The organism is Streptomyces sp. NBC_01306 (assembly GCF_026340465.1).
Taxonomy (GTDB): Bacteria; Actinomycetota; Actinomycetes; order Streptomycetales; family Streptomycetaceae; genus Streptomyces.
On sequence record NZ_JAPEPC010000001.1, the window covers coordinates 4,941,428 to 5,056,770 of the forward strand.

The 115,343-nt window shown below is 71.0% G+C and carries 83 protein-coding genes, 1 tRNA gene and 1 pseudogene (2 of these 85 running past the window's edge); 50 read left to right on the top strand and 35 right to left on the bottom strand.

What is annotated here, in order from left to right; translation table 11 throughout:
• Both OG385_RS21825 and OG385_RS21830 read right to left on the bottom strand, forming a co-directional pair.
• Positions 1-1,045, bottom strand: the 5' portion of a protein-coding gene (locus OG385_RS21825) for an acetyl/propionyl/methylcrotonyl-CoA carboxylase subunit alpha (protein ID WP_266856840.1). 1,022 nt of this gene lie to the left of the window's left edge; only the first 1,045 of its 2,067 coding nucleotides appear in the window; its start codon is at positions 1,043-1,045; its stop codon lies beyond the left edge, outside the window.
• A gap of 11 nt (positions 1,046-1,056) precedes the next feature.
• Positions 1,057-2,679, bottom strand: a complete 1,623-nt coding sequence (locus OG385_RS21830) for a carboxyl transferase domain-containing protein (protein ID WP_266856842.1) — start codon at positions 2,677-2,679, stop codon at positions 1,057-1,059.
• A 165-nt stretch (positions 2,680-2,844) separates the two neighbouring features.
• On the opposite strand from OG385_RS21830, the gene OG385_RS21835 reads away from it, so the two are divergent.
• The 3 genes from OG385_RS21835 to OG385_RS21845 all read left to right on the top strand — a co-directional run bounded on the left by OG385_RS21835 (position 2,845) and on the right by OG385_RS21845 (position 6,652).
• Positions 2,845-3,453 carry a TetR/AcrR family transcriptional regulator gene (locus OG385_RS21835; protein WP_266856844.1) on the top strand — a complete coding sequence of 203 codons (609 nt, stop codon included), beginning with the start codon at positions 2,845-2,847 and terminating at the stop codon, positions 3,451-3,453.
• 101 nt (positions 3,454-3,554) lie between these two features.
• Positions 3,555-4,334, top strand: coding sequence for a phosphatase (locus OG385_RS21840; RefSeq protein WP_266856846.1), 780 nt, complete (start codon positions 3,555-3,557; stop codon positions 4,332-4,334).
• Positions 4,335-4,522: 188 nt separating this feature from the next.
• Positions 4,523-6,652, top strand: a complete 2,130-nt coding sequence (locus OG385_RS21845; RefSeq protein WP_266856848.1) for a hypothetical protein — start codon at positions 4,523-4,525, stop codon at positions 6,650-6,652.
• Between the two features lie 109 nt (positions 6,653-6,761).
• On the opposite strand, the gene OG385_RS21850 is transcribed toward OG385_RS21845, so the two are convergent.
• A complete protein-coding gene (locus tag OG385_RS21850) occupies positions 6,762-7,634 on the bottom strand; it encodes an acyl-CoA thioesterase II (RefSeq protein ID WP_266856850.1) in 873 nt (290 codons plus the stop codon).
• A 40-nt stretch (positions 7,635-7,674) separates the two neighbouring features.
• A complete protein-coding gene (locus tag OG385_RS21855) occupies positions 7,675-8,832 on the bottom strand; it encodes an acyl-CoA dehydrogenase family protein (RefSeq protein ID WP_266856851.1) in 1,158 nt (385 codons plus the stop codon).
• 631 nt (positions 8,833-9,463) lie between these two features.
• Between OG385_RS21855 and OG385_RS21860 the strand changes: the two genes are divergently transcribed.
• Together OG385_RS21860 and OG385_RS21865 are read left to right on the top strand one after the other, a co-directional pair.
• The gene (locus OG385_RS21860) at positions 9,464-11,614 is read left to right on the top strand and encodes an ATP-binding protein (RefSeq protein WP_266856853.1); all 2,151 of its coding nucleotides are present in this window, start codon (positions 9,464-9,466) and stop codon (positions 11,612-11,614) included.
• A 221-nt stretch (positions 11,615-11,835) separates the two neighbouring features.
• Positions 11,836-12,918 carry a hypothetical protein gene (locus OG385_RS21865; RefSeq protein WP_266856855.1) on the top strand — a complete coding sequence of 361 codons (1,083 nt, stop codon included), beginning with the start codon at positions 11,836-11,838 and terminating at the stop codon, positions 12,916-12,918.
• A gap of 252 nt (positions 12,919-13,170) precedes the next feature.
• Here OG385_RS21865 and OG385_RS21870 read toward each other — a convergent pair whose 3' ends face one another.
• Complete coding sequence (locus OG385_RS21870) at positions 13,171-14,682, bottom strand: PucR family transcriptional regulator (protein WP_266861051.1); 1,512 nt, start codon at positions 14,680-14,682, stop codon at positions 13,171-13,173.
• A gap of 145 nt (positions 14,683-14,827) precedes the next feature.
• Between OG385_RS21870 and OG385_RS21875 the strand changes: the two genes are divergently transcribed.
• The 3 genes from OG385_RS21875 (at position 14,828) to OG385_RS21885 (ending at position 19,076) form a co-directional block, all read left to right on the top strand.
• Positions 14,828-16,333: a sodium:solute symporter gene (locus OG385_RS21875; RefSeq protein ID WP_266856857.1), complete on the top strand. Its 1,506-nt coding sequence runs from the start codon at positions 14,828-14,830 to the stop codon at positions 16,331-16,333.
• Between the two features lie 71 nt (positions 16,334-16,404).
• Positions 16,405-17,403 carry an agmatinase gene (gene speB, locus OG385_RS21880; RefSeq protein ID WP_266856859.1) on the top strand — a complete coding sequence of 333 codons (999 nt, stop codon included), beginning with the start codon at positions 16,405-16,407 and terminating at the stop codon, positions 17,401-17,403.
• Positions 17,400-19,076 (top strand): thiamine pyrophosphate-binding protein, encoded by a 1,677-nt coding sequence (locus OG385_RS21885; protein WP_266856861.1) that lies wholly within the window; start codon positions 17,400-17,402, stop codon positions 19,074-19,076. The genes speB and OG385_RS21885 overlap by 4 nt, the downstream gene beginning before the upstream one ends.
• A gap of 75 nt (positions 19,077-19,151) precedes the next feature.
• Here the strand turns inward: OG385_RS21885 and xdhC are convergent, their stop codons facing one another.
• Genes xdhC through OG385_RS21900 form a run of 3 tightly spaced genes read right to left on the bottom strand, consistent with a single transcriptional unit; the run spans position 19,152 to position 23,969 of the window.
• A complete protein-coding gene (gene xdhC / locus OG385_RS21890; protein WP_266856863.1) occupies positions 19,152-19,979 on the bottom strand; it encodes a xanthine dehydrogenase accessory protein XdhC in 828 nt (275 codons plus the stop codon).
• Between the two features lies 1 nt (position 19,980).
• Positions 19,981-22,476: a xanthine dehydrogenase molybdopterin binding subunit gene (xdhB, locus tag OG385_RS21895; protein WP_266856865.1), complete on the bottom strand. Its 2,496-nt coding sequence runs from the start codon at positions 22,474-22,476 to the stop codon at positions 19,981-19,983.
• Positions 22,473-23,969: a xanthine dehydrogenase small subunit gene (locus tag OG385_RS21900; RefSeq protein ID WP_266856866.1), complete on the bottom strand. Its 1,497-nt coding sequence runs from the start codon at positions 23,967-23,969 to the stop codon at positions 22,473-22,475. The genes xdhB and OG385_RS21900 overlap by 4 nt, the downstream gene beginning before the upstream one ends.
• A gap of 628 nt (positions 23,970-24,597) precedes the next feature.
• Between OG385_RS21900 and OG385_RS21905 the strand changes: the two genes are divergently transcribed.
• The 5 genes from OG385_RS21905 to OG385_RS21925 all read left to right on the top strand — a co-directional run bounded on the left by OG385_RS21905 (position 24,598) and on the right by OG385_RS21925 (position 33,330).
• Positions 24,598-25,707 (top strand): serine protease, encoded by a 1,110-nt coding sequence (locus OG385_RS21905; protein WP_266856868.1) that lies wholly within the window; start codon positions 24,598-24,600, stop codon positions 25,705-25,707.
• A gap of 316 nt (positions 25,708-26,023) precedes the next feature.
• Complete coding sequence (locus tag OG385_RS21910) at positions 26,024-29,743, top strand: ABC transporter ATP-binding protein (RefSeq protein WP_266861053.1); 3,720 nt, start codon at positions 26,024-26,026, stop codon at positions 29,741-29,743.
• Positions 29,744-29,973: 230 nt separating this feature from the next.
• Complete coding sequence (locus OG385_RS21915; RefSeq protein WP_266861055.1) at positions 29,974-31,113, top strand: hypothetical protein; 1,140 nt, start codon at positions 29,974-29,976, stop codon at positions 31,111-31,113.
• A 202-nt stretch (positions 31,114-31,315) separates the two neighbouring features.
• The gene (locus tag OG385_RS21920; RefSeq protein WP_323183826.1) at positions 31,316-31,798 is read left to right on the top strand and encodes a hypothetical protein; all 483 of its coding nucleotides are present in this window, start codon (positions 31,316-31,318) and stop codon (positions 31,796-31,798) included.
• Between the two features lie 98 nt (positions 31,799-31,896).
• A complete protein-coding gene (locus tag OG385_RS21925) occupies positions 31,897-33,330 on the top strand; it encodes a S28 family serine protease (RefSeq protein ID WP_266856870.1) in 1,434 nt (477 codons plus the stop codon).
• Between the two features lie 160 nt (positions 33,331-33,490).
• Here OG385_RS21925 and OG385_RS21930 read toward each other — a convergent pair whose 3' ends face one another.
• The 3 genes from OG385_RS21930 to OG385_RS21940 all read right to left on the bottom strand — a co-directional run bounded on the left by OG385_RS21930 (position 33,491) and on the right by OG385_RS21940 (position 37,647).
• Positions 33,491-35,341 (bottom strand): glycoside hydrolase family 3 protein, encoded by a 1,851-nt coding sequence (locus tag OG385_RS21930; protein WP_266856871.1) that lies wholly within the window; start codon positions 35,339-35,341, stop codon positions 33,491-33,493.
• 284 nt (positions 35,342-35,625) lie between these two features.
• Entirely contained in the window at positions 35,626-36,420 is a 795-nt protein-coding gene (locus tag OG385_RS21935; protein ID WP_266856872.1) for a sugar phosphate isomerase/epimerase, read from the bottom strand.
• 165 nt (positions 36,421-36,585) lie between these two features.
• On the bottom strand, positions 36,586-37,647 hold the full coding sequence (locus OG385_RS21940; RefSeq protein ID WP_266856874.1) for a LacI family DNA-binding transcriptional regulator: 1,062 nt from the start codon (positions 37,645-37,647) through the stop codon (positions 36,586-36,588).
• Between the two features lie 172 nt (positions 37,648-37,819).
• Between OG385_RS21940 and OG385_RS21945 the strand changes: the two genes are divergently transcribed.
• From OG385_RS21945 to OG385_RS21970, 6 genes and pseudogenes are all read left to right on the top strand, one after another.
• A complete protein-coding gene (locus OG385_RS21945; RefSeq protein WP_266856875.1) occupies positions 37,820-38,971 on the top strand; it encodes a Gfo/Idh/MocA family protein in 1,152 nt (383 codons plus the stop codon).
• Between the two features lie 5 nt (positions 38,972-38,976).
• Entirely contained in the window at positions 38,977-40,161 is a 1,185-nt protein-coding gene (locus OG385_RS21950) for a dihydrodipicolinate synthase family protein (RefSeq protein ID WP_266861059.1), read from the top strand.
• 32 nt (positions 40,162-40,193) lie between these two features.
• Positions 40,194-40,991: a sugar phosphate isomerase/epimerase gene (locus OG385_RS21955; RefSeq protein ID WP_266861061.1), complete on the top strand. Its 798-nt coding sequence runs from the start codon at positions 40,194-40,196 to the stop codon at positions 40,989-40,991.
• A gap of 357 nt (positions 40,992-41,348) precedes the next feature.
• A complete protein-coding gene (locus tag OG385_RS21960) occupies positions 41,349-42,758 on the top strand; it encodes a family 2B encapsulin nanocompartment shell protein (protein ID WP_266856877.1) in 1,410 nt (469 codons plus the stop codon).
• A 92-nt stretch (positions 42,759-42,850) separates the two neighbouring features.
• Positions 42,851-43,969, top strand: a pseudogene (locus OG385_RS21965) (family 2 encapsulin nanocompartment cargo protein terpene cyclase); the annotation flags it as partial.
• A 15-nt stretch (positions 43,970-43,984) separates the two neighbouring features.
• A complete protein-coding gene (locus tag OG385_RS21970) occupies positions 43,985-44,863 on the top strand; it encodes a geranyl diphosphate 2-C-methyltransferase (RefSeq protein WP_266856878.1) in 879 nt (292 codons plus the stop codon).
• Positions 44,864-45,149: 286 nt separating this feature from the next.
• Here OG385_RS21970 and rbsD read toward each other — a convergent pair whose 3' ends face one another.
• The 5 genes from rbsD to OG385_RS21995 form a co-directional block, all read right to left on the bottom strand.
• On the bottom strand, positions 45,150-45,539 hold the full coding sequence (rbsD, locus tag OG385_RS21975; RefSeq protein WP_266856880.1) for a D-ribose pyranase: 390 nt from the start codon (positions 45,537-45,539) through the stop codon (positions 45,150-45,152).
• Positions 45,536-46,441 carry a ribokinase gene (locus OG385_RS21980; protein WP_266856882.1) on the bottom strand — a complete coding sequence of 302 codons (906 nt, stop codon included), beginning with the start codon at positions 46,439-46,441 and terminating at the stop codon, positions 45,536-45,538. Before OG385_RS21980 ends, rbsD begins: the two co-directional genes overlap by 4 nt.
• 74 nt (positions 46,442-46,515) lie before the next feature.
• Complete coding sequence (locus tag OG385_RS21985) at positions 46,516-48,492, bottom strand: substrate-binding domain-containing protein (RefSeq protein ID WP_266856883.1); 1,977 nt, start codon at positions 48,490-48,492, stop codon at positions 46,516-46,518.
• The gene (locus tag OG385_RS21990; protein ID WP_266856885.1) at positions 48,482-50,041 is read right to left on the bottom strand and encodes a sugar ABC transporter ATP-binding protein; all 1,560 of its coding nucleotides are present in this window, start codon (positions 50,039-50,041) and stop codon (positions 48,482-48,484) included. The genes OG385_RS21985 and OG385_RS21990 overlap by 11 nt, the downstream gene beginning before the upstream one ends.
• Entirely contained in the window at positions 50,038-51,186 is a 1,149-nt protein-coding gene (locus OG385_RS21995) for a LacI family DNA-binding transcriptional regulator (protein WP_266856887.1), read from the bottom strand. Before OG385_RS21995 ends, OG385_RS21990 begins: the two co-directional genes overlap by 4 nt.
• Before the next feature lie 200 nt (positions 51,187-51,386).
• Here OG385_RS21995 and OG385_RS22000 point away from each other — a divergent pair, with 200 nt between their 5' ends.
• Together OG385_RS22000 and OG385_RS22005 are read left to right on the top strand one after the other, a co-directional pair.
• Positions 51,387-53,657: an ATP-dependent RecD-like DNA helicase gene (locus OG385_RS22000; RefSeq protein WP_266856889.1), complete on the top strand. Its 2,271-nt coding sequence runs from the start codon at positions 51,387-51,389 to the stop codon at positions 53,655-53,657.
• Positions 53,658-53,790: 133 nt separating this feature from the next.
• Complete coding sequence (locus tag OG385_RS22005) at positions 53,791-55,089, top strand: citrate synthase (RefSeq protein ID WP_266856891.1); 1,299 nt, start codon at positions 53,791-53,793, stop codon at positions 55,087-55,089.
• Between the two features lie 630 nt (positions 55,090-55,719).
• Here OG385_RS22005 and OG385_RS22010 read toward each other — a convergent pair.
• The 3 genes from OG385_RS22010 to OG385_RS22020 form a co-directional block, all read right to left on the bottom strand.
• Entirely contained in the window at positions 55,720-56,061 is a 342-nt protein-coding gene (locus OG385_RS22010) for a heavy-metal-associated domain-containing protein (protein WP_266856893.1), read from the bottom strand.
• A gap of 136 nt (positions 56,062-56,197) precedes the next feature.
• Positions 56,198-56,389: an AlpA family transcriptional regulator gene (locus OG385_RS22015; RefSeq protein WP_266856895.1), complete on the bottom strand. Its 192-nt coding sequence runs from the start codon at positions 56,387-56,389 to the stop codon at positions 56,198-56,200.
• Positions 56,390-56,647: 258 nt separating this feature from the next.
• On the bottom strand, positions 56,648-57,538 hold the full coding sequence (locus tag OG385_RS22020) for a sugar phosphate isomerase/epimerase (RefSeq protein WP_266856897.1): 891 nt from the start codon (positions 57,536-57,538) through the stop codon (positions 56,648-56,650).
• Positions 57,539-57,724: 186 nt separating this feature from the next.
• Here OG385_RS22020 and iolC point away from each other — a divergent pair, with 186 nt between their 5' ends.
• The 8 genes from iolC to OG385_RS22060 all read left to right on the top strand — a co-directional run bounded on the left by iolC (position 57,725) and on the right by OG385_RS22060 (position 68,948).
• Positions 57,725-58,681: a 5-dehydro-2-deoxygluconokinase gene (gene iolC / locus OG385_RS22025; RefSeq protein WP_266861063.1), complete on the top strand. Its 957-nt coding sequence runs from the start codon at positions 57,725-57,727 to the stop codon at positions 58,679-58,681.
• Positions 58,678-59,589, top strand: coding sequence for a deoxyribose-phosphate aldolase (locus tag OG385_RS22030; RefSeq protein WP_266856899.1), 912 nt, complete (start codon positions 58,678-58,680; stop codon positions 59,587-59,589). Before iolC ends, OG385_RS22030 begins: the two co-directional genes overlap by 4 nt.
• Complete coding sequence (gene iolB, locus OG385_RS22035; RefSeq protein ID WP_266856901.1) at positions 59,586-60,545, top strand: 5-deoxy-glucuronate isomerase; 960 nt, start codon at positions 59,586-59,588, stop codon at positions 60,543-60,545. Before OG385_RS22030 ends, iolB begins: the two co-directional genes overlap by 4 nt.
• Complete coding sequence (gene iolD / locus OG385_RS22040; protein WP_266856903.1) at positions 60,542-62,464, top strand: 3D-(3,5/4)-trihydroxycyclohexane-1,2-dione acylhydrolase (decyclizing); 1,923 nt, start codon at positions 60,542-60,544, stop codon at positions 62,462-62,464. The genes iolB and iolD overlap by 4 nt, the downstream gene beginning before the upstream one ends.
• 19 nt (positions 62,465-62,483) lie before the next feature.
• Positions 62,484-63,983 (top strand): CoA-acylating methylmalonate-semialdehyde dehydrogenase, encoded by a 1,500-nt coding sequence (locus OG385_RS22045; RefSeq protein ID WP_266856905.1) that lies wholly within the window; start codon positions 62,484-62,486, stop codon positions 63,981-63,983.
• Positions 63,984-64,274: 291 nt separating this feature from the next.
• Positions 64,275-65,408: an EfeM/EfeO family lipoprotein gene (locus OG385_RS22050; RefSeq protein ID WP_266861065.1), complete on the top strand. Its 1,134-nt coding sequence runs from the start codon at positions 64,275-64,277 to the stop codon at positions 65,406-65,408.
• 163 nt (positions 65,409-65,571) lie between these two features.
• Positions 65,572-66,837, top strand: a complete 1,266-nt coding sequence (gene efeB, locus OG385_RS22055) for an iron uptake transporter deferrochelatase/peroxidase subunit (RefSeq protein WP_266856907.1) — start codon at positions 65,572-65,574, stop codon at positions 66,835-66,837.
• Positions 66,838-67,058: 221 nt separating this feature from the next.
• Entirely contained in the window at positions 67,059-68,948 is a 1,890-nt protein-coding gene (locus OG385_RS22060; RefSeq protein ID WP_266856909.1) for a phospholipase C, read from the top strand.
• A 62-nt stretch (positions 68,949-69,010) separates the two neighbouring features.
• Here OG385_RS22060 and OG385_RS22065 read toward each other — a convergent pair whose 3' ends face one another.
• Positions 69,011-69,910: a hypothetical protein gene (locus OG385_RS22065; RefSeq protein ID WP_266856910.1), complete on the bottom strand. Its 900-nt coding sequence runs from the start codon at positions 69,908-69,910 to the stop codon at positions 69,011-69,013.
• Between the two features lie 146 nt (positions 69,911-70,056).
• On the opposite strand from OG385_RS22065, the gene OG385_RS22070 reads away from it, so the two are divergent.
• From OG385_RS22070 to OG385_RS22085, 4 genes are all read left to right on the top strand, one after another.
• Positions 70,057-70,926, top strand: coding sequence for an aminoglycoside phosphotransferase family protein (locus OG385_RS22070; protein WP_266856911.1), 870 nt, complete (start codon positions 70,057-70,059; stop codon positions 70,924-70,926).
• A 156-nt stretch (positions 70,927-71,082) separates the two neighbouring features.
• Complete coding sequence (locus OG385_RS22075; RefSeq protein WP_266856913.1) at positions 71,083-73,698, top strand: alpha/beta fold hydrolase; 2,616 nt, start codon at positions 71,083-71,085, stop codon at positions 73,696-73,698.
• Positions 73,695-74,597: an ABC transporter permease gene (locus tag OG385_RS22080; RefSeq protein WP_266856915.1), complete on the top strand. Its 903-nt coding sequence runs from the start codon at positions 73,695-73,697 to the stop codon at positions 74,595-74,597. The genes OG385_RS22075 and OG385_RS22080 overlap by 4 nt, the downstream gene beginning before the upstream one ends.
• Positions 74,598-74,872: 275 nt before the next feature.
• Entirely contained in the window at positions 74,873-75,937 is a 1,065-nt protein-coding gene (locus tag OG385_RS22085; RefSeq protein WP_266856917.1) for a DMT family transporter, read from the top strand.
• Between the two features lie 27 nt (positions 75,938-75,964).
• On the opposite strand, the gene OG385_RS22090 is transcribed toward OG385_RS22085, so the two are convergent.
• On the bottom strand, positions 75,965-77,347 hold the full coding sequence (locus OG385_RS22090) for an STM4012 family radical SAM protein (protein ID WP_266856919.1): 1,383 nt from the start codon (positions 77,345-77,347) through the stop codon (positions 75,965-75,967).
• A 247-nt stretch (positions 77,348-77,594) separates the two neighbouring features.
• Between OG385_RS22090 and OG385_RS22095 the strand changes: the two genes are divergently transcribed.
• Positions 77,595-78,749: a DUF1152 domain-containing protein gene (locus OG385_RS22095; protein ID WP_266856921.1), complete on the top strand. Its 1,155-nt coding sequence runs from the start codon at positions 77,595-77,597 to the stop codon at positions 78,747-78,749.
• 98 nt (positions 78,750-78,847) lie between these two features.
• Here OG385_RS22095 and OG385_RS22100 read toward each other — a convergent pair whose 3' ends face one another.
• Together OG385_RS22100 and OG385_RS22105 are read right to left on the bottom strand one after the other, a co-directional pair.
• A complete protein-coding gene (locus tag OG385_RS22100) occupies positions 78,848-79,303 on the bottom strand; it encodes a tellurite resistance TerB family protein (RefSeq protein WP_266856923.1) in 456 nt (151 codons plus the stop codon).
• Positions 79,304-79,394: 91 nt separating this feature from the next.
• Positions 79,395-80,036: an HAD family hydrolase gene (locus tag OG385_RS22105; protein ID WP_266861067.1), complete on the bottom strand. Its 642-nt coding sequence runs from the start codon at positions 80,034-80,036 to the stop codon at positions 79,395-79,397.
• 94 nt (positions 80,037-80,130) lie between these two features.
• On the opposite strand from OG385_RS22105, the gene OG385_RS22110 reads away from it, so the two are divergent.
• From OG385_RS22110 to OG385_RS22125, 4 genes are all read left to right on the top strand, one after another.
• Complete coding sequence (locus OG385_RS22110; RefSeq protein ID WP_266856924.1) at positions 80,131-81,033, top strand: Lrp/AsnC family transcriptional regulator; 903 nt, start codon at positions 80,131-80,133, stop codon at positions 81,031-81,033.
• Between the two features lie 372 nt (positions 81,034-81,405).
• Entirely contained in the window at positions 81,406-83,064 is a 1,659-nt protein-coding gene (locus tag OG385_RS22115) for an amidohydrolase (protein ID WP_266856926.1), read from the top strand.
• A gap of 144 nt (positions 83,065-83,208) precedes the next feature.
• Positions 83,209-84,678, top strand: coding sequence for a cytosine permease (locus OG385_RS22120; RefSeq protein WP_266856928.1), 1,470 nt, complete (start codon positions 83,209-83,211; stop codon positions 84,676-84,678).
• A gap of 255 nt (positions 84,679-84,933) precedes the next feature.
• Positions 84,934-86,385, top strand: a complete 1,452-nt coding sequence (locus OG385_RS22125) for an MFS transporter (RefSeq protein ID WP_323183943.1) — start codon at positions 84,934-84,936, stop codon at positions 86,383-86,385.
• Between the two features lie 27 nt (positions 86,386-86,412).
• Here OG385_RS22125 and lgt read toward each other — a convergent pair whose 3' ends face one another.
• The gene (lgt, locus tag OG385_RS22130) at positions 86,413-87,375 is read right to left on the bottom strand and encodes a prolipoprotein diacylglyceryl transferase (protein ID WP_266856931.1); all 963 of its coding nucleotides are present in this window, start codon (positions 87,373-87,375) and stop codon (positions 86,413-86,415) included.
• A 199-nt stretch (positions 87,376-87,574) separates the two neighbouring features.
• Between lgt and OG385_RS22135 the strand changes: the two genes are divergently transcribed.
• On the top strand, positions 87,575-88,063 hold the full coding sequence (locus OG385_RS22135) for a MarR family winged helix-turn-helix transcriptional regulator (protein WP_266856932.1): 489 nt from the start codon (positions 87,575-87,577) through the stop codon (positions 88,061-88,063).
• Between the two features lie 22 nt (positions 88,064-88,085).
• On the opposite strand, the gene OG385_RS22140 is transcribed toward OG385_RS22135, so the two are convergent.
• Positions 88,086-88,373, bottom strand: coding sequence for a hypothetical protein (locus OG385_RS22140; RefSeq protein WP_266856933.1), 288 nt, complete (start codon positions 88,371-88,373; stop codon positions 88,086-88,088).
• A 451-nt stretch (positions 88,374-88,824) separates the two neighbouring features.
• Positions 88,825-88,897, bottom strand: a tRNA-Arg gene (locus OG385_RS22145).
• 337 nt (positions 88,898-89,234) lie between these two features.
• Between OG385_RS22145 and OG385_RS22150 the strand changes: the two genes are divergently transcribed.
• From OG385_RS22150 to OG385_RS22170, 5 genes are all read left to right on the top strand, one after another.
• On the top strand, positions 89,235-90,836 hold the full coding sequence (locus OG385_RS22150; protein ID WP_266861069.1) for a dynamin family protein: 1,602 nt from the start codon (positions 89,235-89,237) through the stop codon (positions 90,834-90,836).
• A 551-nt stretch (positions 90,837-91,387) separates the two neighbouring features.
• Positions 91,388-93,139, top strand: coding sequence for a GTPase (locus tag OG385_RS22155; RefSeq protein ID WP_266856935.1), 1,752 nt, complete (start codon positions 91,388-91,390; stop codon positions 93,137-93,139).
• A 174-nt stretch (positions 93,140-93,313) separates the two neighbouring features.
• Positions 93,314-93,715, top strand: coding sequence for a single-stranded DNA-binding protein (locus OG385_RS22160; protein ID WP_266856937.1), 402 nt, complete (start codon positions 93,314-93,316; stop codon positions 93,713-93,715).
• A gap of 382 nt (positions 93,716-94,097) precedes the next feature.
• Positions 94,098-95,402: a Cys-Gln thioester bond-forming surface protein gene (locus tag OG385_RS22165; protein WP_266856938.1), complete on the top strand. Its 1,305-nt coding sequence runs from the start codon at positions 94,098-94,100 to the stop codon at positions 95,400-95,402.
• A 346-nt stretch (positions 95,403-95,748) separates the two neighbouring features.
• Positions 95,749-96,327 (top strand): Type-2Aa cytolytic delta-endotoxin, encoded by a 579-nt coding sequence (locus tag OG385_RS22170; protein ID WP_266856939.1) that lies wholly within the window; start codon positions 95,749-95,751, stop codon positions 96,325-96,327.
• Positions 96,328-96,584: 257 nt separating this feature from the next.
• Here OG385_RS22170 and OG385_RS22175 read toward each other — a convergent pair whose 3' ends face one another.
• Positions 96,585-97,127 carry a MarR family winged helix-turn-helix transcriptional regulator gene (locus tag OG385_RS22175; RefSeq protein WP_266856941.1) on the bottom strand — a complete coding sequence of 181 codons (543 nt, stop codon included), beginning with the start codon at positions 97,125-97,127 and terminating at the stop codon, positions 96,585-96,587.
• A gap of 52 nt (positions 97,128-97,179) precedes the next feature.
• On the opposite strand from OG385_RS22175, the gene OG385_RS22180 reads away from it, so the two are divergent.
• From OG385_RS22180 to OG385_RS22195, 4 genes are all read left to right on the top strand, one after another.
• The gene (locus OG385_RS22180) at positions 97,180-97,812 is read left to right on the top strand and encodes a TIGR03086 family metal-binding protein (RefSeq protein ID WP_266856942.1); all 633 of its coding nucleotides are present in this window, start codon (positions 97,180-97,182) and stop codon (positions 97,810-97,812) included.
• A 195-nt stretch (positions 97,813-98,007) separates the two neighbouring features.
• Positions 98,008-99,672, top strand: coding sequence for an energy-dependent translational throttle protein EttA (gene ettA, locus OG385_RS22185; protein WP_266856944.1), 1,665 nt, complete (start codon positions 98,008-98,010; stop codon positions 99,670-99,672).
• A gap of 2 nt (positions 99,673-99,674) precedes the next feature.
• Complete coding sequence (locus tag OG385_RS22190) at positions 99,675-100,097, top strand: thioesterase family protein (protein ID WP_266856946.1); 423 nt, start codon at positions 99,675-99,677, stop codon at positions 100,095-100,097.
• Positions 100,094-100,822, top strand: coding sequence for a hypothetical protein (locus tag OG385_RS22195; RefSeq protein WP_266856948.1), 729 nt, complete (start codon positions 100,094-100,096; stop codon positions 100,820-100,822). The genes OG385_RS22190 and OG385_RS22195 overlap by 4 nt, the downstream gene beginning before the upstream one ends.
• 63 nt (positions 100,823-100,885) lie before the next feature.
• Here OG385_RS22195 and OG385_RS22200 read toward each other — a convergent pair whose 3' ends face one another.
• The gene (locus OG385_RS22200; protein ID WP_266856949.1) at positions 100,886-101,290 is read right to left on the bottom strand and encodes a globin; all 405 of its coding nucleotides are present in this window, start codon (positions 101,288-101,290) and stop codon (positions 100,886-100,888) included.
• A gap of 560 nt (positions 101,291-101,850) precedes the next feature.
• On the opposite strand from OG385_RS22200, the gene OG385_RS22205 reads away from it, so the two are divergent.
• Positions 101,851-103,233 carry a hypothetical protein gene (locus OG385_RS22205; RefSeq protein WP_266861070.1) on the top strand — a complete coding sequence of 461 codons (1,383 nt, stop codon included), beginning with the start codon at positions 101,851-101,853 and terminating at the stop codon, positions 103,231-103,233.
• A 120-nt stretch (positions 103,234-103,353) separates the two neighbouring features.
• Positions 103,354-104,340: a methyltransferase domain-containing protein gene (locus OG385_RS22210; RefSeq protein WP_266856950.1), complete on the top strand. Its 987-nt coding sequence runs from the start codon at positions 103,354-103,356 to the stop codon at positions 104,338-104,340.
• On the opposite strand, the gene OG385_RS22215 is transcribed toward OG385_RS22210, so the two are convergent.
• The 7 genes from OG385_RS22215 to OG385_RS22245 all read right to left on the bottom strand — a co-directional run.
• Positions 104,318-105,613: an FHA domain-containing protein gene (locus tag OG385_RS22215; protein WP_266856952.1), complete on the bottom strand. Its 1,296-nt coding sequence runs from the start codon at positions 105,611-105,613 to the stop codon at positions 104,318-104,320. The genes OG385_RS22210 and OG385_RS22215 overlap by 23 nt on opposite strands.
• Positions 105,614-105,689: 76 nt before the next feature.
• Positions 105,690-107,063, bottom strand: a complete 1,374-nt coding sequence (locus tag OG385_RS22220; protein ID WP_266856954.1) for a VWA domain-containing protein — start codon at positions 107,061-107,063, stop codon at positions 105,690-105,692.
• A 75-nt stretch (positions 107,064-107,138) separates the two neighbouring features.
• Positions 107,139-108,506 carry a PP2C family serine/threonine-protein phosphatase gene (locus tag OG385_RS22225; RefSeq protein WP_266856956.1) on the bottom strand — a complete coding sequence of 456 codons (1,368 nt, stop codon included), beginning with the start codon at positions 108,504-108,506 and terminating at the stop codon, positions 107,139-107,141.
• A 4-nt stretch (positions 108,507-108,510) separates the two neighbouring features.
• Entirely contained in the window at positions 108,511-111,243 is a 2,733-nt protein-coding gene (locus tag OG385_RS22230; RefSeq protein ID WP_266856958.1) for a serine/threonine-protein kinase, read from the bottom strand.
• A 10-nt stretch (positions 111,244-111,253) separates the two neighbouring features.
• Positions 111,254-112,591 carry a hypothetical protein gene (locus OG385_RS22235; protein ID WP_266856960.1) on the bottom strand — a complete coding sequence of 446 codons (1,338 nt, stop codon included), beginning with the start codon at positions 112,589-112,591 and terminating at the stop codon, positions 111,254-111,256.
• A 223-nt stretch (positions 112,592-112,814) separates the two neighbouring features.
• Positions 112,815-113,837: a glutamate ABC transporter substrate-binding protein gene (locus OG385_RS22240; protein WP_266861072.1), complete on the bottom strand. Its 1,023-nt coding sequence runs from the start codon at positions 113,835-113,837 to the stop codon at positions 112,815-112,817.
• 131 nt (positions 113,838-113,968) lie between these two features.
• On the bottom strand, positions 113,969-115,343 hold the 3' portion of the coding sequence (locus OG385_RS22245) for a hypothetical protein (protein WP_266856962.1). It continues 50 nt past the right edge of the window; the window shows 1,375 of its 1,425 coding nt (coding positions 51-1,425); its start codon lies beyond the right edge, outside the window; its stop codon occupies positions 113,969-113,971.

Genomic DNA, 115,343 nt, shown 5'->3' on the forward strand with positions numbered 1-115,343 from the left:
CGCGCGACGGGTCCTCCGCGCAGACCCGCGCCTCGATGGCGTGCCCGGTGAGCACGATGTCCTTCTGCTCGTACGGCAGTTGCTCTCCCGCGGCGACCCGCAGCTGCCACTCCACCAGGTCGAGGCCGGTGATCAGCTCGGTCACCGGGTGCTCCACCTGGAGGCGGGTGTTCATCTCCATGAAGTAGTACGAGGACGGGTCGCCGCCCGGGACGATGAACTCCACCGTGCCCGCGCCCGTGTATCCGCAGCTGAGCGCGGCCTGGACCGCGGCCTCACCCATCGCGGCCCGCGTCGCCTCGTCCAGCAGGACCGACGGCGCCTCCTCGATGATCTTCTGGTGGCGGCGCTGGAGGGAGCACTCGCGTTCACCCAGGTGCACCACGTTCCCGTGGGCGTCCGCGAGGACCTGGATCTCGATGTGGCGCGGGCGGTCGATCCACCGCTCCACCAGCAGGGTGTCGTCGCCGAACGAGGACCGCGCCTCGCGCCGGGCCGATGCGATCTCGTCGGCCAGCAGCGCTTCGTCGCGGACCAGGTGCATCCCCTTGCCGCCGCCGCCCGCCGACGGCTTCAGCAGTACGGGCATCCCGATCTCCCGTGCGGACGCGGCCAGTTCGGCGTCGGTGAGCCCGCTGCCCGACGATCCGGGCACCACCGGGACGCCCGCGGCCCGCACCGTCGCCTTGGCGCGGATCTTGTCGCCCATCAGGGAGATCGCCGATGCGGGCGGCCCGATGAAGACCAGGCCCGCGTCGGCGCACGCCTGCGCGAACTCCGCGTTCTCGGCGAGGAACCCGTACCCGGGATGGACCGCCTGCGCGCCGGAGCGCGCCGCCGCGTCCAGCAGCCGTTCCACCGACAGATAGCTCTCGGCGGCGGGCGCGGGACCGAGCCGGACCGCGGTGTCGGCCTCCCGCACGTGCCGGGCGTCCGCGTCCGCGTCGCTGTAGACGGCGACCGAGCGGATGCCCAGCTCCCGCAGCGTACGGATGACGCGCACGGCGATCTCGCCCCGGTTGGCGATCAGAACGCTGTCGAACATTTCCACCCTCATCACATCCGGAAGACGCCGTAGCCGGGCGTTGCCCGGTCCTTCTGGGCCAGCGGGGCATTGGCGCAGGCGGTCAGCGCGAGGCCGACGACCTGGCGGGTCTCCAGCGGGTCGATCACGCCGTCGTCCCAGAGCCTGGCCGTCGCGTAGTAGGCGTTGCCCTGCTCCTCGTACTGCGCGCGGACCGGGGCCTTGAACGCCTCTTCGTCCTCGGCGCTCCAGTCGTCGCCCAGCTGGTCGCGCTTGACCGTGGCCAGCACGGAGGCGGCCTGCTCGCCGCCCATCACGGAGATCTTGGCGTTCGGCCACATCCACAGGAAGCGCGGCGAGTAGGCCCGGCCGCACATCGAGTAGTTCCCCGCGCCGTACGAGCCGCCGACGACCACCGTCAGCTTCGGCACCCGGGTGCAGGCCACCGCCGTCACCATCTTGGCGCCGTGCTTGGCGATCCCGCCCGCCTCGTAGTCCCGGCCGACCATGAAGCCAGAGATGTTCTGGAGGAAGAGCAGCGGAATGCCGCGCTGGTCGCACAGTTCGATGAAGTGCGCGCCCTTCTGGGCGGATTCGGAGAAGAGAATGCCGTTGTTGGCGACGATGCCGACCGGATGGCCGTGGATCCGGGCGAAGCCGGTGATCAGCGTCGTCCCGAACTCCGCCTTGAACTCGGCGAACCGCGAGCCGTCCGTGATGCGCGCGATCACCTCCCGTACGTCATAGGGCGTACGGGAGTCGACCGGCACCGCGCCGTACAGCCCGGCCGGGTCCACCTTCGGCTCCGCCACGGGCTCCACGGACCAGGGGAGCGGGGTGCGCTCCGGCAGCGTGGAGACGATGGTCCGGACGATGCGCAGGGCGTGCGCGTCGTCCTCCGCGAGATGGTCGGTGACCCCGGAGGTCCGCGCGTGCACCTCGCCGCCGCCCAGCTCCTCGGCCGTGACGACCTCGCCGGTCGCGGCCTTCACCAGCGGCGGGCCGCCCAGGAAGATCGTGCCCTGGTTGCGGACGATCACCGCTTCGTCGCTCATCGCCGGGACGTACGCACCGCCCGCCGTGCAGGAGCCGAGCACGGCGGCGATCTGCGGGATGCCCAGTCCCGACATCCGGGCCTGGTTGTAGAAGATCCGGCCGAAGTGCTCGCGGTCCGGGAAGACCTCGTCCTGCATCGGCAGGAAGGCACCACCCGAGTCGACCAGGTACACGCAGGGCAGCCGGTTCTCCAGGGCCACCTCCTGGGCGCGCAGATGCTTCTTCACGGTCATCGGGTAGTACGTGCCGCCCTTGACCGTGGCGTCATTGGCGACCACGACCACCTCGCGCCCGCTGACCCGGCCGATCCCGGCGATGACCCCGGCGGCGGGCGCCGACCCGCCGTACATGCCGTCGGCGGCCAGCGGCGCCAGCTCCAGGAACGGCGAGCCCGGGTCCAGGAGGGTGTCGACGCGGTCGCGCGGCAGCAGCTTCCCGCGCGCCACATGGCGGGCCCGCGACTTCTCGCCGCCGCCGAGACGCGCGGCTGCCAGCCGGGTCCGCAGCTCGGTGACGAGCGCTCCGTGCGCCGCCTCGTTGGCCCGCCAGGCCTCCGAAGCGGGATCGGCCGCGCTCGTCAGAACTGGTGCCTGCTGCATCGGTCGGGCCCCCTCTGCTCTGTGTGCTTTTCTGCTCTGCGCTGATGGCTTCTGGTCTGCGCCGATTGCTTCCGATCACCATCCCTACCCGGTCGGGGCGGTTAGTGATCGTTAACACCTGCGGCCAGGTTAACGCTCGCTAACCCCGCTGTCTAGAATGGAGCCATGAGCACCAGGACGGACGCCCCGACGCGGCGCGAGCAGATCCTCAAGGAGGCGGCACGCCTCTTCGCCGAGCGTGGCTTCCACGGCGTCGGCGTCGACGAGATAGGCGCAGCGGTGGGCATCAGCGGTCCCGGCCTCTACCGCCACTTCGCGGGTAAGGACGCGATGCTCGCGGAACTGCTCGTCGGGATCAGTGAGCGGCTGCTCGACGGCGGCCGGACGCGGGCGGAGCGGGCCGTGGGCGGCCCGGCGGCGGTACTCGCCTCACTGATCGACGGACACATCGACTTCGCGCTCGACGACCGCCCGCTGATCACCGTCCACGACCGGGAGCTGGACCGGCTGCGCGACAGCGACCGCAAGGCGGTCCGCAGGCTCCAGCGGCAGTACGTCGAGCTGTGGGTCACCGTCGTACGCGAGCTGTACCCGCACACCCCGGAGCAGGAGGCCCGCGCGGCCGTGCACGCCGTCTTCGGCCTGCTGAACTCCACCCCGCACCTGGGCACCGGCGGCCTGCCCGGCCGGACCGCCACCGGCGCGCTGCTGCGCCGCCTCGCGCACGGCGCTTTCGAGGCACTGGACGGGGCACCGGCGCCGGCACCGGCATGAGCGCCGGAGCGGATGCCGGGCGAGGCGCCGGCGGCGGGCTGAGCCCGGTCTCCGCCGATACCGGACTGACGGGGACAGGGCCTGGCGTCCACAATGGGCTCATGCCGATACCCAGCCGTGCCGAACTCGTCGACCACCTCGTCCGCACCCGGATCGCCGGGAACGTCGCCACGCCCCGCGACAACAACCTCTCCCACTACCGCAAGCTCTCCAACGGCGACCGGCACTTCTGGCTGGGGCTCGAACTCGGTGACCGCTGGGCGGACGAGCAGGACGTGCTCGCCGTGATGGCCGAGCGCTGCGGCGTCAACGACGACCCCGGGCACCGGCACGGCCAGGACACCATCGACCCGCAGCTGACGGTCGACGCCCTGGACCGGATGGCCGCCCGGCTGCGGAAGGCCGCCGAGGGCAGGGAGAGCGTGCTCTTCGCCACCGGCCACCCCGGCGGCCTACTGGACGTGCACCGGGCCACCGCGGACGCGCTGCGCACGGCGGGCTGCGAGATCGTACGGATTCCGGGCGGGCTCACCGCCGACGAGGGCATGGTCTTCCAGTTCGCCGACGTCGCCGTGCTGGAGCGCGGGGCGACCCTCTGGCACACCCACTCGCCCGAGCCGATGCGGGCCGTCCTCGACGGCCTGGAGCGCGCGGGCAGGCCCCTGCCCGACCTGGTCGTCGCCGACCACGGCTGGGCGGGCTGCGCGGGCCAGCGGGGCCTCGACTCGATCGGCTACGCGGACTGCAACGACCCCGCACTCTTCCTGGGCGAGGCCGAGGGCACGCTCCAGGTCACGGTCCCACTGGACGACCACGTCACGGACCCGCGCTTCTACGACCCGATGACGGCGTACCTGCTGGACGCGGCGGGGCTGGGCTGACGGCCGCCGGAAGATTCGCCAGGACTTCAGCAGTGGCATGCCCCGTTCCCTGCATTCAGCGCATCCCTGTCGTGGCCGAAGTCCATCCCGGAAGGATCGGCTCATTTCCGTAGCGTCGTTTCTCGGTGGTTGCGCTGTACTGGCTGGCACGGCGGGCGATACGCGCGCCGACGGCGGCGGAGGGCAGCGTGTTGGCGAGACGTCTCTTCATGGTCATGGCCATGAAGGTCGCGTTGACAGGCGGCGCCACCGCCGCTCATGCGGCGCCCGGCTCCTGGCATTGGCGCCCGACGGCACCGCCGAAAAGCCATGTTGTGGCCGGCGAGATGCGCTCGGACAAGGAATCCGTACCCGACGGGTACAGCAAGGCTGATGCCGACAAGGCCGAGACCATGGAGGCGGGAGAGGGCGTCACCGCCGACTGCCAGGTGTACTGGCCTGCGCCCTACGAGGTCTGCGGGGCCATCAAGGACAAGTACAACGAGCTCGGCGGCCCGAACAGCTTCCTTCTCCTGCCCAAGTCCAACGAGCTGACCAACCCTGACGGGTACGGCAAACGCACCGAATTCGTCAACGGTCCGATCTACTGGTCGCCGCAGGGCGGCGCGCATCCGGTGGTCAACCATTTCTTCGCCGCGTGGGCCCGCAACGGCTACGAGGCAGGTGCTCTGGGCTACCCCACCAGCGACGAGCTGGTGAATGCCGACAACGTCGGGCGGCGCCAGCAGTTCGAGCACGGTGACATCTACTGGAAGCTCAACGAGGCCTACGCCGTGCACGGCGCGATCCTGGACAAGTGGAATGAGGCCGGCCGGGACGGTGGCTACCTCGGCTACCCGATCGGAGACGAGTTCACCACACCCGACGGCATCGGGCGGGCCAGCCGCTTCGAACACGGAATGATCTACTGGACCGAGGCCTATGGCGCGCACCCGGTCAGCGGCGGCCTGCTGACCAAGTGGGAGATGTCCGGGTTCGAGGCCGGACCGTACGGCTATCCGACCGCTGACCAACAGCCGCGAGGGTCATCCTTCGACCAGGAGTTCCAGTTCGGCACCATGGGGTTCCCCACCGACCCTGTGTCGGCAGCCGATCCCGATGACGGGGACGCTGAACCTACTGTGGGCGAAGCGCGGCCGGTGACCTGGTTCGACTTCGCGGCCGACGCCCGCACGGGCAACCAGACCCCGGTCAAACAGGGCCCCATCGGCGACCTGCAGCCGTGCCAGGAGGGCGTTTCCTGCATCGAGGGCGGGGAGCCGGGCCCGCCGGGCACGGACCCGGAGGACCCTGTCATCGACGGTCCCGATACCCAGGGGTCGTTCATTCCGGGCTGGTGCACCACAGAGGCGTGGGACGGGCGCTGGCGGGCGAGCCGCAAGAACGCCTGCGCCATCTGGGACAACCTTGCCCTGAAGGTCCACAACTCCAAGGGCGCCGAGATCGGCAGCATGCCCTTCCTCGTGAAAACAGGCATCTTGAGCTCCCACAAATCCGGTGAGATCCAGCAAGAGGTCCGCATCACGTTCGGCCCCCTCGTCGGCGATGTGGGTACGCCGACCTGGCGCTACGAGCCGGACTACAACGGCCACGACAGCGATGCCTACAGCGTGGAGGGGCCCAAGAGCGGGTCCGTGATCAAACCCAACTCCACCAAGTCGATCGTCATCAAGTGGAAAGAACAGGCCATGGCGGACAACGCCATCGCATTTCCGGGCCTGAATTTCACGTACAGCTTCGGCAACCTCGGAGACGTGACTCCCAGCAACGACGGCGTGATCCGCAACAACATGTTCCGGTGCGACTCGACCATGAAAACCTCCAGCGGCAAGTACCGGCAGGGCTGTGTAGATGCCGGCAGGCCCCCGGAGTTCGAGTTGACCTCCGTCGATCCCGAACAGACCTGGCACGTCGAGGAAGCCATCAAGTCAGGTCTTCCGGGTGCGGCGGGGAGCCCGTTGCACAGGCTGGCCGACAAGAAGATGCGGGACATCAACCGACAGACCTCGTGCCCCAAGGCCGGCAAGGTACGTGATGGCCGGACGCTGGCAGGCAGGTCGTGCGACGAGTATCCATTCGCCTCGACCAAGGAGGGCGCGGCCTCTACGAAGAACGGCCGCACCATCAACGAGAACTGCCATGTCCCGGACCTGACACCCGCTACGGGACCGAACGGGTACAGCGTCTGCATGATCGACGCGAAACAGAACTCCCACAGCGGCAGCCTGCTCGGGTCCTTCTACGGCACTGAGCGGGTCATCGACGGGGACGAGTTCACCGTCACGACGTCCGGTGGCTCAGCGCCGCCCAAGCCCTGATCGACAGGTTGCACGTTGAATGCGAGGCCGTTCTCACCCTGGAGAGGCAACGCTGAAAAATGGACGCCAGGATCTGCGGGGTGCTGCTCACCGTGGCTGCCCGCCCCCGTCACCGGGGAACCCGGATCACGCCCTCCTGGATCACCGTGACCGCCAACTGCCCGTCCTGTGTGTAGATCCGGGCCTGGCCGAGGCCGCGTCCGCCGGACGAGGACGGGGACTCCTGGTCGTACAGCAGCCACTCGTCGGCCCGGAAGGGGCGGTGGAACCACATCGCGTGGTCCAGGCTGGCGCCGACCACGTCGCCGACCGCCCAGCCGCCGCGCCCGTGAGCGAGCAGTACCGAGTCGAGCAGTGTCATGTCGGAGACGTATGTCGCGAGGCAGACGTGCAGCAGCGGGTCGTCCGCCAGCTTGCCGTTCGTACGGAACCAGACCTGCGAGCGCGGCTCGCGCGGGGTGCCGACGCTGCCGAACGGCGGGGCGTCCACGTACCGCAGATCGACCGCCGCACGCGCCTCGATCAGCCGGTCCACGACCCCCGGCTCCAGGAAGTGGTCCGCGTACCGGGGCAGCATCTCGGCTGCCGTCGGCAGTGTCTCCGGGTCTGGGGCCGGCGGCATGGCGGTCTGGTGGTCGAGCCCTTCCTCGTACGTCTGGAACGACGCCGAGAGATGGAAGATCGGCTGCCCGTGCTGGACCGCGACGACCCGGCGCGTGGTGAAGGAGCGGCCGTCGCGGATGCGGTCGACCGTGTACACGATCGGCGCGCCCGGGTCGCCGGGGCGCAGGAAGTACGCGTGCAGCGAGTGGGCCGTCCGGTCGGCGGGCACGGTGCGCCCGGCGGCGACCAGGGCCTGTGCGGCGACCTGGCCGCCGAAGACGCGCGGCACGACGGCGGAGCGGCTCAGACCGCGGAAGATGTCCTGCTCGATCCGCTCCAGGTCGAGCAGATCGAGCAGGGACTCAAGTGCCTGGTTCATGAGGCCATTTCTACAAGATGTTTCTGCGGTGTATCTCTGCCTACAGACCCATGCTCTTGGCGATGATCATCTTCATGACCTCGCTGGTGCCGCCGTAGATCCGGTTGACCCGGTTGTCCGCGTACAGGCGGGCGATCGGGTACTCGTTCATGTAGCCGTAACCGCCGTGCAGCTGGAGGCACTTGTCGATCACGCGGTGCGCGACCTCGGTGGTGAAGAGCTTCGCGGACGCGGCCTCGGCCGCCGTCAGCTCGCCCAGGTCGTGGGCCTCCAGCGCGCGGTCGCAGACCGCCTCGGACGCGTCCACCTCGGCCTTGCAGGCGGCCAGCTCGAACTTGGTGTTCTGGAAGGACGCGACGGTCTTGCCGAAGACCGTGCGGTCCTGGACGTATGCCTGCGCGAACCGGACGGCGGCGGCAGCCTGCGCGTACGCGCCCACCGCGATGCCGAGGCGCTCCTGCGGGAGGTTCTGCCCGAGGTAGGAGAAGCCCTTGTGCTCCTCGCCGAGCAGGTCGCCGGCCGGCACCTTCACGTCGGTGAAGGAGAGCTCGGCGGTGTCGGAGGTCTTCAGCCCGAGCTTGTCGAGCTTGCGGCCGACCGCGTACCCCTCGGACTTCGTGTCGACGACGAGCAGCGATATGCCGTGCCGGCGGTCCTCGGGGGTCGGAGCGGCGGTGCGCGCGCAGACGATCACGCGGTCGGCGTGCACGCCGCCGGTGATGAAGGTCTTGGCGCCGTTGAGCACGTAGTGCGTGCCGTCGTCCGACAGCTTGGCGGTGGTCTTCATGCCGGCCAGGTCGGAACCGGTGCCCGGCTCGGTCATGGCGATGGCGAACATCGAGGCGCCGCTGACGAAGTCGGGGAGCCAGCGCTTCTTCTGCTCATCGGTGGCGTACGCCTTCAGGTACGGCAGGCAGAGCGCTACATGCACCGAGGAACCGCCGAAGGAGACACCGGCGCGGGCGCACTCCTCCGAGATGATGGCCTGGAACTTGAAGGACTCCTCGCCGGCCCCGCCGAACTCCTCGGGCACCTCGATGCCGAAGATCCCCAGCTCACCGAGCTTGTGGTAGAACTCGCGCGGCACCTGGCCCGCCGCCAGCCACTCGTCGTACACGGGCACGACCTCGGCCTCGATGAAGGCCCGGATGGTGTCCCGGAACGCCTCGTGGTCCTCGTTGTAAACGGTACGGCGCACGGAAGGCTCCTCTGCGGTTCTGGCGTGCCCCCGGGGTCCGATCGGCCCGGCCGGCCACTCCTGCTAAGCGCTTGCTCAGTCGAAGTTACCGGGAGGTCACCGCGACTGTCCAGGGTGAGCCTGCGCACGCTTGAGCACGTGACGGTGCGGGCCGGGGAGGGCGGCGGTGAGCAGATCCACCCGGGGCCGGTTCCGTGCCGGTGGTGAGGGACGGTCCGACGGGTCTTGCGCCCAGAACCCGGCCGCGGTGAGGGGCACGGGCCTTTGCCCTCGCGTGCGGGCCGACACCTCGCCACGGCCTGTCCGACGGAGCCCTCCCGGAGCGCCCGCTGCCGCGGTTGCCTGTCCGAACAGGCAGATCAAGGGATCGACCGGGCAGAGTCGGGTGCCCGGGTATCGTCCCCGAAGCCCTTGCGGCGCGGTCGACCCCCGCGAAAGGATGCGGCTCACGCAGCACCAGCACTCGCTGCTACAGAACCAGCCGGAAAGAGCGCAGCGTAGTAATGATCCGCGAAGTGGACGAGAGCCTCAGAATCGCACTCGCCGGCGACTCGCCGGCGACATCCGGCCTCCAGGTGCCGCCCGTCTGCGCTCCCGCTCCGGGCCGGGCAGCCCGGCGTCCGGACGCGCGATGACAGCCCCGCAAGGCGGCGAGTCGGCCGACACCGGCACCGCGTCCGATGCCGAGGACGGCGCCGCCGTGGACGGCGCTTCCGACCACAATCCCGCCCGTCCTCTGCGCGACCGGCTCGCCGCCCAGCGTGAGCGGGTCGCCGCCCTGGTCCGGGAGCGGTCCGCCGATGACCCCACGGCCGACGACCCGCTGCGCGGGCTGTATCTGTCAAAGGACGCCGTACAGCACCTTCTGGAGAAGTCCGGCCCCGAACGGGAGGATCCCGCGCAGCGCGTCGTCGTCGCCGGGCGCGCGCCGCTCGGTCCCGCCGACCGGCTCGCCGGCCTGGCCGCGCGGATGGGGCTGACCGATCTGGAAACCACGACCCTGCTCCTTGCCCTCGCGCCGGATCTCGACCGCGATTTCGAGCAGCTGTACGGCTACCTCAACAACGACGTCAGCCGTCGGCGGGCGACCGTCGGGCTGGTGCTCGACGTGTGCGGCCTGCCCGCCCTGGACGCCACAGCCCGCGAGCTCTTCCATCCGACCGCGCCGCTCTCCTGGTTCGGTCTGTTGCGGGTCGAGGAACCGGACGCTCCCTTCCTCGGCCGAACGCTGCGCGTACCCGACCGGCTGGCCGCCCACCTGATCGGCAACGACACCCCCGACGCCGCGCTGGAGGGGCATGTCCGCGCCTTGCGGGCCTCTCCCGCCGGAGCGGGCGATCCGCTGACGGACAAGTTGGCCAAGCCCCTCGCCCAACCCGACCCTCCTGTGATCTACCTGCGCGAGCGTCGGGAAGGCGACGGTCTGGCCTGCGCGGCCGCGGCCCTCACCGCCGCGGGCCGACCCGCGCTGCACCTCACCACCGCGGCGGAGACACGCTCACGGGAGACCGGCGAGCAACGCGACAGCGGCGACGAACGGTCCGGCGGTACGCACGCGCACTCCCGCAGTCCGCTGCCGCAACTGCTGCTTGAGGCCCGGCTGCGCGGCTGCGCGATCGTGGTGTACCCGCTGCCGGAGCAGCCCGCCGACCTGATCCGCTCGCTCGACACAGGCGACGTGCCGATGATCCTCATCGGAGCGGCGCCGTACGACCCTCAGTGGTGCGATCCCGACCCGCTCGTCCTGGACGCACCCGGTTCGACGTCGGACAGGGTGGGGCTCTGGGCCGCCGCCCTCGGAGTGGAGTCGGCGCAGGACCTGGGCTTCGATCTGGCCGGGACGGTCGCCACCTACCGACTGGACGGCGACCGGATTCGCCGGGCCGCCCACTCGGCGCTGGATCTCGCCGCTCTGGACGACACCGATGTGACGGCCGAGCACCTGCGACTGGCCGCCCGACAGCAGTCCGCGTCGGGGCTGGAACGGCACGCCCGCCGGATCATGCCGGCCGTCGGCTGGCATGACCTGGTCCTGCCGAAGGCTCCGCTGGAACATCTGCACGAGTTGGCCCAGCGCGCCCGGCACCGCGAACGGGTGCTCGGGGACTGGCAGCTGAGCGCCGGGGGAGGCCGGGGCCGGGGCGTCCTCGCGATGTTCGCCGGGGAGTCCGGTACCGGGAAGACGCTCTCCGCGGAAGTGATCGCCGCCGACCTCGGCCTGGACCTCTACGTCGTGCAGCTGTCGTCCGTGGTGGACAAATACGTCGGTGAAACGGAGAAGAACCTGGAGCGGATCTTCAGCGAGGCCGACCGCACCGACGCCGTGCTCCTCTTCGACGAGGCCGACGCCGTGTTCGGGAAGCGCTCCGACGTGAAGGACGCCCACGACCGGTACGCCAACCTCGAAAGCGCCTACCTGCTGCAACGCCTGGAGTCGTTCAGCGGCATCGCCGTGCTCACCACCAACCTGCGCGCCAACATCGACGACGCCTTCACCCGCAGGCTGGATCTGGTGGTCGACTTCCCCTTCCCCGATGAGGACCAGCGGCTGGCCCTGTGGCGGCACAGCCTGGCCCACGTTCCGTGCGCGGACGACATCGACCCGGCACTGTGCGCCCGGGACTTCGAGTTGGCCGGTGGCTCGATCCGCAGCGCCGTGGTGACCGCCGCCTACGCCGCGGCCACCCGCGGCGGTTCTGTCACCTCGGACGACCTGTTGGCCGGTGCGCAGAGGGAATACCGCAAGGCCGGACGCCTGGTCGTGGGCGACACCGGCTGGTGAGCGGACGGGCCCGTCGGGCCGCTTGTGCAGCCGGCCGGTATCGGCCGGCTCGTCGGTCAACTCCGCTTCACCGTGCGCCCGTAGGCCCGCCGATCCCGGTGCGCCGGGGCGTAACCAGCGAGCCCTGGAAAGGAATCCTGACGCCGCTGTACGGCTCTCAAGTGAGCGAAGTACGCTGCCAGGACTGATCGTTCGAAATCCCCCATCGCAGAGGCCACTCCATGCACTCTCATGTAGGCCCGGCAGGGGATGCCGACTGGACCAAGGCCAAAGGGCCAGTACGGCGTCCCTCGCAGGCGTTCTCTCCCCCCACCCATGCCAATGACGCGGCACAGGCCGCCGCGAGCCTGGCGCACCCCACCGCCGCGTCGATGGGCGTCCTCCAGCGCAGTGTCGGCAACGCCGGTCTCACCGCTGCTCTGAGCAGGGGGCGAGGCGGCACCACCGGCACGACGGGTGGCAACGCCCCGACGGTGCAGCGGGCCGGTAGCAGCCGGAGGAGCAGTCGCTACTCCGATGAGTACGATGAGTACTACGGTGAGTCACCCTTGTACGACCGCACGGAATCGAGCTACATCGACCGTGATTACCTGGGGCGCCAGCCCACCCGGAGGCACCCCTCCCAGAACAGTGTGATGAACAATCGCTCGGCGGCCCGTCACATGCGGGACGCCGGCGTACACCCCGGCGGCCCGGTGTCCCACCTGCACCTCGCGGCCGCCTACAGCCACGGTGACCCGGTGTACGGCACACCTCAGCGGTCATCGAACCTGGCCCCCGGCACCGATGGCACGAACCTCTCGCATCGCCGCTACGAGTACGCCAACTCGGGGCACCAGATGCCCATGGTGGATGTCCGTGGAAGCGTCCCGCGATACCAGAGTTCGCGGGTCCCGCAGTATGCCTCCCCGGTCGATATGCACGGAATTCCGATCACGCAGGCCGGTATGAGCCGACGGGTCGGCCGAAGCAGCATCTACCGTGACATGGAATATTCCATGAGGTCGCCCCATGAGCCTCTGGGTAGCGAACCGTTCTCAACCAGGCTCGATCCCTTCGACACCCGAACGGCCGCAGAGCGCGAACGGCGGGGAGATCTCCCGCACACCAACGAAATCCGCAGGCAGGCGCAGTACGCCGCGGCGCGTCAGGTGGTGTCGGGACTGGACGCCGGTGTGGTTCCGGAGTACGACGACTGGGAGCAGGATCGTTTGAGGCGGGCGAGTTCGCGCAGTTCGCGCAGCCCTTCCCTGAGTCCGGCCCGCCGACCGCGGTACCGGCGCCGGGACAGTGACGACTGGTAGAGCCCGTCACACCCCGGCCGGTCCGCTCGCGGCCCTACAACTGCGCGCGGACCGGCCCGAACCGCCGCCTTCGCCCCGCGTCAGGGGTGACAGCTGATCCCGCACCGCTGGTTGCTCGATGCGGCCGCCACCTTCGACGTTGCCGTACGACGACCTGCGCCGGCCGTTCACCGAGGCGGAGTCCGGAATAGCCTGGTCGGTCATGCTGTCCCAGCGGCACAGGGACGCGGCGGGAATCGCCTGCGGTTCGGTTCACTCCCGCCGCAGCGCGACCCACAGCTCCGTCCGTACGTCCATGTCGTCCAGGTCGGAGCCGAGCAGTGTCGCGCAGCGGCCGATGCGCTGGCGGACCGTGTTGCGGTGGATGGCCAGGGCCACCGCCGTACGGTCCCAACTGCCGTGCAGTGCGAGCCAGGTGCGCAGCGTCTCCAGCAGTGCGGGCGGTGGCGGGTCGCCGAGCGGGGCGAGGAGAGTGCGGGCGTGGGCGGCTGCCTCCGTCGGGTCGAGGAGGGCGGCGAGGCCCGTCGTGCCGTGCCGGGACAGCGGGGTGCGGGTCGCCTTCGCGTGGCGCAGGGCCCGGCCGGCCTGGGCGTCGGCCGCCGGGAGGTCCCGTAGCGCGGCCGGGGCGCTCAGCCCGAGCGTCCAGCCGGGGTGGCGGGTGACCTCGCGGTCGGCGGGCAGCAGGATGCGCACGGTGTCGGCCGACGTGTCCACCAGCGGGCTGCCGAGTGCAGGCGGGGCCCCCGTGCCCTGGGCGTGCACCACCGTCCAGGGGCCCTCGCCCAGCAGTGCTGCCACGTCGGCGGGTGCGGCGCCGAGCAGCAGCCGGACCAGCGCGGACGAGCGCGCCGCCTCATCGGCGCCCTGCCGGGGGGCGGTGAGCAGCGAGAGCAGGACGACGGCGACCCCGGCGATGGTGTGGTCGCCCGGTTCGCGTGAGGTGGTGGCCACGCCGAGCACCAGTCCCTCACCGCCCGCCACCGCGTACGCCGCGAGGTGCGCGGAGCCCGCCGTGTCGGTGGCGGACGTGGGGGCGGGGCGCGGGCCGGCCGGACCGGCCCCGGGCGTCAGGGAAGGGGGCGGCTGCGCCCCCGGCGTGCCCGCCCCTGGCGCACCTGCCCCCGGCCGTACGACCCGGGCGAGTGCCGCCAGCGCCTCGCGGGCCTCGCGCGCCCCGGGCTCCGGCTCGCGTCCCGCCGCCTGGAGCGCCGTACCGTCCGGGGCGAGCAGTACCGCCCGGCCGCCGAGCCGGGTGGCCAGCTGGCGCAGTACCGCCGGTACCGGGTCCGGGCGGGCCGCCGCCGCTGCCAGGCCCTGCTGGGCCTGGGACACCCGGCGCAGCTCGTGGTGGCGGGCCTCCGCCATCAGGCCCCACACCGCGCGGGCCACCGCCGTGAAGGGGGTCCTGGTCGGCACCTCCACCAGCGGCAGGCCATGGCGGTCGCACGCGGCGGCCAGCGCATCCGGCACCGTGTCGTACACCGGCGCGAGCCCGAAGCCGAGCGCCGCTCCGCCCGCCGCGACGATGCGGGCCGCGTACCGGTCCGGGTCGTCGGCGAGCTGCACCCCGGCGGTCAGCAGCAGCTCACCGCCGAGCAGATACGGATACGGGTCGGCCATCTCGCTGGTGTGCACCCAGTGCACCGCCGCACCGCCGCCGTCCCCCGCCGGGGGGCCCGCGACCTGGCGCAGCCCGAGGTCCCGGCGGGCGAGCAGGGCCGACAGCTGGACGGGGGCGGTGGGGGGAGCGGCGAGGTCCGGCATGTACGTTCCATCCATCGGTGGAGAGGTTCAGTGGATGGAACGTACACTTCAACGTCGCTTTCAGGCCACCTAGGGTCAACGTTCGAAAGCAGTCCGGCGCAGGTGGCAGAGGTGTTACGGCCCCCCGCGATGAGAGGGAGCGCGCATGGCAGTCGACTACGCGGTGATCGTGGCCTACCTGGCCGGAATGCTCGCCATGGGCTGGTGGGGCATGCGCCGCGCCAAGTCCAAGTCCGAGTTCCTGGTGGCGGGCCGCAGGCTCGGACCCGCCATGTACTCCGGCACCATGGCCGCGATCGTGCTCGGTGGCGCCTCCACCATCGGCGGTGTGGGCCTCGGGTACCAGTACGGCCTCTCCGGCGCCTGGATGGTCTTCACCATCGGCCTGGGGCTCCTCGCGCTCAGCATCTTCTTCTCCGGGCGCATCGCCCGGCTGAAGGTCTACACCGTCTCCGAGATGCTCGACCTGCGCTACGGCGGCCGGGCCGGGATCATCTCCGGCGTCGTCATGTGGGCGTACACGCTGATGCTCGCGGTCACCTCGACCATCGCCTACGCCACGATCTTCGACGTCCTCTTCGACATGAACCGGACCGTGGCGATCATCCTCGGCGGTGCGATCGTCGTCGCGTACTCGACGCTCGGCGGCATGTGGTCGATCACCCTCACCGACATGGTGCAGTTCGTCGTCAAGACGATCGGCGTGCTCCTCCTGCTGCTGCCGATCGCGATCGTCAAGGCCGGCGGCTTCTCGGAGATGAAGGCCAAGCTCCCCACCTCGTACTTCGACCCGCTGGGCATCGGCGCCGAGACGATCTTCACGTACGTCCTGATCTACACCTTCGGCATGCTGATCGGACAGGACATCTGGCAGCGGGTCTTCACCGCGCGCAGCGACAAGGTCGCCCGGCTCGGCGGCACGGTCGCCGGTACGTACTGCCTGGTGTACGCGGTCGCAGGCGCCGTCATCGGGACGGCCGCCAAGGTCATGTACCCGAAGCTGCCGAGCTCCGACGCGGCCTTCGCCACCATCGTGAAGGACGAACTGCCCATCGGCGTACGGGGACTGGTGCTCGCCGCCGCGCTGGCCGCGGTGATGTCCACCTCGTCCGGTGCCCTGATCGCCTGCGCCACCGTCGCCAACAACGACATCTGGTCGCGGCTGCGCGGGATACGGGGCGGCGGGGGCAAGAAGGGCGAGGACCACGACGAGGTACGCGGCAACAGGGCCTTCATCCTCGCCATGGGTGTCCTGGTCATCTGTATCGCCATCGCGCTGAACAACGTCGTCGAGGCGCTCACCGTCGCGTACAACCTGCTGGTCGGCGGGTTGCTGGTGCCGATTCTCGGCGGTCTGCTGTGGAAGCGCGGCACCGTGCAGGGAGCGCTGGCGTCCGTCACGGTGGGCGGGCTCGTCGTCCTCGGCCTGATGGTGAGGTACGGAGCCCTCGCCAACGAGCCGATCTACTACGGGCTGCTCAGCTCCCTGGTCGTCTACGTCGTCGTCTCACTGGCCACCAGGCCGACGGACGCGGCGGTACTCGCCGCCTGGCGGGAGCGGCTGGCCGGGCGGGACGGATCCGGCGCATCCGGCGCTGAAGAAGCCAACGGGCCCGGCTCCGCCTCCGATTCCGTACCGGCCCACAGCTAAAGTTCCCACGGGCCCAAAAAGCACCGAACACGCGTCAAAAGCGCAGAAATAAAGAGAAGAAGGGCACACCCATGAGCAGCACCGAACAGCCGCGCGGCCCCGTCGATTCGTCCCGCGTCCCCCGGTACGCCGGCCCCGCGACCTTCGCCAGGCTGCCCCGGCTCGACGAGGTCGGCACCGCCGATGTGGCCGTTGTCGGTGTGCCCTTCGACTCCGGCGTCTCCTACCGGCCCGGCGCCCGCTTCGGCGGCAACGCCATCCGCGAGGCGTCCCGGCTGCTGCGCCCGTACAACCCGGCGCAGGACGCGTCGCCGTTCGCGCTGGCGCAGGTCGCCGACGCGGGCGACATCGCGGCCAACCCGTTCAACATCAACGAGGCCGTCGACACCATCGAGGCCGCCGCCGACGACCTGCTCTCCACCGGCGCCCGGCTGATGACGCTCGGCGGCGACCACACGATCGCGCTGCCGCTGCTGCGCTCGGTCGCCAAGCAGCACGGCCCGGTCGCGCTGCTCCACTTCGACGCGCACCTGGACACCTGGGACACCTACTTCGGCGCCGAGTACACCCACGGCACGCCGTTCCGCCGGGCCGTCGAAGAGGGCATCCTCGACACCTCCGCGCTCTCGCACGTCGGCACGCGCGGCCCGCTCTACGGCAAGAAGGACCTGGACGACGACGCGAAGATGGGCTTCGGCATCGTCTCGTCGGCCGATGTCATGCGGCGCGGGGTGGACGAGATCACCGACCAGCTGCGCCAGCGCATCGGCACCCGGCCGCTGTACATCTCCATCGACATCGACGTACTGGACCCGGCACACGCGCCCGGCACCGGCACCCCCGAGGCCGGCGGGCTGACCTCCCGCGAACTCCTGGAGATCGTCCGCGGGCTCTCCTCCTGCCACCTGGTCTCCGCCGACCTGGTCGAGGTCGCCCCGGCGTACGACCACGCCGAGATCACCTCCGTCGCCGCCTCCCACACGGCGTACGAACTCACCACGATCATGTCGCGCCAAGTCGCTGCCGCCAGGCAGGGCCACGGGCACAGCGCGGAGGCTGGAGCCAAGTGACGCACGACCACCACCACGAGACCCCGCGGCTCACCGCGGAGCAGACCGCCGCCGCGCTCAACCCTCCGGCGGGGCGCAACGGCGGCGACCTGGTCGTCGAGACCCTCCAAGGGCTGGGCGCCACCACGGTCTTCGGCCTCCCCGGCCAGCACGCGCTCGGCATGTTCGACGCGCTGCGCCGCTCGGCGCTCTCGTACGTGGGGCTGCGCGTCGAGAACAACGCGGGCTTCGCAGCCGACGCGTACGGCCGGATCACCGGCGAGGTCGCCCCGCTGCTGCTCTCCACCGGCCCCGGCGCACTGACCTCGCTCGCCGCGCTCCAGGAGGCGGCGGCGGCCAGCGCGCCCGTGCTCGCGATCTCCAGCCAGGTTCCGACGGCCGGGCTCGGCGGCGGACGCCATGGGTACCTGCATGAACTCCGCGACCAGAAGGCGTCGTTCCGCGACATCGTGAAGTCCGTGCACACCGTGCGCACCGCGTCCCAGATCCCCTCCGCCATCGCGGCGGCCTGGGAATCCGCGCTGACCGCCCCGCACGGCCCCGTCTGGGTGGAGATCCCGCAGGACGTGCTGCTCGCGGAGACGACCCTCCCGCCCGTCACCGCGATGGACGCGACCCCGCGCGAGCTGGAGCCGCGCCCCGAACTGACCGCGGTGGCAGCGCACCTGCTCTCGCACGCCGAGCGCCCGGTGATCATCGCGGGCGGCGGTGTCGTACGGTCCGACGCGGCCGGAAAGCTGCTCGCGCTCGCCGAACGCCTCGACGCCCCGGTCGTCTGCACGGTCGGCGGCAAGGGCGCGTTCCCGTGGGAGCACCCGCTCTCGCTCCAGTCCTGGATGGAGGACCGGCACACCACGGACTTCCTGGAGGCGGCGGACGTCCTGCTGGTCGTCGGCTCCGGGCTCGGCGAACTCTCCTCGAACTACCACACGTTCAAGCCACGCGGCCGGGTCGTCCAGATCGAGGCCGACCTCGGCAAGCTGGAGTCCAACCACCCGGCGCTCGGCATCCACGCGGACGCCCGGATCGCGCTGTCCGCCCTGCTTGAGACGGTGGAGGAGCGCACCGACCCGGGCGCTGCCGACGCCGTACGCACCGTCCTCGCCAAGGTCGCGGAGCGGATCGCGGGCCAGGACCTGGACCGGGAACAGCAGATCCTGGCCTCGGTCAGGGCCGCGCTGCCCGCCACGTCGCCCAGCTTCTGGGACATGACGATCCTCGCCTACTGGGCCTGGTCCGCCTGGCCCGGCGCCCTGCACTCCGCCCAGGGAGCGGGCGGCCTCGGCTACGGCTTCCCGGCCGCGCTGGGGGCAGCGGTCGCCGACCCCACCACACCGGTCCTCGCGGTGTCGGGCGACGGCGGCGCGATGTACTCGATCGCGGAACTGGCCACGGCCCGCCAGTACGGTCTGCCGGTCACCTGGCTGATCGTGGACGACGGCGGCTACGGCATCCTGCGCGAGTACATGGAGGACGCCTTCGGCGAGGCCACCGCCACGGAACTCACCCGCCCGGACTTCGTGGCCCTGGCGGAGTCCTTCGGGGTCCCGGCACTGCGTACGACTCCGGAGACCCTGACCGAGGATCTGGCCAAGGCGTTCGCGGAGCCGGGCCCTTCGGTGGTCGTGCTGCCGGCGGTGCTGAAGATGTTCGCGCCCACGCATCTGGGCTGAGGCGCGGCCGTGGGGACACGGCACAGGGCCTTTCGTTCGGGTCAGGCCGGGCCGGCCTGACCCGAACGGCCGGCCTCACCCTCGTACGAGCGATGAGGCCTCCTGGGCTTCGAAGGTGCGCAGCACATCGGCCGCGATGCTCACGGCAATGGTCGCGGGCTCCTTGCCGGTGATGTCGGCCAGCCCGATCGGGGTCTTGATCCGGTCGATGGCGGCCTCGTCATGACCGCCCTCGGTGGCAAGGCGTTTGCGGAACCGCGCCCACTTGGCCGCCGACCCGATCAACCCGATGGAACCGAGATGGGGCGTGCGCAGGGCGGCGTCGCACAGCGCGGCGTCCTCGGCGTGGTCATGGGTCATGATCAGGACCTGGGTGCCGGGTGGCAACGTCTCCAGCACCTCCTCGGGCAGCAGCGGTGTGTGATGGACGTGCACGTCCGCCACCGCGTCCGCGAGCACGCCGAGCCGCTGCTCGGTGAGGATGTCGGAACGGGTGTCGATCAGATGGAGGTCGAGATCCTGACGCGCCAGGATGCGCACCAGTTCCAGCCCGACATGCCCGACCCCGAAGACCGCCACCGCCCGTACCACCGGCAGCGGTTCGAGCAGCACCGAGACCGTCCCGCCGCAGCACTGCACGCCATGCCGGTTGGTCACCTTGTCGTTCAGGGCGAAATCAATCAGCTCCGGCTCCGGCTTGGACGTGGTGATCATTTCCCGGGCCCGGTCGATGGTGACGGCCTCGACGTTGCCGCCACCGATCGAGCCCCACGCCTCGGTCCGACCCACGACGAGTTTCGCACCGGCGTCGCGCGGCGCATGGCCGCGCACGGTCGCGACGGTCGCCAGCACGCCGGGCTCCCTGCGTGTTCGCAACCGTGCGACCGCGGCGACCCATGTCATGTCAGGCACCTCTCAAGGCTTCTGCGTCAGCTCGGGCCTTGCCGTTCGCGGCCGGGCCGTTCGCAGCGTGCCCGTTGGCGGCCGGGCCGTTGGTGGTCTGCCCGTTCGCGGCCTGCCCGTTGGTGGTGAACCCGTTGGGTGCGTGGCCGTTCTGCCGGCCGGTGTCGCTCTGCCGAGCCGCCTGGATCGCCCAGTACATCGCCTCCGGCGTCGCGGGCGAGGCCAGCTCGACGCTGGTCCCGCCCGGCCCGAACGCGGCAGCGGCCTGCCGCAGCGCCTCCCGTACCGAGAACGCCAGCATCAGCGGAGGCTCACCCACCGCCTTGGACCCGAACACCGCGCCCTCTTCGGTGGCGTTCTCCATCAGCGTGATGTTGAACTCCTCGGGCATCTCCGAGAAGCTCGGCAGCTTGTAGGTGCTCGCGGCCTGGGTCAGCAGTCGGCCCCGGTTCGGCCCGTCGCCGGTGTCCCAGCGCAGGTCCTCAAGCGTCAGCCAGCCCGCGCCCTGTACGAACCCGCCCTCGACCTGACCGATGTCGATCATCGGGGACAGGCTGTCGCCGACATCGTGCACGATGTCCACCCGCCGGATGCGGTACGCGCCGGTGAAGCCGTCGACCTCCACCTCCGTCGCGGCGGCGCCGTGGGCGAAGTACTTGAACGGCGATCCCCTGAAGCTCTTCGCGTCCCAGTGCAGTCCCTCGGTCCGGTAGAAACCGGACGCCGACAACTGGACCCGCTGGAAGTAAGCGGTGTGCACCAGGTCGTCCCAGGCCAGCTCCTGCTCGTTGCCGAGCGCCCGCGCGACGCCCTCGACGATGCGTACGTCCGAGGCGTTCGCACCCAGCCGGGAGGCCGCCACCTGAAGGAGCCGCTCGCGCAACTGCTCACAGGCGTTCTTGACCGCCCCGCCGTTCAGGTCCGCCCCGGAACTGGCTGCGGTGGCAGAGGTGTTGGGCACCTTGTCGGTACGCGTCGGGGCCAGCCGGACCTTGTGCAGCGGGATCCCGAGCGTGGTCGCGGCCACCTGCAGCATCTTGGTGTGCAGGCCCTGGCCCATCTCGGTGCCGCCGTGGTTGATCAGGACCGAACCGTCCTTGTAGATCAGCACCAGCGCGCCGCCCTGGTTGAAGGCGGTGAGGTTGAACGAGATGCCGAACTTGATGCCGGTGATCGCGAGAGCCCGCTTGGTGTGCGGGTGCGCGGCGTTGAACGCGGCGATCTCGCGCTTGCGGTCGGCGATACCGGCGTTCTCCTGAACCTGCTGCCAGATGGCGGAGATCCGCTCGGCCTGCGTGACCGGCTGCCCGTACGGCGTCGTCTGGCCCTGCCCCGGCCGGTAGAAGTTGCGCTCCCGCAACTCCATGGGATCGAGGTCGAGCAGTGGTGCGCAGCGGCCCAGGATGTCCTCGATCACCAGCATGCCCTGCGGTCCGCCGAAGCCGCGGAACGCGGTGTTGGAGACCGTGTTGGTCTTGGCGATACGCCCGGCGACGCGCGCGTTGGGAATCCAGTAGGTGTTGTCGATGTGGCAGAGCGCACGGGCCAGCACCGGCTCGGACAGGTCCAGGCTCCAGCCGCCGTCCGCGGTCAGCGTCGCGTCCAGGGCCTGGATGCGGCCGTCCGCGTCGAAGCCGATCCGCCACTCGGCGTGGAACCCGTGCCGCTTGCCGGACATGGTCAGGTCCTGCGTCCGGTTGAGCCGGAACCGGACCGGCCGGCCGGTCAGCTTGGCGCCGAGCGCGGCGACGGCCGCGAACCCGTGCGGCTGCATCTCCTTGCCACCGAAGCCGCCGCCCATCCGCAGGCACTGGACCGTCACCTCGTGGCTGGGCAGACCGAGCACGTGCGCGACGATTTCCTGGGTCTCCGAAGGGTGCTGGGTGCTGCTCTGGATGAACACCTGCCCGTTCTCGTCGACCTGCGCCAGCGCCGCATGCGTTTCCAGATAGAAGTGCTCCTGGCCGGCGAACTCGAACTCGCCGCTGAACACGTGCGCGGACTCGGCGAAGCCCGCGTCGGTGTCTCCTGCCACCATCACCGGCTTGGCACCGTGATAGCTGCCGGCCGCGATCGCGTCCTGCAACGTGATCAGGGAGGGCTGTTCGTCGATTTCCACCTCGACGGCGGCCGCTCCGATCCGGGCCGCCTCCAGCGTCTCGGCGAGCACCCAGGCGACCGCGTGGCCGTGGAACATGACCTCGTCGGGGAACAGCGGCTCGTCGTGCTTCATGCCGGCGTCGTTGACGCCGGGTACGTCAGCACCGGTCAGGACGTGCACCACACCGGGCACGGTCAGCGCGGGCCCGGTGCGCAGCGCGGTGATCAGGCCGCGGGCCTTCATGACCTGGACCGGGTACGCGTGCAGGACGTCCTTGGTGCGCTGGACCAGGTCGTCGGTGTAGAGAGCGGTACCGGTGACGTGCAGGAAGGCGCTCTCGTGCGGCATCGAAACGCCGACGACCGGCTTCTCGGGGATCTCGGACAAATGGCTCATGACGGCACCGCCTCAGTGGTTTGCGCGTACAGCTTCAGCAGGCTCTGGCCGAGCATCGCGGAGCGGTAGTCGGCGCTGGCGCGGTGATCGTTCATCGGTGTTCCCTCGGCCCGCAGTACGGGGGCCGCGGCCTCGACGGTCTCCGCCGTCCACGGCTTGCCCTCCAGGGCCGCCTCGGTGGCCAGGGAGCGGATCGGGGTGGCGGCCACGCCGCCCAGACCGATGCGTGCCGTACGGACGACCCCTCCCCGGATGTCCAGCGCGAAGGCGACGGCCACGCTGGAGATGTCGTCGAAACGCCGCTTGGCGATCTTGTGGAAGGCCACGACCGGCGACAGGGGCAGCGGGACGCGCACCGCGCGGATCAGCTCGCCGGGACGGCGCACGCTCTGCCGGTAGCCGGTGAAGTAGTCCGCCAGCGGGACCTCGCGCTCGCCGTCAGCGTCGGCCAGCACCACCGACGCGTCCAGCGCGAGCAGCACGGGCGGGCTGTCACCGATGGGCGAGCCGGTACCCAGATTGCCGCCGAGGGTCGCCCCGTTGCGGATGAGCCGGGACGCGAATTGCGGAAACAGCTCTGCCAGCAGCGGGACGCTGCCATCGAGGCGGCGTTCGATCTCGGTGAGCGTCAGTGCCGCCCCGATTTCGATGTGGTCGGATGCGACCCGCAGCTCCCGCATCTCGGACAGCCGGTCGACGGCGACCACGCAATCCGCCCGGCGGGAACGGATGTTCACCTCGACGCCGAAGTCCGTGGAGCCGGCGACCACCACCGCGTCGGGCCGCTCGCGCAGCAGCTGCAGTGTCTCGGCCAGCGTGCTCTTGCGCAGGAACGAGCTGCCGTCCCGGGTGTATTCGGTGGCAACCGGTGCGGGCGGCGACTGCTCGCGACGCTGCGCCAGCGGGTCCTCGTCGGCAGGCGTACCGACGGCGAACGCGGCATCGCGGATCGGGCGGTAACCGGTGCAACGGCAGAGATTCCCGCTCAGCGCGTGCAGATCGAAACCGTTCGGACCGTGCTCGGCGTCGGTGTCGGCATCGACGTCCGTGTCGGTGCCGCCCGCCGAGCCGGCCGGTTCCGCGTGCGCGCAGCGGTTGGGGCGGTAGTACTCGGCCGCCATGCTGCAGATGAACCCCGGTGTGCAGTAACCGCACTGGGAGCCGCCGCGGACCGCCATCTCCTCCTGAACCGGGTGCAGTTCGGGTGGCGTTCCGGGTTTGCCGGGGGTGGCGAGACCTTCGGAGGTGATGACCTCCTGGCCGTCCAGTGCCGCGGCCGGGACCAGGCAGGCGTTGACCGCCACCCAGTCGGTGGGCTTGTTCACGCCGGGCCGGGCCACCAGGACCGAACAGGCGCCGCACTCGCCCTCCGCGCAGCCCTCCTTGGTGCCGGTGAGGCCACGCTCGCGCAGGAAGTCCAGCACCGTGGTGTGGGGTGCGGTCGGTGCGAGCGCTGCTTCCTTCCCGTTCACCGTGATGCGCGCCCCTACCATGACGGGCCTTCAATTCGCTGCGGGGCAGGATTTCGCTGCAGGGCAGGTCGATTCATCATGTTCGCCAATTTCGGGCAGCTTTCTATGCTCGGACGCGCCACGTCAGGGGCGGGCGCACATCGGCACGCGTCAGCGCTGTGCCGGGAATGGTGAGGGGGAAATCAAAGAAACGTGCCACGAAGGGGGGCACATCAGAACGGCGTGCTCAGCAGCCGTGTGCGACCTGACCCGGGGCCCAGACCGTGAGGCGGGCGAGGCGAGCGACATCAGAGCAGGTGTACATCTGCTGGTCGCCTCCTTCAGTGATTACAGGTCTACTTCATCGAAAAGTAGTGGTTGAAGCCACCGAGGTCAAGAGAAGTTGATCTTGCTTTTTGGTGGACCGACCAGATTTTACGGGATGTGGAGACCCTCGGAGAGGCCGTCTGCTCGTGCAGGACCAGCGGGCGCCGGCCGGCGCGTGAGTATCCTGGCGGGTCCCGAACTGCTCGCGGTGCCCGCGCAGCAGCTTCGCGAGATGCTCGGCCACCATCCCGCCGTCCGGCAAGACGCGCCGACCCGCCGCGCTGACACCGCCTGCACGCTTCTCTGACCGCTTCCTGACATCGCGTGACTACTGTCCCGGCGCATGCACATTTCATCTCATCGCCCCAGCGGTCAGCAGGGCAGCACCCGCAGGACCCTCCGCCGCGCGATCGGGGCCACCGTCACGGTGTCGGCGGCCGTCGTCGCACTGGTCACGCCGGCCGCGGCCGCCAACGCCGTACCGCACAACTCCTCGTCCAGCAGCGGCGGCGCGGCAGGACCGGACACCACCACCACCCACGCCGGCGCCACGACCGCACAGGAGCGCAACCGGATAGACGCCTACTGGACCCCTGAGCGGCTGAAGCTGGCGAGCGCTGTCGTCCCCGAGATCACCCCCGTACCCAAGGACGACGACACGCCGGACGACCCGCGGCCGCTTCCCGCGAACACGCCGGACTCCGGGTCCGTGTGGACTCACGGCGGGGCGGTGGAGAAGAACGTCGGCCGCCTGTTCTTCACCTTCTCCGACGGCTACGACGGCAGTTGCACCGCGACGGTCGTCACGAGCGCCAACCGCAGTACCGTCGTCACGGCATCACACTGTCTGAGAGGCGTCGGTTCGCCTTCCGGCGACGACACCTGGAACCACAACTTCTACTTCGTTCCCGGCTATCGCAACGGAACGAAACCGCTCGGTGGCTTCAGCATCAGGACCATGGCCACCTCTTCCCGCTGGAACGCCGACCCGGACACCACGCAATCGTCGGACGTCGCTGCCGCCGGTTACGACACGGGACTCCTCGTGGCGAACCCGGCTGCCGGGGGACAACCGATCGCGGACATCACCGGAAGCCAGCACATCGGGTTCGGTCAGCCCGTCGAGGGCGAGTTCATCCATACCTTCGGATACCCGAGCAACGGACTCAACGATCCCAAGGACAAGTACGTCGGCTCCCGCATGATCCACTGCGCGGGCACGAGCCACCCCGGTCCCAAGGTCCCCCTGCTGTGGGGTGAGACCTGCGACATGTCGGCCGGATCGAGTGGTGGACCTCACCTGGCCCACTTCGACACCCGCACCGGCACCGGCACCGTCGTGGGCATCACCACCACCAGCGAGGAACTCGCGGGCGGACCGACCCCCACGCTCTACGCCACGCGCTTCGGTGACAGCGCCCACCGCCTCTACGACTGGGCGCAGTCGCGCTAGCACCGTCCGTCTGGATCAGGCCGCGAGCCCGGCAGGATCCAAACGAAAGACCTAGGTCCGCAGACCTGTCCCCGTACGTCGTTCGGACGGACCCGTACCCCGGAATGTTGCAGCGGGATGAAATCCCCAGGTCGCCGCGTTGGATCCTTCCGGTGGTATGAGACAACGGGAGGCACCAGTGGCGGACGCCGCGCAACAGGACGCCGCGCAACAGGACAGCGCGCAACAGGACAGTGCGCAGCAGGGCGGCGCGCAGCAGGACAAGGCCCAGGTCGCCGCGGCCGGGGGAGCGCGGCGGCAGGGCTGGGCTCGGCGGATCGTCGGGTACGCCTGGCGGTACCGGCGCAATGTGCTGCTGGCCCTCGGGTCGTCGCTCGCCGGGATGGCCGTCATGGCGCTCGTCCCGCTGGTCACCAAGGTGATCATCGATGACGTCATCGGCAACGGCACCCGGTCCCTCGCCGTCTGGACGGGGCTGCTGATCGGCGCCGCCGTCGTCGTCTACGTCCTCACCTACGTCAGGCGCTACTACGGCGGACGCCTCGCGCTCGACGTCCAGCACGACCTCCGTACCGAGATGTACGGAACGATCATGAAGCTGGACGGGCGCCGGCAGGACGAGCTGTCCACCGGGCAGGTCATCGGCCGCGCCACCAGCGACCTCCAGCTCATCCAGGGTCTGCTCTTCATGCTGCCGATGACCCTCGGCAACGTGCTGCTGTTCGTGATCTCGCTGGTCATCATGGCCTGGCTCTCCCCGCTGCTCACGCTGATCGCCGTGGCAGTGGCGCCCGCCCTGTGGATCATCGCCAAGCGCAGCAGGACCCGGCTCTTCCCCGCCACCTGGTACGCCCAGGGGCAGGCCGCCGCCGTCGCCGGCGTCGTCGACGGAGCCGTCACCGGGGTCCGCGTGGTGAAGGGGTTCGGCCAGGAGGACCAGGAGACCGGCAAGATCCGCACGGTCAGCCGCAGGCTCTTCGCCGGGCGGCTGCGCACCATCAAGCTGAACTCCCGCTACACCCCGGCCCTCCAGGCCGTCCCCGCCCTCGGGCAGGTCGCGATGCTGGCGCTCGGCGGCTGGCTGGCCACCCGCGGCGAGATCACCCTCGGGACGTTCGTCGCCTTCTCCTCCTACCTGGCGCAGCTCGTCGGCCCGGTCCGGATGCTCGCCATGGTGCTCACCGTCGGCCAGCAGGCCCGCGCGGGTGTCGAGCGCGTCCTTGAGCTGATCGACACCGAGCCGTCCATCGAGGACGGTACGAAGACGCTCCCGGCGGACGCCGAGGCCACCGTCGAGTTCGACGGCGTCTCCTTCGGGTACACCGACGACCGGCCCGTGCTCGACGGCTTCTCCCTGACCATCGCGCCGGGCGAGACCGTCGCCGTCGTCGGCTCGTCCGGCAGCGGCAAGTCCACCGTCTCGCTGCTCCTGCCGCGCTTCTACGACGTCTCGCAGGGCGCGGTCCTCATCGGCGGCCACGACGTACGCGAACTGACGCTGGAGTCGCTGCGGTCCGCCATCGGCCTCGTGCCCGAGGACAGCTTCCTGTTCTCCGACACCGTCCGCGCCAACATCGCCTACGGCTTCCCCGACGCCACCGACGAGCAGATCCGCACCGCCGCGCGCGCCGCCCAGGCCGACCGCTTCATCGCCGAGCTGCCCGCCGGATACGACACCACCGTCGGCGAGCACGGCCTCACCCTCTCCGGCGGTCAGCGCCAGCGCGTCGCGCTCGCCCGCGCCATCCTCACCGACCCCAGGCTGCTCCTCCTGGACGACGCCACATCCGCCGTGGACGCCCGCGTCGAGCACGAGATCCACGAGGCGCTGCGCGGGGTGATGGCGGGCCGGACCACCCTGCTCATCGCGCACCGCCGCTCCACCCTCAACCTCGCCGACCGGATCGCGGTCATCGATGGGGGCCGGCTCGCCGACGTCGGTACGCACGCGGAGCTGGAGGAGCGCTCGGCGCTCTACCGGCGGCTGCTCACCGACCCGGACGAGCTGGGCGGTGTCTCGCCCGGCCACACCGGGCCCGTGGCGGACGAGCCGGAGGACACCTCCGTACGCGCGGAGCTGGACGCCGAGTTCGACGTCGAGCGGGGCATCACCCCGCCGCTCTGGGTACGCAACGAGACCCCCGGCACCGGCACGGACGCCGCCCCCGCCCCCGGCGGGATGCCCGCGACGCCCGAACTCCTCGCCCAGGTAGCGGCGTTGCCGCCCGCCACGGACACCCCGGACGTGGACGAGGCGCACGCCGTCGCCGCCGAGACCTCGTACGGGCTGCGCCGGCTGCTGCGCGGCTTCGGGCCCGTCCTGCTCATCAGCCTGTTCCTGGTCGCGGTCGACGCGGGCATGGGGCTGCTGCTGCCGGTACTGATCCGGCACGGCATCGACCAGGGCGTCACCAAGCTCGCCACCGGCGCGGTGTGGACGGCGGCCGGGCTCGGCCTGGTCACCGTGGCCGTCCAGTGGCTGGCGCAGACCGGGGAGACCCGGATGACCGGACGTACCGGCGAGCGCGTCCTCTACACGCTGCGCCTCAAGATCTTCGCGCAGCTCCAGCGGCTCGGTCTCGACTACTACGAGCGTGAGCTGACCGGCCGGATCATGACCCGGATGACCACGGACGTGGACGCGCTCTCCACCTTCCTGCAGACCGGCCTGGTCACCGCGTTCGTCTCGGTCGTCACCTTCTTCGGCATCCTCGTGGTGCTGTTCGTGATCGATGTCCAGCTGGCCCTTGTCGTCTTCGTGACGCTGCCGTTCCTGGCCGTCGCCACGTACGTCTTCCGCAAGAAGAGCGTCCAGGCGTACGAGCTGGCGCGCGAGCGGATCTCCGTCGTCAACGCCGACCTTCAGGAGTCCGTCTCCGGGCTGCGGATCGTGCAGGCGTTCCGCCGCGAGTCCACCGGCGCGGGCCGCTTCGCCGGCCGCAGCGACCACTACCGGCAGGCGCGGGTGCGCGGCCAGTGGCTGATCTCCGTCTACTTCCCGTTCGTGCAGCTGCTGTCGTCGGTGGCCGCGGCCGCCGTGCTGATCGTCGGCTCGCACCGGATCGAGGCCGGCACCCTCACCACGGGCGCCCTGGTCGCGTACCTCCTGTACATCGACCTGTTCTTCGCCCCCGTGCAGCAGCTGTCCCAGGTCTTCGACGGCTACCAGCAGGCCACCGTCTCGCTCAAGCGCATCCAGGAGCTGCTCACCGAGCCCACGTCGACCGAGGCGAGCACGGTGCCGCTGGATGTCACCGCACTGCGCGGCGACATCGCCTTCGAGGACGTCTCGTTCGCGTACGGGGCGGCCGACGGGACCGATGGAGCCGATGTGGCCGAGGCGGCGCTGAGCGGCATCGATCTGCGGATCCCGGCCGGGCAGACGGTCGCCTTCGTCGGGGAGACAGGCGCGGGCAAGTCCACGCTGGTCAAGCTGGTCGCACGGTTCTACGACCCGACAGCCGGCCGGGTCACCGCCGACGGCATCGATCTGCGGGACATGGACATGACGGCCTACCGCCACCGGCTCGGGGTCGTCCCGCAGGAGGCGTACCTCTTCGCGGGTACGGTCCGCGACGCCATCGCGTACGGGCGGGCGGACGCGACCGACGCCGAGGTCGAGGCGGCGGCGCGGGCGGTCGGCGCACACGACATGATCGCGACCCTGAAGGGCGGCTACCTCCATGAGGTGGCCGAGCGCGGCCGCAACCTCTCGGCGGGGCAGCGCCAGCTGATCGCGCTGGCCCGCGCCGAACTGGTCGACCCGGACATCCTGCTGCTCGACGAGGCGACGGCCGCACTCGATCTGGCGTCCGAGGCCCAGGTCAACCAGGCCACGGACCGGATCGCCGGCCGGCGGACCACGCTGGTGGTCGCCCACCGGCTGACCACCGCGGCACGGGCGGACCGGGTGGTGGTGATGGACCACGGCCGGGTCGTCGAGGACGGCACGCACGAGGAGCTGCTGGCCCTGGACGGCAGCTACGCACGGCTGTGGCGGACCTTCGTCGGGGAGCCCGCGGAGGTGGTGGCGTAGGGCCTTTCGTCTGGATCAGGCCGGCCCCTCCCCTTCCTCGGAGAGGGGAGGGGCCGGGGCCCTCGTGAAGATGCTGTGAGTGCGGGATGAGAGCGTTACCGGGGCCGCACGTCCGCCGCCGGGACAACTTTTCCTCCCGTTCGGCCCTCTTCCATACCGGGATGTGCAGCCCCGACAGCGCACACACCGGAAGCGGGAGCTGAGATACGGTGCCGACGATCAGCCAGCGGATGCACTTGGTGCTGCTCACCGCCTGGACGGTGCTGTGGTTCGCCGTGGTGGAGCCGCACGGCGGCTTCTCCTGGCACTATCTGCGCGCCGGCGGCGAGCTGATCTACCAGGGTTCCGGCTCCGGCGGTCTCAACCTCTACGCCCACCATCCCGAGCTCCAGATGGGCCCGGTCAGCTTCCTCGTCGCCGGACTGTTCAACCCGTTCCCGGAAGCCACCGGCCAGTTCCTCGCCGCCGCGCTGATGTCCCTGCTCGGCCTGGTCATCGTCGTTCTGGCCGGGCGCAGCGCCGCACACCATCTGCTGGGCACCGGCACCAACCACCAGCGGCTGCGCCAGCGGGTACTGATCGCCGGGCTCGCCTTCATCCCGATGTGGATCGAGGTCGCGGTCCGCTTCGGGCACCTGGACGACGTACTCGCGCTGTTCTTCACCGCGCTCGCGGTCCGGGCCGTCACCCGGGGCACCCCGGCCGCCACCGGCGCGTTCCTCGCCCTGGCGATGGACTCCAAACCCACCGCGCTGGCCTTCCTCCCGCTGCTGCTGGCCCTTCCCCGGCGGCACTGGCTGCGGGCCGCCCTGTGGTGCGCGGGCCTGGTGGCGGTCGCCTGGCTGCCGTTCTTCGTCGGCGACCCGCAGTCCTTCGCCGCGGCCAAGTTCGCCATCCCCAACCATCCCGCGTCCGCCCTGCGCTGGCTCGGGGTCGGCGATCCGGAGACGCCCGGCTGGGACCGCCCCGCGCAGGCAGCCCTCGGCCTGGTGCTCGGCACGGTGGCGGTCTGGCGGGGCCGCTGGCCCGCGGTGGTCCTGCTCGGTGCCAACGCCCGGATCGTGCTCGACCCGAGCGTCTACACGTACTACACGGCGTCGGTGCTGCTCGGCACGCTGCTGTGGGACGTCATCGGGCAGCGCCGGCTGGTGCCGTGGTGGAGCTGGCTGGCGCTGCTGACGCTGTACGGCAGTGTCTTCGTCGTTCCGGACGACGCCCTGCGCGGTCTGCTGCGGCTGGCGTTCGTGGCGGTGTCCACGGCGTATGTGCTGCTGTGGCCGGTCCGCGAGCGGGGCGGCCGGGGCGGGGTCCGCGGCCGCCGCAGGCCACGCGCCCGTGCGGGGGTTCCGCTGCCGGAACCGGGCCGGTGACGGTTTCGCGGCGACGGTTCGGCGGTTCGTGACGGTTCCGCCGGTGCACGGGGGATCCGGTCTGCCGGCGCACGGGCAGGTGGCAGGGCGGATGGCATGGGTTGCACCGAACCTGTCATCATCTGTCCGCTTCTGCGGCGCAACCAGCGGACTGTCCCTTGCGTCCGTACACACATACGCTCGCGCGGCCGAAGGGGAAGAAGTGTTCGAGTTGTGGCGAAAGCCGGAGAGCGGGCCGGAGCACGGGGTGGGGCCCGCACCGGTGCGTCCGCCGGTGCGCGAGTCCGTGCGGGCACCCGCCCGCGGCCCGGGAGCCGGCCGCTGGGCCGCGGGCCTGACGGCGGCGGCCGCGGTGGCGCTCGCCCTGGTGGTGCCGGGCGCTCACCCGGCGAGCGCCGCGTCCGGGTGCCCCGGCCACGAGGTCAGGTCCGTGGGCTTCGCCACCGGCCGGCTCCAGGTCTTCCGGAGCGGCCAGTACGTCTGCGCCGTCACCCTCGCCAAGAAGCCGGGCGCCAGGAGGCAGATGTCGGTCCAGCTCCAGGTGCGCGGCGGGCTGCCGGTCTCCGACAGCGGGCGGTTCACCCGTCTGGCGGGGCCGGTGAGGGTCCGTGCGGCGAACCGCTGCGTCCGGGCTGTGGGCGCGGTCTCCGGCAAGAAGGGGGCGTCGGGCTGGTTCCTGTGCTGAGCGGGTGATCGCTCCCGATGGTCAACTGGGTCTGGCGTGCCTGGTGTTACCCCGGCTAGGTTCGCGGCTACTCGTTGTGATCCCCAGGGGAGGGCTGAATGCGCAAGTCGCTCAGATGGCTGCTCGCGTTCGTGGTGCTCATAGGCACCTTGAGTGCGGCGGGGGCATCAGCCGGTGCGGCCACCGCCGCGGGACCGGACACCACGGACATCAAGGCCCGGATCCTCGCGATTCCCGGCATGAGCCTCATCGATGAGAAGCCCTACCCGGGCTACCGCTTCTTCGTTCTCCAGTACACCCAGCCCATCGACCACCGGTACCCGTCGGACGGCACCTTCAACCAGCGCTTCACGCTGCTGCACAAGGACACCAGCCGGCCGACCGTGTTCTACACCGGCGGGTACAACGTCTCCACCACGCCCAGCCGCACCGAGCCGACCCGGATCGTCGACGGCAACCAGGTGTCACTGGAGTACCGCTACTTCACACCGTCCAGGCCGCAGCCCGCCGACTGGTCCAAGCTGGACATCTGGCAGGCCGCCAGCGACCAGCACCGGCTGTTCACGGCGCTCAAGAAGATCTACACCCGGAACTGGCTGACCACCGGTGGTTCCAAGGGCGGCATGACAGCCACCTACTACGAGCGCTACTACCCGAAGGACATGGACGGGGTCGTGGCGTACGTCGCACCCGACGACGTCGTCAACAACGAGGACTCGGCGTACGACCGGTTCCTCAGCACCGTCGGCACCAAGGAGTGCCGCGACCGGCTGGAGGGCGTCCAGCGCGAGGCGCTCATCCGGCGCGGGCCGCTGGAGAAGATGTACGCCCAGTACGCCAAGGACAACGGCTACACCTTCAGCACCGTCGGGTCACTCGACAAGGCGTACGAGGCCGTGGTGCTCGACTACATCTGGGGCTTCTGGCAGTACAGCCTGCTCTCCGACTGCGACACCGTCCCCGCCGACGCCCCGCACGCCACCGACCAGGAGATCTGGGACTCCGTCGACACGATCTCCGGGTTCTCCTTCTACACCGACCAGGGACTCGACGCGTACACGCCGTACTACTACCAGGCGGGTACCCAGCTCGGCTCGCCGGACATCAAGCAGCCCTGGCTCGGCAAGCTGAGCCGCTACGGCTACCAGCCGCCGCGGCACTTCGTACCCAGCTCCATCCCGATGCGCTTCCAGCCCGGTGTGATGGCCGACGTGGACAACTGGGTGAAGCGCCACGCCGACCACATGCTGTACGTGTACGGGCAGAACGACCCCTGGGGCGCCGAGCGCTTCAGCGTCGGGAAGCACCCGCACGACAGCTACGTCTTCACCGCGCCGGGGATGAACCACGGCGCGAACGTCGACGGCCTCGCCCCCGCCGAGAGGGCGAAGGCAACCGCGCGCATCCTGGCCTGGGCCGGGGTGGCCCCGGCAGCGGTGCAGGCCGACCCGCTGCGGGCCAAGCCGCTCGCCCCGTACGACGCGACACTCGACCGCAAGAGCCTGGAACGCGAACCGTCCCTGCGTCCGTGACCCCGGCCCCGGCCCCGGAGGGTAATTGGCCCTCCAGGGAAGCGGATTGAGCTGTGCCCGCCGCGAAGTCCCGCGGCGGGCACAGTCTTTGCCGGTGAGCCCAGTCGTTGCCGGTGGGCCAGTCCTTCCGATGGGCCCAGTCATTCCGGTGGGCGGCGGATCAGTACGTCAGGCCGTGCCCCACCGGATACAGCACCTTCGTGGGATCGTCCGCGCGCTGGACCGGGACCGGCAGCACACCGCGCGGCGAGACCCGGCCCGCGATCACCCGTGCCGCCGCCCGGAGTTCGACGTCCGTCCAGCTGTAGGTGGCGAGCGCGGCCCGGACTCCGGAGAGCTGCGCGATGTCGTACGGATTGCGGATCGAGATCTGCACCACCGGGACCTTGGTGGCGACCAGCGCCGCCACCAGCTTGGACTGCGCGTCGCCCGCGGCCACGTCGTAGGTCCCGACGATCACGGCGCTCTTGCCCGCCGCCGCGGCCACCGCGTCGGCGATCAGGGAGGCGGTGGGTGCGCTGCCGGTCGGGAGCACCGTGGTGGTGAAGCCGAGACCGGTCAGCTCCTTGCCGAGCACGGTCGTCGGCGGGCCCGTCGTCCCCGAGGGCGACGCCGGGTCCGGGCCGACGATCAGCAGGCTCCGGGCGCTGCGCCGGGAGAGCGGCAGCAGCCGGTCCTGGTTCACCAGGAGGGTGGTGGTCCGCTCGGCGATCCGGTCGGCCGTCGCGAGATGGGAGGGGATGCCGACCGTCTTGTCGATCCGGACCTCGGCCACGTACGGGCTGCTGAAGAGCGCGCGCCGGTCCTTGAGCCGCAGGATCCGCAGGATCGATTCGTCCAGCCGCTCCTCGGTGAGCTCCCCGCTCTTCACCGCGTTGAGCACCGCGTGCCAGGCGGTGTCGAGGTCCGGCGGATTCAGCAGCTGGTCGACACCGGCCTTGAGCGCGAGGACCGGCACCCGGTCGTCGCCGTACTTGTCCCGTACGCCCTGCATACCCAGCGAGTCGGTGACGACGACGCCGTCGTACCCCAGCTCCTGGCGGAGGATGCCGGTGAGGATCGGCTGCGACAGGGTGGCCGGATCGTTGCTCGGGTCCAGTGCGGGGAACTGGATGTGCGCCGTCATGATCGCGTCGATCCCGGCGGCGACGGCGGCCTTGAAGGGCGGGGCGTCGATGCTCTCCCACTGTGCGCGGGTGTGGGTGATGACCGGGATCCCGGTGTGGCTGTCGACCGCCGTGTCGCCGTGGCCGGGGAAGTGCTTGGCGGTGGCGGCGACCTGCGAGCTCTGGTACCCCTGCACCTCTGCGGCGACCAGCCGGGCCACGGCGGCCGGTTCGGAGCCGAAGGAACGGACGCCGATGACCGGGTTGGCGGGGTTGACGTTGACGTCGGCGTCCGTCGAGTAGTCCTGCCGGATGCCGATCGCCCGCAGTTCCGCCCCGGAGATCCGGCCGACCGTACGGACGTCATCGCGCGAGCGCCCGGCGCCGAGCGCCATCGCGCCCGGGAAGAGAGCGGCCGGATAGCCCACCCGGCAGACGATCCCGTGCTCCTGGTCGGTGGCGATCAGCAGCGGTACGGGGGTGTGCTGGGCGAGACCGGCGCGCTGGATGCCGTTGGAGAGGGCGGCGATCTGGTGCGGGTCGCGGGTGTTGTGCGCCCAGCTGAAGTAGATGATGCCGCCGACGTGGTACTTCGCGATCAGCTCGGCGGCGGTGCGGACGCCGATCTCTTTCAGGTTGGCGTCGATGTCGGCCTGGTCGGGCGCGGTGGCGGAGTGTCCGTACACCCGCATCACGAAGAGCTGGCCGACCTTCTCCTCGATGCTCATGCGGCCGATGAGCTGCTTGAGCTGCCGGTCGTGACCGCTGGGGCCAGGACCGGGGCGGTGGGGATCGGGGCGGCGGGGATCGGCGTGTGCTGTGGCGCCGGTGGCGCCCGTGGCTGCTGCGGCGACCGCGACGGCGGTGGCGGTGAGCAGAGAGCGTCTGGAGGTGCGGTACTGCACTGGTGCCCCTTCCGGCCATGCTGCGCAAGGAAACTGAAGGAAACTTCCAAGCAGCACCGATATCCGGAAAGTAACTGTCAGGTCAAGGGTGCGGGCCGGATCGGGGCGGCATTGGCCCGTTTGGCAGCAAGCCGGCCCGGCCCGGACGCGGACCGTCCGCCCGGCGGGTGGCGGACGGTCCGGGCCCTGGCCGGTTCGTGGTGCTGGTGGCCGTCGTGACCGTCGTGACCGTCGTGACCGCCGTGCCCGTCGGCCAGGTCACCTGGTGCCACGGCAGGGGACAGTCAGGCCGCGGTCCCGCCCGCCAGCCGTTCCAGATACTCCCGACCCGCCGTCAGCAGGCCCGGCAGCTCGGCCGCCTGCGGATACCAGCGCTTCTCGTACTCCCAGCAGAGCCACCCCTGGCCCGGGGCGAGCAACTCCACGCACTCGGCGAGCGGCAGCACCCCGGCGCCGAGCGGCAGCGGGGTGGTGTCCTCGGCCGACGCGATGTCCTTGACCTGTGCGTAGCCGAGATGCGGCGCGAGGACGGCATGGCTGGCCGCCGGGGACTCGCCGCCCAGCCAGGTGTGCATCACGTCCCAGAGGGCACCGACGTTCCGGTGGCCGACCGGGCCGAGCACCCGGGCGGCGTCGGCACCCGTGCGGTGCGAGTCATGGGTTTCGAGGAGGATCCGTACGCCCTTGTCCGCCGCGACTTCGGCGGCCGCTCCCAGTCTGCGGGCGGCGGCCGCGTCGGCCTCGGCCGGCTCCTGGCCGCCACCACCGGGGAAGACGCGGACGAACGGGGCGCCGAGGTCGGCGGCGAGGAAGACCAGCTCGGCGAGGTCGCCCTCGATCTCCTTGTCGTCGCCGGGCGCGGCCACCCGTACGTATCCGGCCACCCCGAGGATCTCGACGCCGCCGCCGGCGAACTCCTCGACCGCCGCGGCCCGTTCCCGCAGTCCGGTGCCGGGGTGCAGCGCCTCCTCGGCGTGGGCGCGCAGTTCGACCCCCTGGTAGCCGCTGTCCGCTGCGAGCCGCACCACGTCCGGGACGGTCATTCCTGGCACTCCGAGGGTGGAGAACGCGAATTTCAACGCACTGTTCCTTCCTGAAGGCTGAGAGGTGCTGGTGCTGATGCCAGCACATCATTGGTACACGTGACGTGTTCCCGGTAGCCCGCCTCGCGGGCGGGTCCGCTCACCGCCCCGGCCGGCGCACGGCCGGACCCGTCACCGCACGCCCCGTCACCGCACGCCCCGTCACCGTCCGGGCGGAGCCGTCGACGCCCGGGTGACCAGTTCGCCGCGTACCACCGCGACCCCACCCTTCGGCACCGCCTCGCGGCCCATCGCCAGCCGTCCGGCCCGCGCCCCCGCCTCGTACAGCGGCAGCCGCACCGTCGTCAGCGCCGGTACGGCGTCCACCGAGAACGGCAGATCGTCGAAACCGGCCACCGAGACGTCCTGAGGAATCCGCAGCCCCTTCTCCCGCAGCGCCGCGCACGCCCCCAGCGCCACTGTGTCGTTCGCCGCCACGATCGCGGTCAACCCCGGCTCTCTGCCCAGCAGTTCGAGGGTGGCGTGGTAGCCGGAGCGGCGGTCGTAGGGGCCGTGGACCGTGAGCGCCGCCCGGCCGTCGGGCAGGCCGGCCGCCGCCATGGCCAGCCGGTGGCCCGCCAGGCGGTCGCGGGTCGTCGTCCGTTCTGCGGGGCCGGCCACGTAACCGATCCGCCGGTGCCCCAGGGTCAGCAGATGCTCGGTGAGCCGCTGTCCGCCGCCCCGGTTGTCGAAGGGCAGCGCGGTCACCGTGGACTCGCTGCCGGGGATCGACGGGCGCCCGCAGAGCACCACACGCGTCCCCGCGCCGGTGAGTTTCGCGAGCTTCGCGGAGACCGCCGCGGTGTGCTCCGGGTCCTCGATGGCGCCGCCGGTCAGCACGACCGCGGCGGCGCGCTGGCGCTGGAGGAGCGTGAGGTAGGTGAGTTCGCGCTCCGGGGAGCCGCCGGTGTTGCAGACGACCGCCAGCTTCTCGCCGCCCGCGCGCCCGCTGCCCTCCTGGCCGCTGATCTCCGACTGGGCGGCGCCCGCCATGATGCCGAAGAACGGGTCGGCGATGTCGTTGACCAGGATGCCGACCAGGTCGGACGTGGCGGCGGCGAGTGAGCTCGCCGGGCCGTTCAGTACGTAGTCCAGCTCGTTCACGGCCGCCAGCACGCGCTCCCGGGTGGCCGCCGCCACCGGGTAGTTGCCGTTGAGCACCCGGGACACCGTCGCCGGGGACACCCGTGCGCGGGCCGCGACATCCGAGAGGGTCGCCGTCATCTCTGCCTCCGTGTCACTCGCCCGCGTCTCCTGTCATGTGGTCGCGGCCCGTGCGCCTGTCCGCGCCTCTTGCCCGCGCCTCTTGCCCGTGCCTCTTGTCGGGGCCGGTGTGCGCAGGTTAGCTTCTTACCGCGTAGAAAGCGCTTGCTATGACCGTGTGGAGGGACCTTTCGTGACACGTAAGACAGTGCGGATCGCCATGAACGGCGTGACCGGCCGGATGGGCTACCGCCAGCACCTGGTGCGCTCCCTCCTCGCGATCCGCGAGGAAGGCGGCCTGGACCTCGGCGACGGCACGGTGCTCTGGCCCGAGATCGTCCTGATCGGCCGGCGTGAGCACGCCCTCCGGGCGATGGCCGAGAAGCACGGGCTCGACCACTGGTCCACCGACCTCGACGCCGTCCTGGCCGACCCGGCCGTCGACATCTACTTCGACGCCCAGGTCACCTCCGCCCGTGAAGAGGCACTGCGGAAGGCCATCGCCGCCGGGAAGCACATCTACACGGAGAAGCCGACCGCCACCGGCCTCGACGGCGCGCTGGAGCTGGCGCGGCTGGCCGGGGCCGCCGGGATCAAGCACGGCGTGGTCCAGGACAAGCTGTTCCTGCCGGGCCTGCTGAAGCTCAAGCGGCTCATCGACGGCGGCTTCTTCGGCAAGATCCTCTCCGTCCGGGGCGAGTTCGGCTACTGGGTCTTCGAGGGCGACTGGCAGGAGGCGCAGCGCCCCTCGTGGAACTACCGGGCGGAGGACGGCGGCGGCATCGTCGTGGACATGTTCCCGCACTGGGAGTACGTCCTGCACGAGCTGTTCGGCCGTGTCACCTCCGTACAGGCGCTCGCCACCACGCACATCCCGCAGCGCTGGGACGAGCGGTCCGAGCCGTACGAGGCGACCGCCGACGACTCCGCGTACGGAATCTTCCAGCTGGAGAGCGGTGCGGTCGCCCAGATCAACTCCTCCTGGGCGGTGCGGGTCAACCGCGACGAGCTGGTCGAGTTCCAGGTCGACGGCACGGAGGGCTCGGCCGTGGCGGGACTGCGCAACTGCCGTGTACAGCACCGCAGTTCCACTCCGAAGCCGGTCTGGAACCCGGATCTGCCCGCCACTCACGCATTCCGCGACCAGTGGCAGGAGGTCCCGGACAACGGCGACTTCGGCAACGGCTTCAAGGTCCAGTGGGAACTCTTCCTGCGCCACATCGCGCTCGACGAGCCCTACCACTGGGACCTGCTGGCCGGTGCGCGCGGTGTGCAGCTCGCCGAGCTGGGGCTGAAGTCCTCCGCCGAGGGCCGCCGTCTCGACGTTCCGGAGATCACGCTGTGACCATCCTGCTTCCGGGCACGGGCACGGGCACGGGCACGGGCACGGGCGGGGACGCCGGCGGTACGTACGCCTACACGCCCCGCACCGAACCCGCCGCGTTCACCGTGGGCGGCGCGCCGCTCGCCTCCCGTACCGTCTTCTCCGCCGCCCACGTCGTCGCCGACCCGTGCGCCGATGTCTCGCCCGACGGTCCGCCCGCCGTCGACTGGGACGCCACCCTCGCCTTCCGCCGCCACCTCTGGTCCCACGGACTCGGCGTCGCGGAGGCCATGGACACCGCGCAGCGCGGCATGGGCCTGGACTGGCCGGTCGCGGCGGAGCTGATCCGCCGGTCGGCGGCCGAGGCCAGGTCGGCGGGCGGTGCCGTCGCCTGCGGCGTCGGCACCGACCAGCTCCCGCCCGGCGAAGTGACGCTGAACCAGGTCGCCGAGGCGTACGAGGAACAGCTCACCGTCGTCGAGGAGACCGGTGCGCAGGCGATCCTGATGGCCTCGCGCGGGCTCGCTGCCGCCGCGAAGAGCCCCGACGATTACCTGGAGATCTACGGGCAGTTGCTGCGCCAGTGTGCCGAACCGGTCATCCTGCACTGGCTCGGCCCGATGTTCGACCCGGCGCTCGACGGCTACTGGGGTTCACCGGACCTGGATGCGGCGACCGACACGTTGCTGGAGGCCATCGCGGCCCACCCGGACAAGGTGGACGGCATCAAGGTGTCGCTGCTCGACGCCCGACGCGAGGTGGAGCTGCGCCGCAGGCTCCCCGACGGGGTCCGCTGCTACACCGGGGACGACTTCAACTACCCCGAGCTGATCGCGGGTGACGAGCGCGGCTTCAGCCATGCCCTGCTCGGCATCTTCGACCCGCTCGGCCCGCTGGCCGCCGAGGCGGTCCGCGTCCTGGACACCGGGGACAGTGAGGGCTTCCGCGACATCCTGGACCCCACCGTCGAGCTGTCGCGTCACCTCTTCCAGACCCCGACCCGCTTCTACAAGACGGGCGTGGTCTTCCTCGCCTGGCTGGCCGGACACCAGTCGCACTTCACGATGGTGGGCGGCCTCCAGTCGGCGCGCTCACTGCCGCACCTGGCGCGGGCGTACGAACTGGCCGACCGCCTCGGCCTCTTCCCCGACCCGGCGCTCGCGGAGAGCCGGATGAAGTCCCTGCTCAGTGTGTACGGAGTCGCCCAGTGACCGCGGACCTCGCCCGCTTCAGCATCAACCAGATGACCGTGAAGCAGCTCAGCCTTCCCGAACTCGTCACCGCCTGCACCGACTTGGGCGTTCCGGGGATCGGGCTCTGGCGCGAACCGGTCCAGCAGTACGGAGTGGAGGCGGCAGCCGCACTCGTACGGGATGCCGGCCTGAGCGTCACGACGCTCTGCCGGGGCGGGTTCCTCACCGCGACCGATCCGGCCGGGCGGGCGGCGGCGCTGGCGGACAACCGTACGGCGGTCGACGAGGCGGCGGCGCTGGGCACGGACACCCTGGTGCTGGTCTCGGGCGGCCTCCCGGCGGGCTCGAAGGATCTGCACGGGGCACGCGAGCGGATCGCGGACGCGCTGGCCGAACTGGGCCCGTACGCGGCCGAGCGCGGTGTGCGTCTCGCGATCGAGCCGCTGCACCCGATGTTCGCCGCGGACCGCTGCGTGGTCTCGACCCTGACCCAGGCCCTGGACCTGGCAGAACGCTTCCCGGCCGACCAGGTGGGCGTCGCCGTGGACACCTACCACATCTGGTGGGACGACCAGGCGCCCGCGCAGGTGGCCCGTGCGGGCGCCGGCGGCCGCATCTGCACGTTCCAGCTGGCGGACTGGACCACCCCGTTGCCGGCGGGCGTCCTGAACGGCCGCGGCCAGATCGGCGACGGGTCGGTCGACATGCGGGAGTGGCGGGAGCGGGTGGACGCGGCCGGGTACACGGGACCGGTCGAAGTGGAGCTGTTCAACGAGGAGCTGTGGGCGCGGGACGGCGTGGAACTGCTGCGGGAGACCGCTGAGCGGTTCGTGCGGTACGCGCTGTAGCCGACCGCGGACCGGCGCCGCAACAGGCCAGAAATACAGCGAGGGGGCACAGCAAGAAGGGCGACCAGCCGGCTGGTCGCCCTTCTTGCTGTGCCCCCTCGCTGTGACCCCTTCCGCTGTGTCCCTCCCTCACATTGCTCGTACTGTCCGAATTTCGTCGGTCACCCGATAAACCTGATGCGGAGCGAGATCGCTGCATCGAAGTAACTCGGCTGTCTCTCCGGGCGGGTTGGGCGAAGAGGCCGTTACCGTTCTCGTGGATCTGGACGGATTACCTGCGATTCGCCCCCTTCGTTCCTCTTCCAGCGTTCGGCGCGCGTGCGCCGAACGACGCCGTCGCAAAGGAGAGCTCGCCTGATGACCGTTGAGACCGGCCCGGAAGCACAGCTGGAGCCATCCCCGCAGTCCAGTCTGAGCACGGCGGCTGCCCGCAACCTCGCCACCACGACCAAGTCCGCCCCGCAGATGCAGGAGATCACCTCGCGGTGGCTGCTGCGGATGCTCCCCTGGGTGGAGACCAAGGGCGGCACCTACCGGGTGAACCGTCGTCTGACCTACACCGTCGGTGACGGGCTCATCGAGTTCGTCCAGGACGGTGCCGGAGTCCGGGTGATCCCCCGCGAGCTGGGCGAACTGGCCCTGCTGCGCGGCTTCGACGATGTCGGCGTGCTGACCGCGATCGCCGACCGGTGCGTCCAGCGCGACTTCCGCGCGGGCGAGGTGCTGGCCGAGCGGGGGAACCTCGCCGAGCAGATCCACCTGGTCGCCCACGGCCGGATCAAGCAGACCTCCGCGGGCAAGTACGGCGACGAGGTCTCCGTGGCCCTGCTCGCCGACGGCGACCGGTTCGGGGAGAACGCCCTTCTGGACACCGACGCGAGGTGGGACTACACAGCCACTGCCGAGACCTCCGGCACCCTCCTCACCCTGTCCCGCGCGGATTTCGACGCCGTGGTGTCCGGCGCGCCGGGTCTCCAGGCCCACCTGGAGCAGTTCGGCTCGCTCGCTCTCCGGCCGCAGACCCGGCACGGCGAGGCCGAGATCGCGATGTCGGCCGGCCACACCGGCGAAGCCGTGCTGCCGGGTGCCTTCGTCGACTACGACCTCAACCCGCGCGAGTACGAACTCTCCGTCGCGCAGACCGTTCTGCGCGTCCACACCAGGGTCGCCGACCTCTTCAACGGGCCGATGAACCAGACCGAGGAGCAACTCAGGCTCACCGTCGAGGCGTTGCGGGAGCGCCAGGAGCACGAGCTGATCAACAACCGGGAGTTCGGTCTGCTCCACAACGCCTCCTTCAAGCAGCGGATTCAGACCCAGTCGGGACCGCCCACCCCCGACGACCTCGACGAGCTGCTCTGCCGCCGCCGCGGCACCAAGCTCTTCCTCGCCCACCCCCGGACGATCGCGGCGATCGGGCGCGGGTTCAACGCCTGCGGGCTCTACCCGGACCACGTCGACCTCGGCGGCCAGCAGGTCCCGGCCTGGCGCGGGGTTCCGATCCTGCCCTGCAACAAGATCCCCATCAGCAAGGACAACACCAGCTCGATCCTTGCCATGCGTACCGGCGAGGACGACCAGGGCGTCATCGGGCTGCATCAGACCGGCCTGCCGGAGGAGTACGAGCCGGGCCTTTCGGTGCGCTTCATGGGCATGAACGAGCAGGCGATCATCTCGTACCTGGTCACCACCTACTACTCCGCCGCCGTCCTGCTGCCCGACGCGCTCGGCGTGCTGGAGAACGTACAGATCGCCCGCAGGCCCTAGGGGCTGTCCGGCCCCCAGTCCCGGGACAGTCCACCCACCTGACCAAGGAGCTACGGATGCCCGATCCTGGGCCATCACTTCTGCAGCCGAGCGCTGCTCTGCAACGGATCCTGTGCGGCCCCAGCGGTCTGGGTACGGCGAGCCTGCACCTGGGACGGCGCGCGGAACTGCCGGCTCCTGCCGAGCCCGAGCCCGAGACCCAGCCCGGGACCGAGACCGAGGCGTCGGTGGAGGGCACCCCGATCCCGGGCCTCTACTACCACCCGGTGCCGCCCCCCGACCCGGCGCGGGTGGAGGAGGTCAGCCGGCGGATCAAGGTGTGGGCGGTGGACGAGGTCCAGGCGTACCCCCCGGAGTGGGAGGACCAGTTCGACGGTTTCTCCGTCGGCCGCTACATGGTCGCCTGCCACCCGGACGCGCCCACCGTCGACCATCTGATGGTCGCCACCCGGCTGATGGTCGCCGAGAACGCGGTCGACGACTGCTACTGCGAGGACCACGGCGGCTCACCCGTCGGACTCGGCAGCCGGCTCCTGCTGGCACACACGGCTCTGGACCCTCTGCACACGACGGGGGAGTACGCGCCGGAGTGGGCGGACTCGCTCCAGTCGGACGCGCCCCGGCGGGCCTACCGCTCGGCCATGGAGTACCTCTGCCGGCAGGCCACCCCCTCGCAGGCCGACCGGTTCCGGCACGACATGGCCCGTCTGCATCTGGGGTATCTGGCCGAGGCCGCGTGGGCCGAGACGGATCACGTTCCCGAGGTGTGGGAGTACCTGGCGATGCGCCAGTTCAACAACTTCCGTCCCTGCCCCACCATCACCGACACCGTCGGCGGCTACGAACTCCCCGCCGACCTGCACGCCCAGCCGGCCATGCAGCGGGTCATCGCGCTCGCGGGCAACGCCACCACGATCGTCAACGACCTTTATTCGTACACCAAGGAACTCAACAGCCCCGGCAGACACCTGAACCTGCCCGTGGTGATCGCCGAACGTGAGGGCGTCTCCGACCGTGACGCCTATCTCAAGGCGGTCGAGGTCCACAACGACCTCATGCACGGCTTCGAAAGCGAAGCCGCCGCGCTGGCGGCCGAGTGCCCCGTCCCGAGCGTGCTGCGTTTCCTCCGGGGAGTGGCCGCGTGGGTCGACGGCAACCACTACTGGCACCAGACCAACACCTACCGATACAGCCTGCCCGATTTCTGGTAAGGAGCGGACTTCACCATGACCAGCACCGAGCTCACCACTGACGCCCCCGTTTACATCCCGGGCCCGGCGTCGCCGTACCAGGGTGACATCGCCCGATACTGGGACCGTGAGGCCAGGCCCGTGAACCTGCGTCTCGGCGACGTCGACGGGCTCTACCACCACCACTACGGCATCGGCGACGTCGACCACGCCGCACTCGGGGACGCTCGCGACAGCGAGTACGAGAAGAGGCTGATCGCCGAGTTGCACCGCCTGGAGTCGGCACAGGCCGAAGTCCTCCTGGACCACCTCGGCCCCATCGGGCGTGACGACACGCTCATGGACGCCGGCTGCGGCCGGGGCGGTTCGATGGTGATGGCGCACCAACGGTTCGGATGCAAGGTCGAGGGCGTCACCCTGTCGGCCAAGCAGGCCGAGTTCGGCAACCGGCGTGCGCATGAACTCGGCATCGACGACCACGTCCACGCCCGGGTGTGCAACATGCTCGACACGCCCTTCGAGACGGGGCAGGCAGCGGGCTCGTGGAACAACGAGTCGAGCATGTACGTCGACCTGGACGACCTCATGGCCGAGCACTCCCGTGTCCTCGGGGTCGGCGGCCGCTATGTGACCATCACCGGCTGCTGGAACCCGCGTTACGGCCAGCCCTCGAAGTGGGTCTCGCAGATCAACGCGCACTTCGAGTGCAACATCCACTCCCGCCGGGAGTACCTGAAGGCCATGGCCGACAACCGTCTCGTACCGCAGGCCATCGTCGACCTGACGGCGGCGACGCTGCCCTACTGGGAGCTGCGGGCCACGTCCTCGCTGGTCACCGGCATCGAGGAGGCGTTCATCAACTCGTACAAGGACGGCTCGTTCCAGTACCTCCTGATCGCGGCCGACCGCGTCTGACCGGTCCACCGCCCGGAGAGCAGCCGATCCGGACAGCCGGAAAAATAACTCCCCGCATCCGTACAACCCTTGCCCCGTAACGGAAGTCGTAGGTGGCATCAGGGCTTCAGGGGGACGGATCCGGGGGGAAACGGGAAGCTCTGGTCAGGGGAGGGGAATGCGGAGGGGGCCCGGTCCGGTGGACCGGGCCCCCTCCGCACGCACTGCTCAGACCGGCACGTTCGGCTCAGACCGGCACGTTCTGTTCAGACCGGCACATCCTGAACAGACCGGCACTGGCTGCTGCTCAGAAGAAGACCCCGCACCGCAGCAGCACATTCGCGTACGGGCGTGCCTCCCCCGTGCGGACCACCAGGCGGGTGCCCGCCGACAGGTCCTTGAGGTCGTCGTGCGGGATCAGCCGCAGGTCCGGGAAGCGGGCGTCCAGCAGGTCCGCCGTCGCCGGGTTCGCCTCCCGTACCTCGTGGGCGGCTGTCGCGCCCTCCACGACCAGTTCCGCAAGCAGCCCGTCGAGCACCTCCGCGAACGACGGGACCCCGGCCCGGAACGCCAGATCCACCAGGCGGGGCCCGTCCGGGACCGGCATCCCCACATCGCAGATCAGCACACCGTCGCCGTGGCCCAACTCGGCCAGGGCGCCCGCGAGATGGCGGTTGAGGATTCCGGACTTCTTCATTCCGGCCGCACCTCGTCGGCGGTCGGGTAGGACTCCTGCGCGCCGGGCTTGGTGACGGCGGTCGCGCCCACCCGGGCGGCGAACGCGGCGGCCTGCGCCAGGTCCTCGCCCTGTCCCAGGCGCCAGGCCAGCGCCGCCGTGAAGGCGTCGCCCGCACCGGTGGTGTCCACCGCGTCGACCTTGAGGCTCGGTACGTGCGCGCTCGTCCCCGTACGGCCGTCGGCGACCAGTGCGCCCGCCGCGCCCAGGGTGATCACCACGGAGCGCGGCCCGAGTGCGAGCAGCGCCCGCGCCCAGTCCTCGGGGGAGTCGCCCGCCGCGTCGCCCAGCACCGTCCTGGCCTCGTGCTCATTGACCACCAGCGGGTCACAGGCCGCGAGGATCTCGTCGGGCAACGGCTGCGGCGGGGACGGGTTCAGTACGAACCGGGTCCCGTCGGGCAGTACCCGTACCAGCTCGGTGACCGTCTCCAGCGGAATCTCCAGCTGCGTCGACACCACCTTGGCCGCCTCGAACAGGCTGCCCGCCGCGCGGATGTCGGCCGGGGTGAGCCGGGCGTTGGCACCGGGGGAGACCACGATGCTGTTGTCGCCCGACGGGTCCACCGTGATCAGGGCGACACCGGTGGGTGCGCCGCCGACGAGGACGCCGACGGTGTCGACGCCCGCCGCGCGCTGGGACTCCAGCAGCAGCCGCCCGTTGGCGTCGTCCCCGACCCGGGCCAGCAGGGCGCTGCGGGCGCCGAGCCGGGCCGCGGCCACCGCCTGGTTGGCGCCCTTGCCGCCCGGGTGGATGACGAGGTCGGAGCCGAGCACGGTCTCGCCGGGCGCGGGGCGGCGTTCGACGCCGATCACCAGGTCGGCGTTGGCCGACCCTACGACCAGCAGGTCGTAGTCGTTCATATCAGTCCTGCTTTCGGAGTGGGCGGTCTTTCAGCGGCTCTCACCGGCGGCGGTGACAGGGCCGGTGGAGCCTGTCAGGAGAAGTCAGCGGCGTTCTTCTTGGTGACGACCTTGACCGGCACCTTCACCATGCTGCCGACCTTCTTGCCGTGCGAGGCCCTGACCGCGTTCTGCACGGCGAGCTTGCCCAGCTCAGCGGGCTGCTGCGCGACCGTGGCGTACAGGGTGCCCGCCTTGACGGCCTTGAGCCCGTCGGGCGTTCCGTCGAAGCTGACCACCGGGATCGACGTGCCCGCCTTGGAGCCGAGCGCCTTGATGGCGCCGAGGCCCATCTCGTCGTTCTCGGCGAAGACCCCGGTGAGCCCGTGGTTCGCCTGGAGCAGATTGGTCATGACGTCCAGGCCCTTGGTGCGGTCGAAGTCCGCGGGCTGCCGGGCGACGATCTTGATCCCGGGGTACGCCTTCATGCCCTCTTCGAAGCCCTGGCCGCGCTCACGGCTGGCCGAGGTGCCCGCGGTGCCCTGGAGGACGACGATCCGGCCCTTGCCGCCGAGCTTGGCCGCCAGGGTCTTCGCGGCGAGCTTGCCGCCCGCGATGTTGTCGGATGCGACGAGGGTCGCCGTGTCCGCCTTGTTGACGCCGCGGTCGGCCGCGACCACCGGGATGCCCGCCTTGTCGGCCGCGCGTACGGAGGGGGCCGCCGCGTCCGAGTCCACCGGGTTGATGATCATGGCCTTGACGCCGGCACTGGTGAAGTTCTCGATCTGGTTGGCCTGCTGGGAGGCGTCGTTCTGCGCGTCGGTGACGGTCAGGTCGACGTTCTCGGCCTTGGCCTCCTGCTGGGCGCCCGCCTTCATCTGGACGAAGAACGGGTTGTTCATGGTGGAGAGGGAGAGCCCGACCTTGGTCCGGCCACCCGACGACGAACCGGAGTTGAACCAGGTCACGGCGCCGACGACGGCCGCCACACAGACGACGGCGATGCCTGCCTGTGCCGCTTGCCTGCCCTTGCCGCCCGGCCCGCCGGCACCGGCACCCGCACCGGCCTGACCGGCACCGGAGCCCGCACCGGACCCGGCACGGCGGCGCAGCGTGTCCAGCAGGACGGCGAGCGCGATGACCACGCCGATCACGACCTGCTGCCAGAACGCCGACACCGAGAGGAGGTTGAGGCCGTTGCGGAGCACGGCCAGGATCAGCGCGCCGATCAGGGTGCCGGACGCCTTGCCGACCCCGCCCGCCAGGCTGGCCCCGCCGATGACGACGGCGGCGATGGCGTCCAGCTCGTACCCGTCGGCGGCCTGCGGCTGCGCGGAGGAGAGCCGCGACGCGAGGACGATGCCCGCGGCGGCGGCGAAGAGCCCGGAGAGCGCGTAGATGGCGAGCTTCTGCCGCTTGACCCGCAGCCCGGAGAGCCTGGCGGCCTCCTCGTTGCCGCCGATGGCGTACATGGAGCGGCCGATGTACGTACGGGCCAGGATCAGCGCGGTGATCAGCCCCATCGCGATCATCACGATGACCGGGACCGGCAGCCAGCCGCCGAGCGTGTCACCGAGCGAGGAGACCGAGCCGGGGAAGGCGATCGGGCTGCCCTGCGAGATGACCAGCGAGAGACCGCGGCCGATGGAGAGCATGGCCAGCGTCGCGATGAACGGCGGGAGTTTGCCGTACGAGATCAGTACGCCGTTGACCAGGCCGCAGGCGATGCCGGTGGCCACGGCGAGTATCACCGCGATCCAGACCGGTATGCCTTCGGAGGTCGCCGTCCACGCCAGCACGGTCGCGGAGAGCGCGGCGACCGAGCCGACCGAGAGGTCGATGCCCGCCGAGACGATGACGAAGGTGACACCGAACGCGAGGATCGCGGTCACGGCGGCCTGTACACCGACGTTGAGCAGGTTCTGAGTGGTCAGGAAGTCGCCGGAGAGCAGCGACATCGCCACCACCAGGACGACCAGGGCGCTGAGCGCGCCGTTGTCGAGCAGGATGCGGCGGACGACCGCAGAGGCGCCACTCGCGCCCGTATTGCTCTTGAGCGTGTCAGTGGTCACGGGAACCCTCTGCTTCCTTCACTTCGTTGTGGGAGGTTGCCGCGCTGACGGCGAGTGCCATCACCGCGTCCTGGGTCGCTTCGTGCGCGGGGAGTTCACCGGCGATCCGGCCCTGCGCCATCACCAGCACCCGGTCGCTCATACCGAGCACCTCGGGCAGATCGCTGGAGATCATCAGGACCGCGTGGCCCGATGCCGTCAGCTCGTTGATGAGCTGGTAGATCTCGACCTTGGCGCCGACGTCGATACCGCGCGTCGGCTCGTCCAGGATCAGGATCTTCGTGTCGGCGAGCAGCCACTTGCCGATGACGACCTTCTGCTGGTTGCCCCCGGAGAGCGTGCGCACATGCTGGCCGAGCCCGGCCATCCGTACGCCGAGCTGTCCGGCGACCCGGGCCGCGGCGGCCTGCTGGCCCTTGATGTCGACGAGGCCCGCGCGGGTGGCGGAGCGCAGCGTGACCAGGCCGAGGTTCTCCTCGACCGAGGCGTCGAGCAACAGGCCCTGGCCCTTGCGGTCCTCGGGGACCAGACCGATCCCGGCGCCCATCGCCGCGTTCACGTCGTGCCGGGGAAGCCGTCTGCCGATGACGTCGACGGTGCCCCTGTCGTACGGGTCGGCGCCGAAGACCGCGCGGGCGACCTCGGTCCGGCCGGCCCCGACGAGTCCGGCGATGCCGACCACCTCACCGGCCCGCACCTCGAAGCTGACGTCGTGGAAGACGCCGTCCCGGCCCAGACCGCGTACGGAGAGCAGCGGGGCCCCGGTGGCCTCGGTGCCGGGGTCCGCGGCGGCCGGACGCTCCCGGGGGTACTGCTGCTCGATGCTGCGGCCCACCATCAGCCGGACCAGTTCGTCCTCGGGGGTGTCGGCGGGCACCTGGTCGATGCTGCGGCCGTCGCGGATCACCGTGACGCGGTCGCCGAGCGCGGCGATCTCTTCGAGGTGGTGGGTGATGAAGACGATGCCGACGCCGTCGTCGCGCAGCGCGCGGACGAGCCCGAACAACTTCTCCACCTCGCCGGATGTGAGCACCGCGGTGGGTTCGTCCATGATCAGGACGCGGGCCTCCAGGCTCAGCGCCTTCGCGATCTCCACCATCTGGAGCCGGGCGATGCCCAGTTCGCGGACCTTGGTGCGGGGCGCGATGTCGAGGCCGACCCGGGCCAGCAGCCCGGCGGCGTCCTGTTCCATCCGGGCCCGGTCGATCATCCCGAAGCGGCGCGGCTGGCGGCCGAGGAAGATGTTCTCGGCGACCGTCAGATCGGGGACCAGGTTGAACTCCTGGTAGATCGTGGCGATCCCGAGCCGCTCGGCGTCCTGCGCGCCGTGGATCCGGACCTCGCGGCCCTCAGCGAAGATCTTGCCGCTGTCGGGTCGGTAGGCGCCGGAGAGCATCTTGATGAGGGTGCTCTTGCCCGCGCCGTTCTCGCCGAGGAGGACATGGACCTCGCCACGGCGCAGGTCGAAGTCGACGCTGTCGAGCGCGACCACTCCGGGGAAGGTCTTGCGTATGCCTTCGATACGCAGCAACTCGTCGGGGACGCTCACCGGTTGCTCCTGTTCGGCGTGGGGGCGGGGGACGGGGGTGCGGGGGGTGTCGTGGAGCCGGGTGCCGCGGCGGGGGGCGTGGTCACGGGCGTCGTACGGACGCCGGTCGTGGGCGCGGGAGTTGCGCCGGCGGGGGCCGTGGTCACGGGGCCCGGCGGCTCGCCGCACGAGCGGCGGACCACCAGCCGGGCGGGGAGGATCGCGGAGTGCGGCTCGCGGCCATCGAGACGGTCGATCAGCGCGCGTACGGCGGCCCGGCCGAGTTCGCCGGTCGGCTGGGCGATGGCGGTGATCGGCGGGTCGGTGTGCACGAACCACGGGATGTCGTCGAAGGCGGCCAGCGCGATGTCCTGCGGGATACGCAGACCGTGGGCGCGGATCGCGTCCATCGCGCCCAGCGCCATCAGGTTGTCGGCGGCGAAGATCACATCGGGGGGCTCGGCGAGCGCCAGCAGCCGGGTCGCCTCGCGGTGCCCGCTGCCGGCCTGGAAGTCGCCGTGCCCGATCCGGGCGTCGGGCAGCGGCAGTCCGTGCTCGCGCAGCGCCTCCCGGAAGGCGTCCACCCGCTCGCTGCCGGTGGTGGTCGTGGCCGGGCCCGCGATGATGGCGAGTCTGCGGTGGCCCAGCGCGTACAGGTGGGCGACCAGGTCGCGGACGGCTTCGCGCCCGTCGGCCCGTACGACGGGGACGTCCACGCCCGGGATCCAGCGGTCCACGAAGACCATCGGCACGCCGGCCCTGACCGCGTCGAGCATCAGCGGTGAGCCGCCGTCGGTGGGGCTGACCAGCAGACCGTCGATCCGGCGGTCGACGAGGGTGCGGATGTGGTGGTCCTGGAGGGCGGGCTGCTCGTCGGCGTTGCCGATGATCACGCTGTAGCCGTGCGCCCGCGCCTCGTCCTCGACGGAGCGGGCCAGCTCGGTGAAGTACGGGTTCAGCACATCGCTGATGACCAGGCCGAGGGTGCGGGTCTGCTGGGTCCGCAGCGACCTGGCGACCGCGTTCGGCCGGTAACCGAGGGCCTCCACGGCGGCCATCACCCGGGTGCGGGTGTCGGGCCTGACCGACGGATGACCGTTGAGTACCCGGGACACCGTGGCGACGGAGACCTCCGCGCCGGCTGCGACGTCCTTGATGCTCGCCATCGCTGGACCACCTCCTTGTGGGCCGCATGGAATCGATTACACGGGAGATTGGAATCGATTACATGGGTGGCGGTCAAGAGGAGTTCGGCATTCCGTAATCCGATCGTGACGGTGCGGCCGGGGCGCCCGGACGGTCACGCCCACCGGCCGGTGCCGCTTCCCCGTACCGGGCTGTCGGACCCCGGCGGTAACGTCGCACCATGTCCAACATGGCAGTGCTGGAAGGGGTCCTGGAGCGGATCACCTACGCCAATGAGGAGAACGGCTACACGGTCGCCCGCGTCGACACCGGCCGCAGCTCCGACCTGCTGACCGTCGTCGGCTCGCTGCTCGGCGCCCAGCCCGGCGAGTCACTGCGCATGGAGGGCCACTGGGGTTCCCACTCCCAGTACGGCAAGCAGTTCACGGTGGAGAACTACACGACGGTCCTGCCCGCCACGATCCAGGGCATCCGGCGCTATCTCGGCTCCGGGCTGATCAAGGGCATCGGCCCGGTGATGGCCGACCGGATCACCACCCACTTCGGCCTGGACACCCTCGACGTCATCGAGCAGGAGCCCAAGCGCCTCATCGAGGTGCCGGGGCTCGGCCCCAAGCGGACGAAGATGATCGGCGCCGCCTGGGAGGAGCAGAAGGCGATCAAGGAAGTGATGATCTTCCTCCAGGGGGTCGGGGTCTCCACCTCCATCGCCGTCCGGATCTACAAGAAGTACGGCGACGCCTCGATCTCGGTCGTGAAGAACGAGCCCTACCGGCTGGCGGCCGACGTCTGGGGCATCGGCTTCCTGACCGCCGACCGCATCGCCCAGGCGGTCGGCATCCCGCACGACTCGCCGGAGCGCGTCAAGGCCGGACTCCAGTACGCGCTCTCCCAGTCCACCGACCAGGGGCACTGCTTCCTCCCCGAGGAGCAGCTGATCTCCGACGCGGTCAAGCTGCTCCAGGTCGACACCGGACTGGTCATCGACTGCCTGGCCGAACTGGCCGCTGAGGAGGGTGTCGTACGGGAGCGGGTGCCGGGGCCCGAAGGCGGCGAGGAGCAGGTCACCGCGGTCTATCTGGTCCCCTTCCACCGGGCGGAGATCTCGCTCGCGTCCCAGGTGGTCAGGCTGCTGCGCACCGAGCAGGACCGGATGCCCGCTTTCCGGGACGTCGACTGGGAGAAGGCGCTGCACTGGCTGGCCGGGCGCACCGGCGCCGAGCTGGCGCCCGAACAGCAGGCGGCGGTCCGCCTCGCGCTCACCGAGAAGGTCGCGGTCCTCACCGGAGGTCCCGGCTGCGGCAAGTCCTTCACGGTCCGCTCCGTGGTCGAGCTGGCCCGCGCCAAGCAGGCCAAGGTGGTCCTCGCGGCGCCCACCGGCCGCGCGGCCAAGCGGCTCGCCGAGCTGACCGGGGCCGAGGCGTCCACCGTGCACCGGCTCCTGGAGCTGAAGCCGGGCGGCGACGCGGCGTACGACAGGGACCGCCCGCTCGACGCGGACCTGGTCGTCGTGGACGAGGCGTCGATGCTCGATCTGCTCCTCGCCAACAAGCTGGTCAAGGCTGTCGCGCCGGGCGCGCATCTGCTGCTCGTGGGCGATGTGGACCAGCTTCCGTCCGTCGGCGCGGGCGAGGTGCTGCGCGATCTGCTGTCGGCCACCAGCCCGGCGCCGAACGTCCGGCTGACCCGGATCTTCCGCCAGGCCCAGCAGTCCGGGGTGGTCACCAACGCCCACCGGATCAACTCCGGAGTGCACCCCATCACTCAGGGCCTGCCCGACTTCTTCCTCTTCGTGGAGGACGAGACCGAGGAGGCCGGGAAGCTCACGGTCGATGTGGCGGCCCGCCGCATCCCGCAGAAATTCGGGCTGAACCCACGCCGTGACATCCAGGTGCTGGCCCCCATGCACCGCGGCCCGGCCGGCGCGGGCACGCTCAACGGGCTGCTCCAGCAGGCGATCACCCCGGCCAGGCCAGGCCTGCCCGAGAAGCGGTTCGGCGGCCGGGTCTTCCGGGTCGGTGACAAGGTCACCCAGATCAGAAACAACTACGACAAGGGTGCCAACGGAGTCTTCAACGGCACGGTGGGCGTGGTCACTTCGCTCGATCCGGAGGACCAGAAACTGACCGTGCTCACCGACGAGGACGAGGAGGTGGAGTACGAGTTCGACGAGCTGGACGAGCTGGCGCACGCGTACGCGGTGACGATCCACCGCTCGCAGGGCAGCGAGTACCCCGCCGTGGTGATTCCGGTCACCACGGGTGCCTGGATGATGCTCCAGCGCAATCTGCTCTACACGGCCGTCACCCGGGCGAAGAAGCTGGTCGTCCTGGTCGGCTCCCGGAAGGCGATCGGCCAGGCTGTCCGCACCGTCTCCGCGGGCAGGCGGTTTACCGCGCTGGACCACAGACTGGCGGGAGGCGGCGCGGACGGCGGACCGTGGGAATCGTCACCCCGGGGTTCCGGAACCAGGGCGAACAGGGCAGGATAAGCAGGTTGGCGGCACTGAGTGCCGCCAAATAGCCCAACGGGCGACCCCGAGTGCACTCTGCTGAGCCAAGTGGGGGATGGTAGAGACAGTCAGGGCACCTCGAAGAAGAGGCACTACGTCGGTGAGGGATGACGTGAGCGAGAACGCTAACAAGGCTGTAGTACTGCGGTACGGCGATGACGAGCACACCTACCCGGTGATCGACAGCACCGTCGGCGACCAGGGCTTCGATATCGGGAAGCTCCGAGCCCAGACCGGGCTGGTCACACTGGACAGCGGATACGGCAACACGGCCGCCTATAAATCCGCGATCACCTACCTCGACGGCGAGCAGGGCATCCTGCGCTATCGCGGGTACCCGATCGAGCAGGTGGCCGAGCAGTCGACCTTCCTTGAGACGGCCTACCTGCTGATCAACGGCGAGCTTCCCAAGGTCGACGAGCTGGCGACCTTCAAGAACGAGATCACCCAGCACACGCTGCTGCACGAGGACGTCAAGCGCTTCTTCGACGGCTTCCCGCGTGACGCGCACCCGATGGCGATGCTGTCGTCGGTGGTCAGCGCCCTGTCCACGTTCTACCAGGACAGCCACAACCCCTTCGACGAGCAGCAGCGGCACCTTTCGACGATCCGCCTGCTCGCCAAGCTTCCGACCATCGCGGCGTACGCGTACAAGAAGTCGATCGGCCACCCGTTCGTCTACCCGCGCAACGACCTCGGGTACGTGGAGAACTTCCTGCGGATGACCTTCTCGGTCCCCTCGCAGGAGTACGTGCCGGACCCGGTCGTCGTCTCCGCGCTGGACAAGCTCCTCATCCTGCACGCGGACCACGAGCAGAACTGTTCGACCTCCACCGTGCGTCTGGTCGGCTCCTCGCAGGCGAACATGTTCGCCTCGATCTCCGCCGGCATCAGCGCGCTGTGGGGCCCGCTGCACGGTGGCGCCAACCAGTCGGTGCTGGAGATGCTCGAAGGCATCAAGCAGTCCGGCGGCGACGTCGACACCTTCATCCGCAAGGTGAAGAACAAGGAAGACGGCGTGAAGCTCATGGGCTTCGGGCACCGCGTCTACAAGAACTTCGACCCCCGGGCGAAGATCATCAAGGCGGCGGCGCACGATGTCCTCTCGGCCCTCGGCAAGGATGACGAGCTGCTCGACATCGCGCTGAAGCTTGAGGAGCACGCGCTGGCCGACGAGTACTTCGTCGAGCGGAAGCTCTACCCGAACGTGGACTTCTACACGGGTCTGATCTACCGCGCCATGGGCTTCCCGACCGAGATGTTCACCGTGCTGTTCGCGATCGGCCGGCTGCCCGGCTGGATCGCCCAGTGGCACGAGATGATCAAGGAGCCCGGCAGCCGCATCGGCCGCCCGCGCCAGATCTACACCGGTGAGGTCCTGCGCGACTTCACGCCGGTCGAAGGCCGCTGACGCCGTCAGGCCCTGACACTGGTGGACGCTGACACCGGCAGGCCGCTGATCCCGATGGATCACTGACCCCGGTCGTCAGCACAGCAATCGAAAAGCGCCCCGCCGCCGATCCCCCCACGGGTCGACGATACGGGGCGCTTCCCGTTTCCCCGGGCGGATTCCCCCCACGGGATCCGGTCCGGGCGTCTGTTGGGCGCGGATGCCACTCCGCGTACTGCTGCTGCCACGGCACGCGATCTGCCGGGGTACGTACTCGACGGGTGGGCCGCTCAAGCTCCCCGTAGCACGTGCCCCGGCCAACGCTTGCCCGGAACATCCCCCAAGATGTTCCGCCGGACGTCCCCCAAGACATCCTTGGCATCGTTCACTTAGACACTCGGGGCCCCCGAATGGTTACCCCCAAAATCCTGTGATCTAAGTCTCGTTGTGAACGTCCTGTGAAGGTACGCAATTACGGGCCGTTTGTCACTACGAACAGCGAAGAGTTGGCCATGGCAATACCTGCCGACAAGGCATCGGGTGGCCCGGTCACCAGAAGATCTCCACGTACGGGCGTGGATCGGGCCCGGTCGTCGGCGATCAAGGTCATCAGTGAACAGGGCCGTCACCGGCGATCGGCGGCGTCAGGGATCAGGCCCGGCCCACGACTTCGTATCCCGCCTCGCTCAGCACCGAGCGCACCGTCTGCTCGTCCAGCGGGGCGAGCGAGACCACGGTCACCTGTCCGGTGGCGGCGACGGCCGTGACACCCGTGACGCCGGACAGTTCGGCGAGTTCGAGCGAGACGGCGCCCTCGCAGTGCTCGGATGCCATCCCGCTCACCTGGTAGACGGCGGTGACCGCCCCCGCCTCCACGTCGCCGCCACCACCGCAGCACCCGCCGCCGCAGCAACCGGATTCGGGAGCGGCCTCGGCGGGCGGGCCGGACTGGGGGAGTCCGAGGTAGGCGGTGTTCTCTCGCTCAGCGGTCATGCTGCTCTCCTCTGGTGTACGGGTGCGCGTGTACCCATCCATGGTGCGCCTGGGGCTCCTGACGGCCACCGGGACCCGGGTGTCGCCGGTATCCGGGCCCCGGTGGCCGTCGGGAGCGTCGGCCTCTCCCGGGGAGTCAGCGGCCTCTGTTGCTGGGCCTGCGCGACACCCAGAGCCGGACGGTCTCCGCGTACCAGTAGGGCTTTCCGTTCTGCACCTCATCGGGTGGCGGGAGCAGTCCGTGTTTCCGGTACGAACGGACGGTGTCCGGCTGCACCCGGATGTGTGCGGCGATCTCCTTGTAGGACCAGAGCTTTCGGTCGGTCATGTCCAGCACCTCCCTGCCTGCCGCGCGACGCCGGCCGGAAGGCCGTCGGGGGAGTCGCGGAGCTGCGCATTGGTGATCAATTCACCCTCTCCCCGGACAACGGCGTCCGAAGAGGGCAGGGCTGGGGCTGTTGATCTCCTGTGACCGAAAGGCCGTGTAACGCGGACATGCGTGACGGGAGGGTAACTCCTGTGACTCAAGCGGCACATGAGGCACATACGGATAGAGCGGTGTGGTCCCGGGGCGGCTGCCGGTGCGTCAGGCCCCGCAGGAGCGGAGGAACGCGCGGGTGCGGCGGGCGATCGGCAGCGGCCGGTCCGGCGGGCAGGGATACATGTCCTGCTCGACGACCGCGAACAGATCGGTCTCCAGCTTCCGTGCCGCGTCGAGCACCGGCTCCAGCGCCGGGATGCCGCCCGGCGGCTCGCACATCACCCCGCGTGCCACTGCGGGCCCGAACGGCAGCCGCTCCGCCCGTACCTGCGCCAGCACCTCGGGATCCACCTGCTTCAGATGCAGATAGCCGATCCGCTCCCCGTACGTCTCGATGAGCCGCACGCTGTCCCCGCCGCAGTACGCGTAGTGCCCGGTGTCCAGGCAGAGCGAGACCAGTTCCGGGTCGGTCGCGTCCAGGAAGCGGGCGACGTTCTCCGCGGTGTCGATATGGGTGTCCGCATGGGGATGCACCACGATCCGCAGCCCGAACCGCTCCCGCACCTCGTGGCCCAGACGCTCGGTCAGCTCGGTGAGCTGCCGCCACTGGCCGGCGTCGAGGGTGTCGGGCTCCTTGACCTCGCCCGTCTTGTCGTCGCGCCAGAACGACGGGATGACGACCAGATGCCCTGCCCCGGCCGCCTGCGTGAGCGCGGCGACATCGGCGACATGCGCCCAGGTCGCGTCCCAGACGCCGGGTCCGTGGTGCAGCCCGGTGAAGACCGTCCCGGCCGACACCCGCAGGCCGCGCCGGGCGGTCTCGTCGGCGAGGCGGACCGGATCCGTGGGCAGATAGCCGTACGGACCCAGCTCGATCCACTCGTAGCCGGACGCGGCGACCTCGTCGAGGAAGCGGGTCCAGGGGACCTGGAGCGGGTCCTCGGGGAACCACACCCCCCAGGAGTCGGGTGCGGAGCCGATCCGGATCTGCGTCATGGAACAAGGCTTCCGCCCGGCCGGGAAAGCTGTCAAGCGTTCGTCCGAATGTCAGGACAATGCGTTGACAGGGGTCCGAGGGGGGAGTTAGACCTGAGGGCCCGTTACCCGGCCCCCGTCACCCGGCCGCAGGGCCGGGGCCGCCCGCCGATGGAGAGGACGTGCACGGTGTACGACCTGATCACGATGGGCCGGATCGGGGTGGACCTCTACCCCCTGCAGGCCGGTGTGCCACTGGCGCAGGTCGACACCTTCGGCAAGTTCCTGGGCGGCTCGGCGGCGAACGTCGCGGTCGCTGCGGCGCGGCTCGGGCGGCGGACCGCCGTCATCACCCGGACGGGCGCCGACCCGTTCGGTGAGTATCTGCACCAGGAACTGCGGACGTTCGGCGTCGACGACCGCTGGGTGACCCCCGTGCCCGGCCTGCCCACCCCGGTGACCTTCTGCGAGGTGTTCCCGCCGGACGACTTCCCGCTGTACTTCTACCGGCAGCCGAAGGCGCCCGATCTGGAGATGTACGGGGAGGAGCTGGACCTGGGCGAGATCCGGGCCGCGCGGGTGTTCTGGGTGACCGGGACGGGGCTCTGCGCGGAGCCCAGCCGAACGGCGACCCTCGACGCTCTGGCGGCCCGGACCGCCGCCTCCAGGGAGTCCCCGGCCGCAGCTCTCCCGGGGCCCCGCGCCACCGTCTTCGACCTGGACTGGCGCCCCATGTTCTGGACCGGCGACCCGAAGCCGCACTACATCAGCGCGCTGCGCCACGCCACCGTGGCCGTCGGCAACATCGACGAGGTAGAGATCGCCACCGGCGAACGCGAACCCCGCGCGGCGGCCGACGCGCTGCTCGCCCGGGGACCGGAGCTGGCCGTCGTCAAACAGGGCCCGGGCGGCGTCCTCGCCGTCCACCGCGACGGCCGCACCGCCGAGGTGCCGCCCGTGCCGGTGGAGGTCGTCAACGGCCTCGGCGCGGGCGACGCGTTCGGCGGGGCGCTCTGCCATGGCCTGCTCGCCGGATGGGAACTGGAGCGCACCATGCGGTACGCCAACGCGGCGGGCGCCATCGTCGCCTCCCGGCTGGCCTGCTCGTCCGCGATGCCGTACGCGTCCGAGGTCGACGCGGCCCTCCAGGAAGTGTGTCCGTGACCGGCGCCGCCGCGGTCTCCGTCGGCGATCTGGTGGCCACCAGGACCCGCCACCCGGAAGCGATCGCCGAGGCCGCGGTCCGCCGCACCCGCAGACCGCTGCTCGGCGACGGCGGCCGGCTGATGATCGTGGCCGCCGACCACCCGGCCCGCGGATCGCTCGCCGTCGGCGGGCGGGAGCTGGCCATGGCCAACCGTCACGACCTGCTGGAGCGGCTCTGCCTCGCCCTGTCCCGGCCGGGCGTCGACGGTGTGCTCGCCACCGCCGACATCCTGGAGGACCTGCTGCTCCTGGGCGCCCTGGAGGGCCGGGTCGTGATGGGCTCGATGAACCGCGGTGGCCTCGCCGGGGCCTCCTTCGAGCTGGACGACCGCTTCACCGGCCACCGCGCCCAGGACCTGGCCCGCCTCCGCTTCGACGCCGGCAAGCTGCTGCTCCGCATCGACTACGCGGACCCCGGCTCACCGGCCACCCTGCACTCCGCCGCCCGCGCCATCGACGAGATGGCCGCCCGCGCGCTGCCGGTCTTCGTCGAGCCGTTCATCTGCCACCGGGTGGACGGGCGGCTCCGCAACGACCTCACGGCCGACGCGGTCACCCGTTCCCTCGCCATCGCGTCCGGGCTGGCCGGCACCTCCGCGTACACCTGGCTCAAAGTGCCCGTCACCGCCGACCCCGACGACATGGCGCGGGTGATGGAGACCACCACACTGCCCGCCGTGCTGCTCGGCGGCGAACCGGGCGGTGACCAGGACGCGACCTACGAGAAGTGGCGCACCGCGCTCCGGCTGCCCACGGTGCAGGGGCTGGTGGCCGGGCGCTCGCTGCTCTATCCGGCGGACGGGGACGTGGCGGGCGCCGTGGACATCGCGGTGAGCCTGCTCCGGCCGCCCGGGAGGGACGTATGAACGACAGCCGTCCGGACAACGGAGTCCTGGTGGTACGGGCGGGCAGCGCGGCCCGAACCCCGTACGCCCTGGACATCGGCCCCGAGCGGGCCGGCTGGGACCGCTCCGCGCTGCGGATCCTGGAACTCGCCCCCGGAGCTTCACACGCCCTTTCCACGGAGGACAGCGAATGGATCGTGCTGCCGCTCGCCGGGGCCTGTACGGTCCTTGTTGACGGAGAGCGCTTCGAACTGCGGGGCAGGGCAGGGGTATTCGCCGGAGTCACCGACTTCGCCTACCTGCCGCGTGACGCCCGCGCGCAGATCTCCTCCGGTGCGGGAGGCCGCTTCGCCCTGGCAGGAGCGAGGTGCGGGCGACGTCTCCCCGCCCGCTACGGCCCCGCGCCGGAGGTACCCGTCGAACTGCGCGGCAGCGGCAGCTGCTCGCGCCAGGTCAACAACTTCGCCGCAGCCGACACCTTCGAGTGCGACCGGCTCATCGCGGTCGAGGTGCTCACTCCCGGCGGCAACTGGTCGTCGTTCCCGCCGCACAAGCACGACGAGTACCGGCCGGGCGAGGAGTCGGTCCTGGAGGAGATCTACTACTTCGAGATCGCGGACGGCGGCCCCGGCTACCACCGGGTCTCCCCGTCCAGGCCCGGCGGCACCGATCTGCTCGCCGAAGTCCGCAGCGGGGACACGGTGCTGATCCCGGACGGCTGGCACGGTCCTTCGATGGCCACCCCGGGCCACCACATGTACTACCTCAACGTGATGGCGGGGCCCGGCGCGGAGCGCGAGTGGCTGATCAGCGACCACCCCGACCACGGCTGGATCCGGCAGACCTGGGACGCGCAGCCCGTCGACCCGAGGCTCCCGCTGTACGGCAACGGAGCAGACGGAGCCGACGGAGCCAACGGAGCAGACGGAGCCGACGGAGCAGACGGAGCCAACGGAGCGCAGGAGGACCGGTCATGACCACCCGTCAGCCAGCAAGGGGCCAGGATGCCAGCGGCGGCCCCGGCGCCACCCGCCGGCTCACCACCGCCCAGGCGCTGGTCGCCTTCCTGGCGCGCCAGTACACCGAGCGCGACGGCCGCAGGCAGCGGCTGATCGCCGCCACCTGGGGCATCTTCGGCCACGGCAACGTCGCCGGGATCGGCCAGGCGCTCATCGAGTCCGGCCAGGACGCGATGCCGTACCACCAGGGCCGCAACGAGCAGGCGATGGTGCACGCGGCCGTCGGATACGCCCGGCAGTCCGGCCGGCTCTCCGCGCACGCCGTCACCACCTCCATCGGCCCCGGTGCCACCAACCTGGTCACCGGCGCCGCCCTCGCGAGCGTCAACCACCTGCCGGTGCTGCTGCTCCCCGGCGACACCTTCGCGGCCCGCCGGGCCGACCCGGTGCTCCAGCAGCTCGAAGTCCCGTACGCGGGCGATGTCTCGGTCAACGACTGTCTGCGGCCGGTCTCGAAGTACTTCGACCGGATCGCCCGCCCCGAGGCGCTGATCCCGGCCGCGCTCGCCGCGATGCGGGTCCTGGCCGATCCGGAGCTGACCGGCGCGGTGACGCTCGCGCTGCCGCAGGACGTGCAGGCCGAGGCGTACGACTGGCCGGCCGAGTTCTTCGCCGAGCGGGTCTGGCGGGTGCCCGTACGGCGGCCGGACGCCACCGAGTTCGCCGACGCGGTCGCCGCGGTCCGCGCCGCGCACCGCCCGCTGATCGTCGCGGGCGGCGGCGTCCGCCACAGCGGCGCCCAGGACGCCCTGCGCGCCTTCGCCGACGCGACCGGCATCCCGGTGGCCGCCACCCAGGCGGGCAAGGGCGCGCTGCCGTACGACCACCCGGCAGACGTCGGAGGCATCGGCCACACCGGCACCGCCACCGCCGACGGGCTGGCCCGCGCCGCCGACCTGGTGATCGGCATCGGCACCCGCTACACCGACTTCACCACCGCTTCGGGGACGCTCTTCCAGCACCCCGGGGTCCGCTTCGTCAACATCAACATCGCCGGATCCGACGCGCACAAGCTGTCCGCGCTCCCGCTCGTCGCGGACGCCCGCGCCACCCTTGAGCGGCTGACCGGCGCGCTCACCGGCCACCGGGTCACGCCCGCGTACGAGGGCGCGTACCGGGCGGCGAAGGAGGAGTGGGAGGTACGGGTCACCGCCGCCTACACCGGCAGCGAGGACGCCGCGCCCACTCAGGCGCAGGTGCTCGGGGCGCTCGACGCGCTCGTGACCGGCGACGACATCGTCATCAACGCGGCGGGCTCGCTCCCCGGCGATCTGCACCAGCTGTGGCGGACCCGCTCCGCCGACCAGTACCACGTCGAGTACGGCTACTCCTGTATGGGGTACGAGATCCCGGCCGCGATCGGCGTCCAGCTGGCGGCTCCCGGCCGGCCCGTCTGGGCGCTGGTCGGTGACGGAACGTACCTGATGAATCCCACCGAGATCGTCACCGCGGTCCAGGAGCGGCTCCCGGTCAATGTCGTCGTCCTGCAGAACCACGGGTACGCCTCGATCGGCGGCCTCTCGGAGTCGGTGGGCGCCGAGCGCTTCGGCACGGCATACCGCTTCCGGGCGCCCGACGGCACGTACACGGGCGACCCGCTGCCGGTCGATCTGGCGGCCAACGCGGCCAGCCTCGGGCTGACGGTCCTGCGCGCCAAGACCCTGCGTGACCTGCGGGAAGCCCTGGCCACGGCGCGCGCGTCCGACCTCCCCACATGTGTCTACGTGGAGACCGAAACGGCAGACACAGTGTCGGGGCCGCCTCCGCCGCAGGCGTGGTGGGATGTTCCTGTGGCCGAGACCGCCACCCGCCCCTCGGCGGTCGGGGCCCGGGAGGAGTACGACCGGCAGGTCGCAGCCCGACGCCGTCATCTCTAAGGCTTTAGGAGCGTTCACCATGAAGACCGTCAACCACTGGATCGGTGGCAGGGCCGTCGACGGCACGTCGGGCAACTGGGGCCCGGTGACCGACCCGGCGACCGGCGAAGTCACCACACAGGTCGCGCTGGCCTCCGCCGCCGAGGTGGACGCCGCGGTCGCCTCCGCGAAGGCCGCCTACGCGACCTGGGGGACCTCCTCGCTCTCCACGCGCACCACGGTCCTCTTCCGCTACCGGGCGCTCCTCGACGCCCACCGCGACGAGATCGCCGCGCTGATCACCGCCGAGCACGGCAAGGTGCACTCCGACGCGCTCGGCGAGGTCGCCCGCGGACTGGAGATCGTGGAGCTGGCGTGCGGGATCACCACCCAGCTCAAGGGCGAGCTGTCCACCCAGGTCTCCAGCCGGGTCGACGTCTCCTCGATCCGGCAGTCGATCGGTGTCGTCGCGGGCATCACGCCCTTCAACTTCCCGGCCATGGTGCCGATGTGGATGTTCCCGCTGGCCATCGCCTGCGGCAACACCTTCGTACTGAAGCCCAGCGAGAAGGACCCGTCGGCCGCGAACCTGCTGGCCGAGCTGGCCACCGAGGCCGGTCTGCCGGACGGTGTGCTGAACGTCCTGCACGGTGACAGGGTCGCCGTGGAGGGCCTGCTGAGCCACCCGGACGTCGCCGCCGTCTCCTTCGTCGGCTCCACCCCGATCGCCCGCCACATCCACGCCACCGCCACCGCCAACGGCAAGCGCGTCCAGGCGCTCGGCGGCGCCAAGAACCACATGCTGGTGCTGCCCGACGCCGACCTGGACGCCGCGGCCGACGCCGCCGTCTCCGCCGCGTACGGCTCCGCCGGTGAGCGCTGCATGGCGATCTCCGCCGTCGTCGCTGTCTCCTCCATCGCCGACGAGCTGGTCCAGAAGATCCGCGAGCGCGCCGAGAAGATCACCATCGGCCCCGGCAACGACCCGTCGTCCGAGATGGGCCCGCTGATCACCAGGGCGCACCGCGACAAGGTCGCCTCGTATGTGACGGGCGCGGCCGCCCAGGGCGCCGAAGTCGTCCTGGACGGCACCGGGTTCACGGTCGAGGGCCGCGAGGACGGCCACTGGATCGGCCTCTCGCTGCTCGACCGGGTGTCCACGGAATCGGACGCGTACAAGGACGAGATCTTCGGCCCGGTGCTCTGCGTGCTGCGCGTCGACACGTACGAGGACGGCGTGGCGCTGATGAACGCCTCGCCGTTCGGCAACGGCACCGCGATCTTCACCCGGGACGGCGGCGCGGCCCGCCGCTTCCAGCTGGAGGTCGAGGCCGGCATGGTCGGCGTCAACGTGCCGATCCCGGTCCCGGTCGGCTACCACTCCTTCGGCGGCTGGAAGGACTCGCTCTTCGGCGACCACCACATCTACGGCAACGACGGGGTGCACTTCTACACCCGCGGCAAGGTCGTCACCACCCGCTGGCCCGACCCGGCGGACGCCCCGGCGGGCGTCGACCTCGGGTTCCCGAGCAACCACTGAGCCGGTACTGATTCCTGAGCCCGTTCACCGCTGACGGCCGTATGGCGCGGCGGTGAACTTCCGGGGAACTCCCACCGGGACGGCTCCCGTACGGCAGTTCGGGGGCGGAACGGATGCCTAGCATGACGGCATCCGACCGCCCCCGTCTGCATGCCGTACGAACGGAGCCAACCTGTGCCCACCAGCGCTGCCGGTACTGGCACCGGCTCCGGTGAGGGGCCCGCCGTCGGCCGCCGTATATGGGTGGCGGTGGCCGTCACCGCCACGGCCACCGCGGTCGCCCTCGGCGCGCTGCTGACCGCCGAGGGGCCCGGCGCGGCGGGCGGACACCCCGCGGCCACCGCCTCCGACGGGCTGCGCCACACCGCCGTAGAGGTCTCGCCCGGCTCCTGCGGCCGTGGCTGGACCCGGCCGCACCCGGGGACCCAGGTCTTCGACCTGACCAACACCTCCAACGGCCCCGCCGAGGTGGACCTCACCGATCCGCGCACCGGCGCCGTCTACGCGGAGACCGAGGGACTCGCGCCCGGTACGACCCGCGCGATGCGGGTGGTCCTCGGCGGCGGTTCGTACTCCTTCATCTGTCTGCCCGACGACGCGGACGCGGTCCACGGCCCGACCGTGCACATCGCGGGCGCCGCGCGGGGGAGCGGCCCGCACGCGGTGCCGGTGACCGAGCACGATCTGGTCCCGCCGACCCTCGCCTACCAGAAGTGGATCGGCGCCAGGGCCGCCGAACTCGCCCGGAAGACCGGCGTACTCAGGAAGGCCGTCGACCGCGGCGACCTGGCCGCGGCCCGTGCGGCGTGGCTGCCCGCACATCTGGTGTACGAGCGGATGGGCGCGGCCTACGGCACCTTCGGAGACGCGGACGCCGCCATCAACGGCACCGGCGCGGGACTGCCCGGCGGCTCCCGCGACCCGGACTTCCAGGGTTTCCACCGGGTCGAGTACGGGCTGTGGCACGGTGAGTCCGCCGCCTCCCTGCGCGGCCCCGCCGACCGGCTGGACGCGGCGGTCCGCGCACTGCGCGACGGCTGGCCGCAGCAGCGCATGGACCCGGCGGACCTGGGGCTGCGCGCCCATGAAGTCCTGGAGAACACCGTCCAGTTCGAGCTGACCGGACGCACCGACCACGGCAGCGGCACCAGCCTGGCCACCGCCCGCGCCAACCTCGACGGCACCCGCGAACTCCTCTCCGTACTGCGGCCGTTGCTCACCTCACGCGATCCAGGGCTGCCGCACCTGGACTCCTGGCTCGACCGCACCCAGCGCACACTGGACGGATTCCGCCACGACGGCAGGTGGACCCCGGTGGACCGGCTGAAGACCGCCGACCGGGAGCGGCTCAACGCCGACGTCAGCCAGGCGACCGAGCTGCTGTCACAGGTGGCAGCCCTCTGCGACCTGCGCAGAACGTCATGAGCGGCAATGGCATGAGCAACAACGGCACGAGGAACCGCATGGGCATGGGCATGGGCATGGGCAGGGGCATGGGCAATGGCAATGTCTTGCGGGACGCCGTGCGTGACGAAACCATGCGGAACTGCGGTATGCGGCACGGCAGGGGAACAGCAGGAGGCACGGTATGAGCGGGAACAGCGCGAACGGCGCGAACGGCGGGAACGACGTGCGCAGGCGCGGATTCCTGCGGAGTGCGGCGATGGGCGTCGGGTCCGTGGCAGCGGGGGCCGCCCTGGTGGGCGCGGACCGGCCCGCCGCACCGTCGTCAGGTACCACGGCCGCCCCGGCCGTCTCCCGTACGGACTTCCACGGCGCCCACCAGGCCGGAATCCTCGGGGCGCCGCAGCGCGCCACCGTGTTCGCGGCCTTCGACGTCACCGCCGACGGCCGCAGGGAGCTCACCGAACTGCTGCGCACCCTCACCGCGCGGGCCCGGTTCCTGACCACGGGAGGCACCCCGCCCCCGCTCGGTATCACCGCCCCGCCCAGCGACTCCGGTGTGCTCGGACCGCAGGTCCCCGCAGGCGCGCTGACCGTCACGGCCGGTGTCGGCGCGTCCCTCTTCGACGGCCGCTTCGGGCTGCACAGCCGCAAGCCGCTGCGGCTCACCGCCATGCCGTCGTTCCCCGACGACGACCTCGACCAGGCCCAGTGCCACGGCGATCTCAGCGTGCAGCTCAGCGCCGAAAGCCCCGATGTGGTGCTGCACGCGCTGCGGGACATCGCCCGGCACACCCGGGGCGCGATGCAGGTGCGCTGGCGGATGGACGGCTTCAGCAGCCCCGCCCGGCCCAGCGGAACACCCCGCAACCTCCTGGGGTTCAAGGACGGTACGGCCAACCCCGACGCACACGACGCCGCGGCGATGGACCGGCTGGTCTGGGTGGGCGCAGGCGCCGAGCCCGACTGGACGGCCGGGGGCAGCTATCAGGTGGTGCGGCTGATCCGGATGCTGGTGGAGTTCTGGGACCGGGTCTCGCTGACCGAGCAGGAGCGGATGTTCGGCCGGGGCCGCGACACCGGGGCCCCGCTCGACGGGAACCATGAATTCGACTCCCCGCGGTACGCGCAGGACCCGAAGGGCGATGTGATCCCGCTGGACAGCCATATCCGGATGGCCAATCCGCGGACCCCGAAGACCGAGGGGCAGCGGCTGCTGCGCCGGGCGTACAACTACGACCGGGGCATGGACTCCAACGGCAACCTCGACATGGGGCTGCTCTTCTGCTGCTACCAGCAGGACCTGGCCCGGCAGTTCGAGACGGTGCAGAAGCGGCTGGCAGGTGAGCCGCTGGTGGACTACATCAAGCCGTTCGGCGGGGGCTACTTCTTCGCCCTGCCCGGCGTACGCGACCGTACGGACTGGCTGGGCAGGGCGCTTCTCGCCTGAGCCCCGCCCCTCTCCCTGTACCTCCGCGTACTCCCCCTCCCCGCACCTCTGCGTACCTCCCCGCCCCTCCGCGTACCAAGGAACGGTCAAGTCTTCCCCCGGACTTCGTGACTGGCTGTTCACCCCGGCGACACGGACGCGCAGTCACCCGGTCGTGGCGGGCGCGCAGCATCCTCCGCGTAAGCACGATCACGGCAGCCGACAGCGGAGGCACGGAGAGCATGGTCAGCACAGGGAGAACGGCGGGGCCCGGACGGCGGGCGATACGGTGGGGCGCCTTCGCCGGAGCTGCGGCGCTCACCGTCCTCGGGGGCCAGGCCCCCGCGTTCGCGAGCCCGCACGGGCCCGGCCACGGTCAGCACGGCGGCAGCCACGCGACCGCCACCCCGGTCAAGCACCTGGTGGTGATCTTCCAGGAGAACGTCTCCTTCGACCACTACTTCGGTACGTACCCGAAGGCGGCCAACACCGACGGTACGAAGTTCACCGCGGACCGGCACACCCCGAAGAACATCAACACCCTGAGCAACGCGGGGCTGCTGAAGAACAACCCGAACCAGTACGCGCCCCGCCGGCTCTCCTCGTCACAGGCGCTGACCTGCGACCAGAACCACAACTACGGGCCCGAGCAGTACGCGGCCAACGGCGGCAAAGCCGACCAGTACGTCCAGAACACCGACTCCGGCAAGTGCTCGGGCAACCTCTTCGGCGAGCCCGGTCTGGTCATGGACTACTACGACGGCAACACGGTCACCGGACTGTGGAACTACGCCCAGCACTACTCGCTCGGCGACAACTCGTACAGCTCCAACTACGGCCCCTCGACGCCCGGAGCGCTCAACCTGATCTCCGGCCAGACGCACGGCGTGACCTCCGTCGACCCGGCGTCCGGCACCGAGCACCCGAAGCAGACGGCGAAGCCCGACGCGTACACGGTCGTCTCACCGGACGCCAAGGGCGTCGGCACGGTCACCAACGACCCCGACCCGGCGTACGACGACTGCTCGAACAGCGACCACACCAGCAAGAACGCGCTCGCCGTAATGCACGGCAGTAACATCGGTGACCTGCTGAACAAGAAGAAGGTCAGCTGGGGCTGGTTCCAGGGCGGCTTCCGGCCCAGCACCGCCTGGAGCGGCAAGCAGGGCGACTACGCGAAGTGCGCGGGGAGCACCCACACCAACGTGGGCGGCGCCGCGTCCGTCGACTACAGCCCGCACCACTCGCCCTTCCAGTACTACAGCTCGACGTCCAACCCGCACCACCTGGCCCCGAAGAACGTCAGCGAGATCGGGCACAGCGGGCGCGCGAACCACAACTACGACCTGACCGACTTCGACGCGGCCCTGAAGGCGGACCAGCTGCCCGCGGTGAGCTTCCTGAAGGCATCGGAGTTCCAGGACGGCCACGCGGGATACTCGGACCCGACCGACGAGCAGCACTTCCTCGTCGGGCAGATCAACAAGCTCCAGAAGTCCCCGGAGTGGAAGGACACGGCCGTCGTCGTCGCCTATGACGACTCGGACGGCTGGTACGACCACGCGTACGCCAAGCCCCAGAACGGCTCGAAGGACACCACGACCGGCTCCAACGGGAAGGCCACCGACAGCCCGGCCTGCCAGGCCGGTCCCCGGTCGGCCGGCGGCTACGCCGACCGCTGCGGCCCCGGCACCCGGCAGCCGCTGCTGGTCATCTCCCCGTACAGCAAGGTGAATTCGGTCGACCACACCCGCACCGAGCAGGCGTCGATCACCCAGTTCATCGAGGACAACTGGCACACGGGCCGTATCGGCGATGCGTCCTTCGACGCCCGCGCCGGTTCCCTGACGTCGGCCTTCGACTTCAGGCACCCGAACAACAAGCAGGTGCTGCTCAACACGGACGGATCGGTGCAGTCGGTGCGGCACATCCCCGCGCAGCCCTCGCGCCCGCACGGCGCGGCGGCCGCGACGGCGGACCGGTCCGCGACCCGCTCCGACCTCGCGTCCAGTGATGTCGCGGCGAGCGCCCCGTCGTCGGCCGTCCTGCCGGCCGGTATCGCGGCGGTACTGGTGGCGGCGGGAGGGGCGGCCTTCGTGGTGCGGCGCCGGAGGGGCCGTACGGAGGGCTGAGCCCGGACGGCGCGCACCCGCCCGTCCGTCGCGGACGGGCGGGTGCACACCTGCTCAGCGCATCAGCCTGCCGTCTGTCCCGACGGGTCCGCCTTCGTCCGCATCTGCCGGAATGTGTCGCTCAGGTCCGCGGTGTCCGAGGCCGACGGCGTCTGCACAGGCTTCGCGGGACCGAACTTCTTGAAGTCGACCGACACCTTCATGGCGTCGAGGTCCTCCTTCATCCTGACCGGCACGTCCTGGTTGTCGACCCAGACATCGAAGGTGATCGAGTCCACCGAGCCGGGGAACTGCTGGAGCAGCCGCTTCTTGTCATCGGACCCGAGCGTGGATCCGGCCGCTCCGAGATCGTCCTTGGACAGCGTGGTGTGGTAGTGGGTCGTTTCCCTGCCGAGCACGGTCTCCTTTCCGACTTGCCTGACATTCCGGGTGTACTTCAGGGACTTGATCCCCTGCGTCGGATCGGCACTGCCACCGGTCAGCTCGGCCGCACCGGATTCGCCCACGATGGCCGACAAATCGACCCGCACCCAGTGCTTGCCCTTCAACCGGCCACTCGCCTGCGGAACGACGTGGTAGTAGTACGCGCCGTTCACCAGCAGCATGTTGACGCTCTTGCCGGACGTCAGTCCGTCCATTCCGGCGGACTTCGCGTCCGTCTGCACATCGAAGGAGAGGCCGTCGCCCCAGGAGTACGTCCCCTCCATCGTGATCGGCTCATTCTTGGAGGACGATCCCACTATCGTCGAGTGCGCGGGGAACGATGTGGTCATGCGCACCTCGGCCGAGCCGTACTTCTCCGTGCTGTCCGTCGCGCGCTGAAGAGCGGCCAGCGGCTGGACGGCGACCTTCGCCGCCCCCTCGGCCGTCTTCTTCGCCGTGTGGGCGGAGCAGCCGGTCATCCCCACGACCGTCGCAACCGCCGCCGCGCACAGCGCGACTCTGCTCACCTTCGTACTCATGTCTATGTCCCCACCCCTTGAATTCGCTTGTGACCGGAGGAGTTTAGACCGCAGGTAATCGGGAGGTGGGCGCCCGGGCCAACCAGGTACGTTGACGTGACCGACCGCGTGACACAGGGCGGACGGCGGACGTCGGGGGGAGCGAGATGGCGGCAGCGGGACCAGGGCAGCACCCCGGCAACCGGGCCCGTCTGATCGCGCGCTTCGGTCCCATGGCCGGCCCCTGGTACGACGCGCTCCCCACGCTCGTGGACGGCCTCGCCCGCCGGTGGGGTCTCGACGTCGGCGAGGCCGGCGGCGGTGGCACCTCCCGGGTGTACCGCTGCCGGCGCGACGGGGATCATGAGGGGGCGGCCGCCGCCGTGTGGCTGAAGCTGACGCCCGATCCGGTCGTCGCCACCCAGGAGGCCGAGGCGCTGAGCGCCTGGTCCGCCACCCCGTCCGTCGTCCGGCTGCTCGACAGCGATCTCCGCGTCGGGGCGCTGCTGCTGGCCGGGGTCGAACCGGGCACCCGCGTACGGGAGAGCGGCTGGCGGACCGCGGACATCGCCCGGCTCCTGGCGGACCTGCGTACGGCGCCGCGTACCCGTACACCGCTGCTCCCGCCGCTCGGTGAACGGATCACGTTCATGTACGACATGGCCGCCCGGCGCGGCACCCACGACCCGGAGGTACTGGCGCACGGGCGCGCAGCCGCGCTCGGTCTCGCGGGAACCGGCCCGGCCGACGGGCTGGTGCACGGCGATCTGCACCCGGGCAACGTCCTGGTCGGCCCGGGGCACCGGCTCGTCGCCATCGATCCCCGCCCGACCTTCGGCGACCCGGACTTCGACGCGGCCGACTGGGCCATCGACGGAGCGACGGACGAGGGCGCGCTGCGGCGCCGGATCGCCGAACTGGCCGCGCTCGTGCCCGGCATGTCGGCGGCCCGGGTTCTCGCCTGGTGCCGGGCCACCGCACCCCTCACCACGGGCGCGCCGGCGTTCCTCGTCACCCCGGCGGGTCTGCGGGGCTGAACGCCGCACCGTTAAGGGACGCCCGGCCCGCGATCCGGCCCGCGCCCGGCTACTCCCGCCGCGGTACGGACCCCCGGCCGGCTACTCCGCCGGTACACCCGGCAGTTCCACCCCGTGGCCCGCCGCGCTGTCCGAGCAGGCGCTTAGGGTTCAGGTATGAAGCTACGCAAACCCCGTGGCCGGGTGCTCGCCTGCGCGGCCGCCGTGCTCGCCGTCCTCGCCGGGGCCGGTACGTGGACTGCTGTCGCGTCCGACGGGCCCGCGCCGGTGCACCGTGAGGACCGGCTGATGGCGGTGGACGGGGTGCGTATCGACACGTCGTACTTCACGGCGGGCGGCTCCGGGCGGCGGCCCGCCGTGCTGCTCGGGCACGGCTTCGGCGGCAGCAAGGACGAGGTGAAGTCCCAGGCACAGCAGTTGGCCCGGGACGGGTTCGCGGTGCTGACCTGGTCGGCACGGGGCTTCGGGAAGTCGACCGGTGACATCGGGCTCAACGACCCCGGCCATGAGGTCAAGGACGTGTCACGGCTGATCGACTGGCTGGCGACCCGCCCGGAAGTCCAGCTGGACAAGCCCGGCGACCCGCGCGTCGGCGTCACCGGTGCCTCGTACGGCGGTGCGATCTCGCTGCTCGCCGCCGGGTACGACCACCGCGTCGACGCCATCGCGCCGCAGATCACCTACTGGAACCTGGCCGACTCGCTCTTCCCCGACGGGGTGTTCAAGAAGCTCTGGGCCGGGATCTTCATCAACTCCGGTGGTGGCTGCGCCCGTTTCGAGAAGCAGCTCTGCGCGATGTACGACCGGGTCGCCGAGAGCGGCAAGCCGGACGCCGCCGCCCGCAAGATGCTCGACGAGCGGAGCCCGTCCGCGGTGGGCGGCCGGATCAAGGTGCCCTCGCTGATCGTCCAGGGTCAGACGGACTCCCTCTTCCCGCTGGGCCAGGCCGATGCCGCGGCGCAGCGGATCAAGGCCAACGGCGCGCCCGTCTCGGTCGACTGGATCGCCGGCGGACACGACGGCGGAGACGGGGAGAGCGGCCGGATCAACGGGCGGATCGCCTCCTGGTTCGACCGCTATCTCAAGGGCGACAAGGGCGCCGACACCGGCCCTGCCTTCCGCGTCACCCGGACCGGCGGGGTCGATTCGACCGATGGCGCCGCCCAGTTGAGGGGTGCGAGCAGCAGCCGCTATCCCGGCCTGGAGAGCGGCGGGCACCCGCTCGCGCTCACCGGCCGCGAGCAGACCGTGGAGAATCCGGCGGGCGGCGCCCCGCCCTCGATCTCCGCCGTACCGGGCGTCGCCGCGCTCTCCCAGCTCTCCGGGCTCGGGGTGGGGCTCTCGCTGGACCTGCCCGGCCAGTACGCGCGCTTCGACTCCGCACCGCTGACCACCGCACTCACCGTCACCGGCGCACCGAAGGCCAGGATCAGGGTCACGTCGTCCTCACCGGACGCGGTGCTCTTCGCCAAGGTGTACGACGTGCCACCGGACGGCAAGCAGCAGCTCCTGCCGCACCAGCTCGTCGCCCCGGTCCGGATCACCGGGGCGAAGGCGGGCCGGACGGTCGAGCTGACCCTGCCGGCCATCGACCACAAGGTCGAGGCCGGACACCGGCTGCGGCTGGTCCTCGCCTCGACCGACCTCGGCTACGCGTCCCCGGCGTCCCCCGCCACGTACACCGTCGCGCAGGCCGGACCACTGACCGTCCCCACCGTGCCGGCGCTGCGCACCGCGAGTGCCGGATTCCCCTGGTGGGTGTGGGGACTTCCCGCGCTGGGCGCGCTGATCGCGGCCGTGCTGCTGGTGCCGCGGCGGGCCAGGTCCGTCCCCGCACCCGACCCGGAGCTGGCGCAGCTGCCGCTGCGGATCACCGGGCTGGCCAAGAAGTACGCCAGGTCCGCCGACCGGTACGCGGTCCGCGACCTGTCCTTCGAGGTCGGAAAGGGCCAGGTGCTCGGTCTGCTCGGGCCCAACGGCGCGGGCAAGACCACCACCCTGCGGATGCTCATGGGGCTCATCACACCGGACGGCGGCGAGATCCGGGTGTTCGGCCACGCCATCCGGCCGGGTGCGCCCGTCCTCTCGCGGGTCGGCGCCTTCGTCGAGGGGGCCGGGTTCCTGCCGCACCTCTCCGGGCGGGCCAACCTCGATCTGTACTGGCAGGCCACCGGCCGCCCCACCGAGGACTCGCACGTCGCCGAGGCGCTGGAGATCGCCGGGCTGGGAGACGCACTGGACCGCGCGGTCCGTACGTACTCGCAGGGGATGCGGCAGCGGCTCGCCATTGCCCAGGCCATGCTCGGCCTGCCCGACCTGCTGATCCTGGACGAGCCGACGAACGGACTCGACCCGCCGCAGATCCGCGAGATGCGGGACGTGATGATCCGGTACGCGGCCGAAGGCCGGACCGTGATCGTCTCCAGCCATCTGCTGGCGGAGGTTGAGCAGTCCTGTACACATCTGGTCGTCATGGACCACGGACAGCTCATACAGGCCGGACCCGTCGCCGAGATCACCGGCAGCGGGGACACCCTCCTCGTCACCGCCGCCGATGAGATCACCGAGGCGCTGGCCGGAAAGGTGGCCGCACTGCCCGGCATCGGGTCCGCCGTACGGACCGACGACGGACTGCTCGTACGGCTGGACGGCGCCACCCCGGCCGCCCTCATCTCCGAACTGCTGCGCCTGGAAGTGCCGTTGACCGGCGTGGGAGCGCACCGCCGCCTGGAGGACGCGTTCCTCACCCTGATCGGAGGCCAACCCGCATGAGCACGACCGCCCTCCCGGACCCCCGACCGGGCCCCGCCCCACGCGACCCCGCGACAGCCACCGCGCCCGGATACCGCGCACGGCACACGCTTCCGCTGCTGGTCGAGGCGAAACGGCAGTTCAGGCGGCGGCGCACGCTGGCGATGGGTGCGGTGCTCGTCGCGCTGCCGTTCATCCTGGTCGCGGCGTTCGCGGTCGGCGGCGCCCCCAGCGGCAGCGGCCGGAACGGGCCGACGCTCCTCGACACCGCGACGGCCTCCGGTGCGAACTTCTCGGCGACCTGCCTGTTCGTGTCGGCGGGCTTCCTGCTGGTGGTGCCGGTCGCGCTGTTCTGCGGCGACACGGTGGCATCGGAGGCCGGCTGGTCCTCGCTGCGCTATCTGCTCGCCGCGCCGGTGCCGCGCGCCCGGCTGCTGTGGAGCAAGCTCGCGGTGGCCCTGGTCTTCAGCCTGGCGGCGATGGTGGTGCTGCCGGTGGTGGCGCTCGCGGTGGGCGCGGTCGCGTACGGCTGGGGGCCGCTGGAGCTGCCCACCGGGGGCTCGCTCGCAGCGGGGGACACGGTGCCGCGGCTCGTGCTCGTGGTGGCGTTCATCTCGGTGTCCCAACTGGTCACGGCAGCACTCGCGTTCTGGCTCTCCACCAGGACGGACGCGCCGCTGGGCGCGGTCGGCGGCGCGGTCGGTCTGACGATCGTCGGGAACGTCCTGGACGCGGTGACCGCGCTCGGCTCCTGGCGCGACTTCCTGCCCGCGCACTGGCAGTTCGCCTGGGCGGACGCACTCCAGCCCCAGCTCGAATGGGGCGGCATGGTCAAGGGCGCGGCCGTCTCGGTGGCGTACGCGCTCGTGCTCTTCGCGCTGGCCTTCAGGGGGTTCGCCCGGAAGGACATCGTGTCGTAGCGGAGGCGGCCGGGCGGTGGCCGGGCGGCGGCCTCGCGACGGCCCGGCGGCAGCCGTGCGGGGCGCCATTGCGCGCGATTGTGCGAAGCGCCGGAAGGAGAGCGCCCGCCGGGTGCCGAGTTGGTGGGTTCTCCCTATGGGGCCGGAGCGCGGGAACCCCCTAGCGTCGGGGCCAGGAAACGTCGGGTGTGCCGCCGAGGCGTGCTGAGTGCAATGTGTGCTGTGCGATATGTGCTGTGCCACGGATCCTGCCCGGCTCTGCGGAATGAGAGTGCGTGACAAGCACAGCGGGCAAGCTCGGGCGTGCGGTGCGCGACGGCGGAGTGCCGCCGGTACTGGCTGCCGCTTTCCTCTGGGGCACAGTCGGCCCCGCCGAGATCCTGGCCGGAACCAGCGCGTCGCCGGTGGCGATCGGCGCCTGCCGGATGCTCGTCGGGGGTTTCGTCCTGGGGCTGTTCACCGCGCGGTGGGCGGGAGTCCGGACGCTGTGGCACCGGCAGGCCCGTTGGTGGATGCTGGTGAGCGTCCTGGTCACCGCCGCCTTCCAGGCGTGCTTCCTGGAAGCGGTGGACCGCAGCGGCGCCGCCCTGGCGACCGCCGTGACCTTCGGTACGGTCCCGGTCGTGACGGGGATCTGCGGGCGGGTCCTGAACGGTGAGCGGCTGAGCGGGCGGTGGGCCTGCGGCACCGTCTGCGCGATCAGCGGCATCGCGCTGCTGCTCGTACCGGCCGGTGGCGGGCCGGGCGGCGGCGGCCCGGCCGACAGTACGGGCGGCGTGCTGCTCGGGCTGATCGCCGGAGCCAGCTTCGGGGTCTACATCTCGGCGACCAAACGGCTCGGCGACCGGGGCGCGGACACCACCGCCGCTGCCCCGGCGAGTGTGCTGTGCGCGGGAATCCTGGTCTCGCCCTGGGTCTTCGCCCACCCGGACGGGCTTGCCGAACCGCGGACGCTGATCCTGGTCGGCTGGCTGGCGCTCGCCACGACCGCCCTGGGCTATCTACTGTTCACCAGGGGCGTGGTCCGGATCAGCGGGGCCACGACCGGCACGCTCAGCCTGGCCGAACCGCTGGTCGCCACGGTGCTGGGGATCGCGCTGCTCGGCGAGCGGCTGAGCAGGTCCGGGATGGCGGGCGCGGTGCTCCTGCTGGGCGGACTGGTCCTGGTCTCCGCCCCGGCCCGCCGCAGCGGCCGTCCGGCCGGTGACCGGGACGAGGCGGTCGCGGCAGGTCTCCCGGGGGACGCCGGGGGACACGGTGAGAGCCACGCCTCCCGTACGGGGCGCGAAGAGGGCCACGCCTCCCGCGCCGCCCGGACGGGAGCGCGCGAGGAGACGTAGCCGGACAGAGGGACCGCCGGATACGGCTCAGCGGTCCTGGTAGGACGACATGGCGTCGTTCACCCGGGGGGAGAAGAACAGCGGGCCGATCGCGTCCGCCCAGGCCATCCCCTCCGGGGTCAGCCGCAGCACTCCGCCGTCCCGGGTGAGCCAGCCCCGCTCGGTGACCAGGGCGAACTGGGCGGGGAAGTCTTCCTGCGGAAGGGTGCCGAACTGCGACCGGTAGCGCTCGACGTTCATTCCGTCGGCCTCCAGCAGCATGTGCAGGATGAGCATGCGGCGGCGCTCGTCGTCGTCCATGCGGAACGACCACTGCGCGCGCCGGAATTCCTCGGTCGGCGTCGCTATGTAGTCGTCAATGATGCGCCTGACCTCCGGCACGGCGACCGCGTAGTCCGTCGTGTAGTGCAGATCGGTCGTGAACGACCGTGCGCCGACACCCAGTCCGACCATCCCGGCCTGCTGGTTGTACTCACTGATGTTGCTGTCGTCCGCGCTGTCGACGGCCGCGGTGCCGATACGGCTGAAGACCCGCATGGACGTCTGCCGGTAGCCGGCGGCGAGCAGGTACTCCCGCCCGTACCGGTAGAGCCGCAGCCGCTGTTCGTCCCAGAGCTCGCCGCTCTTGTCGTGCCGGGCCATGAGGCCGGTCAACGGGCGGACGTACAGCGGGTAGAGGTAGATCTCCTCGGGTTCCCAGCTCAGCGCCGCGTCCAACGACACCTTGAAGCTCTGTTCCGTCTGGCCGTCGATGCCGTAGATGAGGTCGATGTTGAGGATGGGGAAAGCGGCCTCCTTCAGTCGTCCCAGCGCCGCCTCCACCTCCGACCGCTTCTGCGGCCGTACGGCTGCCCGCGCCTCCTCGTCGATGAAGCTCTGCACGCCGATGCTCAGCCGGGTGGCGCCGCGCTCCGCGAGGACCGCGATGCGGTCGGCTGTGGCGGTGGCCGGCGAGGTCTCGACCGACCACGGCACCGCCCTGAGGTCCGCGCCCATCACGTTCTCGCAGATGTCGCAGAGCTGCACCAGCTCGTCCGCGGTGAGGTACGTCGGGGTGCCGCCGCCGAATGCCGCGAGGGTGAACCCCGGTGCACCGTTGGCCTCCAGGGCCTCACGGGTGACGCGTGCCTGCCGTTCCAGGGTGCCGAGGAAGTCGCGGGTGACCTCCTCGGGTGCGCCGGTGCGGGTGAAGAGATTGCAGAAGCCGCAGCGCATTTCGCAGAAGGGGATGTGGACGTAGAGGGAGAGCGAGTCGAGGCGCTCCCCGGCCCATAAATCGGTGAGGAGCGGCCGCTCGGTCCCGAGCCGGTAGGCCTTCTGATGCGGGTAGGCGTACACGTACTGCTTGTACGGCGTGGTCGGTTCGTCGGGAACGGAACGGGAGATGTGGACCGGTACAGAGGATGTCACTTCCGTGATGCTTCCTTCCGGGGTCGATCGGGTCCCACAGATAGTCGCGCCACGTGTCAGCATGATCGACTCAGCGTCACGGATGGCATGGGCTGAAATGCCGAACTCTTTGGCTTTCCCTTTGCCAAATTTGGAGGCTTCTGTGACTTGCCGAGACTCCGTGCCTCTGGGATGGAAGCGCCTGCGGGCGCTCCGGGAAGGGGAGTTGGGCTGAAACTCCGGCCCCACTGCGATAACCATGGCGTCCATGAAGCGACTACTCATAGCGGCCGGCGGTGGCGGCGACGCCATCGCGACGGCGATGGTGCACGCCGCTCTGCATGGGCCTGACGAGCCCGCACTCGTTCTGACGTACGCCTGGGAGCGGCTGGTGGTCGACCCGGTGCCGGGGCCGCGCCGGCCGTCCGACTTCACCGGAACCGTCACGGCCGGCCCCACCCTGCGGCTGGTCACCCCCCGTTCCGCACCCCGGCCGCCGGCCGGATCACTCCTGCCCCGCCTCTCGGCCGACCTGCGGCCCGCGCTCGGTCTGCTCGATCCCTACGCGGGGGCGTCGGGGCTCGCGCGGCAGATCGAGGAGGCCGCCGCGTACTGCGAGGCCGGACATGTCGACGTCGTCGATGTCGGCGGCGACATCCTGGCCGACGGCACCGAGCCCACCCTGCGCAGCCCGCTCGGGGACGCGCTGGTCCTCGCCGCCTGCGCACGCACCGGGATCCCCACCTCGGTGCATGTTGCGGGCCCCGGTCTCGACTCCGAGGTGCCCGAGGCCGCCCTGCTGCCGCTGCTCGGCGACCCGCTGCACACCCTGACCCACGCGGACACGCTGTCCGTCCAGGCCGTGTTCGACTGGCATCCGTCGGAGGCAGGCGCGCTGCTGGTCGCAGCCGCCCGGGGGATACGCGGGGTCTGCGGCACCCGGGACGCCCCGCACCCCGTCACACTCGGCGACGCCAGCCCCCACGTCTACCGCCTCACCCTGGCACGGGCTCTCGAAATCAATCCGCTGGCCAGGGCGTTGGCGGAGAGCGCGAGTCTCGCGGACGCGGAGCGGGCGAGCGAACGGGTCTGCGGCTTCTCCGAGATCGCCAGGGAACGCGCCCGCGCGGCCCAACTGGGCCAGGAGGCGGGCGAGTCACCCGGGGGCGGCACCGCGCCCAGTGAGCCACGTCCCCTGCCACGACCCATGCCACGACCCCTTCCGCGACCCCTGCCCGAGCGCTTCGCCGAGTGGGAACGCCGGACCGCGGACAGCGGCATCGCCTATGTCACCACGCGCCGCATCGCGGAGGAGCTCGCCCTGTCGCCGGCCCAACTGACGGCGCTGCGCCGCCACCTCAGTACGGCGACCCCGGCACGGCACACCCCGCCGCTGTGGCGGCTGGCGGCGGTGGAGGCGTAGCCGGGGGCGGTCCGGAAGGCCGCACAGCGCGGCGGCGAAGCGGCGCTGTGCGGCGGACCGCGCGGGCGTCTGTACCGCGCGGTGTGGGTGCTGCCGCCTTACAGGTCGAACTCCGTAGGGGCGATCCCCAGCGCGAAGCACGCCTCGCGGACCACGGCCTGCTCGGACTTGTCGAAGTTTCCGTCGGCGCCGCCGATCACGATGCCGATCTGGATGACGGCGCGTGCCTCGGTGGGCTTCTTGCTGACCTTGCCGATGGTCTGCAGGACGCTGACCTTGCCGAAGTCGAAGTCGGCGGTGAGCTTCTGGCAGTAGTCGTTGAAGCGCGTCTGCAGGTCGTCCGCAGTGAAGTTCTGCAGGACATCATTGGTGGCGATCAGCGAGGCGACGCGCTGGCGCTCCGCGGGGTCGATCGAGCCGTCGGCCGCGGCGACCAGCGCGCACATGGCCATGCTGGCATCCCGGAATCCGCCGCTCTTGAGGTCGTTCTTCTTCGCGTCGAGCTGCGTCTGCATCGTCTTCGCAGAGTCCTTCAAGCGGTCCCACAGGGCCATCAGCCGTCTCCTCGTTCACCGCGTGACCATTTTGATCACTCTTTACGGTAGGGACAACGGCCGGGCCCGTCAGTAAGTGCCCGCCGCGGTGTCACTCGGCGAGGGCCGCCGCGAGCCGGGTCAGGCTGTTGACCCGCCAGTCCGCCGCAGCGACGACTTCGGGGTCGTCGGCCCACATGTGGCCCCACGGTCCGCGCCGCAGATGCGCGGTGCGCAGTCCGGCCGCACGGGCGGGAAAGATGTCGTTCTGCGGATGGTCGCCCACGTACACGGTGGCGTCCGGAGCGGCGCCCGACGCCGCGACGACCCGCTCGAAGAAGGCCGGGTCGGGCTTGCCGACGCCCCACTCGTCCGATGTGACGACGAGATCGGCGGGCAGATCGAGACCACGCAGCAACTCACCCGCCTTCACTGTCTGGTTACCGGCGACGACGACCCGGAAGCCGAGCCCGCGCAGCGCCGAGAGAGCGGGGCGTACGTCGGGGTAGAGGTCGCTCTCGTCGAGGTGTTCGCCACGGCCCGCGACCTCCCGTGCCCGGTACGCCTCGGCGATGTCCATGCCGGGTTTGAGCAGCCGCAGGGCGTCGGTGTTGTCACGTCCTTGGGCGGTGACCGCGCCGACGAGCGCGGACACGGTGTGGGAGGGGATTCCGAGCCAGTCCGCCCAGGAACGCCAGTACCGGTCGTCCCGGGTGAGGGTCTCGCCGACGTCGAACACGATCGTCTCAATCACCATGCGCACAGTACGGTGCGCGGGAGCCGCCGACGGGCTGCCGCGATGAACACGCGGGCGGCGGTTCCGGTGCGCGTGGCAGACTGGCTGTCCGATGAACCTCGACTCCACCGACCTCGCGCTCGTCCACCTCCTCCAGGAGGACGGCCGCACGTCCTACGAGACGCTCGCCGCACGCGTCGGTCTCTCCCGCGCAGCCGCCCGGGCACGGGCGCTGCGGCTGACCGAGGACGGGATCCTGCGGATCGTCGGTGTCATCCACCCCGCGGTGCTCGGGCGCACGGTCAGTGCCCATGTCGCCATCGATGTCGTCGGGCCCGCCGACCCCGTCGCGCGGACCGTGGCCGGGCTCTCCGAAGCGGTCTTCGTGACGCTGACCGCAGGCCGGCGCCCGGTCATCGCGGAGCTGCGGACATCTGATTTCGACGCGCTGAGCGCCCTGGTGGCGGACGTCGCGCGGCTGCCCGGCGTACGGGGCGTCGACACGACCCCGTACACGCGCGTGCTCAAGGACCCCTATCTGCCGGTGACTTCGCCCGACGTGGTGAGCCTCGACGAGACGGACCACGCGATCCTGCGGGCGCTCCAGACCGACGGGCGCATGTCCTACGCCGAGTTGGCCGACCGGATCGCCATGTCGGCCGCCGCCGCGCGGGCCCGCTCGCTGCGCCTGCTGGATGCGGGCGTCTTCCGGGTCGCGGCCCTGGTGCGCCCGGGAACCCTCGGCATGGGCCACCTCGCGGGTTTCTCGATGCGCCGCTCCGGTGATGTGCACGGCGCGGCGGGGGTGGGCGGTCTGCTGGCAACCGAGCAGGTGCAGTTCGCCGCGGAGTGTGTGGGCCGCGCGGACGTCATCGGCACGGTGGGCGGCGAGACGCTCGCCGACGTGCTGGCTTCGCTGGAGAAACTGCGTGCGCTGGACGGCGTGCACGGTCTGGAGAGCTGGCTCCATCTGGAGCTCGTCAAGGAGCGCTACGACTCGCTGACGACGAGCTGACCGCGGCCCCTCTCCTTCTTCCCCTTCTTCTGCTTCTTTCTCCACCGCCTCTCATCTCTCTCCCCTCTTCCTTCCTCTTCCTTCCCGACGTTTCCCCTGCGCCCCGACCCGGCCGCACGCGGTTCGCTCGTACACGCTCTCCATCACAAGTGAAAAGTTCTTCATTCACCCCTCTGGATAATCTTTCGCTTGCGTCGTACTGTCGCAGTCAGCGGATCGCTCGCAGACGCTTGTCTCAGGCGTCGATTCGCTTCCCGTGGCGCTGGGTCGCCCGGCGCCTGCGAACCGCAGACGCCGACGCCCGACCCCGGCAGCAGCGCCCGCCCACCGGGAGACCGCGCACGCCCCTCCCCGTACTACCGGAGCACCCACATGGCCACCACGCCCGCAGCACACTCGGACCGCACCCTTCTCGTCACCGGCGGCACCGTCCACACCCTCACCCCGGCGGGCCGCGCCGAGGCCCTCGCGGTGCGCGGTGAGCGCATCGTGCACGCGGGCACGGCCGAGGAGTGCAGGGCCGCACTGGACGGCCGCGTGGACGAGCGGCTGGACCTCGGTGGACGCCAACTGATGCCCGGTTTCGTCGACGCGCACTGCCACCCGGTGATGTACGGACAGAACCTCGCCTGGGCCGACGTACGGCCCGAGACCGTCGCGGACATCGACGGGCTGGTCGCCGCGCTTCGCCGGCACGCGGAAGGGCTCCGGCCGGACGCCGCCCTGCGCGGCTTCGGCTACGAGCACCGCAGGCTGGCCGAGGGCCGCCACCCCACCTGCCAGGACCTCGACCGGGTCGCCACCGACCGCGAGGTCTACGTGATGAACGCGTCCGGCCACGGCGGTGTCGTGAACACCTACACCCTGCGCAAGTACGGCATCACCGCAGGCACCCCCGACCCGCTCGGCGGCCGCATCGGCCGTACGGCATCCGGCGAGCCCAACGGCGAGCTGTGGGACGGCGCCTGCGATCTGCTGACGGGACCCGACGGTGTGAAGATCACCAACCACGGCCCGAACTTCCACCTCGACGACCCGGCCGACGTCATGCGCGGCCATCTGCTGCGCGCCCAGCAGACCTTCCTCGCCGCCGGTGTCACCACCATCGGCGACGCCCAGGCGTCCCGCCGCGAACTCTCCACGTATCTGCGCGCCCGCGACGCAGGCGACCTGCGGATGCGCACCTCCGTCTATCTGACATCGGCGCTGCTCGACACCGCCCTCGACCTCGGTCTCGGCAGCGAGCTCGGCGACGACCAACTGCGGATCCAGGGCGTCAAGCTCTACGCGGACGGCACGCTGGGCGGCTGGACCGCGTACTTCCCCGAGGGCTACGCGGCCGACTGCTGCAACCACGGGCAGCTCTACCACGACCCCGCCGAGTACGCGGACCTGGTGCTGCGTGCCCACCGGGCCGGCTTCCAGACGGCGACCCACGCCCAGTCCCCGTACGCCATCGGCATGGTCCTGGACGCCGTCGAGAAGGCGCTCGCCGACACGCCCCGCACGGACGCCCGGCACCGTGTCGAGCACTGCGGGCTGCCCACCGACGCCGAGATCGCCCGGATGCGGGAGCTGGGTGTGCACGGCGTGCTCCAGCCCCAGCACCACCTCCGTACCGGCGACGGCACGCTCACCGCGATCGGCGAGATGGGCCACCGCTACAACCCGGCGGGCCTGCTCCAGTCGGCGGGCACGGAGTTCGCGTTCAGCTCGGACGCGCCCGTCGCGCCGCCCCGGCCGTTCGAGGCGGTCGCCGCCGCCGCGAGCCGGGAGACCGTGCTCGGCACCCGGCTCGGCACCCCGGAGATGCGGCTCGCCGTCGCGGACGGCATCCGCGCGCACACGCTCGGCGGAGCGCGGGCGCTGCACCGCGAGAACGAGGTGGGCAGCCTGCGGGCCGGAGCGTTCGCCGACTTCGTCATCACGGCCGCCGACCCGTACGCGACCGACGACCTCGCCCAGCTCGCCACAGCGGGCGTCGACGAGACCTGGATCGGCGCCCGCCAGGTCTGGTCCGCAACCGCCTGACCGGTCCGACCGGTCCGACCGGTCTGACCTGCCGGACATCCGTACGTCCGCCGATCCGAAGCCCACTGAACCCAGGCTGTTCACCGATTACGGCACACCGCGCCCGTCCGCACCGGCGGCCGCCACCGTGAAGGAGCACCACCGATGAGCACCACCGCACAGCCGGACCGGCCGGGGACCGGCACGGCCGAACGCGCCGGAGGCGGCCCCGCAGCGGGCGCGGTCGAACAGCACGGCTACGACTTCATCCCCGAGTCCGAGCGCTATATGACCCCGCGCCAACTGGGCTTCTTCTGGGCCGGGATCAACTCCTACCAGTTCTTCTTCGTGCTCGGCGCGGGCGCCATCGCCCTCGGCCTCTCCCTCGTCCAGGCCCTGGTCGCGGTGGTGGTGGGCAACGCGCTGTTCGGCCTCGTCGCCTACAGCTCGATCGCGGGCCCGCGCGCCGGACTGCCCGCGCTCACGCTGAGCCGGGCGCCGTTCGGCGTGTTCGGGAACCGCATCAACGCGCTGTTCACCTGGGCCATGTCCCTGGGCTTCAAGACGGTCAACGGTCTCCTCGGGGTCTTCGCCGTACTCGCCCTCTTCGACCGGCTCGGCTGGCACCACTCCGGCGCGCCCGGCAAGGTCCTGGCGACCCTGCTCGTGCTGGGTGTGGCCATCGTCATCGCGGTCACCGGGCACCGGCTGCTGGTGAAGGTCCAGCCGTACTTCGCCGTGGCGGTGGCCGTGGTCTTCGCGCTGCTGCTCTGCTACACCATCGGCGGGGTGAACTGGAACTGGCAGCCGCCGCACCCCGCGTCGGGCGGCCACTGGCTCGCGCTGATCGTCTCCGCCGCCGCGCTGATCGCGTCCGGTTCGCTGTCGTACCTGGTGGTCTCGCCGGACTACGCCCGCTACCTGCCCTCGGACACCCCGGTCCGCAAGGTCTTCCCGCGGGTGCTGGGCGGCGGCGCGGGAATGGCCGTCTACCTGGGCATCGCGGGCGTCCTGGTCGCGACCCGTACGGACCTCACCGACCCGGTGGCGGGCGTCCAGCCGCTGGTGCCCGGCTGGCTGTACGTCCTCTACATCGCCGCCTGCTTCCTGGGCTCGATCTCCAACAACGCCTCGGTGTTCTACTCGTCGGGCCTGGCCATCCAGGCCATCGGCATCCCGCTCAAGCGCTGGCTCGCCACGGCTCTGGACGCCACCCTGGCCCTCGCGGCGGTGCTGCTGATCCTCTTCGTGTACGACTTCGAGACCGCGCTGAACGAGTTCCTCTCCCTCGTCAACGTCTGGGCCGGTCCGTTCGCCGCCGTCTGGATCGTGGACGGCATCCTGCGCCGCTGGCACTACGACCACCACGACATCCACACCAGCGACCGCAGCAGCCGCTACTGGGGTGTCGGCGGTGTCAACGTCCAGGGCCTGATCGCACTCGCCTGCGGCATGGCCACCGGCCTGCTCACCATCAACTCGCCCCTTCTGCACAGCTGGCTGAGCGGCCGGCTGGGCGGCGCCGACCTCTCCTGGTTCCTGCCGATCGTGGTCTCGGGGGCGGCCTATCTGCTGCTGGCGGGGCGGCGGGTGCGCGGGGAGCGGGAGAAGGACGTGCAGGTGAGCCGCCCGTAACGGATGGCCGCAGACAGCGGTGGCGGTGACCGTGGCTCCGGCCCCGGGACGGCGGGCGACGCCCGGTGTCCCGGGGCTCACGCGTATCGGCGACGTAGCGGCAATGCACCGGCGAACGCATCGGCGACAAAGTATTTCGGTATCCGATGTAATCTTCTCCTGTGGGACGAACCCCGTCGACGGCTCCTGCCGTCGTGCTCGCGGGGACGCGGCCCCGGCACCCGGCGTGCGAGTGGAGGAGACGTGAGCAGGCGCATGGCGCTTTCCGGCGAACGGCACCCTTCGTGGAGGGACGTCCTCCTGCGGGAGCGTCCCCGACCGGAGCGGATCCGGCTGCGGCCCGGCGCATGGTGGCTCGCGGTGGGCACGGTGTGCTTCGGGGCCTTCATGGGGCAGCTGGATGCCAGCATCGTGACGTTGACGTACGGCAGTGTGCGTACGGAGTTCCACGCGTCGCTGGCGGCCGTCGAGTGGGTGTCCCTCGCGTACCTGCTCACGCTGGTGGCCCTGCTGGTTCCGATCGGCCGGCTGTCGGACGCGTACGGGCGCAAACTGTTCTATCTCTACGGCTTCGTGGTCTTCACCGCGGCCTCGGCGGCCTGCGGTCTCGCACCGTCACTGGCGACGCTGGTGGCCTTCCGGGTGGTACAGGCGGCGGGTGCGGCGATGATGCAGGCCAACAGCGTGGCGCTGGTGGCCACCAGCGCGCCGCGGGAGCGGATGCGGACCGCGCTGGGCGTGCAGGCTGCCGCCCAGGCACTCGGCCTCGCGCTGGGGCCGACGGTCGGGGGCGCCCTGGTGGCGACGCTCGGCTGGCGCTGGGTCTTCGGCATCAACGTGCCGATCGGGCTGTTCGCGCTGGTCGCCGGCCACTATCTGCTGCCGAGGACGCGCAGCAGGCAGCAGTCGGACGGCTTCGACTGGGCGGGCCTGGCGCTGCTGGTCGTGGCGACGACCAGCGGGCTGCTCGGGGTCTCGGCCGCGTCCGGACTGCCGGTACCCGGCTGGGGTGTCGCCGGGCTGTTCGTCCTGGCCGCCGGGGCCGGCTGGGCGTTCGCGGTGCGGCAGCGGGTGGCCGCCGTGCCGCTGCTCGACCTGGCGCTGCTGCGGGTGCGGGCGGTGTCGTCCGGGCTGATCGGCGCGCTCTGCGGCTATCTGGTGCTCTTCGGGCCCCTGGTGCTGGTCCCGATCGTGCTCACGGGCGGGGGCTCGTCGGAGCTGACGGCGGGTCTTGTGCTGACCGCGCTGCCGGTCGGCTTCGCAGTGGCCGCTACGGCTGCCGACAGGGCCCTGCCCGCGGCGCTGGGCGACCGGGGCCGCTGTGTCCTGGGCGCGCTGATCTGCGTGGCCGCTCTGGTGGCGATGGTCCTGGCGCCGCTGACTCCCGGGCCGCTGGTGCTGCTCCTCGCGGTGCTCGGACTGGGCCTGGGCATCTTCACCCCGGCCAACAACACGCTGATCATGGGGGCGATCCCGGCGCGTTCGTCGGGTACCGGCGGCGGACTGGTCAACATGGCCCGCGGCCTGGGCACGGCCCTGGGCGTCGCGCTGGTGACCCTGGCCCTGCATCTCGCCCCGCCGCACGGGGTGCCGGACGGCCCGCGCTGGGCCGTACTCGTCCTGCTCATGGCGGCGCTGGTGGCGGTGTACGCGGCACGTTCGGGGCCCCGGGCGGGGGCTCGGGCGGGAACTCGGTCGCGTACGTAGGTGTGGGTACGGCTGGTGGTGCGCGCGTCACTTGTCCGTCGGGTCACGGTCGGGAGGAGAAGCGCCCTGCGGGCCGTCGCCCGTGGAGCCGGGCCCGGCAGCTGAGCCGGAGCTGGAGCCGGAAGTGGTGTCCGTACTGACGTCAGTACCGGCGTCGGCGTCGGCGTCGGTATCGGTATCGGTATCGGTACTGACGTCGGCGGGACGGCGGGTGGCGATGAGGTACACCAGCGCTCCGGCGAACAGCGCAGCCGACACCCAGTCGTTCAGCCGCAGGCCCAGAAAGTGGTTGGCGTGATCGATCCGCAGGGCTTCGATCCAGGACCGCCCGGCGGTGTACGCCAGCACGTAGCACGCGAACAGCCGTCCCCTGCGCGGCCGGTAGCGCCGGTCGAGCCAGAGGAGCAGGGCCATCACGCCGAGATCCCACAGGGACTCGTAGAGAAAAGTCGGGTGGTAGAGAGCGACGGTCGGGCTGTCCGCGGGCCGGTGCGCGGGATCGATCAGCAGGGCCCAGGGCAGATGCGTGGGACCGCCGAAGAGCTCCTGGTTGAAGTAGTTCCCCCACCGGCCGATCGCCTGGGCCAGCACCAGGCCGGGAGCTGCGGCATCCGCGAAGTCCGCCAGCCTGATGCCCCGGCGCCTGCACCCCAGCCACGCGCCCACAGCGCCGAGGGCGACGGCGCCGGGGATACCGAGCCCGCCATCCCAGATGTACAGCGCCCGGATGGGCTGCTTGCCGGCGGCGAAGTACAGCTCGGGGTCGGTGATGACGTGGTAGAGCCGCCCGCCCAGCACACCGAACGGCACTGCCCACAGCGCGATGTCGGCGATGTGGTCGCGGTTGCCGCCGCGGGCCGCCCAGCGGCGGCCGGTCAGCCACACCCCGGCGAAGATCCCGGCGATGATGCACAGCGCGTACGCCCGGATCGGGAAGGGCCCGAGATGCCAGACACCCTGGGAAGGGCTCGGAATGTACGCCAGGTTCATCGGCGGGACCGCTCTCGACGTGAGGTTGCCGACCGGGGCCGGAGGAACCCGAACGAGATTACATCGGACCCCGAACCTTTCGCCTGTGACCCCTGCGGCTCCTGCGGCTCCTGTGACCCACGAGCCCGCGCCCCTGTGCCCCTGAGCGTGTGACCCCCGACCCTGTGGCCTCCGTGCTGGAGGTCAGTAAAGTTCGCGTATGCCGCCCCAGCCCCGATCCGGGACCCGTAAGCCGCCGAAGGACCACACGTCCGACGCGCGACTGCTCACCGAGGCCGTCACGCGCCTGCGCCGTTCCTTGCGGGCGTCGATCCGCACCGACTACCCGTGGGAGACCCTGCCCATGGCCCAGGTCGAACTGCTCCAGGTCCTCGCGGAACACTCCCCGGCCCGCATCAGCGACCTGGCCACCCGCCAGCATCTGGCGGCCAGCACGGTATCGGGCCTGATCGGGCAGATGATCACGGCGGGTCTGGTGACCCGCGATGTCGACTCAGCCGACCGGCGGGCCTCCGTCGTCGTTCTCACCGACGCGGGCCGCGCCCAGCTCACCGCCTGGGCCCAGGCCCATGAACGCCGCCTGGGTGCCGCTCTCGCCGCCCTGGGCGACGCGGACCGCGACACGGTCCGGGCGGCACTGCCCGCCCTGCTCCGTATCGCGGAACACCTGGACGACACCGGGGACTGACCGGGCGCCCTTGAAAGCGGGCTCAGTTGGAGTTCGCGCTCTTGGCGGGACGGCCGTCGATGTAGGCCGTGACCCGGTAGAGGTAGCCGCCAGGGGTGAGGTAGAGCGTGTGATTGGTCGCCCCGCGAGGGTCCCCGGGAGGCACGTCCACCCAGCCGATGAGGACGGATCGGGGGATCGGCACCCTGACCTCGGCGAGCTCCGCTATCACCTTGGGGTCGAGTGCCACGGGGCGCAGTTCGAGCAGCCCCCCGCTGTTCCACAGTTCGCCGGACTCCGTCTGCGAACACGTCGCCGTTGCGCTGCTCATGACTTCTCCTGTCGATCAGTCGAATCCGTGCTGTGACATTAAGTGCACTCAGCGTGAGCAGTCCGTCAGGAGGGCTGGAATGGCTCATTCCCTGTGCTGACGTGGCGCTTCACGATGGTTCCTGCTCGTAGGCCTTCCGGCACGGTGTGTGCCGATGGGTTCCACCCTGCCGGAGGCATCCTGAAGCTGACCTGAAGCATCCTGAAGCCGCCTTCAGGTTCGGCCTGTTGGTTACGCGGGCGCGGCTGCCGGTGGTGGGGCGGAGTGGGGCTTCCTCGCCGACGCGGGCCGCCCCCAGCTCGCGGCGTGCGGTCGATCTCCGCAGATCCCGCGCCTCCCGGTTCGGGGCCGCCCGGGGTCCTTACGCCGTCACTACGTCGTTCTCGCTACGTTCCCCAGACCTGAAAAAAGGCCCTCCCGGTGGGAGGGCCCGGCCGCAGTGCGGCGAGAGTGCCCCCGGCAGGACTCGAACCTGCGGCCAAGCGCTTAGAAGGCGCCTGCTCTATCCACTGAGCTACGGGGGCCGGATCGTGGCCTCGGCGGCCTGGAGCCCCGGTTGTACGGGTGCGTGACCTTGCCAGGGACCAGGATAGGGCTCCATTCACCTGCTCCCCGTTGCTTCACCTCCGTGGCACGATGTGGAGGTTCAGTGAAGCGAACTGATAATCGCAGGCGGGTGCGGATCGCGCACCGCTTTTGGCTCCTCGGATCCCGGGTGTTGTGCAGTCGTTATGCCTGCGTCCCACTCGTCCCGAGTGGTCCGGGTGTCCGAACGGCCCTGATCGCCCCCTATTGGCGCGCACAAGTGGCTATACGCTTCAAAAAGCCAATGAAATTGGGCATTCTTCGCATGTGGTGACCTTGGATGTACGGCCTCAGCTGATCGACGCACTCTCCGCCCTGCGTGACCGAGTCGCCGCCGTGCGCCTTCCGCTCCCGTTGCCAGGCGCACCGCGCGCCTGCCGGACGCGGACCGAATTGCTCGCGCAGCTCGACGACTACCTGGTGCCCCGGCTCAGAGCTCCGGAAGCACCCCTGCTCGCCGTGATCGGCGGGTCGACCGGTGCGGGGAAGTCCACGCTCGTCAATTCGCTGGTCGGACGCCGGGTCAGCGAGGCCGGAGTGCTGCGGCCCACCACACGGACACCGGTCCTGGTCTGCCACCCCGACGACCACCACTGGTTCTCGGGGCTGCGCGTGCTGCCGCGCCTCACCCGCGTATGGCTTCCGCAGCAGGACGACACCGGCGACGACGGGCCCCCGGAGCCGCACGCGGCCACCAGCGGTGCGCTGCGGGTCGAAGTGGCGGCGAACCTGCCGCGCGGGCTCGCCCTGCTCGACGCCCCCGACATCGACTCGCTCGTCGCGGGCAACCGGGCGCTGGCCGCCGAGTTGATCTGCGCCGCCGACGTGTGGGTCATGGTGACCACCGCGTCCCGGTACGCGGACGCCGTGCCCTGGCATCTGCTGCGTACCGCGAAGGAGTACAACGCGACACTCGTCACCGTCCTCGACCGGGTGCCCCACCAGGTCGTCGGAGAGGTGTCACGGCAGTACGGCGCGCTGCTCACCCGGGCCGGGCTCGGGGACGCGCCGCGCTTCACGATCCCCGAACTGCCCGAGTCGGCGGGCGGCGGCAGCGGACTGCTGCCCACCACCGCCGTGGCACCGCTGCGCGCATGGCTGACCCAGCACGCGCAGGACCCGGCGGCCCGGCAGCAGTCGCTCGACCGCACGGCGACCGGCGTGATCGATTCGCTGGGTGCGCGGATGCCCGAACTGGCTGCCGCCGTCGCCATGCAGTACTCCGCAGCGGTACGGCTCACCGGCACCGTCGAGGAGGCGTACGAGGGTGAGGGCAAGCGCGTACGAGCACGGCTCAAGGCGGGCGCCGTGCTGGCCGGAGACGCCAGGACCCGGTGGCGCGGCTATCCGTTGGACAGTTCGTCGGGCGAACTGCTCGACGCGCTCTCGGAGAGCCTGGCGGTACTGCTCCAGTGCGCGGTGGCCGCCGCAGACGAACGGGTCCGCGAGAGCTGGGGGCGCGAGCCCGCGGCGGCCGGTCTTGAGACGGAGGCGGCGGAGGCCGGCGAGAGGGTCGGCCTCGCCGTACGGCGCTGGCGGCGGGTCCTGGAGGAGCTGGCCGAGGAAGAGGTGGGCGGGCTGGAGCGCTCGGCCGCGCCGGAACCCGAGGCGGTCGCCGCGCTGCTGGCCGCCGCGCTGCTGGGCGGGCGCCGGACGCGCAAGGCGGGGGAGCGGCTGGCCGAACGGATCGGCGCGCAGAGGGCGCTGAGGCTGCGCGACAAGGGCGCCGAGCTGGTCAGCACGTACATCGACGACGTGCTCGGCGCGGAGCGTGACCGCCGGCTCGCACCGCTGGACGCCCTCGATGTGGGCCCCGAGTCGCAGGCCGAACTGATCGCCGCGCTGTCCGTACTGCAGAAGGAGAAGTGCCCGCGATGACCGAGGTGACCGAGACGACACACGTGACCGGGGTGACCGGAGCGGCGGAGGTGGATGTGGTGGCGGACGGGGCTGAGGCCAGCACATCGGCAGTCGGTACGCATGTGGCTGGTGTGGCTGGTGGGGTTGAGAGGGCCGCTGGGGGCGCTGGGGCTGCTGGGGTGTGTGCGGCTTCTGCTGCGCCGGGTTCGGATGCGTGGCCCGAGCGGCCGGGGGCCCGGGAGAGCCAAGGGCCGGAGGGGGCGCGGGAGCCGTACGCAGTTCCCGCTCCTGGGGTCTCCGGCGCGGCGCAGGGGGCGGCCCCGGCGATGGCGTCCAGCGACTCGGAAACAGCCTCCGATGCGGATTCCGGCGCGGCCTCGGGGACCGCCCTGGATACCGCCGCCGGTCCGTTCGGTCTGCCGGGTCCATCTGATCCGTCTGATCCGTCTGATCCGTCTGATTCATCCGGTCCGTCCGATCAGTCGGATCGGTCCGGGGCCTCCGAGCTGTCAGGGCTGTCAGGGCTGTCTGAGCTTTCAGGGCCCTCAGGGGCAGCCGGTCAGGCCAAAATGCCCGGGCAGGCCGGTCACCGATGGGACGACGGGTTCATCGCCCGACGCGCCGCCGACCGCGGCGACAGCGCGCCGGGCAGCGCGCGCGAACTCAATCTGGGCCCCCTGCCCGAGTCGTACGAGGACTTCCCGCGTTCCATGTCGTACGGCGCCGAACTGCGCGCCCGGCTGGACGCCTTGCGGGAACTGGTCGGTCTCTCCCGTACGCGCCTCGACGGCCCGACGCTGGCCGAGGCCGGACGGGTGCTGGACGAGGCGTCGGCCCGGCAGCGGCTCTCCTCGCAGCACACCGTCGTCGCCATCGCGGGCGCGACCGGCAGCGGCAAGTCGACCCTCTTCAACGCCCTTGCCGGGGTGGCGATCTCCGAGACCGGGGTGCGCAGGCCCACCACCTCCGCGCCCCTCGCCTGCAGTTGGACCGACGGCGCCGCCGGACTGCTCGACCGGCTCGCCATCCCGGGGCGGCTGCGCCGCAGGCCCTGGATGAGTGCGGGACCCGGCGACGAGCTGCACGGGCTGGTCCTCATCGACCTGCCGGACCACGACTCGGCCGTGACCGCGCACCGCGACCAGGTGGACCGCGCGATGGAACTGGTCGACGCGGTGATCTGGGTGGTCGACCCGGAGAAGTACGCGGACGCCGCACTCCACGACCGCTATCTCAAGCCGCTCGCGGGCCACGCCGAGATCACCTTCGTGGTGCTCAACCAGATCGACCGGCTGCCGGGCGAGGCCGCCGACCAGGTGCTCGACGACCTGCGGAGGCTGCTCGACGAGGACGGCATGGCACTGGGCGAGCACGGCGAGCCGGGGGCGACGGTGCTCGCGCTGTCCGCGCTCACCGGTGAAGGGGTGGGTGAACTGCGGGAGCTGATCGGCCGGTTCGTCCGCGAACGGGGCGCCCCGGCGCGGCGGCTGTCCGCCGATGTGGACGCGGCGGCGGACGAACTGCGGTCGGTCTACGTGGCCGAGGGCCACGCCGGGCTCGGAGAGCTGTCGCGTGAGGAGTTCGGTGACCGGCTCGGCAACGCGGTCGGCGCCCTGGCCGCGGGCGAGGCCGCGGAGCGCGAGTGGAGCCGGAACGCGATGAAGGCGTGCGGCACGCCGTGGCTGCGGCTCTGGCGCTGGTACGAGTCCACACGTGTGCCCGGCGGCCCGGAACCGGTGCCGGCGGAGCCCGGCCCGGAGCCCGCGGGCACCGAGGCGACTGCCCGGCAGGAGGTGGAGCAGGCTGTGCGTACGGTCGCCGACGAGGCGGCCGACGGGCTTCCCGCGCCCTGGGCGCAGGCGGTGCGCGAGGCCGCCGCACGCGGAGCCGAAGGGCTGCCCGAGGCCCTGGACGAGCTGGCGGTGACCACCGTCGCGCAGGAGCCGGGGGGCCGCTCGGGGCGGCCCGCATGGTGGCCGGCGGCTGTGCTGGCCCAGGTGATGACGACCGTGCACCAGATTCTGGGTGTGCTCTGGCTGCTGGGGGTGGTGGTGGGCGTACTCGATGTCGCCCCGCTGACGCCCGTCCTGGTGATGCTGGCCGGAACCGTGGGCGGCCCGCTCGTGGAGTGGGCGTGCGGGATGGCCGTACGGGGGCCCGCGCACCGGTACGGGCAGGAGGCGGAGCGCAGGCTGCGGGAGGCGGCCGCCGCGTGCGGCAGGGCAAAGGTGCTCGATCCGGTCGCGGCCGAGCTGGTGCGCTACCGAGAGGTGCGGGAGCAGTACGTGACGGTGAACGGGTTGTCCACAACCGGCAAGTAGTCCACAGGCGCAAGCGGAACCTGCTTCGCCGGGCCAGCATGGGAACCGGATCAGCAACCGGATCGGTAGCCGGATCAGCAACCGGATCGGTAGCCGGTGGCAGCCGGGTGCATCCGGCGGGGTTGTCACGGGGCGGCCCCGCAGACCATGGCGGGACGGGGGAAGGAAGGGCTCATGAACGACACCTTGGTGACATTGGTGGGAAATGTGGCGACGCAGCCTGAATACCGGGATTCGGTGACCGGGGGAATGGCGCGATTTCGCTTCGCGGTCACCGCACGCCGCTGGGACCGGCAGAAACAGGTCTGGACCGACGGGCCGACCAGCTTCTACACCGTGTGGTCCTGGCGGTCGCTGGCCGCGAATCTGGCCGGATCCGTGTCCCTGGGCGAACCACTCGTCGTGCACGGCAGGTTGAAGGTGCGCGAAGAGGACAAGGACGGACAGCGCAGATTCTCGGCGGACATCGAGGCGCTGGCCGTGGGGCACGACATGACGCGCGGGACCAGCGCGTTCAAGCGTGTGGCCAGGGCCGACGCGGCTCTGACGGAGCGCCCCAAGGACCTGGTGGCCTGAGCGGGGCCGGTGTGGCGCCGAGGCGCCACCGGCCCCTGGGGGGCGGCGATTTGTCGATATGGTCGGGTCGCGGAGGGGATTCAGGGTAACGATTCTGATTCGGAATGGTTATCAGACGCCTTGTGTGGAGACTGTGTTGCTCCTGCGTCCTTAGGATTCCCAGATACTCACGGGGCATTTGAGTCTGCCGGCGAGGAACTTCCCCCACGCGCGCCATGAGGCGCATCGCGCGAAGAGTCCTTGCCCGAAGGGGAATTCTGTGTTTTCTGCGGTTTCTGTGTTTTCTGCGTTTTCTGTGGGGTCTGGTTCTCGCATACGGCGGCTGGGCACCTTCCGGCTGGCCGCCGCGGCCCTGACTGCGGGTCTGGTCGCCGGTGGTGCGATGGCAACTGCCGCGCCTGCTTTTGCCGATGACGCTCCCACCAACTCTTCCGGCGTCACCGCCACCCTGGACAACCCCGGGGTGTCGGTCGGGGACAAGGTCGTGATCGACGGTGCCGACGAGACGGCCGGGCTCTTCGAGCTCAAGGTCGACGGCGGCGGGTCCATCAAGACGTACTGCATCGACCTGCACAACCACACTCAGGCCAACACCTCCTACCGCGAGGTCACTTGGGCCGAGTCCTCGCTCGCGCACAACAACGACGCGGGCAAGATCCGCTGGATCCTTGAGCACTCCTTCCCGCAGGTGACGCCCGCGTCCCTCGGTGCGAACCTCAATGTGACGCTGACCGACGCCACAGCCGCCGCCGCGACCCAGGCCGCGATCTGGCACTTCTCGGACCACGTCGACGCGGTCCCGAAGGACGCGGCCGGCCGGAAGCTGACCGAATACCTGGAGAAGACCGCGGCCAACGTCGCCGAGCCGGCCGCGTCGCTGTCGCTCGGCCCCGCCGACGTGGCGGGCCACCCCGGTGAGTCGCTCGGCCCGGTGACGGTCTCCACCAACGCCGCCAAGGCCGAGGTCTCCCTCGCCCCGGACGCGCCGCAGGGTGTCACCGTCGTCGGCAAGGACGGCAAGCCCGTCACCAGCGCGGTCAACGGCACGCAGCTGTTCTTCAAGGTCCCGGCCGGCACGCAGCCCGGCTCGGCCAAGCTGAACGTCACCGCGCAGACCGCGGTGCCGATCGGCCGTGCCTTTGTCAGCGACTCCAAGAGTCAGACGCAGATCCTCGCGGGCACCAGCACCGCTTCGGTCAGCGCGGTCGCCTCGGCCAACTGGGCCAGCAAGGGCCCCGTCCCGGCCCTCTCCGCCACGAAGGACTGCGCCAAGGGCGGCGTGGACGTCACCGCCAGCAACAAGGGCGATGAGGCGTTCACCTTCGAGCTGGCGGGCCAGAAGCACACAATCGAGGCCGGCAAGTCGCAGACGGTGACCGTGCCGGTCGCCGAGGACCAGGCCTACGACTTCACGATCAAGGGCCCGAACGGCTTCGAGAAGCGCTTCCAGGGCGTCCTCGACTGCAAGACGGCCGGCAGCACGCCCACCCACAGTGGCACGCCTTCCCCGGTGCCCAGCGCGGCCTCGGCCGGCGGCAGCACCTCGGGCACCCATGGCGGTGGCCTGGCCGAGACCGGCAGCTCCAGCTCCACCCCGGTGATCGCCGGTATCGCGATCGCCCTCGTGGTGCTCGGTGGCGGCGCGGTCTTCATGCTCCGCAGGAAGAACGGCACCGCGGGTCAGTGACCCCCGGACCGGTCACCGGAGAGCGGTACTCCGGTGACCGGACCGTGAGCGGCCCGACCGCGAGCGGTGAAGTGAGTGCATGAGTGGCCACCGGACAGGGTCGGCCACAGCGGTACAGCGGCTCCGGTGCGCCTCGGCGTACCGGAGCCGTCTGCGTACGGTCTGCGTACCGTCGGCGGCCGGCGGGGGCGGCACATGGGGATCGGGCAGTCGGCGGGGCAGCGCATGGGGGATGCAGTCCTCGGCCCTCGGCGTCCGTCGTCCGCACCCCGGGACGCCGCCGCATCGCGTGAAGTCCGCTCGGCATACTGCCTTCGCCAGATCACCGCGATACGCAGGAGGAGTTATGGCCGGCACTTTCAAGACCGTCATCGACGTGGGCTCGGACCATCTCGACCAGGCCCGAGCCATCGACCGCGTGTTCCAGGAGGCGATCGCCCCGGCGACCGTCAACTTCGACTTCGACAACATCAGGGAGGCCGCCGCCGCCATACCCGACGGCGCCATCGTCAAGATGGTCCGCGGCTGGGGCCTCCAGGAGCACGCCGAGATAGGGGTGATCGTGCTCTCCCTGAAGGAGGCCGTGCGCCAGGCCCTGCCGGATGCGCTCGCCGACGCTGCCTTCTGGGACACGATCGAGGAGGAGCTGGTGCGCGCCTTCACCGGGCTGGCCGCACAGGAAGGCGAGTCCGGGCTCTCGTACTACGAGGAAGGCATGGACCGCACCAGCTTCTACCGGGACCTGTTCTTCGCCCTCCAGGACGAGCAGACCGGGGCAGGGGTGTACGCCGTTGCCTTCTGCGTGGATGCGACCATCGGCCTGGACAAGGCTCGTGTCGGTGCCCTGAAGATCTCGGATGTCGCCCCGTTCGCGGTTCGGCTCAACGCGATCGTGGTACGTCAGGAACTGCAGCCGGTTGCCTGACTGCCTTCTTCCCGACTGCCTTCCTGGCGGGCAGTGGTCCCGCCCTTCTGACGGGCAGTAGTCCCGTCCGTCCGGCCCGCCGTCCCGGGCCGGCTGGTCCGCCGGCGCTGCTCGCCGGCGTATTCGGCGCATTCGGCGCCCCGTGAACCTTCACGATGAACTTTCACGATGACCTTTCGCGCTGGGCTCAGACCCCGGCAGTTCTCCCACGAATTCGGCCGCATCCGGCCCGATGGCCCCGACGGCCTGCCGGACCGCTACGGCTTCTTCGGTGTCGGCTCCGGTAGGGCCGGTAGGGCCGGTAGGGCCGGTAGGGCCGAGAGGGTCTGGAGAGCTCGGACGAACGCGTGACGATCCGCGGCCGGCAGCAGCGCCAGGAACTCCTCCTCACGCCGCTGGATGGCCGATTGCGTGGCATCGCGCAGCTGTTGCCCCTCGGCGGTGAGCGACAGCAGTCGTGCCCGCCGGTCGCGGGGGTCCGGCCGGCGGTGGATCAGCCCACGGGTCTCCAGACCGTCGAGGACGCCGATGATGCGGGTCTTGTCCGCCCCGATCGACTCGGCCAGCGCGCTCTGGGTGCGAATCGGTTCTTCGTCGAGCTGCAGCAGTACCGTATAGGCCCACATGGTCAGGCCGTGCGCGTCGAGAATCGGCTGTTCCGCGGCCACCATGGCGCGGCCCAACGGCACGACCATCGCCGCCAGATCGGGGCGGCTCGGCCGCTCTCCGGACGGGGTGCCGTGGTCGGCAGCGTTCTCGGCTGCACTCCCGGCTGCCTTCTTGGCTTCGTTCTCGGCCATGCACAAGAAAATACGCCTTGACAGATCATGTGCACACGCAGATCGTAAGCGTATGCCTACTAAATTCGGAAACTGGGAAAGCCTCAGGAAGCTCCATGTGCGGGCAGTGCGGGACAGCGTGTCGTTGGTGGACCGGGCGTCTTCCGGGGATCTGGCCCGGTCCACGCCCTGCTCGGAGTGGTCGCTGGCTGATCTGCTCGTCCACATGACGGCCCAGCACCGAGGGTTCGCGGCAGCAGCGCTCGGGCGCGGCCAGGACCGGGCGAACTGGTCGCACCACCCGCTTGGCGAAGACTTCGCGGCGGACTACCGCCACGCCTCGGAGGAGGTCATCGCGGCCTTCGCGGCCGTGGACCGGCCCGACCGCGCGTGTGTGCTCCCTGACGTCACGGAAGCGGGTACGTTCCCCGCAGTCCAGGTGCTCGGCTTCCATCTCATCGACTACGTCGTCCACGGCTGGGACGTCGCCCGGACACTGGACCTGCCGTTCCGCCCAGGCCCCGACGTGCTGCGAGCCGCGCTCCCGATCGCCGAGGCCGTGCCGCAGGGCGACCACCGCCTCGCCCCCGGCAGCGCCTTCCGTCCGGCACTGGCCACGGGAGGCGATGCGAGCACACTGGACCGGATTCTGACGGCGCTGGGCCGTTCCCCGGCCTGGGATGCCACCTCGCCACGGTCACGCTGACGCCCCCGGACCCGCTGACGTCCCCGGATCTGCTGATGTCCCCCCCCGGACCCGCTGACGTACACGGCCCCTGCCACGGGCCTCACAGTGAAATCCCAGGTCAGAGCCGACCGGTGATACGGGTTTCCGCCCAGCGGTGGCCGTCAGGCAAGATGGGGTGTATCTGCCCACACATCTAATGCCGGACGGTTTCTCTTGGCTGAGTTCATCTACACCATGCGCAAGACGCGCAAGGCGCACGGCGACAAGGTGATTCTCGACGACGTCACCCTGAACTTCCTGCCCGGCGCGAAGATCGGTGTCGTGGGCCCCAACGGTGCCGGTAAGTCCACGGTTCTGAAGATCATGGCGGGCCTTGAGCAGCCCTCCAACGGCGAGGCGTACATCTCGCCCGGATTCAGCGTCGGCATCCTCATGCAGGAGCCGGAGCTGGACGAGTCGAAGACCGTCCTGGAGAACGTGCAGGACGGCGCCGCCGAGATCATGGGCAAGCTCAAGCGCTTCAACGAGGTCGCGGAGCTGATGGCGACCGACTACACCGACGCGCTCATGGACGAGATGGGCAAGCTCCAGGAGGACCTGGACCACGCCAACGCCTGGGACCTCGACGCCCAGTTGGAGCAGGCCATGGACGCCCTGGGCTGCCCGCCCGGCGACTGGCCCGTGGTGAACCTCTCCGGCGGTGAGAAGCGCCGCGTCGCGCTCTGCAAGCTGCTGATCGAGGCGCCCGACCTGCTTCTCCTCGACGAGCCCACCAACCACCTGGACGCCGAGTCGGTGAACTGGCTGGAGCAGCACCTCTCGAAGTACCCGGGTGCCGTGGTGGCCGTTACTCACGACCGGTACTTCCTGAACAACGTCGCCGAGTGGATCCTTGAGCTCGACCGCGGCCGCGCGCTGCCCTACGAGGGCAACTACTCCACGTACCTCGACAAGAAGGCCGCCCGCCTCAAGGTCGAGGGCCGCAAGGACGAGAAGCGTGCCAAGCGGCTCAGGGAAGAGCTGGAGTGGGTCCGCTCCAACGCCAAGGGCCGCCAGACCAAGTCCAAGGCCCGCCTCGCCCGTTACGAGGAGATGGCTGCCGAGGCGGACAAGATGCGGAAGCTGGACTTCGAGGAGATCCAGATCCCGCCGGGCCCGCGGCTCGGTTCCATCGTCGTCGAGGTCGAGAACCTCTCGAAGGCCTTCGGCGACAAGGTCCTCATCGACGACCTGTCCTTCACACTGCCGCGCAACGGCATCGTCGGTGTCATCGGCCCCAACGGCGCAGGCAAGACCACGCTGTTCAAGATGATCCAGGGCCTGGAGACGCCGGACAACGGCGCCATCAAGGTCGGCGACACGGTCAAGATCTCCTACGTCGACCAGAGTCGCGCCAACATCGACCCCAAGAAGACCCTCTGGGCGGTCGTGTCGGACGAGCTGGACTACATCAACGTCGGCCAGGTCGAGATGCCTTCGCGGGCGTACGTCTCCGCGTTCGGCTTCAAGGGCCCGGACCAGCAGAAGCCGGCCGGTGTCCTCTCCGGTGGTGAGCGCAACCGCCTCAACCTGGCGCTGACGCTCAAGGAGGGCGGCAACCTGCTGCTCCTCGACGAGCCCACCAACGACCTGGACGTCGAGACGCTCTCCTCGCTGGAGAACGCGCTGCTCGAATTCCCCGGTGCGGCCGTGGTCATCTCCCACGACCGCTGGTTCCTCGACCGCGTCGCCACGCACATCCTGGCGTACGAGGGCGACTCCCGGTGGTACTGGTTCGAGGGCAACTTCGAGTCGTACGAGAAGAACAAGATCGAGCGCCTCGGTGCCGATGCGGCCCGCCCGCACCGTGCCACGTACAAGAAGCTGACGCGAGGCTGACCGTGCGGCACATCTACTCCTGCCCCCTGCGCTGGTCGGACATGGACGCCTTCGGGCACGTCAACAACGTGGTCTTCCTGCGGTATCTGGAAGAGGCGCGGATCGACTTCATGTTCCGGCTGGCGCCGGGGGACGGCTCGCCGTCGTTCTCCGGCGGGTCCGTCGTGGCCCGGCACGAGATCGACTACGTGCGCCCGCTGGTGCACCGGCACGCGCCGGTCACCGTCGAGTCCTGGGTGACGAAGATCAGCGCCGCGTCGCTGACCATCGCCTACGAGGTGAAGGACGAGGACCAGGTGTACGTACGGGCCTCGACGGTCGTCGTCCCGTACGACCTGGAGGCGCAGCGGCCGCGGCGGATCACCGCCGAGGAGAAGTCCTTCCTCCAGGAGTATCTGGACCAGCCGGGAGTACTCGCCGCATGACGGGGCTCCCGGTCCGGCCGGCCTTCGCCGACGCCGGGGAGGCGGCCGATCTCGCCGCCTTCCTGGCCCGGCTGATCCACTACGACCGCGCGGCGGCGGTGCGGTTGCAGGCACGCGCCGACGGCGGTACGGAACAGAGCCTGGCCGTCTTCGGGCGGCCGCCCTCGTTCGAGGTGCTGGCCGTCCGGTCGGCGCGGCTGGCCGCCCCGGTCGAACTGGACATCACCGTCTCCGCGGGTGAACTGCTCGAATCCATCGACGAGCAGGGCGCCACTGCCACCGTCCCCGCTGCTGTCACCGGCCCGCCTTGGGCCGGTCTGCTGCCGCCCCGCAGCGGCTGGCGGCAGCTGCCGGGGCTGCCGTCGCCCGATGCGCTGCACTCCGCGGTCGCGGCTGTCGTCGCCGAATTCCGGGCACGTACCGAGGAGTTGCCGGCCGACCGGCGCACCCGTGCCGAACTCGACCGGATCGGGCGGGAGATCTGGTCCCGGCCGGTCGGCGACACCGCCCTCCCGGTCCGCGCGGCACACGCCGCCCAGTCGCTCGGCTTCCTGCGCCCGGTCCGGGTGACCGTCCCCGACCTTTCCGACGGCACCGGAGCCGGCCACCCCGGCCCGTACACGCTGCTCGGCGCCGGCTCCTGGCTCCGGCTGCGCACCCCGTACGGCTCGACCGTCGTTCGTGCGGCATCCGCATTGGGCGGGCTGAGCGTCACCCCCGCCTAGGGGCTTTTCGTTACGGACAGGCCCTGGGTGTGGCTCCCGCGGCGCCCGAGGGATGAGACCACGTCAGCCGTCGGTGTTCACCATGGACGCCGCCGCGTAGGTCAGGTACTTCCAGAGCTGCTGCTCGTGCTCCTCGGTCAGACCCAGTTCGTCGACCGCCGCCCGCATGTGCTTCAGCCAGGCGTCATGGGCGGCACGGTCCACCTGGAAAGGGGAGTGCCGCATCCGCAGCCGGGGGTGGCCGCGGTTGTCGCTGTAGGTGCGGGGGCCGCCCCAGTACTGCATCAGGAAGAGGGCGAGCCGCTCCTCGGCGGGGCCGAGGTCCTCCTCCGGATACATCGGCCGCAGCAGGGGATCTCCCGCGACGCCCTGGTAGAAGTGGTGGACCAGTCGCCGGAAGGTCTCCTCGCCGCCGACCTGCTCGTAGAAGGTCTGCTCCTGAAGCGTGCCGCGCGGGATCTCTGTCACCCCTCCATGGTCGCAGACGGGGCGGCGGAGGTCTGCGGTCCTAGGACTCTTTCCGTCAGAGGCCGTGGAGCAGCCATCGACGGCCATCAGCGGGCGTCAGCGACCGGGCTCCGTCGACGCGCCCCGTAAAGCGCTGGTGATCCGGCCACGCGTCGGGCCGGAAGCGGGCCGGAAGCCCCCTTGTCACCGCTGTCACACGTTCTTCATCCTCTGTGCATGGTCCGCCGACCGGACCCCGCACGATGATGGCAGCACCTCGGGGAGAGGCCACCGCCCGTCCCGAAGGGCTCTCGGAATCAGCACGCCCAGGCCGGACCGGTCTGCCGCCGACGACTCCGCTTCGCGGACACCTCCTCCGCCACTGCCTTCCGCGCGCCCTGCCGGGGTCAGCTGCCGTCGGGGCCGACCGAATGGAGTCACCCGTGCCCTTGACCCGTTGGCGCTCCCGCTGGCGTTCCCGCGCGAGACGCTCCGGCGTCCGGCGTCTCGCGCCCCCCATCGCTCTGCTCGCCGCAGCCCTGCTGGTGGCCGGTCTCGGGGCACCGGCCGCGGCAGGCACCGTGGCAGGTACCGCAGCCCCGGGGGCTCCCTACACACCCGTACCTCCGGCCAACCCGTACGCGGGGCCGCCCGGGACCGCCACGATGCATGGCGACACCGGATCCTCCGACACCACCCCGCTCGCCGGTCCCGGGGCCGGAGAGCTCTCCAGCAAGCGGAACGGGCTGCTGTCCGCCTGCCCCACCGTCCTGGTCGGATCCGACGGCTACCCCGTGGCGCTGTGCACACCGATCCTGGGCCAGGTGCCCACCGTCCATCTCCTCGATCCGCACACCGGCGCCTCCCTCACCTCGCTCAGACTCACCAAGGGCTCATTGCTCGGCGGTGTGTACGCCTACATCGACCACTGGAACCGGCTCGTCGTCGTCGACGGCAGCCGCTCGCTGCTGCGCATCGGCCACCACCGTGACGCCGCCGGCGCATGGCGGCTGACCATCGACAAGAGCCTCTCGCTCGCCTCGGCCGTGCCCGCGGACGACGCCGTCACCGGGCTCTCGCCGGACTGGCAGGGGCGCGTCTGGTTCGCCACCGGTGACGGTGTGGTCGGCACTGCGGACGACACCACCGCGACCGTGCGGTCCATGAAGCTCCCCGCCGGCGAGCGGATCGCCAACAGCATCTCGACCGCGCCGCAGGGCACCGCCGTGACCAGCACCCACGCCACCTACCTGCTCACCGCAGCCGCCGACGGCACCCCGCGGGTCGCCTGGCGCCAGGCGTACGACCGGGGGCAGGCGCGCAAGCCCGGCATGCTGAGCTGGGGCAGCGGCTCCACCCCCACCTTCTTCGGGCCCACCGACGGTACGGACTACGTGACGATCGTCGACAACGCGGACTCATCGGTGGCCCTGAAGGTCTACCGCACGTCGACCGGCGAGAGCATCTGCTCGGTCCCCGTGCTGCTCGCTTCCCACGGGCCCGGCAGCGAGAACTCCCCGATCGGGGCGGGCCGGAGCGTCTTCGTCGCGGGCACCTACGGCTACCCCTACCCCGCCGTGCCCGAAGGCGCGGGCGACAGCGTGCCCGCCTCCGCACCCTTCGCCGGCGGACTCAGCCGGGTGGACGTCCGGCCCGACGGCTCGGGCTGCGACCTGGTCTGGGACAACACGGTGCGCTCGGCAGCCGTACCGAAACTCTCCACAGCGGACGGGAGACTGCACACGGTGCTGCGCGACCCGGTCATTCCCGGTACCACGGGGACCAGCCTGCTCGACCCCTACCGGTACGCGGAGATCGACCCGTCCACCGGAAGGATCCTCCGCAGCAAGCTGGTGGGTATCGGCGCCCTGTACGACACCCTGCAAATGGCCGGCACCGTGGCTCCGGACGGCGCCTATCTGCAGGGCACCGTCACCGGCATCCTCCGGATCACCGCGGGCTGAGGACCGTGTCCGCCGTCCCGGGGCGGCGGACACGGGCCGGACGTGGGCCGGAACGTGGGCCATTGTCCGGTCGGCCGTGTCGCGTTCGCCCCGGGACGACGGACGCAGCAGAGTGGAGATATGGGTGCAGACCAGGCATTGCGGGCGGCGCTGGTGCGGGAGATCGCGGAGAGCGGCGCACTGGCGGATCCGGCCTGGCGTGACGCGTTCGCCGAGGTGCCGAGGCATCTCTTTGTGCCCTACTACTTCGTGGACGGGGTGGGGCGGCGTGCGCGGCTGTGGGGCGAGGACCCGGACCTCGTGCGGCGCAGGCGCTGGCTGGAGGGCGTCTACACCGACCAGCCGCTGGCCACCCGGATCCGGGACGGCGAGCTGATCTCGTCCAGCAGCCAGCCGTCGCTGATGGCGCGGATGCTGGATGGTCTCGGACTGCGGGACGGTGACGCCGTACTGGAGATCGGGGCGGGCAGCGGGTACAACGCGGCCCTGCTGGCCCACCGGCTGGGCGACTCCCTGGTCACGACCGTCGACATCGACCCGGAGATCACCGAGTCGGCGCGCAGCCATCTGTCGGCCGCCGGTTACGCCCCCGCCGTCGTCACCGGGGACGGCGCGCTGGGCTGCCCCGCGCGGGCGCCCTTCGACGCGATCATCGTGACGTGTGCGCTCCCCTCCGTACCGCGGGCCTGGCTCGCGCAGTGCCGGCCGGGGGCGCGGATCCTCGCCCCGCTCGCGACCGGGCTGATCGTGCTGCGGGTGCGGGACGAGCGACATGCGCAGGGGCGGTTCCTGGAGACGCCCGCCTACTTCGTACCGCTGCGTGGTGCGGAGGGGGCCGAACCGGTGCTGCGCAGCGGCGGGCTGCCGCCCAGCGTGCTGAACGACGCCCTGTTCCGCTTCGTGCTCACCCTGACGAGTGGCAGCCTCGATCCGGTCGATGCGTACTCCCTGTGGGAGCGCGAGGGGCGTCCGCAGCGGGAACGGTTCGGGGTGACGGTGAGCGGGGAGCACGAGTGGGCCTGGCTGGACGACCCCGAAGGGCCGTACGCATGGCCGCTCGTTCCCCCGGCTCACCGTCCGGTGGCTACTGCCCCCGGTGGATCCTGATGGTCGTCCAGGCGCCGACGTGCACCCGGTCGCCCTCTTCGAGCGGGATCGGCACGTAGGGCTGGATCGGGTCCTCGCCGCCGTTGACGGTGGTGCCGTTGGTCGAGTTCTGGTCGACCACCGCCCAGGATCCGTCGGGCTGCTGGACCAGGACCGCGTGCTGGTGCGACACCCCCGGGTCCTCGGGCGGCACCGACAGGTCGATGTCGGGTGACTCGCCCGTGGAGTGTCTGCGGCGGCCGATGGTGATCTGGTTCCCGGTGAGCGGAAGGCGCTGCTCGGGGGAGTAGGCAGGCAGATTGAGCCCGGTGGCCTCGGGGCCGCTGCGCTGCATCATCGCCATGAAGTACTCACGGTCGGGGCCGATCGTGGCCGACCAGCCCGCCGGGGCCTGGGCCTGGGCCTCCGGGGCCTGCTGACCGGGCTGACCCGGGTGACTCGGCCGGCCGGGCGCCTGCTGGCCTGGTCCCTGCTGCTGGTGGTGCGGCTGCGGGGGCTGGGACTGAGGCGGTTGGGACTGGGGCGGCTGGGACTGCTGCGGAGGCTGGGAATGGGGCGGCTGAAACTGCTGCGGCGGCTGGTGCTGCGGGGGCGCCTGCCGGCCGGGGCCCTGCTGGCCCGGTCCTTGCCCGCCCGGTCCTTGTGGCTGTCCGGAGTCGGGCCGGCCCGGTCCCTGCGGCTGGGCCTGGGACGGCGGCGGGAGCAGCCAGTCGTCCGCGTTCGGCTGCTCGGCAGGCTGCGGGGCCTGCGGGGCTCTCGGCGGCTGCGCGAACGAGGGCGGCGGCGGAGCGGACTGCTGCTGGTACGCCGGGGGCGGCGGCGGAGGCGGCGGGACCGGCCGGCCGCTCGGGGAGTTCGACAGCGGCTCGGCGGGACGGTTGATCTGCGAGGGCCGAGAGCTCTGGTAGTCGAACGCGTCCGGCGGCCTGGGCGGCTGCTGCTGGGACTGGAGTCCCGGAGGCAGATTCGGGGCCACCGGCGTGTACGAGGTCGCGGTGTTGGTGAGGAAGTTCCAGCGGCACTCCTCGCAGAACGGCGCCCCGGCCTCGCGCGGTGTACGGCACTGCGGGCAGATCTCCGCCTGGGCGGTGGCCTCCGGCGGGTAGCCGTAACCGGCCGCCGGGTTGCGGCCCGGCGGGGGCTGCTGGGGCGCGCCGCCGCCTGCGTACGGCGGGGGCGGCGGGGGAGGCGGCGGCACGGCGCCCATGCGATGGCCGCAGACCTCGCACCAGTCGTCGGATCCCGACTGGTGTCCGTTCGGGCAGGTCGGCATGGAGTCGTTTCCCCCTCTCCTCATCCGGCCCGAAGGCCGCAAAACGTCACTTCTGCTGCTTATGGTGCTTTTTCTATTACTTCTTGACGCGAACTGTCTTGGTGGAGCGGGTTTCGAGGGTCATCTCGTCCGCCTCCGCCACCTTTGCCTTCAGTCGCACAGTACCGGTCGCTTCGTCGACGACGTCCACCACCTTCGCGAGCAGTTTCGCAGTGTCCGCGTTCCCCGACGCCGCCGCAAGCTGGACAGCGCGGCCGAGCTTCGCCGTCGCTCCGTCCAGATTGCCCGACTTGCGGGCATCCAGGCCTTGTTGGATGACCTGTGCCAGTTCGGCCTGGCCCGTGTAGTGCGCGACCTGCGGGTTGATCGAGGTCGAGGCGGTCATGTCGTCCGTCCACACCGCGCGCACCAGGCCCTGTGAAAGCGTCTGCGGCGCACCCCCCGAGGGGTCGGGCAGGACGAGCGAGACCCGGGCGGCGAGCATCTCCTGTCCGATACCCGCCTGCGGTACCTGGACGCACACGTGGTAGTCGCGCGACTCGTCCCCCCACGAGCCGGTCGGGTAGTCCCCTGCGCGTGGGCCGACTTCGGTACGACGATCCGTCAACTGCTCGACGCTTGGCGCCACTTGCTTGACGTACTTGATCTCCACGCCGACCGGCGTCCAGAGCCGCAGCGCGACGTCGGCGACCTCCTTGCCCATCGCGTTCTCCATCATCTGGGTGAAGTCCGCTGAAAGACCTGAGGGGTCGGCCACGATGTCGGCCGTGCCGAGCAGCGCCGACGCGATACCGGTGACCTCCTTGACCTCCCAGTCCGTACCGACCCCGCGCGCGTCACAGGTGAACCGGCCCGCCGCGGCATCCAGCGAAGCCCGCAGATCCTCCGGCGCCTCATGTTCGTTGCGGCCGTCGGTCAGCAGGATGCCGTGCCGGATCTGCGGTACGCCGCCGCCCGCCTCGTCCGCGGTGTTGAGCAGCCGGTCGGCGAGGCGCAGCCAGGTGCCGATCGCCGTACCCCCGCCGGCGCTCAGCTTGCGCAGCGCCTCCCTGGCCTGGGCGCGCGTCGCCGGGTCGGCGATGGCGAGCCGGCCGTTGCCCGGGTAGATGTCCTTCGCCACATGGGTGCCCGCCACCACGGAGAACGCGGTGCCGTCCCGCAGTGCGCCGATCGCCGCCGCCGTCGCCTCCCGTGCGTTGCGCATCTTCGTCGGCGGGTAGTCCATCGAACCCGAGCAGTCCACCATGATCACCACTGCGGCAGCCGGCGCCTGTCCCGGCAGCGGTGCAGGTCCGGAGCTCGCACCGGTGAGTGCGGAGCCGCTGGTTCCGCCCCCGGTCGAGGTGACCGTGACGATCGCGTTCACCTCGCGCCCGCCCTCCGGCAGGAACTCGTTCTGGTACACGTCGACGGAGAATTGCGGCACGTTGGACTTGGAGAAGTTGGCCATCTGACGGGCTCCTTGACGACAACGCGGCAATGTCAACAAAGTTAACGAGAACGGGAACGAGTGGCCTTCATGCCTTCACGCCTTCTCGTGGCCGGATCCTGCCCTCTGCGGTGGCATGGGGAACGGCACGACAGCCACTGTTACGTTGTCGTGGCCCCCGCCGTCGAGCGCGTGTCCGACGAGCACCTGCGCGCTGTGCAGGGCCCGGGTGGCCGCGTCCGGCGGGACGATCCGCGCCATCTGCTCGGCCGACTCCGCGTAGTTCCACAGGCCGTCGGAGCAGACCACGACCACACCCGGCCGGTCCGGTTCGAAGGACGCCGTGTGCGGCTCCAGTTCGTACGCGTCCGCGCCGAGCCAGCCCGTGATGGCGTGGGCCCGTTCGTCCGCGTACGCCTGTGCCTCGCCCATCAGGCCGTTGGCTACCATCTGCGCCGCCCACGAGTCGTCCTCGGTGAGCCGGGACGGATGGGCGGTGCGGTCGTCGGGCACCCAGTACACCCGGCTGTCGCCCACCCAGCCGACGACGAGCAGGGCGCCCACCGTGATGGAGGCGACCAGGGTGCAGGCCGGGGCGTTCTGATGGCGGTGCCGGTCGTGCTCCATGGCTCCGGCCGGCTCGTTGGCCAGGGCGTTGACCGCCTCCGACGCGGCGATGATCGCCTCGTGCAGGGCCTGTTGAGGGTGGGTGCCCGCCGGCAGGGAGGTCAGCAGCGCCTCGTTGGCCGCCGCTGCCGCAGCGGCTGATGCCTCGTCGGGGCGGGTCGCCGACGACACCCCGTCGCAGACGATCGCCACGGTGGCGGCCGAACCGTCCGGCAGGCCCACCGAGGACACCGCGAACGCGTCCTCGTTGCGGTGGTGGCGCAATCCGCGGTCGCTCACCGCGGCCACCGCGTCCAGCTCCTGTTCCATGTGGTCACGTTCGCGCGGCTGCGCGTGGCCGCAGTTCTCGCAGTAGCCGTCGCCGTCGATCCGGCCGGTACGGCAGGCGACGCAGACCTTCGCTGCGGCGTGCGCTGTGCCTTCCGCTGTGCCCTGGGCTGCTACCTGTGCTGCTCCTTCGGCTGTGCCCTCCGCCGGGGCGGGCGGCACAGCGGCCGCGGCCCGGGGGTCCGGGGCCGGCAGCGCGTACTCCTCGGGCGCCGGCGGGCCGTCGAACCGCACGCCCGCGGGCAGTTCACCGCCGTCCGACGTGATACCCGGCAGATCGGACCCGGCCTGGACGGGCGCGGGGCTGCCGGAGCTGTCCTGGTCGGCGGCGGCAGGCCAGGTGGCGTGCGGGGCACCCGCCGGGCCCGCGCCGCCGTCGGCGTTCGCCGGGTGACCGGCCTGCGGCTCGGGCGCCGCCGACAGGTCGTACCCGCACGCACCGCAGAACAAGTCGCCGGGCTCCAGCGGCTCCTGGCAGCTGGGGCACGTGGCCAGATTCGTCTGGGACATCAATTCACACCCACGTCCGGGGGCGGAAACGGTTGGCCCGCTCCACCAGGTCGATCCTCTCCTCGCCGCGCTGGGCGAGCCGGGCGAGTACCCGGTACGAACGTTCGAGTCCGAAGCGCAGGCCACGCTCGTCGAGTGGACTGCCGAGCAGGGTGGTGGACTGCACCACCTGGCCGCCCCGGCCTCCGGAGAGTACCCAGTCCAGGGCGGTGCCCAGTACTTCGGTGGTGAGCTGCTCCCGCCGCACGGCGTCGAGGCCGAACTGCTGGAGCGCCGCCACCTGGTCCGCGGCCGACCGCAGATCGTCCACCAGGGGGTCGGTCGGGACACGGCGGCGCAGCCGGGCGCGCACCGCGGCGACGCGCGCCGCCGTGTAGTGGATCGACGCCTCGGGGACCGATTCCAGGGTGTGCACGGCCGCGGTGCGGTCACCGGCCGCGAGCTGCACCCGGGCGAGGCCGAACGCCGCGCTGACATAGCTGGGGTCGGTCGTCCACACGAGGCGGTAGTACTCCGCCGCGTTGTCCAGCTGGCCGAGCACCTCCGCGCAGACACCGAGCGCCAGCTTCGGGGCGGGCTCACCCGGGAACGCGTCGTAGATCGCGTCGAAGGAGAGCGCGGCCGTCTCCCGGTCGCCGGTGACGAGCGAGGCCAGTCCGCGGTACCAGACGACCCGCCAGTCGTGGGGGTACTCGGTCTCCAGGTCCGTGATCATCTCGACCGCGGGGTACGCGTCCCGGCTGTCGAGGAGGGCCCGCGCCTGGCGGAGACTGCGCTCCAGCGACGGGGTGGGCGCGGATTCCAGCGCGGTGATCAGCTCGCCGGGCGCCGCGGCCATCAGGCCCGCCAGGAGACCGGCGTTCGGGTCGTGCGGGTCGATGCGCGGCACGGGCAACGCCAGTGCGGTGGCGCCTGCTTCGAACTCGGCGAGGTACCGGCCGGACGCGACCGCCGCCGGTCCGGCGGCCGACGGCGCGGCCGGCTCCGCCTGGCGCTGTGCGGGGAGCCCGGCCCGGGCGGGGAAGCCTGCCTGGGCGGGCTCATACGCGACGGCGGTGACGGCCCCGGTCCCGGTCCCGGCTTCGGGCGCGGAGCCATGGCCGCCGGATGCGGAGACCTGGTTGCTGCCCCCGTTGCTCGGGCTGCTCCGGTTGCTCCGGTTGCTCCGGATGGACTTTGCTCCGCGGCGGCCGACGGGAAGTTCGCGTGCGCCGAGCAGGGACGCGTCCCCGGTCAGCTCGGCGAAGAGCGCGGTGTCGGTGACCCGCACCTCGGGCCCGAACAGCGTCGACAGCGAAGGCCGCGGCCGTCCCGTCTGGATGGCGACGACCTCCCGCAGCACACCGGTGAGCTGCTCCGCCATCTCCGCCGCCGATGCGAACCTGCGGGCAGGGTCCGGGTCCGTGGCCCGTACGAGCAGCCGGTAGAACGACTCGTACCGCCGGAACACCTCGATGTTGTCCGGGTCGGGGAGGCTGTCCGCGAACACGTTCGTGTAGCCCTGGAAGTCGAAGGTCAGCACCGCGAGGGTGCGCGCCACGGTGTACAGGTCGGAGGCGACCGACGGCCCGGCCTCGGCGACCTCGGGCGCCTGGTAGCCGACCGTGCCGTAGATCGCCGACTCGTCGTCGTCCATCCTGCGCACCGCGCCCATGTCGATGAGCTTCAGCTGATCCTGCTGCTGTATCGCGTTGTCGACCTTGAAGTCGCAGTACAGCAGTGCCCGGCTGTGCAGATGGCCGAGCGCCTCCAGGGCCTCGATCCCGTACGCACAGGCCTGTTCCACCGGCAGCGGGTCGCGCCTGCCGGACGGCCCGCGCCGCTCGTTGGCGATCTCCTTGAGCGACTTGCCGCCGACGTACTCCATGACGATGTAGCCGTCCATGGAGCCGGTCCGCTGGTCGAGGTGCTCCACGAAGTTGTAGATGCGCACGATGTTGGAGTGCTCGATCTCGGCCAGGAAGCGCCGCTCCGAGATCGCCGCGGCCATCGCGTCCTGGTCCCCTGTGTCCAGCAGGCCCTTGAGTACCACCCAGCGGTCGGAGACAGCGCGGTCGACGGCGAGATAGACCCAGCCCAGACCGCCGTGGGCCAGACAGCCCATCACCTCGTACTGTCCGTGCACGACGTCGCCGGTGTTCAGTTTCGGTACGAACGAGTAGGGGTGGCCGCACTTGGTGCAGAACCCCTCCGTGCGTCCGGCCCGCGCACCGCGCGAACGGCCCACCTGGGCACCGCAGTCGGAGCGCGAGCAGAACCGCTTGCGCTCCGGTACCTCGGGGTTGGCCATCACCGCGGACTGCGGATCGGGGCGCGGCACATCGGGGATCGACACGAGACCGGCGCCCAGCCGGTTGCGGCCCGACGAACTCGCCGAAGTCCCGGAGCTGCGCACCGAGACGGAACGCCCCGAACCCAGTCCCGACACGGAGCGCGAGAGCCGCCCGGAGACCGACCTGCGCGAGGTCGAAGAACGGGATGACGACCGGGCGGAAGGGGACGACGACCGGGCAGAACGGGACGACGAACCGGAGCCGCCGCGCACCGAAGCGCTGCCGGACCGCGCGCTGTTGCTCCCGCGGCCAGCACCGGCGATCCCGGTCGGCGGTGAACTCACCAGGCCGGTGGGCGACACCACCGGCGCCAGACCACAGGTGCCGCAGTACAGCTCGCCGCCGCCCATGTCCTCATAGCTGCCCTCGCACCCGGGCCGCTGGCACGCCTGCTGTTCGCTCATCCCGTATCCCTCACGCGTTCCCCCTGTGGTCGGCGGGCCCGCCCTGTCTCGGGACGAGGACCTCCGCCGTGGCCTGCTGATAGCGGAGCACCGCCTGTTCGGCGACGCGCAGATCGCACGGCGCGCTCCACAGCATTCTGCGGGCCGCGTCGTACCGCTCGATCAGCAGGGGATCCTCCGCCATTCCGTGCCGGGCGACCTTCGCCCGGTACGCGTCGAGCCGGCCCCGCAGCTCCGCGCGGACGGCGAGCGGCGCGGTCACCGCGGACAGCGAGTCGCGGGCGCGCCGCAGTTCGTCATCGGCTTCCCGTTCCAGGGATTCCAGGAGCGGGGAGAGCCGGTGCCACTGGGCGTGCCTGCGGTACTCGGCGGCGGCCCGCAGCTGCTCCTGGAGCACCGTCGAAGGGCCGCTCACCGCGGGCACCTCGGACGCGGCGATCTTCGCCAGCACCTCACCGCGCGCCGATCGGGCCTCGGTGAGTGTGCGGTCCGCGCGCGTCAGTACGTCCCGCAGCCGCAGCAGCCGCTGCTCGGCGTCCTGGCGGACGGTGAGTACCGCGTCGATCTCGCGGCGGATCTCCTCCAGGGCACGGGCCGCACGGTCGTAGCGCCCGGTGTCGGCCCGTCCGCCGCCCGGGGCCGAACTGCCCTGTGTGGGAAGCCAGTAGGCCAGCGGGTCGGATATCACCCCGGCACGCAGCGCGGCCAGCTCCTGGGTGATCGACTCCAGGTCGTCGCCCGCCGGGTGCTCACCGGGGCGTACGCCGACCGAGTGCGCCAGCGAACGGGTGCGCGCCAGCTCCGCCGAGAGCAGGTCGATCCGGGCGGGCAGCGCGGACCACACCGAGTCCGATGCCACGATCATGTCCAGCGACTGCGCGTACAGCCCGTTCATCCGGGTCACCAGCCCTTCGAGCGAGAAGCGCTCGGTGAGTCCTGCGGGCCCGGTGAGGGCGGCCGGGAGCTGGGCGGCGGTACTTGCCAGGGTGACGCCCCGGCCGCGCAGCACACCGGTGAGCTCGGCCAGGTCCTCCTGGCCGGGCCAGCGCCGCCGGGACCGCAGCGTGCGGGCCTCCTCCAGCGCCTTCGCGTACGCGTCGAAGTACGTCCAGAGCACGGTGATCGACTGCTCGGTGGCGGCCCAGCGGTCCTTGGTGACCCCCGTCAGCTCGGCGCCTTCGAGGAGCCGGCGCCCGGCGTGGTCCTGCAGGGCGAGGAGCGAGGTCTCGATGGCCTCGTGCTCCGCGCCGAGCCGCGCCAGCGCACGGTCCACCTCGTCCCGGTCCATCACCGGCCCGGGGGCGCTCCCCGGCCCGCCGGGGCTGGGGGCGGAACCCGCGACGCCCATCGATCACCTCTCCGCTCCGCTGCCCTGTGCCGCGTGTGTCGTGTGCTGCCTGTCGTGTGGTGCCTGTGCCCTGTGGTGCCTGTGTCGTGTGCTGCTGCCTACAGTGTCAAGTTCTGCCCATGACCGCTCGGTTCTACCGGTACTCGGCCCACCGGTCTCTCTTCACCGGTCTCTCTTCACCGGTCCCTGTTCACCAGCACTCGGCCCAACGATCCCCCGTCCGCTACCGGTACTTCGGTGCGGGAGGTGCTTTGATTCCCTTCAGATCCGCCGAGAGCCACTTCCTGTACGCCTTCATCCAGGGGCTTTGGTCGCCGCCCGCGCGGTAGTCGACGAGCACCTGGTTGATCCGGCGCACCAGATCGTCGTTGCCCAGCTTCGTCGCCACGCCGTAGTACTCGGTGGTGAACGGCTGGCCCTTGAGGTCGACGGCCGGGTCCTGTGCCGCCTGGCCGGCCGCCAGGGCGTTGTCGGTGACCACCGCGTCGACCAGGCCCAGTTGGAGCTTGACCAGGCAGTCCAGCTGGTTGGGCACGGTCCGCTGCTCGGTCGGTGTGTCGGCGAAGACCGCACCGTACGACTTGGCCTTCAGGGCGTCGTACGCCGTCGAGCCGGTCGCCGTGCAGACCCGCTTGCCCTGGAGCGACGTGTTGTACCCGCTGATCGTCGACCCCTTGGGCGCCAGGACCTGCTGGCCGGCCTGGAAGTACGCGGTGGAGAAGGCGACTTGCTTCGCCCGCTCGCAGTTGATCGTCATCGTCCGCACCACGATGTCGACCTTGCCGTCCTGCAGGGCCTCGACCCGCTCGTTGGTGGGGATGGCGCGGTAGGTGACCTTGTCCTCGCTGCCCAGGATGTTCTTCGCTATGGCCCGGACGAGAGCGATGTCGAAGCCGTCCAGTCTGCGGGTGGCCGGGTCGCGGTATCCCCAGCGGTAGCTGTTCTGGTCGACACCGACGACGAGGTGGCCGGCCTTCTTGATCCGGTCGATGGTGGGGCCGTCGGCGCCGGACGGTGTGAGGCTCGCCTCCGGGTCGGTGCAGGTATCGGCCTTCGCGGGCGAGGCCTGCGCCACTCTCTGGCCGCCCGGCTGCGCACGGTCGCCGGACCCCGCACCGTTGCCTGAGCCGCTGCCCAGGACGAGCGGGAGCACGGTCGCGGCCGCGGCTGCGGTCAGCGCACATGCCGCGGCCATCGCCGTGACCCCGCCCCAGCCGTGGAGCCTGCCGGTCCTCGGATTCCGCACGCTGCGCCTCCTCTCCTGGCCGTCGCTCTCCTGGCCGTCGGTCGCCCGGCCGTAATTCTGCTGGCCCCTGCTCACCTGGCCCCTGCTCACCTGGCCCCTGCTCACCTGGCCCCTGCTCACCTGGCCCCTGCTCACCTGTACTCCGAAAGCCTGCGGCTGATGCCCAGCCCCGCGGCCGCGGCGCCCAGCACGGCCAGCACCGCCGCGCCCACCGGAAGCCCGGCCAGCGCGCCCCGGCCGTCCGACGCGGCCCGGGTGAACTCCTGCTGCTCATGGCCGAGCGCCTGGTCCAGCGCCGCGTCCACCTGGTCGAAGGACTGGCCGGTCGAGCCCGTCCTGCCGATGACCTGCGTGAGCGCGTGGTCGTAGTCGCCACTGTCGTCCGTGCGGCGTGCTGCGGCATGACGGGCCTTCCAGGTGGCCACGTCGTCCGTCGCGGCCTTCACCGGCGCGCTGCCCGCCTTGTCGTTGGCCAGGCTTTTCGCCTTGTCGAGCCCGCTGACCAGGGCGGCCATGTCCTTGGTGTAGTCGGACTCGTACTGGTCGTGCTTGCCGTCCTTGGTCAGGACGGAACCGCGCGAGACCAGCGTGAGGTTCTCGTTGGAGCGGGCCTTCAGCGAGCTGATGCGCGCGTCGTTGAGCACCTTCAGCGACTCCTGGCCGTGCGTCCGCGACGTGTCCAGGTCGGCGGCCGCGACCAGGTGTCCGGCCACCAGCCACAGCAGCACCACGACGGAGGCGGCCGACGCGGCGACCAGGCCGTGGTTGAACACCCGGTTCGTCCGCAGGTAGTTGTGCCGCTGGACATAGATCAGGCCGCCCAGGGCCAGCAGCCCCACCACCGTGCCGAAGTAGGGCCAGAGAGCGGCCGAGTCGTAGTCGTCGTACAGCCGGCCCGTCTCGGCTTCGTAGAGCTTCTCCGCGGCAGGCAGGAGCACCGTGCTCATCTGCTGGTTGGCGTACCGCAAGTAGGCACCACCGAGCGGCAGTCCCTGCCGGTTGTTGGCGCGGGCGCGCTCCACCAGACCGGTGTAGCGCGGGAGCTGCTCGTTGAGCTGGGCGATCTGGCGCCCCGACTCGGTGGAACTGTCCGTGTGGGAAGCGGCTTTCGCCAGCAGCCGGGACGCCGTCGTGATGTCGCTGTCGTACCGCGCGTGCACATCGGCCGGCTCCACGGAGCCCGCCAGGAAGCCGCTCGCCGCCGCGGTGTCCGCGTCCGCCAGCGAGCGGTAGATGTTCGCCGCGTCGGCGCTGAGCGGCTGGCTGCGGCTGACCACGTCATCGGCGGAGGCCGCCCGGTCGGAGATCTCGAAGGCGGTCACCGCTCCGAAGGCCACGACCAGCGCGGCCACCAGCGTCCCCATGATCCACAGCCGGCCCGGCTCGGTGGTCGCGGCGGCCCGCAGCCGGTCCCGGGACCCTGCCCAGGCGCTGCGCCGCTCGGGCGGCACGGGTGCCTGCGCGGGCGGCGCGGGCACGCGCACGGGTGAAGTGGGCGGAGGCGGC

What these genes read in the sequence shown, in the direction of transcription:
- iolC (WP_266861063.1), top strand. Translation starts at nt 57,725, where the DNA reads ATGGGCCGGATCGGGGTGGACCTCTACCCCCTGCAGGCCGGTGTGCCA.
- OG385_RS22080 (WP_266856915.1), top strand. Translation starts at nt 73,695, where the DNA reads ATGAGCACGACCGCCCTCCCGGACCCCCGACCGGGCCCCGCCCCACGC.
- OG385_RS22135 (WP_266856932.1), top strand. Translation starts at nt 87,575, where the DNA reads ATGCCGCCCCAGCCCCGATCCGGGACCCGTAAGCCGCCGAAGGACCAC.
- OG385_RS21840 (WP_266856846.1), top strand. Translation starts at nt 3,555, where the DNA reads ATGCCGATACCCAGCCGTGCCGAACTCGTCGACCACCTCGTCCGCACC.
- OG385_RS22115 (WP_266856926.1), top strand. Translation starts at nt 81,406, where the DNA reads ATGGCCACCACGCCCGCAGCACACTCGGACCGCACCCTTCTCGTCACC.
- OG385_RS21870 (WP_266861051.1), bottom strand. Translation starts at nt 14,682, where the DNA reads ATGCCGGACCTCGCCGCTCCCCCCACCGCCCCCGTCCAGCTGTCGGCC.
- OG385_RS22215 (WP_266856952.1), bottom strand. Translation starts at nt 105,613, where the DNA reads ATGCCGACCTGCCCGAACGGACACCAGTCGGGATCCGACGACTGGTGC.
- OG385_RS21875 (WP_266856857.1), top strand. Translation starts at nt 14,828, where the DNA reads ATGGCAGTCGACTACGCGGTGATCGTGGCCTACCTGGCCGGAATGCTC.
- OG385_RS22070 (WP_266856911.1), top strand. Translation starts at nt 70,057, where the DNA reads ATGGCGGCAGCGGGACCAGGGCAGCACCCCGGCAACCGGGCCCGTCTG.
- OG385_RS22075 (WP_266856913.1), top strand. Translation starts at nt 71,083, where the DNA reads ATGAAGCTACGCAAACCCCGTGGCCGGGTGCTCGCCTGCGCGGCCGCC.
- OG385_RS22170 (WP_266856939.1), top strand. Translation starts at nt 95,749, where the DNA reads ATGGCCGGCACTTTCAAGACCGTCATCGACGTGGGCTCGGACCATCTC.
- OG385_RS22060 (WP_266856909.1), top strand. Translation starts at nt 67,059, where the DNA reads ATGGTCAGCACAGGGAGAACGGCGGGGCCCGGACGGCGGGCGATACGG.
- OG385_RS21830 (WP_266856842.1), bottom strand. Translation starts at nt 2,679, where the DNA reads ATGCAGCAGGCACCAGTTCTGACGAGCGCGGCCGATCCCGCTTCGGAG.
- OG385_RS22140 (WP_266856933.1), bottom strand. Translation starts at nt 88,373, where the DNA reads ATGAGCAGCGCAACGGCGACGTGTTCGCAGACGGAGTCCGGCGAACTG.
- rbsD (WP_266856880.1), bottom strand. Translation starts at nt 45,539, where the DNA reads ATGAAGAAGTCCGGAATCCTCAACCGCCATCTCGCGGGCGCCCTGGCC.
- lgt (WP_266856931.1), bottom strand. Translation starts at nt 87,375, where the DNA reads ATGAACCTGGCGTACATTCCGAGCCCTTCCCAGGGTGTCTGGCATCTC.
- OG385_RS22110 (WP_266856924.1), top strand. Translation starts at nt 80,131, where the DNA reads ATGAACCTCGACTCCACCGACCTCGCGCTCGTCCACCTCCTCCAGGAG.
- OG385_RS21960 (WP_266856877.1), top strand. Translation starts at nt 41,349, where the DNA reads ATGACCGTTGAGACCGGCCCGGAAGCACAGCTGGAGCCATCCCCGCAG.
- efeB (WP_266856907.1), top strand. Translation starts at nt 65,572, where the DNA reads ATGAGCGGGAACAGCGCGAACGGCGCGAACGGCGGGAACGACGTGCGC.
- xdhB (WP_266856865.1), bottom strand. Translation starts at nt 22,476, where the DNA reads ATGAGCCATTTGTCCGAGATCCCCGAGAAGCCGGTCGTCGGCGTTTCG.
- OG385_RS22235 (WP_266856960.1), bottom strand. Translation starts at nt 112,591, where the DNA reads ATGGGCGTCGCGGGTTCCGCCCCCAGCCCCGGCGGGCCGGGGAGCGCC.
- iolB (WP_266856901.1), top strand. Translation starts at nt 59,586, where the DNA reads ATGAACGACAGCCGTCCGGACAACGGAGTCCTGGTGGTACGGGCGGGC.
- iolD (WP_266856903.1), top strand. Translation starts at nt 60,542, where the DNA reads ATGACCACCCGTCAGCCAGCAAGGGGCCAGGATGCCAGCGGCGGCCCC.
- OG385_RS21915 (WP_266861055.1), top strand. Translation starts at nt 29,974, where the DNA reads ATGCACTTGGTGCTGCTCACCGCCTGGACGGTGCTGTGGTTCGCCGTG.
- OG385_RS22020 (WP_266856897.1), bottom strand. Translation starts at nt 57,538, where the DNA reads ATGACGCAGATCCGGATCGGCTCCGCACCCGACTCCTGGGGGGTGTGG.
- OG385_RS21850 (WP_266856850.1), bottom strand. Translation starts at nt 7,634, where the DNA reads ATGAACCAGGCACTTGAGTCCCTGCTCGATCTGCTCGACCTGGAGCGG.
- OG385_RS21995 (WP_266856887.1), bottom strand. Translation starts at nt 51,186, where the DNA reads ATGGCGAGCATCAAGGACGTCGCAGCCGGCGCGGAGGTCTCCGTCGCC.
- OG385_RS22165 (WP_266856938.1), top strand. Translation starts at nt 94,098, where the DNA reads ATGGCAACTGCCGCGCCTGCTTTTGCCGATGACGCTCCCACCAACTCT.
- OG385_RS22155 (WP_266856935.1), top strand. Translation starts at nt 91,388, where the DNA reads ATGCCCGGGCAGGCCGGTCACCGATGGGACGACGGGTTCATCGCCCGA.
- speB (WP_266856859.1), top strand. Translation starts at nt 16,405, where the DNA reads ATGAGCAGCACCGAACAGCCGCGCGGCCCCGTCGATTCGTCCCGCGTC.
- OG385_RS22220 (WP_266856954.1), bottom strand. Translation starts at nt 107,063, where the DNA reads ATGGCCAACTTCTCCAAGTCCAACGTGCCGCAATTCTCCGTCGACGTG.
- OG385_RS21955 (WP_266861061.1), top strand. Translation starts at nt 40,194, where the DNA reads ATGACCGTGAAGCAGCTCAGCCTTCCCGAACTCGTCACCGCCTGCACC.
- OG385_RS21865 (WP_266856855.1), top strand. Translation starts at nt 11,836, where the DNA reads ATGCACTCTCATGTAGGCCCGGCAGGGGATGCCGACTGGACCAAGGCC.
- OG385_RS21900 (WP_266856866.1), bottom strand. Translation starts at nt 23,969, where the DNA reads ATGGTAGGGGCGCGCATCACGGTGAACGGGAAGGAAGCAGCGCTCGCA.
- OG385_RS22065 (WP_266856910.1), bottom strand. Translation starts at nt 69,910, where the DNA reads ATGAGTACGAAGGTGAGCAGAGTCGCGCTGTGCGCGGCGGCGGTTGCG.
- OG385_RS21980 (WP_266856882.1), bottom strand. Translation starts at nt 46,441, where the DNA reads ATGAACGACTACGACCTGCTGGTCGTAGGGTCGGCCAACGCCGACCTG.
- OG385_RS21860 (WP_266856853.1), top strand. Translation starts at nt 9,464, where the DNA reads ATGACAGCCCCGCAAGGCGGCGAGTCGGCCGACACCGGCACCGCGTCC.
- OG385_RS22195 (WP_266856948.1), top strand. Translation starts at nt 100,094, where the DNA reads ATGACGGGGCTCCCGGTCCGGCCGGCCTTCGCCGACGCCGGGGAGGCG.
- OG385_RS21940 (WP_266856874.1), bottom strand. Translation starts at nt 37,647, where the DNA reads ATGACGGCGACCCTCTCGGATGTCGCGGCCCGCGCACGGGTGTCCCCG.
- OG385_RS22210 (WP_266856950.1), top strand. Translation starts at nt 103,354, where the DNA reads ATGGGTGCAGACCAGGCATTGCGGGCGGCGCTGGTGCGGGAGATCGCG.
- OG385_RS22230 (WP_266856958.1), bottom strand. Translation starts at nt 111,243, where the DNA reads ATGAGCGAACAGCAGGCGTGCCAGCGGCCCGGGTGCGAGGGCAGCTAT.
- OG385_RS22180 (WP_266856942.1), top strand. Translation starts at nt 97,180, where the DNA reads ATGCCTACTAAATTCGGAAACTGGGAAAGCCTCAGGAAGCTCCATGTG.
- OG385_RS22125 (WP_323183943.1), top strand. Translation starts at nt 84,934, where the DNA reads ATGGCGCTTTCCGGCGAACGGCACCCTTCGTGGAGGGACGTCCTCCTG.
- OG385_RS21835 (WP_266856844.1), top strand. Translation starts at nt 2,845, where the DNA reads ATGAGCACCAGGACGGACGCCCCGACGCGGCGCGAGCAGATCCTCAAG.
- OG385_RS21905 (WP_266856868.1), top strand. Translation starts at nt 24,598, where the DNA reads ATGCACATTTCATCTCATCGCCCCAGCGGTCAGCAGGGCAGCACCCGC.
- OG385_RS22010 (WP_266856893.1), bottom strand. Translation starts at nt 56,061, where the DNA reads ATGACCGCTGAGCGAGAGAACACCGCCTACCTCGGACTCCCCCAGTCC.
- OG385_RS22000 (WP_266856889.1), top strand. Translation starts at nt 51,387, where the DNA reads ATGTCCAACATGGCAGTGCTGGAAGGGGTCCTGGAGCGGATCACCTAC.
- OG385_RS22045 (WP_266856905.1), top strand. Translation starts at nt 62,484, where the DNA reads ATGAAGACCGTCAACCACTGGATCGGTGGCAGGGCCGTCGACGGCACG.
- OG385_RS22100 (WP_266856923.1), bottom strand. Translation starts at nt 79,303, where the DNA reads ATGGCCCTGTGGGACCGCTTGAAGGACTCTGCGAAGACGATGCAGACG.
- OG385_RS22015 (WP_266856895.1), bottom strand. Translation starts at nt 56,389, where the DNA reads ATGACCGACCGAAAGCTCTGGTCCTACAAGGAGATCGCCGCACACATC.
- OG385_RS21970 (WP_266856878.1), top strand. Translation starts at nt 43,985, where the DNA reads ATGACCAGCACCGAGCTCACCACTGACGCCCCCGTTTACATCCCGGGC.
- OG385_RS22160 (WP_266856937.1), top strand. Translation starts at nt 93,314, where the DNA reads ATGAACGACACCTTGGTGACATTGGTGGGAAATGTGGCGACGCAGCCT.
- OG385_RS22120 (WP_266856928.1), top strand. Translation starts at nt 83,209, where the DNA reads ATGAGCACCACCGCACAGCCGGACCGGCCGGGGACCGGCACGGCCGAA.
- OG385_RS22225 (WP_266856956.1), bottom strand. Translation starts at nt 108,506, where the DNA reads ATGTCCCAGACGAATCTGGCCACGTGCCCCAGCTGCCAGGAGCCGCTG.
- xdhC (WP_266856863.1), bottom strand. Translation starts at nt 19,979, where the DNA reads ATGACATGGGTCGCCGCGGTCGCACGGTTGCGAACACGCAGGGAGCCC.
- OG385_RS21925 (WP_266856870.1), top strand. Translation starts at nt 31,897, where the DNA reads ATGCGCAAGTCGCTCAGATGGCTGCTCGCGTTCGTGGTGCTCATAGGC.
- OG385_RS22175 (WP_266856941.1), bottom strand. Translation starts at nt 97,127, where the DNA reads ATGGCCGAGAACGAAGCCAAGAAGGCAGCCGGGAGTGCAGCCGAGAAC.
- OG385_RS22095 (WP_266856921.1), top strand. Translation starts at nt 77,595, where the DNA reads ATGAAGCGACTACTCATAGCGGCCGGCGGTGGCGGCGACGCCATCGCG.